Source organism: Ancylobacter aquaticus (assembly GCF_004339465.1).
Classification (GTDB): Bacteria; Pseudomonadota; Alphaproteobacteria; order Rhizobiales; family Xanthobacteraceae; genus Ancylobacter; species Ancylobacter aquaticus.
Genome location: NZ_SMFY01000002.1, coordinates 835770 through 951112, shown reverse-complemented (window position 1 = coordinate 951112; position 115343 = coordinate 835770). Strand labels below are relative to the sequence as shown.

At 67.4% G+C, this 115343-nt stretch carries 94 protein-coding genes, 1 tRNA gene and 1 pseudogene (1 of these 96 only partly in view); 53 read left to right on the top strand and 43 right to left on the bottom strand.

Annotation, left to right across the window (positions count from 1 at the left end; translation table 11 throughout):
* Both EV667_RS13935 and EV667_RS13930 read left to right on the top strand, forming a co-directional pair.
* A protein-coding gene (locus tag EV667_RS13935; protein WP_131835915.1) for an aldose 1-epimerase family protein crosses the window boundary here: on the top strand, positions 1-380 show its 3' portion. 535 nt of this gene lie to the left of the window's left edge; the window shows 380 of its 915 coding nt (coding positions 536-915); its start codon lies beyond the left edge, outside the window; its stop codon occupies positions 378-380.
* A gap of 2 nt (positions 381-382) precedes the next feature.
* Positions 383-868 carry a hypothetical protein gene (locus EV667_RS13930; protein WP_131835914.1) on the top strand — a complete coding sequence of 162 codons (486 nt, stop codon included), beginning with the start codon at positions 383-385 and terminating at the stop codon, positions 866-868.
* Positions 869-968: 100 nt separating this feature from the next.
* Here the strand turns inward: EV667_RS13930 and otsA are convergent, their stop codons facing one another.
* From otsA to otsB, 3 genes are read right to left on the bottom strand one after another with little or no spacing between them, the layout of a single operon-like run.
* On the bottom strand, positions 969-2390 hold the full coding sequence (otsA, locus tag EV667_RS13925; RefSeq protein ID WP_131835913.1) for an alpha,alpha-trehalose-phosphate synthase (UDP-forming): 1422 nt from the start codon (positions 2388-2390) through the stop codon (positions 969-971).
* Positions 2375-4171 (bottom strand): glycoside hydrolase family 15 protein, encoded by a 1797-nt coding sequence (locus tag EV667_RS13920; protein WP_131835912.1) that lies wholly within the window; start codon positions 4169-4171, stop codon positions 2375-2377. Before EV667_RS13920 ends, otsA begins: the two co-directional genes overlap by 16 nt.
* Complete coding sequence (gene otsB / locus EV667_RS13915; RefSeq protein WP_131835911.1) at positions 4168-4938, bottom strand: trehalose-phosphatase; 771 nt, start codon at positions 4936-4938, stop codon at positions 4168-4170. The genes EV667_RS13920 and otsB overlap by 4 nt, the downstream gene beginning before the upstream one ends.
* Before the next feature lie 315 nt (positions 4939-5253).
* Between otsB and ettA the strand changes: the two genes are divergently transcribed.
* Positions 5254-6909: an energy-dependent translational throttle protein EttA gene (gene ettA, locus EV667_RS13910; RefSeq protein WP_131835910.1), complete on the top strand. Its 1656-nt coding sequence runs from the start codon at positions 5254-5256 to the stop codon at positions 6907-6909.
* A 151-nt stretch (positions 6910-7060) separates the two neighbouring features.
* Entirely contained in the window at positions 7061-7828 is a 768-nt protein-coding gene (tam, locus tag EV667_RS13905) for a trans-aconitate 2-methyltransferase (protein WP_131835909.1), read from the top strand.
* A gap of 3 nt (positions 7829-7831) precedes the next feature.
* Here the strand turns inward: tam and EV667_RS13900 are convergent, their stop codons facing one another.
* A complete protein-coding gene (locus EV667_RS13900) occupies positions 7832-8311 on the bottom strand; it encodes a VOC family protein (protein WP_131835908.1) in 480 nt (159 codons plus the stop codon).
* Positions 8312-8443: 132 nt separating this feature from the next.
* Between EV667_RS13900 and EV667_RS13895 the strand changes: the two genes are divergently transcribed.
* Positions 8444-9667: a lytic murein transglycosylase gene (locus EV667_RS13895; RefSeq protein ID WP_131835907.1), complete on the top strand. Its 1224-nt coding sequence runs from the start codon at positions 8444-8446 to the stop codon at positions 9665-9667.
* A gap of 54 nt (positions 9668-9721) precedes the next feature.
* Here EV667_RS13895 and prmB read toward each other — a convergent pair whose 3' ends face one another.
* Positions 9722-10663: a 50S ribosomal protein L3 N(5)-glutamine methyltransferase gene (gene prmB / locus EV667_RS13890; protein WP_131835906.1), complete on the bottom strand. Its 942-nt coding sequence runs from the start codon at positions 10661-10663 to the stop codon at positions 9722-9724.
* A 240-nt stretch (positions 10664-10903) separates the two neighbouring features.
* On the opposite strand from prmB, the gene EV667_RS13885 reads away from it, so the two are divergent.
* The gene (locus EV667_RS13885) at positions 10904-11188 is read left to right on the top strand and encodes a hypothetical protein (RefSeq protein WP_131835905.1); all 285 of its coding nucleotides are present in this window, start codon (positions 10904-10906) and stop codon (positions 11186-11188) included.
* An 18-nt stretch (positions 11189-11206) separates the two neighbouring features.
* Here the strand turns inward: EV667_RS13885 and EV667_RS13880 are convergent, their stop codons facing one another.
* Genes EV667_RS13880 through EV667_RS13865 form a run of 4 tightly spaced genes read right to left on the bottom strand, consistent with a single transcriptional unit; the run spans position 11207 to position 14694 of the window.
* Positions 11207-12118 (bottom strand): SGNH/GDSL hydrolase family protein, encoded by a 912-nt coding sequence (locus EV667_RS13880; RefSeq protein ID WP_131835904.1) that lies wholly within the window; start codon positions 12116-12118, stop codon positions 11207-11209.
* A complete protein-coding gene (locus EV667_RS13875; RefSeq protein ID WP_245516141.1) occupies positions 12119-12901 on the bottom strand; it encodes an SGNH/GDSL hydrolase family protein in 783 nt (260 codons plus the stop codon).
* 11 nt (positions 12902-12912) lie between these two features.
* Complete coding sequence (locus tag EV667_RS13870; protein WP_131835903.1) at positions 12913-14106, bottom strand: OpgC family protein; 1194 nt, start codon at positions 14104-14106, stop codon at positions 12913-12915.
* A 9-nt stretch (positions 14107-14115) separates the two neighbouring features.
* A complete protein-coding gene (locus tag EV667_RS13865; protein ID WP_131835902.1) occupies positions 14116-14694 on the bottom strand; it encodes an HdeD family acid-resistance protein in 579 nt (192 codons plus the stop codon).
* 164 nt (positions 14695-14858) lie between these two features.
* On the opposite strand from EV667_RS13865, the gene EV667_RS13860 reads away from it, so the two are divergent.
* The gene (locus EV667_RS13860) at positions 14859-15491 is read left to right on the top strand and encodes an MOSC domain-containing protein (RefSeq protein ID WP_131835901.1); all 633 of its coding nucleotides are present in this window, start codon (positions 14859-14861) and stop codon (positions 15489-15491) included.
* Positions 15492-15563: 72 nt separating this feature from the next.
* On the opposite strand, the gene EV667_RS13855 is transcribed toward EV667_RS13860, so the two are convergent.
* Positions 15564-16715 carry a L,D-transpeptidase gene (locus EV667_RS13855; protein WP_131835900.1) on the bottom strand — a complete coding sequence of 384 codons (1152 nt, stop codon included), beginning with the start codon at positions 16713-16715 and terminating at the stop codon, positions 15564-15566.
* Positions 16716-16876: 161 nt separating this feature from the next.
* Positions 16877-17362, bottom strand: coding sequence for a tRNA (N6-threonylcarbamoyladenosine(37)-N6)-methyltransferase TrmO (gene tsaA / locus EV667_RS13850; protein WP_425359040.1), 486 nt, complete (start codon positions 17360-17362; stop codon positions 16877-16879).
* A gap of 180 nt (positions 17363-17542) precedes the next feature.
* Between tsaA and EV667_RS13845 the strand changes: the two genes are divergently transcribed.
* The 5 genes from EV667_RS13845 (at position 17543) to EV667_RS13825 (ending at position 24457) form a co-directional block, all read left to right on the top strand.
* On the top strand, positions 17543-18556 hold the full coding sequence (locus EV667_RS13845) for an ArsR/SmtB family transcription factor (protein ID WP_131835898.1): 1014 nt from the start codon (positions 17543-17545) through the stop codon (positions 18554-18556).
* Positions 18556-19491: a methylenetetrahydrofolate reductase [NAD(P)H] gene (gene metF / locus EV667_RS13840; RefSeq protein WP_131835897.1), complete on the top strand. Its 936-nt coding sequence runs from the start codon at positions 18556-18558 to the stop codon at positions 19489-19491. Before EV667_RS13845 ends, metF begins: the two co-directional genes overlap by 1 nt.
* A gap of 51 nt (positions 19492-19542) precedes the next feature.
* Complete coding sequence (locus tag EV667_RS13835; protein ID WP_131835896.1) at positions 19543-19794, top strand: hypothetical protein; 252 nt, start codon at positions 19543-19545, stop codon at positions 19792-19794.
* Between the two features lie 104 nt (positions 19795-19898).
* Complete coding sequence (gene metH / locus EV667_RS13830; RefSeq protein ID WP_131835895.1) at positions 19899-23642, top strand: methionine synthase; 3744 nt, start codon at positions 19899-19901, stop codon at positions 23640-23642.
* A 5-nt stretch (positions 23643-23647) separates the two neighbouring features.
* On the top strand, positions 23648-24457 hold the full coding sequence (locus tag EV667_RS13825; RefSeq protein ID WP_131835894.1) for an LssY C-terminal domain-containing protein: 810 nt from the start codon (positions 23648-23650) through the stop codon (positions 24455-24457).
* A 76-nt stretch (positions 24458-24533) separates the two neighbouring features.
* Here the strand turns inward: EV667_RS13825 and EV667_RS13820 are convergent, their stop codons facing one another.
* On the bottom strand, positions 24534-25298 hold the full coding sequence (locus EV667_RS13820; protein WP_131835893.1) for an outer membrane protein: 765 nt from the start codon (positions 25296-25298) through the stop codon (positions 24534-24536).
* A gap of 152 nt (positions 25299-25450) precedes the next feature.
* Positions 25451-26719, bottom strand: coding sequence for an amidase (locus EV667_RS13815; protein WP_131835892.1), 1269 nt, complete (start codon positions 26717-26719; stop codon positions 25451-25453).
* A 264-nt stretch (positions 26720-26983) separates the two neighbouring features.
* Between EV667_RS13815 and EV667_RS13810 the strand changes: the two genes are divergently transcribed.
* From EV667_RS13810 to EV667_RS13765, 10 genes are all read left to right on the top strand, one after another.
* Complete coding sequence (locus tag EV667_RS13810) at positions 26984-27256, top strand: hypothetical protein (protein ID WP_131835891.1); 273 nt, start codon at positions 26984-26986, stop codon at positions 27254-27256.
* Positions 27253-27441, top strand: coding sequence for a hypothetical protein (locus EV667_RS13805; protein WP_131835890.1), 189 nt, complete (start codon positions 27253-27255; stop codon positions 27439-27441). The genes EV667_RS13810 and EV667_RS13805 overlap by 4 nt, the downstream gene beginning before the upstream one ends.
* A gap of 208 nt (positions 27442-27649) precedes the next feature.
* The gene (gene pdxY, locus EV667_RS13800; RefSeq protein ID WP_131835889.1) at positions 27650-28498 is read left to right on the top strand and encodes a pyridoxal kinase PdxY; all 849 of its coding nucleotides are present in this window, start codon (positions 27650-27652) and stop codon (positions 28496-28498) included.
* Between the two features lie 4 nt (positions 28499-28502).
* A complete protein-coding gene (locus EV667_RS13795; protein ID WP_131835888.1) occupies positions 28503-29399 on the top strand; it encodes a PhzF family phenazine biosynthesis protein in 897 nt (298 codons plus the stop codon).
* 48 nt (positions 29400-29447) lie between these two features.
* On the top strand, positions 29448-30164 hold the full coding sequence (locus EV667_RS13790; RefSeq protein WP_131835887.1) for an NUDIX hydrolase: 717 nt from the start codon (positions 29448-29450) through the stop codon (positions 30162-30164).
* A 141-nt stretch (positions 30165-30305) separates the two neighbouring features.
* Complete coding sequence (locus EV667_RS13785; RefSeq protein ID WP_131835886.1) at positions 30306-31346, top strand: BMP family protein; 1041 nt, start codon at positions 30306-30308, stop codon at positions 31344-31346.
* Positions 31347-31479: 133 nt separating this feature from the next.
* Positions 31480-33027: an ABC transporter ATP-binding protein gene (locus tag EV667_RS13780; RefSeq protein WP_131835885.1), complete on the top strand. Its 1548-nt coding sequence runs from the start codon at positions 31480-31482 to the stop codon at positions 33025-33027.
* Positions 33028-33178: 151 nt separating this feature from the next.
* Positions 33179-34246: an ABC transporter permease gene (locus EV667_RS13775; RefSeq protein WP_131835884.1), complete on the top strand. Its 1068-nt coding sequence runs from the start codon at positions 33179-33181 to the stop codon at positions 34244-34246.
* Positions 34246-35190, top strand: a complete 945-nt coding sequence (locus EV667_RS13770) for an ABC transporter permease (RefSeq protein WP_131835883.1) — start codon at positions 34246-34248, stop codon at positions 35188-35190. Before EV667_RS13775 ends, EV667_RS13770 begins: the two co-directional genes overlap by 1 nt.
* Positions 35191-35203: 13 nt before the next feature.
* Complete coding sequence (locus EV667_RS13765) at positions 35204-36499, top strand: amidohydrolase family protein (RefSeq protein WP_131835882.1); 1296 nt, start codon at positions 35204-35206, stop codon at positions 36497-36499.
* A gap of 107 nt (positions 36500-36606) precedes the next feature.
* On the opposite strand, the gene EV667_RS13760 is transcribed toward EV667_RS13765, so the two are convergent.
* Positions 36607-37473 (bottom strand): MBL fold metallo-hydrolase, encoded by an 867-nt coding sequence (locus EV667_RS13760; RefSeq protein ID WP_131835881.1) that lies wholly within the window; start codon positions 37471-37473, stop codon positions 36607-36609.
* 150 nt (positions 37474-37623) lie between these two features.
* Positions 37624-38259: an MBL fold metallo-hydrolase gene (locus EV667_RS13755; RefSeq protein ID WP_131835880.1), complete on the bottom strand. Its 636-nt coding sequence runs from the start codon at positions 38257-38259 to the stop codon at positions 37624-37626.
* 101 nt (positions 38260-38360) lie between these two features.
* On the opposite strand from EV667_RS13755, the gene lepA reads away from it, so the two are divergent.
* Together lepA and EV667_RS13745 are read left to right on the top strand one after the other, a co-directional pair.
* Positions 38361-40166 (top strand): translation elongation factor 4, encoded by a 1806-nt coding sequence (lepA, locus tag EV667_RS13750; RefSeq protein ID WP_165901627.1) that lies wholly within the window; start codon positions 38361-38363, stop codon positions 40164-40166.
* Between the two features lie 67 nt (positions 40167-40233).
* Positions 40234-40428, top strand: a complete 195-nt coding sequence (locus EV667_RS13745; protein ID WP_131835878.1) for a YegP family protein — start codon at positions 40234-40236, stop codon at positions 40426-40428.
* A 110-nt stretch (positions 40429-40538) separates the two neighbouring features.
* Here EV667_RS13745 and EV667_RS13740 read toward each other — a convergent pair whose 3' ends face one another.
* Complete coding sequence (locus EV667_RS13740) at positions 40539-40922, bottom strand: PRC-barrel domain-containing protein (RefSeq protein WP_131835877.1); 384 nt, start codon at positions 40920-40922, stop codon at positions 40539-40541.
* 176 nt (positions 40923-41098) lie between these two features.
* Here EV667_RS13740 and EV667_RS13735 point away from each other — a divergent pair, with 176 nt between their 5' ends.
* Both EV667_RS13735 and mepA read left to right on the top strand, forming a co-directional pair.
* Positions 41099-42115 carry a L,D-transpeptidase gene (locus EV667_RS13735; protein ID WP_131835876.1) on the top strand — a complete coding sequence of 339 codons (1017 nt, stop codon included), beginning with the start codon at positions 41099-41101 and terminating at the stop codon, positions 42113-42115.
* Between the two features lie 14 nt (positions 42116-42129).
* Positions 42130-43041: a penicillin-insensitive murein endopeptidase gene (gene mepA, locus EV667_RS13730; RefSeq protein WP_425359039.1), complete on the top strand. Its 912-nt coding sequence runs from the start codon at positions 42130-42132 to the stop codon at positions 43039-43041.
* Between the two features lie 114 nt (positions 43042-43155).
* On the opposite strand, the gene EV667_RS13725 is transcribed toward mepA, so the two are convergent.
* The 3 genes from EV667_RS13725 to EV667_RS13715 all read right to left on the bottom strand — a co-directional run bounded on the left by EV667_RS13725 (position 43156) and on the right by EV667_RS13715 (position 46685).
* Positions 43156-44796: a GMC family oxidoreductase gene (locus EV667_RS13725; protein WP_131835875.1), complete on the bottom strand. Its 1641-nt coding sequence runs from the start codon at positions 44794-44796 to the stop codon at positions 43156-43158.
* A 216-nt stretch (positions 44797-45012) separates the two neighbouring features.
* Entirely contained in the window at positions 45013-45840 is an 828-nt protein-coding gene (locus EV667_RS13720) for a lytic murein transglycosylase (RefSeq protein ID WP_131835874.1), read from the bottom strand.
* A gap of 101 nt (positions 45841-45941) precedes the next feature.
* Entirely contained in the window at positions 45942-46685 is a 744-nt protein-coding gene (locus EV667_RS13715) for a DUF3750 domain-containing protein (RefSeq protein ID WP_131835873.1), read from the bottom strand.
* A 175-nt stretch (positions 46686-46860) separates the two neighbouring features.
* Here EV667_RS13715 and EV667_RS13710 point away from each other — a divergent pair, with 175 nt between their 5' ends.
* The 3 genes from EV667_RS13710 to EV667_RS13700 all read left to right on the top strand — a co-directional run bounded on the left by EV667_RS13710 (position 46861) and on the right by EV667_RS13700 (position 52482).
* Positions 46861-48243, top strand: coding sequence for a malonyl-CoA decarboxylase (locus EV667_RS13710; protein WP_131836349.1), 1383 nt, complete (start codon positions 46861-46863; stop codon positions 48241-48243).
* Between the two features lie 106 nt (positions 48244-48349).
* Entirely contained in the window at positions 48350-49576 is a 1227-nt protein-coding gene (locus EV667_RS13705; RefSeq protein ID WP_131835872.1) for an SAM-dependent methyltransferase, read from the top strand.
* A gap of 353 nt (positions 49577-49929) precedes the next feature.
* Positions 49930-52482 (top strand): HWE histidine kinase domain-containing protein, encoded by a 2553-nt coding sequence (locus EV667_RS13700; RefSeq protein WP_131835871.1) that lies wholly within the window; start codon positions 49930-49932, stop codon positions 52480-52482.
* An 18-nt stretch (positions 52483-52500) separates the two neighbouring features.
* Here EV667_RS13700 and EV667_RS13695 read toward each other — a convergent pair whose 3' ends face one another.
* Entirely contained in the window at positions 52501-53154 is a 654-nt protein-coding gene (locus tag EV667_RS13695; RefSeq protein WP_131835870.1) for a TetR/AcrR family transcriptional regulator, read from the bottom strand.
* A gap of 127 nt (positions 53155-53281) precedes the next feature.
* Between EV667_RS13695 and EV667_RS13690 the strand changes: the two genes are divergently transcribed.
* From EV667_RS13690 to EV667_RS13680, 3 genes are all read left to right on the top strand, one after another.
* Positions 53282-54484 carry an HlyD family secretion protein gene (locus EV667_RS13690; RefSeq protein ID WP_131835869.1) on the top strand — a complete coding sequence of 401 codons (1203 nt, stop codon included), beginning with the start codon at positions 53282-53284 and terminating at the stop codon, positions 54482-54484.
* Between the two features lie 10 nt (positions 54485-54494).
* The gene (locus tag EV667_RS13685) at positions 54495-56078 is read left to right on the top strand and encodes a DHA2 family efflux MFS transporter permease subunit (RefSeq protein WP_131835868.1); all 1584 of its coding nucleotides are present in this window, start codon (positions 54495-54497) and stop codon (positions 56076-56078) included.
* 540 nt (positions 56079-56618) lie between these two features.
* A complete protein-coding gene (locus EV667_RS13680) occupies positions 56619-58184 on the top strand; it encodes a 2-isopropylmalate synthase (RefSeq protein WP_131836348.1) in 1566 nt (521 codons plus the stop codon).
* A gap of 78 nt (positions 58185-58262) precedes the next feature.
* Here the strand turns inward: EV667_RS13680 and EV667_RS13675 are convergent, their stop codons facing one another.
* The 4 genes and pseudogenes from EV667_RS13675 to pabB form a co-directional block, all read right to left on the bottom strand.
* Positions 58263-60251, bottom strand: a complete 1989-nt coding sequence (locus tag EV667_RS13675) for a DUF6600 domain-containing protein (RefSeq protein WP_131835867.1) — start codon at positions 60249-60251, stop codon at positions 58263-58265.
* 189 nt (positions 60252-60440) lie between these two features.
* Entirely contained in the window at positions 60441-61226 is a 786-nt protein-coding gene (locus EV667_RS13670) for an aminotransferase class IV (protein WP_131835866.1), read from the bottom strand.
* A 125-nt stretch (positions 61227-61351) separates the two neighbouring features.
* Positions 61352-61921, bottom strand: a pseudogene (locus EV667_RS13665) (anthranilate synthase component II); the annotation flags it as partial.
* Positions 61918-63333 (bottom strand): aminodeoxychorismate synthase component I, encoded by a 1416-nt coding sequence (pabB, locus tag EV667_RS13660; protein ID WP_131835865.1) that lies wholly within the window; start codon positions 63331-63333, stop codon positions 61918-61920. The pseudogene EV667_RS13665 and the gene pabB, both read right to left, overlap by 4 nt.
* 265 nt (positions 63334-63598) lie before the next feature.
* On the opposite strand from pabB, the gene EV667_RS13655 reads away from it, so the two are divergent.
* The 6 genes from EV667_RS13655 (at position 63599) to EV667_RS13630 (ending at position 68689) form a co-directional block, all read left to right on the top strand.
* Positions 63599-64585, top strand: a complete 987-nt coding sequence (locus EV667_RS13655; RefSeq protein WP_131835864.1) for a tripartite tricarboxylate transporter substrate binding protein BugD — start codon at positions 63599-63601, stop codon at positions 64583-64585.
* A 79-nt stretch (positions 64586-64664) separates the two neighbouring features.
* Complete coding sequence (locus EV667_RS13650) at positions 64665-65156, top strand: tripartite tricarboxylate transporter TctB family protein (protein WP_131835863.1); 492 nt, start codon at positions 64665-64667, stop codon at positions 65154-65156.
* Positions 65157-65169: 13 nt separating this feature from the next.
* Complete coding sequence (locus EV667_RS13645) at positions 65170-66669, top strand: tripartite tricarboxylate transporter permease (protein ID WP_131835862.1); 1500 nt, start codon at positions 65170-65172, stop codon at positions 66667-66669.
* Positions 66670-66827: 158 nt separating this feature from the next.
* Positions 66828-66903, top strand: a tRNA-Lys gene (locus tag EV667_RS13640).
* 228 nt (positions 66904-67131) lie between these two features.
* On the top strand, positions 67132-67344 hold the full coding sequence (locus EV667_RS13635) for a hypothetical protein (RefSeq protein WP_131835861.1): 213 nt from the start codon (positions 67132-67134) through the stop codon (positions 67342-67344).
* Positions 67345-67792: 448 nt separating this feature from the next.
* Positions 67793-68689, top strand: coding sequence for a transglutaminase family protein (locus EV667_RS13630; RefSeq protein ID WP_131835860.1), 897 nt, complete (start codon positions 67793-67795; stop codon positions 68687-68689).
* A gap of 81 nt (positions 68690-68770) precedes the next feature.
* Here EV667_RS13630 and EV667_RS13625 read toward each other — a convergent pair whose 3' ends face one another.
* Positions 68771-69868 (bottom strand): alkene reductase, encoded by a 1098-nt coding sequence (locus EV667_RS13625; protein WP_131835859.1) that lies wholly within the window; start codon positions 69866-69868, stop codon positions 68771-68773.
* 200 nt (positions 69869-70068) lie between these two features.
* Here EV667_RS13625 and pncB point away from each other — a divergent pair, with 200 nt between their 5' ends.
* The 7 genes from pncB to EV667_RS13590 all read left to right on the top strand — a co-directional run bounded on the left by pncB (position 70069) and on the right by EV667_RS13590 (position 81581).
* Positions 70069-71361 carry a nicotinate phosphoribosyltransferase gene (gene pncB / locus EV667_RS13620; protein ID WP_131835858.1) on the top strand — a complete coding sequence of 431 codons (1293 nt, stop codon included), beginning with the start codon at positions 70069-70071 and terminating at the stop codon, positions 71359-71361.
* A 379-nt stretch (positions 71362-71740) separates the two neighbouring features.
* Positions 71741-72985 carry an SH3 domain-containing protein gene (locus EV667_RS13615; protein WP_131835857.1) on the top strand — a complete coding sequence of 415 codons (1245 nt, stop codon included), beginning with the start codon at positions 71741-71743 and terminating at the stop codon, positions 72983-72985.
* 129 nt (positions 72986-73114) lie between these two features.
* Positions 73115-74122: a Gfo/Idh/MocA family protein gene (locus EV667_RS13610; RefSeq protein ID WP_131835856.1), complete on the top strand. Its 1008-nt coding sequence runs from the start codon at positions 73115-73117 to the stop codon at positions 74120-74122.
* A gap of 11 nt (positions 74123-74133) precedes the next feature.
* Positions 74134-75288: a DegT/DnrJ/EryC1/StrS family aminotransferase gene (locus tag EV667_RS13605; protein WP_131835855.1), complete on the top strand. Its 1155-nt coding sequence runs from the start codon at positions 74134-74136 to the stop codon at positions 75286-75288.
* A gap of 126 nt (positions 75289-75414) precedes the next feature.
* Complete coding sequence (murJ, locus tag EV667_RS13600; protein ID WP_131835854.1) at positions 75415-76965, top strand: murein biosynthesis integral membrane protein MurJ; 1551 nt, start codon at positions 75415-75417, stop codon at positions 76963-76965.
* 133 nt (positions 76966-77098) lie between these two features.
* Positions 77099-78388 carry an efflux RND transporter periplasmic adaptor subunit gene (locus tag EV667_RS13595; protein ID WP_245516140.1) on the top strand — a complete coding sequence of 430 codons (1290 nt, stop codon included), beginning with the start codon at positions 77099-77101 and terminating at the stop codon, positions 78386-78388.
* Positions 78389-78404: 16 nt separating this feature from the next.
* Positions 78405-81581, top strand: a complete 3177-nt coding sequence (locus EV667_RS13590) for an efflux RND transporter permease subunit (RefSeq protein ID WP_131835853.1) — start codon at positions 78405-78407, stop codon at positions 81579-81581.
* Between the two features lie 622 nt (positions 81582-82203).
* Here the strand turns inward: EV667_RS13590 and EV667_RS13585 are convergent.
* Positions 82204-87960 (bottom strand): apolipoprotein A-IV repeat region-like domain-containing protein, encoded by a 5757-nt coding sequence (locus tag EV667_RS13585; RefSeq protein WP_131835852.1) that lies wholly within the window; start codon positions 87958-87960, stop codon positions 82204-82206.
* Between the two features lie 391 nt (positions 87961-88351).
* Between EV667_RS13585 and EV667_RS13580 the strand changes: the two genes are divergently transcribed.
* Positions 88352-88672, top strand: a complete 321-nt coding sequence (locus EV667_RS13580; protein ID WP_131835851.1) for a 2Fe-2S iron-sulfur cluster-binding protein — start codon at positions 88352-88354, stop codon at positions 88670-88672.
* On the opposite strand, the gene EV667_RS13575 is transcribed toward EV667_RS13580, so the two are convergent.
* The 3 genes from EV667_RS13575 to EV667_RS13565 are packed head-to-tail and all read right to left on the bottom strand — an operon-like array spanning position 88663 to position 91733.
* On the bottom strand, positions 88663-89727 hold the full coding sequence (locus EV667_RS13575; protein ID WP_131835850.1) for a YcjF family protein: 1065 nt from the start codon (positions 89725-89727) through the stop codon (positions 88663-88665). The two genes, EV667_RS13580 and EV667_RS13575, sit on opposite strands and share 10 nt — an antisense overlap.
* A gap of 21 nt (positions 89728-89748) precedes the next feature.
* Positions 89749-91212: a YcjX family GTP-binding protein gene (locus EV667_RS13570; protein WP_131835849.1), complete on the bottom strand. Its 1464-nt coding sequence runs from the start codon at positions 91210-91212 to the stop codon at positions 89749-89751.
* Positions 91213-91214: 2 nt separating this feature from the next.
* The gene (locus EV667_RS13565) at positions 91215-91733 is read right to left on the bottom strand and encodes a SixA phosphatase family protein (RefSeq protein WP_131835848.1); all 519 of its coding nucleotides are present in this window, start codon (positions 91731-91733) and stop codon (positions 91215-91217) included.
* Between the two features lie 258 nt (positions 91734-91991).
* Between EV667_RS13565 and EV667_RS13560 the strand changes: the two genes are divergently transcribed.
* On the top strand, positions 91992-92777 hold the full coding sequence (locus tag EV667_RS13560) for a MipA/OmpV family protein (protein WP_245516139.1): 786 nt from the start codon (positions 91992-91994) through the stop codon (positions 92775-92777).
* 220 nt (positions 92778-92997) lie between these two features.
* Positions 92998-93414: an RNA polymerase-binding protein DksA gene (dksA, locus tag EV667_RS13555; protein ID WP_131835846.1), complete on the top strand. Its 417-nt coding sequence runs from the start codon at positions 92998-93000 to the stop codon at positions 93412-93414.
* Between the two features lie 336 nt (positions 93415-93750).
* Here the strand turns inward: dksA and EV667_RS23070 are convergent, their stop codons facing one another.
* Positions 93751-95040 carry a flagellar biosynthetic protein FliO gene (locus tag EV667_RS23070; protein WP_165901611.1) on the bottom strand — a complete coding sequence of 430 codons (1290 nt, stop codon included), beginning with the start codon at positions 95038-95040 and terminating at the stop codon, positions 93751-93753.
* A gap of 261 nt (positions 95041-95301) precedes the next feature.
* Between EV667_RS23070 and cckA the strand changes: the two genes are divergently transcribed.
* The 3 genes from cckA (at position 95302) to EV667_RS13535 (ending at position 101253) form a co-directional block, all read left to right on the top strand.
* Positions 95302-97830: a cell cycle histidine kinase CckA gene (gene cckA / locus EV667_RS13545; RefSeq protein WP_131836347.1), complete on the top strand. Its 2529-nt coding sequence runs from the start codon at positions 95302-95304 to the stop codon at positions 97828-97830.
* A gap of 31 nt (positions 97831-97861) precedes the next feature.
* Entirely contained in the window at positions 97862-99505 is a 1644-nt protein-coding gene (pgi, locus tag EV667_RS13540) for a glucose-6-phosphate isomerase (protein WP_131835844.1), read from the top strand.
* 119 nt (positions 99506-99624) lie between these two features.
* Entirely contained in the window at positions 99625-101253 is a 1629-nt protein-coding gene (locus EV667_RS13535) for an alpha-D-glucose phosphate-specific phosphoglucomutase (RefSeq protein WP_131835843.1), read from the top strand.
* A 64-nt stretch (positions 101254-101317) separates the two neighbouring features.
* Here EV667_RS13535 and EV667_RS13530 read toward each other — a convergent pair whose 3' ends face one another.
* The 7 genes from EV667_RS13530 to EV667_RS13500 form a co-directional block, all read right to left on the bottom strand.
* A complete protein-coding gene (locus EV667_RS13530; protein ID WP_131835842.1) occupies positions 101318-101866 on the bottom strand; it encodes a MarR family winged helix-turn-helix transcriptional regulator in 549 nt (182 codons plus the stop codon).
* A 239-nt stretch (positions 101867-102105) separates the two neighbouring features.
* Positions 102106-102594, bottom strand: a complete 489-nt coding sequence (dps, locus tag EV667_RS13525; RefSeq protein WP_131835841.1) for a DNA starvation/stationary phase protection protein Dps — start codon at positions 102592-102594, stop codon at positions 102106-102108.
* Positions 102595-102696: 102 nt separating this feature from the next.
* Entirely contained in the window at positions 102697-103653 is a 957-nt protein-coding gene (speB, locus tag EV667_RS13520) for an agmatinase (protein ID WP_131835840.1), read from the bottom strand.
* The gene (speB, locus tag EV667_RS13515; RefSeq protein WP_131835839.1) at positions 103653-104609 is read right to left on the bottom strand and encodes an agmatinase; all 957 of its coding nucleotides are present in this window, start codon (positions 104607-104609) and stop codon (positions 103653-103655) included. Before speB (EV667_RS13515) ends, speB (EV667_RS13520) begins: the two co-directional genes overlap by 1 nt.
* Positions 104610-104805: 196 nt before the next feature.
* A complete protein-coding gene (locus tag EV667_RS13510; protein ID WP_131835838.1) occupies positions 104806-105582 on the bottom strand; it encodes a creatininase in 777 nt (258 codons plus the stop codon).
* 32 nt (positions 105583-105614) lie between these two features.
* Complete coding sequence (locus tag EV667_RS13505; RefSeq protein ID WP_131835837.1) at positions 105615-106355, bottom strand: SDR family NAD(P)-dependent oxidoreductase; 741 nt, start codon at positions 106353-106355, stop codon at positions 105615-105617.
* Positions 106349-107107, bottom strand: a complete 759-nt coding sequence (locus EV667_RS13500; protein WP_131835836.1) for an SDR family NAD(P)-dependent oxidoreductase — start codon at positions 107105-107107, stop codon at positions 106349-106351. Before EV667_RS13500 ends, EV667_RS13505 begins: the two co-directional genes overlap by 7 nt.
* A gap of 305 nt (positions 107108-107412) precedes the next feature.
* Between EV667_RS13500 and EV667_RS13495 the strand changes: the two genes are divergently transcribed.
* Positions 107413-108336: a LysR family transcriptional regulator gene (locus EV667_RS13495; protein ID WP_131835835.1), complete on the top strand. Its 924-nt coding sequence runs from the start codon at positions 107413-107415 to the stop codon at positions 108334-108336.
* Here EV667_RS13495 and EV667_RS13490 read toward each other — a convergent pair.
* From EV667_RS13490 to EV667_RS13470, 5 genes are all read right to left on the bottom strand, one after another.
* On the bottom strand, positions 108333-109409 hold the full coding sequence (locus EV667_RS13490) for a serine/threonine protein kinase (protein ID WP_131835834.1): 1077 nt from the start codon (positions 109407-109409) through the stop codon (positions 108333-108335). The genes EV667_RS13495 and EV667_RS13490 overlap by 4 nt on opposite strands.
* Complete coding sequence (gene trmFO / locus EV667_RS13485) at positions 109406-110839, bottom strand: methylenetetrahydrofolate--tRNA-(uracil(54)-C(5))-methyltransferase (FADH(2)-oxidizing) TrmFO (RefSeq protein WP_131835833.1); 1434 nt, start codon at positions 110837-110839, stop codon at positions 109406-109408. Before trmFO ends, EV667_RS13490 begins: the two co-directional genes overlap by 4 nt.
* A 126-nt stretch (positions 110840-110965) precedes the next feature.
* Positions 110966-111127, bottom strand: a complete 162-nt coding sequence (locus tag EV667_RS13480; protein WP_131835832.1) for a DUF1127 domain-containing protein — start codon at positions 111125-111127, stop codon at positions 110966-110968.
* Between the two features lie 205 nt (positions 111128-111332).
* Entirely contained in the window at positions 111333-112625 is a 1293-nt protein-coding gene (locus EV667_RS13475) for an O-acetylhomoserine aminocarboxypropyltransferase (protein WP_131835831.1), read from the bottom strand.
* Between the two features lie 187 nt (positions 112626-112812).
* Positions 112813-113706 carry a LytTR family DNA-binding domain-containing protein gene (locus EV667_RS13470; protein WP_131835830.1) on the bottom strand — a complete coding sequence of 298 codons (894 nt, stop codon included), beginning with the start codon at positions 113704-113706 and terminating at the stop codon, positions 112813-112815.
* A gap of 157 nt (positions 113707-113863) precedes the next feature.
* Between EV667_RS13470 and EV667_RS13465 the strand changes: the two genes are divergently transcribed.
* Positions 113864-114706 (top strand): MipA/OmpV family protein, encoded by an 843-nt coding sequence (locus EV667_RS13465; protein ID WP_131835829.1) that lies wholly within the window; start codon positions 113864-113866, stop codon positions 114704-114706.
* 13 nt (positions 114707-114719) lie between these two features.
* On the opposite strand, the gene EV667_RS13460 is transcribed toward EV667_RS13465, so the two are convergent.
* On the bottom strand, positions 114720-115160 hold the full coding sequence (locus EV667_RS13460) for a CoA-binding protein (RefSeq protein WP_131835828.1): 441 nt from the start codon (positions 115158-115160) through the stop codon (positions 114720-114722).
* Positions 115161-115343 lie beyond the last annotated feature (183 nt).

Here is a 115343-nt window from a genome sequence, read left to right as displayed (position 1 = left end):
GCCTGCTCTCCACCGCCACCGAACCCAATCCGGCGGTGGACGCGATCCTGGAGCCGACCGACGCGCTGTTCGAGCGCGACGCGCTGATCTTCCTCGACCTGCGCTCGCACCACGTGCGCTTCGGCGTGCCGGGCGAGCCGGGACTGGAAGTGGCGTTTCCCGACATGCCGCATCTCGGCCTCTGGTCGAAGCCGGGCGCGCCGTTCCTGTGCATCGAGCCCTGGGCCGGCTACGCCTCGCCCGAGAGCGGGCCGAGCGAATTCACGGAGAAGCCGGGCCTGTCGCTGATCGCTCCCGGCGACACCAAGCGCTTCGCCATGGCGATCCGCTGGCTGCCGGATGTCGGTCGGCTGATCGGCCCGCATGAGGCGGGGGTTTAGCCATGCGCGGTGCGCCGATGCCGGCGAAAGCTGGCCGGAAGACCGTCTCTCTGCTCGACCTTTTGCGCGGTGAGAGCCTGCTAGGCATCAGTGTCGACGATAGCCGTGGAAAAGTAATAACCGAGCTTGGAGAGCCTACGCACCAAGATGTTTTTGTGGCGTCTGGCGATAAGCTATATAAATATCATGATATTGAAATGGCATTTTTTCGAGATAACGATCAGTTATACTACGTTGTTTTATATGGAAAAGGCAGGGCGGGAAAATTTCGATGTCCGTGGTTTATCACGCATAGAGGTAGAATAACCCGCGATATAAGTTATAAAAGGATGATTAACTTACTCAAGAATTATAAAATTGAATATTGTTCACGGAAGAGTGTCGGAGAAGACGATAAAAGAATTGATATCAAAAATGGAGAAATAATCTTTTTTAAGAATGATGAAGGAGCTTTCCTTCTCTATGGCATATACTTAAATAAAATATAAATTTTTATTTGTTGGATTGCTCGTTTTTGCCCGCTTGGGTCGGGGATAACTTGGGTGCGGCGCTCGCCCCAATCGCAGGTGGGACGAGCGCCGCTCCGGTTCACTGCGGCCGGGCATGTCCCCATGTCTCGCCGGCCGGGCCGAACTGGTCGGTGACAGTCGTCAGTTCGTCGATGAAGCGCTGGCACCAATGGTGGATGGTGTTGGTCTCCACCTTTTCCATATTGGTACGCCAGCGCTCGCGGCGCTCCTCAAGGGGCATGATGAGCGCCCGGTCCATCGCCGCCGCCATGCCCTCGATGTCGTAGGGGTTGACCAGCAGCGAGCCCTTCAGCTCGTCCGCCGCGCCGGCGAAGCGCGAGAGCACCAGCACGCCGGGGTTCTCCGGGTCCTGCGCCGCGATGTATTCCTTGGCGACCAGGTTCATGCCGTCGCGCAGCGGCGTCACCACGCCGACCCGCGCGCGGCGGTAGATGGCGGCGAGCGTGGCGCGCTGGAAGGGGCGGTTGAGGTAGCGCAGCGGCACCCAGTCGAATTCGGCGAACTCGCCATTGATCGCGCCACCCAGCTCTTCCAGCTCGCGGCGCAGCGCCTGATACTCCGCCACTTCGCTGCGCGAGAGCGGCGCCACCTGCATCATCGTCACCTTCGAGCGGTGCTCGGGATAGCTGCGCAGCAATTCGCCGAAGGCGGCGAACTTGCCGGGCAGGCCCTTGGAATAGTCCAGCCGGTCGACGCCGACGGCGAGGTCGCGGCCGGCGAGGCTCTCGTTCAGCCGGCGCTCCTCCTCGCTGCCGACGGACTTCACGGCGTCCTTGACGAAGGCGTCGGCGTCGATGCCGATCGGGTAGGCGGCGACGCGGAAGCGACGGTCCTTGAGGCCCACCGTGCCGCCCGGTGCGATCCAGCCGCGTATCTCGGAGGAGATGTATGTCAGCAGCGCCCGCACGTCGTTCTCGGTCTGCAGGCCGACGAGGTCGTAATGGGAGAGGTCGTCCACCAGCGCGGCATGCGAGGGCAGGCTGAGATAGACTTCCGGGGTCGGCCACGGAATGTGGTGGAAATAGCCGATCCGCCCCGCAAAGCCGAGCTTGCGCAGCTCCGCCGCGAGCGGGATGAAATGGTAGTCATGCACCCAGATCATGTCGTCGGGCTTGAGCAGGGGCAGCAGCGCGCGGGCGAAATGCTCGTTTACCCTGCGATAGCCCTCCCAGTCGGCACGGCGGAACGTCAGCAGGCCGAGCCGGTAATGGCACAGCGGCCACAGCGTGCCATTGGCGTAGCCGGCATAATGGGCGCGCTGGTCCTCGGGATCGAGGTCGAGCAGCGCATAGGTCACGCGGCCGGAACGAAACACCTTGGGCGCTTCCGGCGGATTGACCTCGGTCTCCCCGCTCCATCCGAACCACAGCCCGCCGCGCTGGCTGAGAGCCTCGCGCAGGGCGACCGCCAGGCCACCCGCCTTGGCGGCGCGCTCCTTTGGCGACGCTACCCGGTTCGAGACGATTACGAGCCGCGCCAAAAGGCTTCCTCCCATGTCTTCGACAGACGCATTGCCGTGTCGATCAGGCCGACCATCGAATAGGTCTGGGGGATGTTGCCCCACAGTTCGAGGGTCTGGTTGTCGATGTCTTCCGACAGCAGCCCGGCCGGATTGCGCCGGGCGAGCAGGCTGGTGAACATCTCGCGCGCCTCGTCGCGGCGGCCGATCAGGTCGAGCGCGCCGGCATACCAGAACGAGCAGATGGTGAAGGAGGTCTCAGGCAGGCCGAAATCATCCTCGCCGGCATAGCGCATGAGGTAGCCATTGCGCTTGAGTTCGCGGCCGATGGTTTCCACCGTTGCGATGTAGCGCGGATCGTCCGGTCGCACGAAGCCGAGTTCGGCCAGCAGCAGCAGGCTGGCGTCGAGCTGGCCGTCCTCTTCCGCGTCGACGAAGGAGCCGCGCGCCTCGTCCCACGCGAATGACATGATGCGGGTGCGGATGTCGTTGGCGTTCTGGGTCCAGAACGCGGCGCGCTCAGGCAGATCCAGCACCCGGGCGATGCGCGCCAGCCGGTCGCAGGCGGCCCAGCTCATCACTGCCGAGAAGGTGTGCACGCGGCGCTTGCCGCGCAGCTCCCACAGTCCGGCATCCGGCTCGAAGGCGAATTCCACCGCCCGCGCGCCGACGCCTTCCAGCAGCTCGAACAGCGCCTTGTCGCCGCGGTTGGGGAGGCGCTCGTCGAAGAACATCTGCGCCGCCGCCAGCACGACATGGCCATAGCCATCGTTCTGCACCTGCTCGCCGGCCTGGTTGCCGACCCGCACCGGGCCCATGCCCTGGAAGCCTGCGAGAGCGGGGGCGAAGCGCTCCTCCAGCGGGGTGCCCGGCACGATCGAATAGACCGGCGCCAGCCGGCCCGAAGGCTCGGAGGCGATCACCGTGGTGAGGTAGCGGATATAGTCTTCCATCGTGCGGGTGGCGCCGAGCATGTTCAGCGCCCGCACGGTGAAATAGGAATCGCGCAGCCAGCAGTGGCGGTAATCCCAGTTGCGGATCGAGTGCGGCGCCTCGGGGATCGAGGTGGTGAGCGCGGCGACGATGCCGCCGGTCTCCTCGAAGGCGCAGAGCTTGAGCGAGATGGCGGCGCGGATGACCGCGTCCTGCCATTCATAGGGAATGGAGAGGTAGCGCACCCATTCGTGCCAATATTCGCGGGTCTTCTCCTCGAAGCCGCGCGTGGTTTCGGCGATGCTGGCGGGGAAGGGCTCGTCCGGCCCCAGCACCAGCGTCGCCTCCTTGCTGAGGACGAAGGGGCGCTCCTCCATCACATAGACGATGGGCAAGTCGGTGGTGGCACGCAGCGTGACGTCGTCGCCGGTAAAGCGCATGTGGTTGGAGCCGCGCACCGGCGCCGGGCGCTGTTCGCCCCAGTTGAAATGCGGGCGCAGGCGCAGCGTCACCCGGCACATGCCGGTGATCGGCTCGATGCGGCGCACCAGCATGGCGGGGCGGTAGATGCGGTCATAGAGTTTGAAGCGCGGCGCGAAGTCGGTGATCCGCAGCTTGGCGCCCTGGTCGTTCTCCAGAATGGTCTCGATGATCGCGCTGTTGGTCTGGTAGCGGCGCGTCGCCTTGACCTGCCCCTCCAGCACGACATCGAAGAAGCCGGCTTCCGGCTCGGTGCCGCCCAGCAGCGAGGAGAACACCGGGTCGCCGTCAATGCGCGGCCAGGAGCACCAGGCGATGCGCCCGTTGCGGTCGATCAGCGCGGCGATGGTGCCGTTGCCGATGGCGGCCAGATCGAGATTGGTGCTCACGTGTTCACACGCTCCAGTGCCTTGGGAAGATCGGTTAGCCAGCGGCGCACCTCGCTGGGCGAGGCCAGCTTGAAATCGGCCTGATCGGTCGGTCGGGCGCCGACGGCAAGGGCGAGGCCGCCGACGGCGCGGACGGCGCGGAAGCCGTCCTCGTCGGTCACGTCGTCGCCCAGGAACACCGGTCGGCGGCCTACGAACAGGGCGGAGTTCATCAGCTCCGCCACTGCCGTGCCCTTGTTGCGGCCAGCCTGCCGGACCTCGATGACGTATTTGCCCTTGAGGAATTCCACGCCGACGTCAATGCCGATGCCGAGCGCCATCACCCTGTCCATGATCGCCTCGCCGAACTGCGGCACGGCGCGGAAATGCACGGCCAGCGACAGCGGCTTGTGTTCGACATAGACCCCGGGCCAGGTCGAGAGAACCTCGTCGAGCGCCTGCTCCAGCGGCTTGCGCCATTTCGGCAACGGGATCGGCACCGAAGGCGCGTCGGGGGCGAGGCGCACCTCCGCCCCGTGCTGGCCGGAGGCGGCCAGGCGGGTGGGGGCGAAGCGGCGGTCCATCCATTCGATGGTGCGCCCCGAGACCAGCGCCACAGCCCCGTCGAGCGCGAGCTGAAGCTGCGCCAGAAGGTCCGGCAGGTCGGTGGGGATGCTCACGCCCTCGGGATGGTCGGCGTGGTCGATCAATGTGCCGTCAATGTCGAGGAAGAGGGCCCAATCGGGTCGGGGAAGCAGGGAGAGGGTTTCGGTTGGTGCTGTCGCCATGCTGTCGGTATATCCGCCCGGTTCCGGCTTCTTGAGGTAAAATGATAATGAACGTCACCCGGCGCGCGTGCCGGCAGTTGTCAACGCCCGAGGCCCGGAGGCGTTCCGGTACCCCCGGGCAAAAAACCATTCGGCCTGTCAGGGCCCACCGCGGCGCGACCTTTGGCCCCGCCGGCGCCGATTGGCGGGCGGGTCTTTACCCGACGGCCTTGCCGCTCAACGGTGCGCGGTTTACATAGCGCGCAACTCACACCGCATGACGCCGCGGCCTCGCGGCCCGATCTCGGCTCGGCCCGAAGCGCAGGAATTTGGCACATGGCTTCCTATCAGTACGTCTACCACATGCACGGCATGTCCAAGGCCTATCCGGGCGGCAAGAAGGTGCTCGACAATGTGCACCTCTCCTTCTACCCGTCGGCCAAGATCGGCATTCTCGGCGCCAACGGCTCGGGCAAGTCGACGCTGCTGAAGATCATGGCCGGCCTCGACAAGGATTTCTCCGGCGAGGCCTGGGTGGCGGAGGGCGCGCGTGTCGGCTACCTGCCGCAGGAGCCGCTGCTCGATCCCGCCCTGTCGGTGCGCGAGAACGTGATGCTCGGCGTGGCCAAGCAGAAGGCGATCCTCGACCGCTACAACGAACTCGCCATGAACTATTCCGACGAGACGGCGGACGAGATGACCGCCCTCCAGGACGAGATCGAAGGCCAGGGCCTGTGGGACCTCGACAGCAAGGTCGACCAGGCGATGGACGCGCTCGGCTGCCCGGAGGAGGGTGCTGACGTGTCGAAGCTCTCCGGCGGCGAGCGGCGCCGGGTGGCGCTGTGCCAGCTGCTGCTCTCGCAGCCCGAGCTGCTGCTGCTGGACGAGCCGACCAACCATCTCGACGCCGAGACCACCAACTGGCTCGAAGGCCATCTGCGCAACTATCCCGGCGCGATCCTGATCGTCACCCATGACCGCTACTTCCTCGACAACGTGACCGGCTGGATTCTCGAACTCGATCGCGGCCGCGGCATTCCCTATGAGGGCAACTATTCCTCGTGGCTGTCGCAGAAGGCCAAGCGCATGGCGCAGGAAAATCGCGAGGACGAGGCCCGCCAGCGCGCGATCGCCTCCGAAGCGGAGTGGATGGGGGCCTCCCCGAAGGCCCGTCAGGCCAAGAACAAGGCGCGTATCCAGCGCTATGACGACCTGGTGAAGAAGGCGTCCGAAAAGGGCCCGACCACCGCGCAGATCGTCATTCCGGTGTCCGAGCGGCTCGGCAACAACGTCATCGAGTTCAACGGCCTCAGCAAGTCATTCGGCGACAAGCTGCTGATCGACGACCTCTCCTTCAAGCTGCCGCCCGGCGGCATCGTCGGCGTCATCGGGCCGAACGGCGCCGGCAAGACCACGCTGTTCCGCATGATCAACGAGCTGGAAAAGCCCGATGCCGGCACCATTACCGTCGGCGAGAGTGTTCAGCTCGGCTATGTCGACCAGAACCGCGACGCGCTGAACGACAAGAAGACCGTGTGGGAGGAAATCTCCGGCGGCAATGAGGTGCTGTATCTGGGCAAGCGCGAGATCAATTCGCGCGCCTATTGCGGCGCCTTCAACTTCAAGGGCGGCGACCAGCAGAAAAAGGTCGGCATGCTCTCGGGCGGTGAGCGCAACCGCGTGCATCTGGCCCGTATTCTCCAGCAGGGCGCCAACGTGCTGCTGCTGGATGAGCCGACCAACGACCTCGACGTCGAGACCCTGCGCGCGCTGGAAGAAGCGCTGGAAGACTTCGCCGGCTGCGCCGTTATCATCTCGCATGACCGCTTCTTCCTCGACCGCATCGCCACCCACATGCTGGCCTTCGAGGGCGATGGCCATGTCGAGTGGTTCGAGGGCAACTTCCACGACTATGAGGAAGACAAGAAGCGCCGCCTCGGCGTCGACGAGATCGTCCCGCACCGCATGAAGCACAAGAAGCTGACGCGCTGAGGGGTGGTACTCCCTCATCCCCGGGCTTGACCCGGGGATCCAGCCCGGCCGCGTCGCGGCGGATGGAAGAGTGAATCCCCGGGTCGAGCCCGGGGATGAGGTCGGACGGTTCGCCTGCCCGGACGGCCGGCGGGTGAAAGGGGCGAGCGCGATGGCCGACGACTGGAATCCCGCCCTCTATCTCGCCTTCGAGGATGAACGCACCCGCCCGCCGCGCGACCTGCTGGCGGCGGTGCCGCTGGAGCGGGCCCGCCGGGTGGTCGACCTTGGCTGCGGGCCGGGCAATTCGACCGAGCTGCTCGCCGCCCGCTGGCCCGATGCCGAGGTGATCGGCGTCGACAACTCCCCCGCCATGCTGGAACAGGCCCGCGCCCGGCTTCCCGCCGTCCGCTTCGAGCTGGGCGATCTCGCCTCATGGGCCCCGGCGGAGGGGACGGACCTTCTCTTCGCCAATGCCGTGTTCCAGTGGGTGCCGGACCATCTCGACGTGCTGGCGCGACTGCTGGAGGGGCTCGCGCCCGGCGGCGTGCTCGCCGTGCAGATGCCGGACAATGTCGCCGAACCCTCGCATCTGCTGATGGAGGAGACCGCCGCCGCCGGCCCGTGGGCGGACCGAGTAGCCGGGATGGCACGCGACAGGTTGCCCGGCGTGGGCGCCTATTACGACCGGCTGGCCCCGCTCGCCCGCCATGTCGACATCTGGCACACGCTCTACAACCATCCGCTCGCGGGCGGCGGCGCCATCGCCGAGTGGTTCCGCTCCACCGGCCTGCGGAGCTATCTCGCCCCGCTTGATGAGACGGAACGCGCGGCTTTCCTCGCGGACTACACGGCGCGGCTGGAGCAGGCCTATCCCGTCCGCGTCGACGGCCGTGTGCTGCTGCGCTTTCCCCGGCGGTTCATCGTCGCGGTGCGCTGAGCGTCATTTGCCGTCCAGCGCCCGCTGGAGCCCGGCAAGGTCGATCTTGACCATGTCCATCATCGCCTTCATCACCCGCGCCCCGGCGGCGGGGTCGGCATGCGCCTTTTCCACCAGGTCGCTGCTGTTCACCTGCCAGGAAAGGCCGAAGCGGTCCTTCAGCCAGCCGCAGGCCTGGTATTGGCCGCCAGCCCCGAGCTTCTCCCAGTAGAAGTCGATCTCCTCCTGCGTGGCGCAGTCGATCAGGAACGAGGTCGCCTCGCTCAGCTTGAAGGTGCTGCCGCCATTGATGGCGCCGAACCGCACGCCGTCGAGCTCGAACAGCACGACGAGCACGCTGCCGGTCGGCCCCGGCGTGTCCTCGCTGTTGTGGCCGACGGTCACGATGCGGGAATTGGGGAACACCGAGACGTAGAAATCGGCCGCCTCCTTCGCCGTGCCGTCGAACCAGAGATAGGGGGTGATGCTCTGCTTCAGTCCCATGTCGTGCCTCCTGCTGCCGCCGGCTCCAGCGCCGGCCTTCCAAGGACGTGCGAGGCGCCGGCGATCCGACAGGTGCCCGTTCTGAACCGGCAGTGATTTTCCGATCGCCCGTCACCGCGCTACATAGGGCATATGCGCTCCATGATCCGCCTTGCCCTCATCGCCCTTTCCGTTCTCGTCCTCCCGGTCACGGCCTTCGCCGATGCCGGCTTTGAGCGCTGGATCGCCGCGCAATGGCCGGCGGCGCAGGCGATGGGCATTTCGCGCGCCACGTTCGAGCGCGAGACCGCCGGGCTGGAGCCGGATTATGGGCTTCCCGACCTCGCGCTGCCCGGCAAGCCGAAGGCACCCGACCGGCAGGCGGAATTCGTGCAGACCCCCGCCGCCTATGTCTCGGACAAGGCGATCGGCACCTATGCGGCGCGCGGGCGCAAGCTGGCGGCGCAGTACCGCGCGGAGCTGGCCGCCCTGGAGCGCCAGTTCGGCGTGCCGGGGCCCGTCCTGCTCGCCATCTGGGCGCGCGAGACCTCCTATGGCGGCGCCAAGCTCACCCATGACGCGCTGCGCGTGCTGGCGACGCAGGCCTATGTCGGCCGGCGCAAGGACGAGTTCCGCGCCGAGTTTCTGGCCGCGCTGAAAATCCTCGACGAGGGCCATGTGAGCCGGGCCGGGATGAAGAGCTCCTGGGCGGGGGCGATGGGGCTGACCCAGTTCCTGCCCACCGGCTATCTCGCCTATGGCGTCGATCTCGACGGCGACGGCACCGCCAATATCTGGACGAATGTGCCGGAGGCGCTTGCCGCCACCGCCAGCCTGCTGAAGGAAAAGGGCTGGCAGAGTGGCAAAAGCTGGGCCTATGAGATCACCGTTCCAGCCGGCTTCGACTGCACGCTGGCGGAGCCCGAGACGACGCTTTCGATCGGCGAATGGCTGAAGCGCGGGGTGAAGATCGCCGGCGGGCGCCGCGTGCCCGCTTCCGCGCTGCGGGACGAGGCGTCCATCATCATGCCGGCCGGTCCCTATGGGCCGGCCTTCCTGACGCCGGCCAACTACTTCGTGCTCAAGAGCTACAATTTCGCCGACCTGTATGTGCTCTATGTCGGCCATCTCGCCGACCGCATCGAGGACGATCGGCCCTTCGCCCATGACTGGGAGAGCATCGCGCTGGTGAAGACGCGCGATCTCGAATTCATGCAGAAGGTGCTGGCGAGCAAGGGCTTCTACACCGACAAGATCGACGGCAAGGCCGGCATGAAGACCCGCGCCGCGCTTGGCGCCTACCAGAAGGCCAACGGCCTGCCGCTGGATTGCTGGCCGGATGCCGCCGTGCTCGCCCATATGAAGAAGGGCGGCTGACGGGCGACCGACCCCGCATGCGGCCTGCGGCCGTTCCGGGATGACGGTATGGGATCAGCGCGGCATGCGGTTGATGACGCGCAGGTCGTTGTTGACCGCGAGGTCGGCGGCGGAGAGCCAGAACACCTCGCCCTCGCTGTCCTCGGTGTCGAGCCAGAGGAAGGGCAGATGGGGGTACTCCGCCTCCAATATCTCCTTGCCGGTGCCGATCTCGCAGATCATGCCGCCGCCAGGCGACAGATGCGCCGGGGCGGCGGCGAGGATGCGGCGCACGATGTCGAGGCCGTCCGGCCCGCCGTCAAAGGCGAGGCTCGGCTCGTGGCGGTATTCCGCCGGCAGCGCCGCCATCGCCTCTTCGTCCACATAGGGCGGGTTGGTGATGATGAGGTCATAGGCCTCGCCGGAGAGCGGGCCGAACAGGTCGCCTTCTAGCAGCCGCACACGCCCGGCAAGCTGATGCTCGGCGACGTTCTCTGCGGCGAGGGCGAGCGCGTCGGGGGAGAGGTCTACGCCATCCACCAGCGCGTTGGGGAAGGTCATGGCGGCGAGAATGGCGAGGCAGCCCGAGCCGGTGCACAGATCGAGAACGCGCGCCACGCTTTCCGGCTGCGGCACCAGCGAGAAATCGCCGCCGGTGAACAACTCGCCGGCCATCAATTCGCCGATGAAGGAGCGCGGCACGATGGCGCGCGGATCTGAGCGGAACGGCACGCCGCCAATATAGGTCTTGCCGAGTAGATAGGCCGCCGGCTGGCGCGTGGTGCAGCGCTGCTCGATGAGGGCGGCGAGATGCGCGCGCTCCTCCCCGGTCAGCCGCGCGTCGAGCCAGGGCGAGAGGTCGTCCACCGGCAGATGCAGAGCCTCCAGCACCATGAAGGCGGCCTCATCAAGCGCTTCGCTGGTGCCGTGGCCGAAGGCCAGCCGGGCCTTCGTGAAGCGGCTGACCGCGTAGCGCACGAAGTCCCTGACCGTCTTCAGATCGTCCGCTGCCGCCATTGTAGCTCTCCCCGGTTTCGCGCAAGGGTCAGCATGGCGGAGCGGGGAATGCAAGCCGGTCAGGGTCCGGGGAGGACGCTGCGGGCTCGTCATCGCGGCGTGACGGGCCGCTCATCGGCGGCCTTGTCATCGCGGCGGACGGGCTCCTGGGCTTGTCATCGCGGCGTGACGGGCTCCTGGGCTTGTCATCGCCACGTGACGGGACGATAGGAGGGGGCCACTTTCGCACGGGGATATTCCATGGCCGAGGCGCCGGACGACGAAATCACGCTTGTCATCGACCGCTCGGTCGCCGTCGTGCTGTTCGAGTTCCTCTCGCGCACGGTTGACGACGCCGATGGCGAGGCGATGGCCGACTTTATCGAGGACGAGGCGGAAATCCCCGCTTTATGGGCACTCCTCGCGGGGCTGGAAAGCGTGCTGACCGAGCCGATGGCGGAAGATTACGAGCGCCGCGTGCTCAAGGCCCGCGACGCGGTGATGAAGCGCTTCGGCGGGGCGTTTTCCGGCAAGGGCGACGACTGAACCGGCGACGACCGAAACTCAGGGCGCCGCGCTGGCCGAGACAGGCGTCGCGACAGGGACGCCGTCGGGAATGACGTCCACCGCAGAGATCCCCAAGCCCGTTGCCGTAGCGGACGTTGCCGCAACCGGCTTGGCGGCGACGGGTCTGGCCGACCCGCTCACATCGGCGGCGCGCTGTTGCGAGTCGATATTGGCGACAAGGGCGCGGCCGAGGTCGCGGGCGAAGCAGTTATAGCCCCAGTCATTCATGTGGAACTGGTCCTTCCACAGGAAGGATTCGAAGCCCATCGACGCCTTTTCGTGCCAGTCGCGCATCAGCGCGAAGCGCGGATAGACCGCCACGCCTTCCTCGGCCGCGACCTTGGCGATCAGGTTGACCATCGGCCCGCTATCGGCGTCGGCGAGCACGCGCGGGGCGTATTGCGGATCGACCAGCACGAGGTCGGCCCCGATCGCCTTCACCCGGGCGATGGCCTCGTGCAGCAGCGCGTCGGCGGCGGCGAGGCCGCCCTCGCGGAACAGGGCGTTGACGCCGGACTGCCAGATCACCAGCGTCGGCTTCAGCGCCGCGACATCGGCGTCAAAGCGCGCCAGCATTTCCGGCGCGTCCTGGCCGTTGATGCCGCGATTGAGGACGGCGATGTCGGCGGCGGGAAAGCGCTCGCGCAGCATCGCCTGCAGCCGGTTGGGATAGGCGGCATCGGGGATGCTCGCCCCCGCCCCGGCGGTGGACGAGGAGCCGATGGCGACGATGACCACCTTCTCGCCGGCGCGCAGCTTCGCCGAGGTGCGGGCCAGCGGCGCGTTCAGCTTGGCGAGCGTTTTCGAGGCCGGGCAACTGGCCGGGATCACCGTCTGCGCGGCGGATGGCAGCGCGGTGGTGACCAGGAAAGCGGACAAAGCGAGGGGGGCGAGGAGGCGCAGGTGCATCTAGCGGGAACCGAGCGTTCTAAGGTCGACGCCATCGACGATCATGCCGACCAGAAGGCGGCCGATGCAGCTGTGCACATCGTCGAACAGCGAGGGGGAGGGGCGGGCGGTGTCGAAGTCGAAAATGCCTTCGTCTTCCCAGAACCGCATGATGGCGTAGCGGTCGAAGAACGGTACCCCTCCGAGGCGCGCCGCCCAACGCAGGGCGTTGGTGTAGGCGCCGATATCGAAGGCGAAGGCGGTGCGGGGGCTGTATTGCGGGCTGACCAGGATGACGTCGGCGCCCGCCTCGTTGATATAGCCGATGCCGGTGTCGACCGCGTCGGAGAAGGTGGAGGTCTCGGCGCCAAGAATGGCGTCGAAGGTGCCGGTTTGCCAGATCACCAGCGCCGGCCGGGCTTCCGCCAGCAGGGCCGGGAGGTCGTCGCGGATGGTCTCGGCGGTCGCACGCGGCTGGCTGCGAGTCGTCACCACGACGCCGCCTTCGGGATAGCGGGCGCGCAGCGTTTCCTCGATATAGCTGGGGAAACTGCGCAGTGCGACGGTCTTGCCGCCTTCAGAGCCGGCAAGTGCCGGCCGCTTGGCCGTGGTGGCGCTGTTCACCACGAGGATGGTGGTCGCCTCGTTTTTCTCCAGCGAGCGCGCCAGGCGCGGCAGGGAGAAGCCGGCCCGGGTGAGGGCGGAGGGCGCCGCGCACACCTTTCCCGTCTCGGCAGCGGCACCGGAGGCGCCGCCCAAGGGAAGGACGCTTGCGAACAGAATACCCCAGATCCAGCGTTTCACGTCGAACCGCGCTAGCCAGCCTTCTTGCGCGCCATCCTGTCGCGCTCGGCGCGAGCATACCACGACAGCAATGCCGAAAGACCTACCATTAAGGCGATGCCGGACACGCTCATCGTCAATTGCATGAACAGTGATCCGGAAACCTCGTTCAGCACGAAATGTGCGGCAAAAGAAAGGAAGACGCCGAAACAGAACACTTCGAGCGAGTGCTGACCGCACATGATCAGTGGTTTCAGGACGTCCCAACGCAAGAACGCCGCCTGAACAGGTATCAGCCTGACGATGACCACCGCCAGCGCCAGAAAATGCGCGAACCGCAGCACGGAGAGGTCGGTCTTGCTGATGGGGTAAATGATGTCGCCGATGGCCGGTGGCACCAGCCCTTCCATCGGGGGCCAGTACCAGCTCGTCACCACCGCCAGCGAGAGTGCGAGATAGAGCACGGACAGGACCAGCACCACCCGCGACTGCACCAGCCCGGTCAGCCGGTCGCTGCCGCCCAGCCCGCACCAGCCGCCGAACACGAACATCAGCTGCCAGGCGAAGGGATTGAAGAACCACGTCCGGTCATCGGGATAGCCCGGGAGGTTAAAGCCGAGGAACTGGACCGCCAGCCAGAGCAGGAAGGAGGCGACGAGTGCCCCGTCGGCCCATCGCTTCAGCGCCCACAGGATGGGCGGGAAGGTGGCGAGCAGCACGATGTAGAGCGGCAGCACGTCCATATTGGCGGGACGGAACTTCAGCAGCAGCGCCTGCACCAGCGCCACGTCGGGCTCGGCGAGGAACTGCAGCGCGCCCATCTCCTCGGCATAGAGCGGGTTCTCGAAGCTGCCGACGACATAGGAGATTTCGGCGAGATAGATGACGAACAGGAAGATGAAGGCGACATAGAGCTGCCATGCCCGGCGCAGAATGCGCGCCGAGGTGACGAGTACGCCGCTGGAATCGAGCTGTCGCCCATAGACCATGGCGGCGGTGTAGCCGGAGATGAAGACGAAGATCTCGGTGGCGTCGGAAAAGCCGAAATTGCGGTTGGTGATCCAGTTGCCGACATTGTTGGGCACGTGGTTCAGGAAGATGAACCACAGTGCCAGCCCGCGGAACAGGTCGAGCCGCAGGTCGCGCCCGGAGGCGGCGGCGGTCGGGGCCGGCCTTTCGGCCGGCTCCGGGGATGTGTCCGCCGTCGCGGTGGGGGGCGTTGGCACCGTTAGGGGCTATTTCTTCAGGCCGAAGCCGAGGAACAGCACGGCGATGCCATTGAACACCAGGTCGATGCCGAGCAGCAGGCCGAGCACCCAGAGCCCGCTGACCGGCCAGCCGGCGATGATCTCGATGCCGAGCAGGATGGCGATGGCGGCGGAGAAGGCGATCCAGCCCCAGCCCTCGGCCGGGCGCAGCTTGAAGGCGGCCATCAGGCGGAACGCCCCGCCGACGATCAGCGACACGCCGAGGAACAGGGTGAGGAACTCGGCGGCGACCATCGGCACGAAGATGCAGACGAGGCCGGCGGCGAGAAACAGCAGGCCGTCGAGCAGCCAGAAGGCGAAAGCCCCCCAGGTCTTGACCTGGAAGGCGTGGATGACCTGGGCGCCGCCCGAAATGGCCATCATCACGCCGATATAGAGCACCGAAACCACGGTGCTGAGCACGAGATTGCCCAGCGCAACAGCGCCGGCCATGACCATGAGCAGGCCGAGGGCGACAAACCACCCCCATTTGGCGCGCAGTTCATGGAGATGCCCGGCGACCATGCCGCCCGGCGTCGGCGAGAGGGAACCCGTTTGCGAAGCCATGTGGTCGATCCTCATTCTTGCCCGCCACACCGGCAGCGCGGTAACGACGTCCCGCCTGCGGAGTTCCAGCGACTCGTCCTGAACGAGTTCCCCATCGTATAGACAGGCGCTGCCGAGCTGTAGTCATGGAATAACCGGATGTCGAACCCAGACTGGGCACGCCAATGACGCGCGCGCCCCGAAATTCCCCGGATCACCCCCCGCTCGACCTGTTCGGGGCGCCGGTGGCGGTGCAGGGCCGTCGCCGGACCGGGCGGCTGGCGCGCGCGCTTCTCGCCGACGGGCCGGGCTTCGCCACGCGCGAGGTAGCGGCGCTTGCCGTCACGCTGGAGGGGATCGAGGGGGATCGCCATGCGGGCCTCGCCCGTGCTGCCGATTCGCGCGTGCCGTGGTACCCGCGCGGCGCGTCGATCCGCAACACGCGGCAAGTGTCGCTCGTCTGCCTGCAGGAACTGGCGGAGATCGCGCGTCGGCTTGGCGTGGCGGAGATCGCGCCGGAATGGATTGGCGCGAATCTGGTGATCGAGGGGGTGCCCCATCTCACCGGCCTGCCGCCGGGCACGCGGCTGCATTTTGCCGGCGGGGCGGCGCTGGTGGCGGAGGGAGAGAACGCACCCTGCCGCCATGCAGGGGCGGCGATTGCCGCGCAGACGGGGCAGGGCGATGCCGAGCTCGGCTTTGCCAAGGTGGCGAAGGGGCTGCGCGGGCTGGTCGCCTGGGTCGAGCGGGCCGGCACGCTCAGCGCCGGCACGACACTGGAACTGCGCGTGCCGGCGCAGCGCCTGTGGACCGGCTGAACGCAAAAGCCCGGATCGCAGGACGATCCGGGCTTTGAACAATGCATAGTCAGGCCTGGCGGGTGCGTCCGCTCAGCGGACGGCGAAGCCGGTATCGGCCGGCGCGGCGGCGGTCGCCGGCATGCCGTCAGCGGCGGCAGTGGGCGGGTTACCCGGCAGCACCACGACCTTGGTGCCAACCTTCACCTTGTCGTACAGCGCTTCCACATCTTCGTTGAGCATGCGGATGCAGCCCGACGACATGAACTGGCCGATAGTGGAGGGCTGGTTGGTGCCGTGGATACGGTAGATGGTGCCGCCGAGATAAAGCGCGCGCGCGCCCATCGGGTTGCCCGGGCCACCGGCCATGAAGCGCGGCAGATAGGGCTGGCGCTCGATCATTTCCGCCGGCGGGCGCCAATCCGGCCATTCCGCCTTGCGGCTGATCTTTTCCGCGCCGGCCCAGGTGAAGCCTTCGCGGCCGACGCCGATGCCGTAGCGCTCGGCCTTGCCGCCGGGCAGCACGTAATAGAGGTAGGTGTTCGGCGTGTCGATGATGAGGGTGCCCGGGGGCTCCTTCGTCACATAGTCGACCACCTGCTGCCTGAGATGCGCCGGAAGCTCCTTGGGCGGACCTTCCTCGGGCTGATCCTCCGGCGGCAGCATGGCGACGCTGGAGCCGTTGGCACCATAGGTATTGGCGCCATTGCCCTGCACGGCGGCGGGCGGCTGGCCATAAGGCGCGGGCTGGGCATAGGTGGGCTGGGAATAGGTCGGCTGGGCTGGCGCCGCAGCGTTCTGGCCATAGGGCGAGGCCATCCCCGCCGGCTGCTGGCCGGAAAAAGCGCCCGGGGGATAGCCGGTGGGCTGGCGCGAGGGATCGGAATAGGGGGCGTTGGCCACAGGTGCGGCGCCGCGGGCCGGCTGCTGAGCGGAGGCGCCGGGATGGGCATAGGGGTCGTGCACGCCGGGCGGCGTTCCATAGGCGGCCTGCGGCTGCTGATAGGTCTGCGGCTGCTGGTAGGTCTGCGCGGGAGCGCCGCCGGCCGGTGCGCCATAGGGGTCATAGGCCGCCGGCACTTCGACATTCTCGACCGCGCGGCTGCCCGCCGCGTCATAGGCCGAGCCACCCTGAGCGGCAGGGTCCTGGCCTTCGACGGGATAATACTGGGCAGCTGCGGTGCCGACCGATGCCAGTACCGACAAGGCGACAGCGGGGACAAAACCGAGGCGAACGAGCATCATCAAGCCTTAAAACGAATCCGGGGGCGCGGGACTGCGCGACTTTTTGCTGCCGAGGGGAATGACGCAGGATCAAGGCAGGTTCAAGACCATAAGCCCTCACGAAACAGCGGGTTCCGGGATGCCATGCGCGTAGCGCGGGGCTGATGCAGCAGGGCCACACCTCACCCGGGGGCGGGAGGCGCCTCTTCTGCCGCTTCTTCCGTGCGAGCGCGGTGCCAGCCCACCACAGCGTCGGGATGGCAGTCGGTGGAGGCGAAATAGGGCTTGATGTCGAGCAGCGGCGTGCCGTCGAGGCAATCGACGCCGATCACCGTCAGCCGGCCCTCCGCAATGTCCAGCACCCGCACCGCGCTCATGGCGATGGGATTGGGCCGCGCCGGGCTGCGCAGGGCGAAGGTGCCGCGCCCTTCGCCGTAGCGTCGGGGCACCTGCACCACGAGGTTTCGCGGCGCCCTGTCCATGAAATAGAGCAGCCAGAGATGGGTGGTGCCTTCCAGCCCCGCCAGCGCCGGTTGAAAGGCGTGGTCGATCTCGACGTTACAGACCGCCTGCGCCTCATGAGCCTGATGGGAGTTCTTCGGGCAGTCGGAACGGTGCGTCCATGGCGTGCGGATGCGGCCGATGAAGTAAAGCCCGGCATCGGGCATTGCCGGCAGGTCGACGGCGACCTCTCCCTCGCGGATGCCGAAGGCGCCGGCGTCGCCTTGCAGGTCGCGGGTCGAGCGGACGCCGGGGTTGCCGCTAGAGTCGCTCATAGGCCGCACCACCCTCTTGCATCCCGGTCAAATAAGACATAAACATATCTTTATATCTTTCTCGGAGTTCCCGTGACCGCCTCCCCGCTCAGTTTCCCGCTGCTTCTCGACGGCCTCAAGGCGGCCGGCGAGGACACGCGCCTGCGTCTGCTGGCGCTGATCGGCGAGGGCGAGCTGACCGTTTCCGAGCTTACCGAGATTCTGGGCCAGTCGCAGCCGCGAATCTCGCGCCATCTCAAGCTGCTGGCAGAGGCCGGCCTGGTCGAGCGTTTTCGCGAGGCGAGCTGGGTGTTCTATCGCCGGGCGGTGGATACGCCGGGTGCCGCGCTGACCGACGCGCTGCTGGAACTCATGGCGCCCGACGACGACATTCTGCTGCGCGACCGCGAGCGGCTGGAGGCCGTGCGCGCTGCCCGCGCGGCGCATGCGCAGGCCTATTTCCGCGCCCATGCCCATGAATGGGACGCCATTCGCGCCCTGCATGCCCCCGAGGAACAGGTGGAAGCCGCCATCCGGCAGGCGCTGGCCGGCGGGCGCATCGGCAGCCTGCTCGATCTCGGCACCGGCACCGGGCGCATTCTGGAGCTGTTCGCCGGCGAGATGGAGCGCGGTGTCGGCGTCGACCTCTCCGCCGAGATGCTGGCGGTGGCGCGGGCCAATCTCGACCGCGCCGGCGTGCGCAACGCCACGGTGCGGCAGGGCGACATCTATAATCTCGCGCTGCCGCGCGATTCCTTCGACGTGGTGATCGTGCATCAGGTGCTGCACTTCCTGGAGGACGCGCCGCGCGCCATCAAGGAGGCCGCGCGAGTGCTGCGCCCGGGCGGACGCATGCTGGTGGTCGATTTCGATCCTCACGACCTCGAATTCCTGCGCGAGCAGCAGGCCCATCGGCGGCTCGGCTTCGCGCCCGAAATCATGGAGAGCTGGCTCGTTCAGGCCGGCCTTTCCCCGCAGTCCCATCGCCTGCTCGCCCCCAAGGACACTGGAAAGTCCGCGGAGGGACGGCTCACCGTTTCACTCTGGCTCGCCCGCGACCCGCGTGTCGCGCTGGCAGAGGCCCCACAAAAGCAGGAGGTCGCCTGATGTCGTCGGATGTCGAGCGCCGCAGCCGCCGCGCCGGCGGGCGGCCCATTTCGGTCTCGTTCGAGTTCTTCCCGCCGAAGACGCCGGACATGGAGGCCACGCTGTGGAACTCCATCACCCGCCTGGCACCGTTGGCGCCGAAATTCGTCTCCGTCACCTATGGCGCGGGCGGTTCCACCCGCGAGCGCACTCATACGACCGTCGAGCGCATCGTCAAGGAAACGCGCCTCGCGCCCGCCGCGCACCTCACCTGCGTCTCCGCCACCAAGGGGGAGGTTGACGAGGTGGTGCGCGGCTATTGGGACGCCGGGGTCCGCCACATCGTCGCCCTGCGCGGCGATCCGCCGGGTGGTGTCGGCCAGGCCTATGACCCCCATGCGGAAGGCTATCGCACGACGGCCGATCTGGTCGCCGGCATACGCCGCAGCGCCAATTTCGAGGTGTCGGTCTCGGCCTATCCCGAGAAGCACCCGGAGAGCCCGTCCTTTGACACCGATCTCGACATCCTCGCCGCCAAGGTGGATGCCGGGGCGACACGGGCCATCACCCAGTGCTTCTTCGACAACGACCTGTATTTCGCTTTTCTTGACAAGGCGCGGGCGCGCGGCATCGACGTGCCGATCGTGCCCGGCATCCTTCCCGTGTCGAACTTCAAGCAGGCCAAGAACTTCTCGACCAAGACCGGCACCTACATGCCGGACTGGCTGGCGGCGCGCTTCGAGGGATTGGACAACGACCCCGAGACCCGGAAACTTATCGCGGCTGCGGTAGCGGCCGAGCAGGTCTTCGATCTCGTGGATCGCGGCGTCACCGAGTTCCACTTCTACACGCTCAACCGCGCCGATCTCGTCTACGCCATCTGCCACCTGCTCGGCATCCGCCCGCCGCAGGAGAACGGGGCGAGCGGGCATGGAAACGGTGCTGCGGCGGCGTGAGAATTTCGCAGTGGGATGCCATATAGTAGGGGCGTTCCACGGAGACGGTCGATGAGCGAGCCGGACAATTTCATCCTGCAGCTGCTGCGCGAGATCCGCGCGGAGATTGCGAATACCAAAACGGAAGTCACGGAAAGCCGCAAAGAGACCCGTGAGGGCTTCGAGGCAGTCAATAAGAAGATCGAAAGCCTCAAGCAGGCCATGCACGGTGAATCCGTGCTCGGCCGCTACGCTACCGCCGAATTTGAGGACCGTATCGAGGCGATCGAAAAGCGTCTCGAAAGCCTCGAAAAAGGTCATTGACCAGCAATGCGATTGGGGAAACGACGTCGGACCGTTGGGTTCACGCCACGGCCCCTCATCCCACCTCTCTCCTTGCCGGGGAGAGGGAGTAGAAAGTGTCCGCCATGACCGACGCTGCCAACCCGCCCACCGACACCCTCGACGCCCTTAAAGCCGCCGCGCGCGAGCGCATTCTCGTGCTCGACGGGGCCATGGGCACGATGATCCAGCAGCTCAAGCTGGATGAGGCGGGCTATCGCGGGGCGCGGTTCGCGGACTGGCCGCAGGACGTGAAGGGCAATAACGACCTGCTCAACCTCACCGCGCAGGATGCCGTGCGCGACATCCATCTCGCCTATTTCCTGGCGGGGGCGGATATTGTCGAGACCAACACCTTCTCCGGCACCACCATCGCCATGGCCGATTACGGCATGGAGAGCCTGGTGCGCGAGATCAATTTCGAGGGCGCGCGCCTCGCCAAGGAAGCCGCGAAGCTCGCCGAGGCCAAGGACGGCCGCCGCCGTTTCGTCGCCGGCGCCATCGGCCCGACCAACCGCACCGCGTCGATCTCGCCCGATGTGAACGACCCCGGCTTCCGCGCCACCTCTTTCGACGAGTTGGCCACCGCCTATGGCGAGCAGGCGGCATCGCTGCTGGATGGCGGGGCGGACCTGCTGCTGATCGAAACCATCTTTGACACGCTGAATGCCAAGGCGGCGGTGTTCGCCATCGAGCGGCTTTTCGAGCAGCGCGGCATCCGCGTGCCGGTGATGATCTCGGGCACCATCACGGATCTTTCCGGCCGCACCCTGTCGGGCCAGACACCGGCGGCGTTCTGGAATTCGCTGCGCCATGCGCAGCCTTTTTCGATCGGGCTGAACTGCGCGCTCGGTGCCAAGGAGATGCGCGCCCATATCGACGAGCTCTCGCGCATCGCCGACACGCTGGTCTGCGCCTACCCCAATGCCGGCCTGCCCAATGAATTCGGCCTCTATGACGAGAGCCCGGCGGCAATGGCGAAGCTGGTCGGCGAGTTCGCCGCCTCGGGGCTGGTGAACGTCGTCGGCGGCTGCTGTGGCACGACCCCGGACCATATCCGTGCGATTGCCGAGGCGGTGGCGCCGCATGCGCCGCGCGTCATCCCGGAGATCGAGCCGCGCCTGCGGCTGTCGGGGCTGGAGCCGTTCGAGCTCACCCCGATCATCCCCTTCGTCAATATCGGCGAGCGCACCAACGTCACCGGCTCGGCCCGCTTCCGCAAGCTGATCACCAATGGCGACTACACGGCGGCGCTGGCCGTGGCGCGCGACCAGGTGGAGAACGGCGCGCAGATCATCGACATCAACATGGATGAGGGCCTGCTCGATTCCGAGAAGGCGATGGTGACCTTCCTCAACCTGCTGGCCGCCGAGCCGGACATCGCCCGCGTGCCTGTGATGGTCGACAGTTCCAAATGGAGCGTCATCGAGGCCGGGCTGAAGTGCATCCAGGGCAAGGGCATCGTCAACTCGATCTCCATGAAGGAGGGCGAGGAGGCATTCCGCCACCATGCCCGCCTCGTGCGCGCCTATGGCGCCGCCGTGGTGGTGATGGCCTTCGACGAGCAGGGCCAGGCCGACACCTATGAGCGCAAGGTGGAAATCTGCGGGCGGGCCTACCGCATCCTCGTCGACGAGGTCGGCTTCCCGCCCGAGGACATCATCTTCGATCCCAACGTCTTCGCGGTGGCGACCGGCATCGAGGAGCATGCGGGCTATGGCGTCGCCTTCATCGAGGCGACCCGCGCCATCCGCCAGCAATTGCCGCACGCCCATATCTCGGGCGGCGTGTCCAACCTGTCCTTCTCGTTCCGTGGCAATGAGCAGGTGCGCGAGGCGATGCACGCCGTGTTCCTGTATCACGCCATTTCGGCGGGCATGGACATGGGCATCGTCAATGCCGGCCAGCTCGCGCCCTATAGCGAGATCGAGCCGGAATTGCGCGAGGCCTGCGAGGACGTGGTGCTCAACCGCCGCGACGACGCCACCGAGCGCCTGCTGGCGCTGGCGGATCGGTTCCGGGGGGGCGGGCGCGAGAAGAAGGAGGCCGATCTCACCTGGCGCACCTGGCCGGTGGAGAAGCGCATCGCCCATGCGCTGATCAACGGCATCACCGATTTCGTCGAGGTCGACACCGAGGAAGCGCGCCAGTCCGTTGCCCGGCCGCTGCACGTCATCGAGGGGCCGCTGATGGCCGGCATGAACGTGGTCGGCGATCTGTTCGGCGCCGGCAAGATGTTCCTGCCGCAGGTGGTGAAGTCCGCCCGGGTGATGAAGCAGGCGGTGGCCTATCTCATGCCCTTCATGGAGCAAGAGAAGCTAGACAGCGGCTCGACCGAAGATTCCTCGGCGGGCAAGATTTTGATGGCCACCGTGAAGGGTGATGTGCACGACATCGGCAAGAACATCGTCGGCGTCGTGCTCCAGTGCAACAATTACGAGGTGATCGACCTCGGCGTCATGGTGCCGACCTCGAAGATCCTGGAGGCGGCGCGCGCGCACAAGGTGGATGTGATCGGCCTGTCCGGCCTCATCACCCCCTCGCTGGACGAGATGGTGCATGTCGCCGCCGAGATGGAGCGCGAGGGATTTTCCGTGCCGCTGCTGATCGGCGGGGCGACGACCTCGCGCGTCCACACGGCGGTGAAGATCGCCCCGCAATATGTGCGCGGGCAGGCGGTCTATGTCACCGATGCCAGCCGCGCGGTGGGTGTGGTCTCGAACCTTCTGAACGACAACACCAGCGCCGACTATATCGCCAGCCTGCGCGCCGAATACGCCAAGGTTGCCGACGCCCATGCGAAATCCGACCGCAACAAGGTTCGGGTGAAGCTGGAGGATGCCCGCGCCAACCGGCTGGCGCTGGACTTCGACGCCTACACGGCGCCGGTGCCGACGTTTCTTGGCACGCGGGTGTTCGACAATTACGACCTGAGCGAACTGGTGCCCTATATCGACTGGACGCCGTTCTTCCAGTCCTGGGAACTGATCGGCCAGTACCCGCGCATTCTTGACGACGAGAAGGTGGGTGTGGCCGCCCGGGCGCTCTATGACGATGCCCGCAAGATGCTGGACAAGATCGTCACCGAGAAGTGGCTCACCGCCCGCGCGGTGGTCGGCTTCTGGCCGGCCGGGGCAAAGGGTGACGACATCGTGCTGTTCGAGGACGACAGCCGGGCGCGCGAGCTTGCCACGCTGCACACGCTGCGCCAGCAGATGGCAAAGCGCGAGGGGCGCACCAACCTCGCCCTGTCGGATTTCATCGCCCCGACCTCCACCGCCGTGCCCGACTATATCGGCGGCTTCTGCGTCTCCACCGGCTTTGGCGAACAGGAGCGCTCGGACGCTTTCAAGGCGGCGCATGATGACTATTCCTCGATTCTTCTCAAGGCGTTGGCGGATCGTCTTGCGGAAGCGTTCGCGGAGCGCATGCACCAGCGGGTGCGCAAGGAATTCTGGGCTTATGCACCGGATGAAGAACTTGAGAATGAGAATCTGATTCAGGAAACCTATCGCGGCATCCGCCCGGCGCCGGGATATCCGGCGCAGCCGGACCACACGGAAAAGGCGATTCTTTTCAACCTGCTCGACGCGACCGCTCAGATCGGGGTCGAGCTGACCGAGAGCTTCGCCATGTGGCCGGGGGCGGCGGTGTCGGGGCTGTATTTCGCCCATCCCGAGGCGTCCTATTTCGGCGTTGGCCGCATTGAGGGCGACCAGGTCGAGGACTATGCGGCGCGCAAGGGGATGAGCGTTGCCGAGGCCGAGCGTTGGCTGGCGCCGGTGCTCAACTACAACCCGGCGGGCGCCGCCGCGCTGGCGGCCGAGTAACGGCGATGGCCGCGATCGACGACGACACGCGCCGGGTTCTGCTCTGGGCGCTGGTCGCCTTTCTCATCTGGGCCGCGCTCGCCTATGTGATGCTGCCGCGCCTGTGGACGCATCACGAGCACCAGCCTGGCATCAAGCGCATGCCGATGGTGACGCAGACCAAGCAGGGCATTCCCGGCGACCCGATCAATGTCGGGTTGGTCGGCACCGAGCAGGATATCCTGCAGGCGATGAACGCGGCCGGCTGGATGCCGGCCAATCCCGTCACGCTGAAAACGAGCCTTGCCATCATCGGCTCGGTTCTGCTGCGCAAGCCCGACCCGCAGGCGCCGGTCAGCCCGCTCTATTATGACGGGCGCGTGGAAGACCTCGCCTTCGAGAAGGAAATCGGCCGCAGCGCCGACAAGCGCGACCATGTGCGCTTCTGGAAGGTGATGGACAGTGGCAAGGATGGCGGGCCGGTCTGGCTGGGCTCGGCCACCTATGACCGGGGCGTCGGCCTCAGCCACTATACCGGCGCCGTCACCCATCACATCGGCCCCAATGTCGATGCGGCACGCGACCTGTTGATCGACGACCTCAAGGCCGCCGGCATGGTGCGCGCGGTCTATCAGGTGACGGGCCTTGGCCCGACCCTGTTCGGGCGCAATGGCGGTGGCGATCGCTATTACACCAATGGCGAGGTCGGCTTCGCCAAGCTCACCACGAATGGCGCCAAAAATCCCGATCCGCCTACCATCGTCGCCTCGCCGCCCGCCGTGGGGGTCAAGGATGCGGTCTGGAGCGCGGCCGCCTCACTGCTCGGGGTCGACTGAGGGAGCAGGGCTCCCACGCGAAAAAGCCCCGGACGTTTCCGTCCGGGGCTTTCCGCGAAAGGCAGAGCTGCCGTGATCAGAACTTGTAGTTCACGCCGGCCTTGATGGTCTGCATGGTCATGTCGATCTTGGTGTTGGCCGCGCCATCCCAGTTGATGTCGCCGAGATCGGCATAGAGGTACTCGGCCTTGACGGTCCAGTTGTCGGTCACGGCGTATTCGATGCCGCCGCCCAGCGTCCAGCCCCACAGGGTCTCGCTGCGCGAGGCGCCGCCGAAGCCGTCAATTGTGCCGTCGGCATAGGAGGTCCAGCTCTCGCTCACCTTCACATTGCCCCAGGCGAGACCGCCGGTGATGTAGGGAAGGAAGCGGTCCATGGCGTAGCCGAGACGGGCGCGCACGGTGCCGAAGGCCTCGATCTTGGTGTCGATCGAGCCGAATTCCTGCAGCGTCGGGTCACCAATGTCGATGGCGGTGTAGTTCAGCGTGTCTTCCATGGCGCCGAAATTGAAGTCGGCTTCCGCGCCGAGGACGACGTTGTTTTCGAGCTGGAAGTTATAGCCGATCTGCACGCCGCCGGACCAGCCGGACGGATCGGAACCGCCGGAAGCCGCCGCCGAATCCCACCCGCTATAGTAGTAGGCGAGGTAGTTGTTCCACGGCGCGGAGCCTTCGCCCCAGCCATAGCCGACGTTGCCGCCGATATAGAGGCCGGTCCAGGTGAAGACCGGGACATAGGCGATCGGCGCTGCCTTGACCGGGTAGGCCATATCGGCCGCGAAGGCGGGAACGGCCAGGGCCGCGCCGGCGATGGTGCCGAGAAGAAGAGATTTGATACGCATGAGTTACGCCCCCGAGGGAAAATGGAAGGAGGCCAACCTAACTTTGCGTACTTAACATTCCGTCTTCCAGCGTCCTTAACAAACCGTTTTTCGCGACGCGACCGCGATTAAATTCAGGTCCGCGGGCAGGTGCTTGGTGCGCCGCGTGCGCCTCAAGAGGCGCAGATCGCCCGCTCCAGGAAGCGCCCGATCTGCATCAATTCCCGGTCGCGACCGAAGCGGCCTACAAGTTGGACGCCGATGGGCATGCCGGTGGCGCCGGTCATGCCGGTGAGGTTGAGGCACGGGCCGCCGGTCAGCGTCCACAGGCGGTTGAATGCCGGGGAGCCGGTGCTGGCGAAGCCTTCCGGCGCTTCGCCGCCCACCGAGAAGGTGAGCAGCACGTCATAATCGCCATACAGGTCGCTCAGTGCGTGGCGGGCGCGCCGGGCGGTGCGCCGCGCGGCGTCGTACTGTTCCGGGGTGATGGCGGCGACGCCTTCCAGATACGTCCCCAGCGTCGTCGACAGGGCGGCGCGGTGGCGGTCCCATTCGTCGGCAAAGGCGAGGTTGGCCTCGTAGCCCTGCACCACGCCGTGGGCCTCGTCGGCCGCCTCGATGACGTCCGGCAGGTCGAGGGTCGAGACGCTGGCCCCGGCCTTTTCAGCGGCGCGGGCGGCCCCGTCGAGTGCGGCATGGGCATCGTCGGTGGCCAGATGGGCGCGCGCCGTCTTCACCACGGCGATGCGCGGGGTCGGCATGTCGTCGGTGAGCGCGAAGTCACGCCCGGTCAGCGCCCCGGCGGCAAAGGCGACATCCGCGACATGGGCGCCGAACAGGCCGATCGTGTCGAGCGACCAGGCGAAGGGCTTCAGCCCCAGGACGGGAAGCAGCTTGAAGGAGGGCTTGTAGCCGGTCACGCCGCAGAAGGAGGCGGGGCGGATGATCGACCCGCCGGTCTGGGTGCCGAGCGTCACCGGCAGCATGCCGGCCGCCACCGCCGCCGCCGAACCGGCCGAGGAGCCGCCCGGCGAATGGGTGAGGCGACGCGGGTTGCGCGTGCCGCTTGGCTGCATGAAGGCGAATTCGGTCGTCACCAGCTTGCCGGCGATGAGCCCGCCGGCGCGCGCCGCCATCCGCACGATGGCGGCATCCGTGGTCGGGCGATGGCCGGCGAAAAGCTTCGAGCCGCGCTCGGTGGGCAAGTCCACCGTGTCGAGAATGTCCTTCACCCCGACCGGCAGGCCGGCGAGCGGCGTCGCGGCGAGGCCGGGTGCGGCGGAGGCCTCCACCAGCGCGTCGAGATCGAGGCTGGCAAAGGCTCGCACCTCGTCCTCATGGGCGCGGATCGCCTCGGCGCAGCGTTCGGCGACATCGACCGGGGAGAGGCGTCCGGCATGGACGGCCTGGGCGAGGGCAGCGGCGGAAAGCATCTCTGTCATGGGTTCAAGCCTCTCGCACGCGGCAGGGCGGCGGGCAAGGGGGTGATTGCAGGGGGCCTCGTCGGTCGCCCCGTATCGCCCGCCGCGCGGGCCGTTTTTATCGAGCGTGCACGCCCCGCCGGCGGGCGGGGTGCCAGCCGGCACTTTCCGCCTGAAGATCCTGACTGACCTTGCGGAAGCGACCAATAAGCTGCTGATGCGAAAAGACTGGCATGCAGTATGCAATAAACTTTGGCGTATCGACCTTTTGAGGGATTTGCGCCGATGCCGATCGTTCTCAACTGCTCCGCCGACCTCGCCCGCAAGCTGATGACCTCGCCGCGTCCCAGCTATTGGGGCAATCTCCACGCCATCCTGCTCAAGGCTCACGACCCGTCCGCCGGCGTCTATCACTGGCCGCGTGTCGCCGAGACCGACGAGATGAGGGGCATGGGAAGCGCCCATTCGGGAAGCCACCCTCCGCGAGGGCCCGACGCGGAAAATCCCGATCCGGGCCATGCCAACTTCGGAAGCCCGAAGATGGGGGGCCGGACATGAGCCATCTCATTCTCACCATCTGCCTTCTCGCCAACCCGGGCGCCTGCCGCGAGGAGCGCGTTGCGACGCAGGCCCGCACTGCGCTGCCCCTCGAATGCACAGCCGCCATGACCGAATGGGCCACCCAGCACCCCGCCTGGCGGGTGACGCGGTGGCGTTGCGGGCTGGTGGAACGCGATATCTGACACGGCCGGCACCGCTCGATGCGGGAGTCTGCCGCTGGGGGGACGCTCCTGTGCGCCGCGAAGTCACAGCGTTCGCCGTGAGAGCGCAGGCGCGCGCCCGCTTGCCCTCCATCGATTCCGCTTATGGGAACCGCGCGGAATTTCGTTTGAGCGCTTGCGTTTAGGGCGCTAAGCGCGGATCGTCTGCAAACGGTCGGGGCGCACACGCATGAATATTCTGTCGATCCAGTCCTGGGTGGCCTATGGGCATGTGGGGAATGCCTCCGCCATGTTTCCCATGCAGCGGCTGGGGCACGAGGTGTGGGGCCTGCACACGGTGCAGTTCTCCAACCACACCGGCTATGGCGCCTGGCGTGGCGAGGTGTTCGGCGCCGAGCTGATCCGCGAGCTGGTCGGAGGGCTGGAGGACCGCAACGTGCTGCCGCGCTGCGACGGCGTGCTGTCGGGCTATATGGGCGCTGCGGAGATCGGCGACGCCATTCTCGACACGGTGGGCCGGGTGAAGGCCGCCAATGCCGAGGCGCATTATTGCTGCGACCCCGTTATCGGCGATGTCGGGCGCGGCGTGTTCGTGCGGCCGGGCATTCCCGAATTCATGCGCGAGCGCGCGGTGCCGGCGGCGGACCTCATCACCCCGAACCAGTTCGAGCTGGATTATCTCTCCGGCCGCTCCTCCTCGACGCTGGCCGGGGCGATTGCCGCCTGCGACGCGGTGCACGCCACCGGGCCGCGCGTCATCATGGTGACGAGCCTGCACACCGAGGACACGCCGGACGATTCGATCGACCTGATGGCCTCCGGGCCGGATGGACGCTTTCGCCTGCGCACGCCCAAGCTCGACATTTCGGTGAACGGGGCGGGCGACGCCATCGCGGCGCTGTTCTTCGTCCATTGGAAGGCCAGCCACTCCACCGCCGAGGCGCTCTCCAAGGCGGCATCTTCCGCCTATGGCCTGCTCGCCCGCACGGCGGCGGCTGGATCGCGCGAGATCCTCACCGTCGCCGCCCAGGATGAATTCGTGACCCCGTCCCGCCTCTTCACGCCGGAGAAGATCTGACCCCATGGCCCGCCGCTTCGTTGTGCTCGACGTCTTCACCGACCGGACGCTGTCCGGCAACCCGCTGGCCGTCGTGCTCGATACGGAGGGGCTCGACGGCAACCACATGCAGGCCATCACCCGCGAGTTCAACCTCTCGGAGACGGTGTTCGTGCTGCCGCCGCAGGAAGAGGAAAACCGGGCGCGGCTGCGCATCTTCACGACCGGCCACGAACTGCCCTTCGCCGGGCACCCGACGGTGGGTGCGGCGGTGTTGCTCGCATTGCGCGACGGCGTGACCACCACCGACGATTTCGTGCTGGAGGAGAATGTCGGGCCGGTGGCGTGTCATGTCTCGGTCAAGGGGGAGCGTTCCGGCAGCGCCACCTTCACCGTGCCGCGCATCCCGGAAATTCTCGACGCCGCCCCGATGAGCCGGGAGGCCTGCGCGCAGGCGCTCGGCCTCGACACGTCCGATATCGGCTTCGACGGCTATGGCCCGGTGATCGCCTCGGCCGGCGTGCCCTTCGTCTGCGTGCCGCTGGCCTCGCGCTCGGCGCTGGCGCGCATCAGCCCGAGCGCGGCGCGGCTGATCTCCACCTTCGGCGGCGGTGCCGATTCCGTCTATGTGTTCTGCCGCGACGAGGATGGCGAAGGCGATTTCCGCGCCCGCATGTTCGCCGCCAATATGGGCATCGACGAGGACCCGGCGACCGGCTCGGCCGCCGCTTCGCTGGCGGCGGCGCTGCTGGCCGGCGAGCAGCCGGGCGACGGTTTCCACGCCTATGACATTCTGCAGGGCGTGGAGATGGGCCGGCCCAGCCTGGTGCGCCTCGGCCTCCAGGTGGAGGCCGGCGCGCTGACCGCCGTCACAATCGGCGGCGGCGCGGTTATCGTCTCGGAAGGCGTGCTCCATGTCTGACGCCCTGTTCGACAGCATGTCCGGGCGCCCGGCGGGCGGGTGAGGCCGGTGGCCGAGCCGGTGCTTGGTCTCACCGTGCTCGACCATGTCGAGGCACGGCTGGCGCCCGATGCGCTCGTTTTCTCGTCCGGGGAGCGGGCGGCGATCGACGCCTATTTCGCCGCCCGAAAAGCGGCCAATCCCGCGCTGTGGAACGGGCGCGTGCTGCTTCTCGTCGGGCATCGGTTCGAGGGCCGCCGGCTGGTCGCCCATTTCGGCGAGGCCGACTATGCGGCGCTACTGTGGCTGCTGGGGGGTGAGAGAGCGCACCCGCGCCTGCGCGCCGGCTTTGCCATGGGCGCGCTGCGCGGGGCCGATGGCGGCTTCGTCATGATCCGCATGGCGGCGTGGACCGCCAATGCCGGCCGCATCTATTTCGCCGCCGGAACGCCCGACCTGTCCGACATCACACCGGACGGAACGGTCGATCTCGAAGGCAGCGTGCTGCGCGAAATCGCCGAGGAGACGGGCCTCGCCGCTCACGAACTCACCCTCGCGCCGGGCTGGACCGCGCTGCACGATGCGCGCCGGGTGGCGCTGCTGCGCGAGGTGCGCGCCGGCGAGGAGGCGGGCGCGCTCGCCGAACGTATCCGCCGCTTCGGCGCGGGGGAGCGCCGGCCGGAATTCGACGAGGTGCGGGTGGTGCGCGGCCCGCAGGATCTCGCGGAGGGGATGTCGCCCCTCATTCGCCGCTATCTCGCGCAGGCTTGGCATGAGAGCAAATAGGGACAGGGCTGGGGACAGGGTACAATGAAGCCGGGACTTTTCGGACCAGTCAGTTCGAAAATGGCACGCCACTCGCATAGGCGAGGGCCATCGCGGTGCCGCGCGCGTGGGCTGCCGGCGCTTTTTCGGGGAGAACAGGAAATGCTGCGCAAGTCGTCTGGGAGCCTGCCGCTTTTCTCATCAGGCGTGCTCGATCGGCGGCGGTTGCTCGCCCTCGGTGCGGGCGCGCTCGCCCTGACCGTGGCCGGCCGCGAGGCCTTCGCCGCCGGCAAGGCCAAGCCGATCAAGGTGGCCGCCATCTACACCGTGCCGGTGGAGCAGCAATGGGTGTCGCGCATCCACAAGGCGCTCAAGGCCGCCGAGGCGCGCGGCGACATCACCTACAAATTCTCCGAGAACGTCGCAAACACCGATTATGAGCGGGTGATGCGGCAGTACTCGGAAGAAGGCGCCGACCTCGTGGTGGGCGAGGTGTTCGCGGTGGAACGGCCGGCCCGCAAGGTCGCCGCCGACTACCCACAGACCGCCTATCTCATGGGCTCATCCTTCGGCCCGACCAAGCCGAACTTCTCGGTGTTCGACAATTTCATCCACGAGCCCTCCTTCCTCACCGGCATGGTGGCCGGCAAGGCGACGAAGTCGAACGTCATCGGCCTCGTCGGCGGCTACGCGATCCCCGAGGTAAACCGGCTGATGCAGGCCTTCATGGAAGGCGCGGTGTCGGTGAACCCGAACGTCAAGTTCATCGTCACCTTCATCAACTCCTGGTACGACCCGCCCAAGGCCAAGGAAGCCGCCTTCGCCCAGATCGACAAGGGCGCGGACGTGCTCTACGCCGAGCGCTTCGGCGTTTCCGATGCCGCCAAGGAGCGTGGCGTCAAGGCGATCGGCAACGTCATCGACACGTCGAGCCAGTACCCCGGCACGATCATCGCCTCGGCGCTGTGGCAGATGGAGCCGACCATCGACAAGGCGATCGGGCGCGTGATGGACGGCACCTTCGCCGCCGCCGATTACGGCCCCTACAGCTACATGGCCGAAGGCGGTGCGAGCCTCGCCCCGCTCGACCCCAAGCTGGTGCCGCCCGAGGTGATCGAGATGGTGCTGGTGAAGGAGAAAGAGATCAAGGACGGTCTCTTCCGCGTCAACGTCAATGATGGCGAGCCCAAATCGACGCTGTGAGGCGCCCGGACTGATGTCATCCCGGACGGCCGCACGGCCGGTCCGGGATCGCGGGAAGAGGCAAGAGCCGTCAGGCGGTCCCGGCGCGCCGCGCCGTGCCGTCCGGGATGACGTTTCCGTGGACGAGAGACAGATGCACCCCGACCCCCGCCCGCTCGTCCTATCGCTCGCCGGCATCACCAAGCGGTTCGGGCCGCTGACGGCGAACGACCACATCGACCTCGACGTGCGCGCCGGGGAGATCGTCGCGCTGCTGGGCGAGAACGGGGCTGGCAAGACCACGCTGATGAGCATCCTGTTCGGCCATTACATCGCCGACGAGGGCAGCGTCTCCATTGCCGACGCGCAGGGGCGGATGGCGCCGCTGCCGGGCGGCTCGGCGCAGGCGGCGCTGGCGGCCGGCATCGGCATGGTGCACCAGCATTTCGCGCTGGCGGAAAACCTCACCGGCTTCGAGAACATCGTGCTCGGCACCCAGTCGCTGTGGAGCCTGCGCCCACGGGGGCGCGGGGCGCGGGCCAAGATCGCGCGGCTGATGGCGGAGAGCGGCCTTGCCGTCGATCTCGACGTGCCGGTGGCGCGGCTCTCGGTGGGCGAGCAGCAGCGCATCGAAATCTTGAAGGCGCTCTACCGCGACGTGCGGGTGCTGATCCTCGACGAGCCCACCGCGGTGCTGACCCCGCAGGAGGCGGACAGCCTCGCCGCCACGGTGCGGGCGCTGGCGGCGAGGGGGCTGGCGGTCATCTTCATCAGCCACAAGCTGCACGAGGTGCTGGCGCTGTGCGGGCGCGTGGTGGTGCTGCGCGGCGGCGCCAAGGTGGCCGACCGCCCCACGGCGGGAGCGGACCGGGCGACGCTTGCCGAACTGATGGTCGGCCGGCCCGTCCCGGCGCGCGAGCGCCCACCCGCCACTCCGGGAGCGCCGGTGCTGAGCCTGAAGGGCGTCAGTGTCGGAAAGCCGGGCCAGCGTGACCGGCTGGAGAATGCCGATCTCGACGTGCGGGCCGGCGAGATTGTCGGCATTGCCGGCGTCTCGGGCAACGGGCAAGGGGCGCTGGCGGCGCTCGTCGCCGGGCTCGCGGGTGCGCGCAGCGGCGAGGCGAGGATCGACGGCGTGCGGCTTGCCGGTGCCGACCCGGCGGGGCGGGTCGCCGCCCATGTCGGCCGCATCCCGGAGGACCGCCACCGCGACGGCACCATCGGCGCGCTCACCGTGGCGGAGAATTTCGTGCTGGAGACCATTTCCGATCCCGCGAACCAGCGGGCCGGGTTGATCCGCCGCGCCGCCATCCGTGCCCGCGCAGCGGCGGCGATTGAAGCCTATGACGTGCGCTGCCCCGGCCCGGACGCGGCGATTCGCGCGCTGTCGGGGGGCAACATGCAGAAGGTGGTGCTGGCCCGAGTGCTGGAGCGCGAGCCCCGCCTCGTGCTGGCCCACCAGCCGACGCGCGGGCTCGACATCGGCGCCACCAGCGACGTCCACCGCCGGCTGATCGCCGCGCGCGGGCGCGGGGCGGCGGTGCTGCTGATCTCGGAGGACCTCGACGAGCTTTTCGCCCTCTCCGACCGCATCGCCGTGGTCCATGCCGGACATCTGTCGCCGGCACTGGACGCCGCCGGGCTCGATGTCCGCACCGTCGGGCTGATGATGGCCGGGCACGGCGCAGGGGAGGCGGCGTGATGGAGCGCTACCTAGAGCATCCTTCAAGGCTCGCTGGGCTCGCGCCCTGGGTGGACGTGGTTCGTGTCGATAACCGTCCTCCCGAGGCGCCCGGCAAAGCCCAGCCTCGACGGATGGTCGGCTCGGTGGGCCTTAACGCGGGAGAGCGCGCATGATCCGCTTTGTGCCCCGCGCGCGCACGCCGGTCTGGCTGAGCGTCGCCGTCTCCATCGGCGCCGGGGTGGTGGCGCTCGCGCTCACCGCGATTCCCCTCGCGCTCACCGGCGCGCCTGTCTTCACGGCGTTCATGTTGATGGCGCAGGGCGCGGCCGGCAACGGCTTCGCGCTGGCGGAGACGCTGACGCGGGCGACCCCGCTGATTTTCACCGGGCTGGCCGCCGCCGTCGCCTTTCGGGCGAAGCTGTGGAACATCGGCGCCGAGGGCCAGCTCTATGCCGGCGCGCTGGCCACTGTGGCGCTGGGCGCGGGGATGATCGAGGCGCCGCCTTATGTGCTGATGCCGCTGGTGCTGGTCGGCGCGGCGCTGGCCGGCGCGGTGCTGCTGCTGGTGCCGGTGCTGTTCAAGATCCGCTTCGGCGCCGACGAGGTGGTGGTGACGCTGCTGCTCAACTTCATCGTCCTGCTGTTCGTGCAGATGATGCTGGAAGGGCCGATGAAGGACGAGATGGCGCTCGGCTGGCCGCAATCGGCGCCGGTGCTGGACGAGGCGACGCTGCCCAAGCTGGTGACCGGCTGGCGGCTGCATGGGGGGCTGGTCCTCGCCATCCTTGCCGCCGTGCTCCTGCATGTGTTCATCACCCGCACCGTCTGGGGCTTCCGCATCCGCGCGGTGGGCGAGAACGCCCGCGCGGCGCGCTATGCCGGGCTGCCGGTGGGCAAGGCGATGGCGCTGGTGGGCCTCCTCTCCGGCGGGCTTGCCGGGCTGGCCGGGGCAAGCGAGGTGGCGGGGCTGAAGGGCTACCTCACCGCCGACCTCTCGCCCGGCTTCGGTTATGCCGGCATCGTGGTGGCGACGCTGGCCAACCTTTCGCCGCTCGGCGTCATCCCCGCCGCGCTGTTTGTCGCGGGGGTGTTCGTCGGGGCGGATTCGATGAGCCGGGCGATCGGCGTGTCGAACTATCTCGCCGATCTCGTGGTCGCCTTCGCGCTGCTTAGCGTGCTGGTGGGCGGGCTTTTGACCCGCTTCCGCATCGTTCTCGTGCGCCGGGGGGCCGCCTGATGTGGGATGCGCTGGATATCCTCACACAGGCGAATTTCTGGGCGGCGACCATCCGCATCGCCACGCCGCTGATCTTCGGCGTGCTCGGCGCGCTGCTGTGCGAGCGGGCCGGGGTGCTCAATCTCGGCATCGAGGGCATTTTCGTTGCTGGCGCCATGTCCGGCTGGCTGGCGGTCTATCTCGGCCTGCCGCTGTGGGGCGGGGTGGTGGTGGCGGCGCTGGTGGGGGCGCTGTTCGGGCTGATCCATGGCGTGCTGACCGTGCCGCTCGGCCTGTCGCAACATGTCACCGGCATCGGGGTGACGCTGCTGGCGACCTCGGTGGCGTATTTCGGCTACCGCGTCGCTTTCCCGAACGTGGCGACGCCGCCGCGTATCGAGGCGTTCGCGCCGCTCGACGTGCCGCTGCTGGGCGACCTGCCGTTCATCGGGCCGATCCTCGACCAGCAGACCGGCTTCACCGTGCTGGCCTTCGCCTGCGTCGGGGTTCTCGCTTTCGTGCTGGGACGCACGCCGCTGGGCCTCGCGCTTCGCGCGGTGGGCGACAACCCGGAAGCGGTGGAGGCGCAGGGGCTGTCGGTCGTGGCGCTGCGCATCGGCGCTGTCATGGCGGGTTCGGCGCTGATGGCGCTGGGCGGGGCGTTCCTTACGCTTTCCGCGTTCAACGCCTTCTACTTCGGCATGATCAACGGACGCGGCTGGGTGTGCATCGCGCTCACCGTCTTCGCCTCGTGGCGGCCGGGCAAGGCGCTGCTCGGGGCGCTGCTGTTCGGCGCGCTCGATGCCTACCAGCTGCGCATCCAGACCATTGCCGGCGGCGTGGTGCCGAGCCAGATATTCCTGATGCTGCCCTATATCTTCTCCATTGCCGCGCTCGTGCTGGTCGCCCGCCGCGCGGACTATCCCCGCGCGCTGATGAAGCCGTATTTCAAGGGCCAAAGGTGAGACTGGATCCGCGATGAGTGTCGAACTTCTGGTGAAAAATGCGCGCCTGCCGGACGGGCGCAGCGGAATGGACATCGCCTGCGAGGGTGGCCGCATTCTCGCCGTCGAGCCGGGCATCGAGCTAGAGGCCGGGCGCGTCATCGAGGCGGACGGCAAGCTGGTGGCGCCGCCCTTCATCGACCCGCATTTCCACATGGACGCGACGCTCTCGCTCGGCCTGCCGCGTCTCAACGAATCCGGCACGCTGCTGGAGGGTATCGCGCTGTGGGGCGAACTGAAGCCGATCCTGACCCATGAGGCGGTGATCGAGCGGGCGCTGCGCTATTGCGACCTCGCGGTGAGCCAGGGCCTGCTCGCCATCCGCAGCCATGTCGACATCTGCGACGACCGGCTGCTGGCGGTGGAAGCGCTGCTCGACGTGCGGGAAAAGGTGAAGGACTATATCGACCTTCAGCTCGTCGCCTTCCCGCAGGACGGGTATTACCGCTCCCCCAATGCGCAAGCGAACCTCACGCGGGCGCTCGACATGGGCGTCGACGTGGTTGGCGGCATCCCGCATTTCGAGCGCAGCATGGCGGATGGTGCGGCGTCGCTGAAGGCGCTGTGCGAGATCGCCGCCGCGCGCGGGTTGCGCGTCGACATCCATTGCGACGAGAGCGACGACCCGCTGTCGCGCCATATCGAGGCGCTGGCCTTTGAGACGCAGCGGCTGGGCCTGCAGGGCCGGGTGACCGGCTCGCACCTCACCTCCATGCACTCGATGGACAATTACTATGTCTCCAAGCTGATCCCGCTGATCGTGGAGGCCGGCGTGCACGCCATCGCCAACCCGCTCATCAACATCACCTTGCAGGGCCGCCACGATACCTATCCCAAGCGGCGCGGCATGACGCGGGTGCCCGAACTGCGGGCGGCGGGGGTCAATGTCGCCTTCGGCCATGACTGCGTGATGGACCCCTGGTACTCGCTCGGCTCGGGCGACATGCTGGATGTCGCGCACATGGCGCTGCATGTCGGGCAGATGACCTCGCGTGAGGCCATGGGCTGGTGCTTCGAGGCGATCACCGCCAATTCGGCCAAGCTCATGGGGCTGGAAGGCTACGGCCTCGCGCCCGGGTGCAACGCCGATTTCGTGCTGCTGCAGGCCGCTGACCCGATCGAGGCGATCCGGCTCAAGGCCGCAAGGCTGTTCGTGGTGCGGCGCGGGCGGGTGATCGCCGAGGGCGCGCCCCGCGTTTCGGTGCTGGACCTGCCCGGCCGGCCGGGACTGGTCGACCCTTCGGCCTATGCGCCGGGGGCGGCGCACTAGTCGTCATCCCGGACGGCCGCGAGGCCGATCCGGGATCGCCCGCCGCGCTTAATCCTTCAACCGATCCCGGCTCGGCGCGTCGCTTCGGCCGGGATGACGCTCGCCCTTCAAGGGCTCGTCGGCAGCACGATCACGGTGGGCTTCATTGGCAGGTTTTGCCGCGAGAGCACCAGCTCGGCACTTTCGCGCCGCTCGATCGCGTAGTCGCGGCCGGCGAAGCGGGCGAGGAAATTGTCGAGCGTGCTTTCGTTGAAATAGTGCATCGGGATGATGACGGGCGCTTCCAGCGCTTTCAGCACCTCGATCATGCCGTCGACGTCGAGCGTGTAGCTGCCATCGACCGGGGCGAGCACCACGTCGAGCCGGCCCAGCGCGCCGATGTCTTCATGGGTCAGCGTGTGGTGCAGATGGCCGAGATGGGCGATGCACAGATCGGCGGCGCGGAACACGAAGATCGAGTTGCCGTTGAGGATGCTGCCGCCCTGCCAGTCGCGAATATTGGTCTGGAGGTTGCCGACCCAGAGATCGCCGATGTCGAGGTCGTAATGCACAGGGTCGCGGTCGTCGCGCCATCCCTTCAGCACATGCTCGATGCCGGGATCGGGGTTCAGCGAATAATGCGTCGAGTGCGCCCGGTTCATCGTGGCGACGCGCGGCACCACGGCCGGGCGGATATAGTCATTGTAGTCGGTGGCCACCGTGACGCCGCCGGCGGTCTCGATCAGGAAGGTGGAGTGGCCGATATAGGTCAGCCCCACCTCGCGCGCGCCGACATAGGCTGCGGGCAGGGCGCGGGGCGCCAGATGTTTGAGAAACGGACTTTCCGCCACCAGCTTCGGGCAGCGCTCCGCCTGCGCGAGGGCCGGGGTGGCGCCGAGCAGCGCCGCGAGGCCGAGGAGAAGGGCGGAGCCGAGTCGGGGGAGCGAAGAGAGGGGGAACCAGAGTGGGGCGATACGCGGCAGGGGGCACGGCATGGGCGAGGCTCCGGGCTGGCGTCCCTGGCATCATCGACGCTCCCTTGCGTCAGCGCGAGTAACAGTTTCGTGGCGGCGGGCCCGATTATGGACGGATGGCGCGTCATCCCCGGGCCAAGCCCGGTCCTGACGGCGGCAAGCGGCCCCCGCTCAGCGCAGGAACGGGTTGGTGCGCTTTTCCAGAGCGATATTGGTGGCGTTGCCATGGCCGGGCAGCACGGTGAAGGCGTCGCCAAGGGGGAGAATCTTCCCCTTGATGCCCTTAATGAGCAGCGGCCCGTCGCCATAGGGAAAATCGGTGCGTCCCACCGAGCGCTGGAACAGCGTGTCGCCGACAATGGCGAGTTTGTTTTCGCGGCTGACCAGCACGACATGGCCCGGCGTGTGGCCGGGAACGTGCAGCACCTCGAACGAAACCCCGCCGATGTCGACCGCGTCGCCCTCGTCCAGCCAGCGGCCGGGGGTGACGGCGCGGCCGGGAATGCCGGTGCGCTCGCCGTCAGCGGGCAAATTGTCGAGCAGGAATTTGTCCCCGAGGTGCGGGCCCTCGACCGGAATCTTCAACGTTTCCGCCAGTTCCGCCGCGCCGGCGGCGTGGTCGATATGACCATGCGTCAGCACGATCTTCTCGGCCGTGACCTCCAACTCCTCAAGCGCCGCGAGGATGCGGGGCAGGTCGCCGCCCGGGTCGATCACCGCGCCCCGCTTGGTGGTCTCGTCCCAGACGATGGAGCAGTTCTGCTGGAACGGGGTGACGGGAACGATGGCGACCTTGAGTTCAGGCATGGGGGCTCCTTGGCGACAGGCCGCGCGAATGTGGTCGAAGGGCTGCCCGCATGCAAGGCGCCGCCTTGTGGCGTAACGGCGCCAATGCTATCCCGCCCGGCATGAGCACCGAGCCGATTGCCAACATCCGCAACTTTTCCATCGTCGCCCATATCGACCATGGAAAGTCGACCCTTGCCGACCGCCTGATCCAGATCACCGGCGGGCTGTCGGAGCGCGAGATGTCCGAGCAGGTGCTCGACAGCATGGATATCGAGCGCGAGCGCGGCATCACCATCAAGGCGCAGACCGTCCGCCTGTCCTACAAGGCGAAGGACGGCAAGGACTACGTCCTCAACCTCATCGACACGCCCGGCCATGTCGACTTCGCCTATGAGGTGAACCGCTCGCTCGCCGCCGTCGAGGGCTCGCTGCTGGTGGTCGACGCCAGCCAAGGCGTCGAGGCGCAGACGCTGGCCAATGTCTACCAGGCCATCGACAATAATCACGAGATCGTGCCGGTCCTCAACAAGGTGGACCTGCCGGCCGCCGAGCCGGAAAAGGTGAAGGCGCAGATCGAGGACGTGATCGGCCTTGATGCCTCGCAGGCCATTCTCATCTCGGCCAAGACCGGCATCGGCATTCCCGATGTGCTGGAGGCCATCGTCACCCGCCTGCCGCCGCCGCAGGGCGACCGCGAGGCGCCGCTGAAGGCGCTGCTGGTCGACTCATGGTACGACGTCTATCTCGGCGTCGTCGTGCTGGTGCGCGTCGTCGACGGGACGATGAAGAAGGGCCAGCGCATCAAGATGATGCAGACCGGCGCCGTCTATGAGGTGGACCGCGTCGGCGTGTTTACCCCCAAGCTCACCGTGATGGCGGAACTCGGCACCGGCGAGATCGGCTTCCTCACCGGCTCGATCAAGGAAGTGGCGGACACCCGGGTCGGCGACACCATCACCGACGAGAAGCGCCCCACCGCCGAGGCGCTGCCGGGCTTCAAGCCGGCACAGCCGGTTGTGTTCTGCGGCCTGTTCCCGGTCGATGCCGCCGATTTCGAGGATCTGCGCGCGGCGATGGGCAAGCTGCGGCTCAACGATGCCAGCTTCTCCTTCGAGATGGAGACCAGCGCCGCGCTCGGCTTCGGCTTCCGCTGCGGGTTTCTGGGCTTGCTGCATCTGGAGATCATCCAGGAACGGCTGGAGCGCGAGTTCAATCTCGACCTCATCGCCACCGCCCCCTCGGTCATCTACGAAATCGAGATGAACGATGGCAGCGTGGTCGACATGCACAACCCGGCCGACATGCCGGATGTGATCAAGATCAAGGAAATCCGCGAGCCGTGGATCCGCGCCACCATCCTGACGCCGGACGACTATCTCGGCTCGGTGATCAAGCTGTGCCAGGACCGGCGCGGCAGCCAGATCGAGCTGACCTATGTCGGCGCCCGCGCCATGCTCACCTATGACCTGCCGCTGAACGAGGTGGTGTTCGACTTCTACGACCGGCTGAAGTCGATCTCAAAGGGGTACGCCTCCTTCGACTACCAGATCACCGATTACCGGCCGGGCGACCTCGTCAAGATGTCGATCCTCGTCAATGCCGAGCCGGTGGACGCGCTCTCCATGCTGGTGCACCGCACCCGTGCGGAATATCGCGGCCGGGCGATGTGCGAGAAGCTGAAGGACCTGATCCCGCAGCATCTGTTCCAGATCCCGATCCAGGCCTCCATCGGCGCCAAGATCATTGCCCGCGAAACCATCAAGGCCCTGCGCAAGGACGTGACCGCCAAGTGCTATGGCGGCGACATCTCGCGCAAGCGCAAGCTGCTGGACAAGCAGAAGGAGGGCAAGAAGAAGATGCGCCAGTTCGGCCGCGTGGAGATTCCGCAGGAAGCCTTCATCGCCGCGCTGAAGGTGGACGAGTAAGCCCCGCGCTATCCAAGACGGCGCTTTCGTGCTGACATCGCCGCTCCTGCACAGGGGAGGTAGACGAATGGCTTACAAGTTCGAAGTCTACAAGGACAAGGCGGGCGAGTTCCGATTCCGCTTCCGGGCCTCGAATGGCGAGGCAATGTTCTCGTCGGAAGGCTACAAGGCGAAAGCGTCGGCGATGAGCGCCATCGACTCCATCAAAAAGAACGCACCCGGCGCCGAGACCGTCGACACCACTCAGGAAGCGGCGAGCTGAGCCGCTCCTCGGCGCACGAAAAAACGGCCGGGCTCGCGCCCGACCGTTTCTTTATGCCTCGCGCCCGGTTACGGGCGTCAGGTTACGCGTGCCTCGTCGCTCGCGCCGCGTCAGATGACGTAGGGCGGGACGTGGTAGTAGTCGTCGACCTTGCGGCCCCAGTCGCGATCCGACCATGAACGGTCGTCGGAACTGGCATGGTGCGGGGCGCCGGTCAGCTGCTCTTCGGTGAGATCCACGACATAGCCGTCGAGGGTCTCGTCATATTTAAGCAGCGACCACGGCAGGGGGTAGTAGTCCTCGCCGAAGCCGAGGAAGCCGCCGAAGCTCATCACCGCATAGGCGGTCTGGCCGGTCAGCTTGTCGATCATGACCCGCTCGATGCCGCCGATGCGCTCACCATTCGGGCGGTAGACGGCCGTGCCTTCCACTTTGTCGCTGCCGATCAACGTGCGGGTTTCGCGCGCGTCGACATTCTGTTGCGTCGTCTGCATGTTGGCCTCCCATTGCTGACAGTCTCGCAAGGGCAACGTCTTTAGCCGGCGGCAGTTCCCTTGCCCCAAGATATAGCGTCCCCGGCCGTCGGGACCGACGCTACAGAATTCCGGAGATGCGCGGGTGGAGCGTGGCCGGTATCGTCGCGCCAACGGACGAGAGGGAGAATCAGCACATGTCGGACCAGCCGAACGGTTTCCGCGCCGATCGCCGCACGCTCCTGCGCGTGGGCAGCGGCGCCTTGGCGCTGGCGGCGGGCGGCTTTCTGCCGGCGCAGGCCCAGCAGGCGGCGCCGACCGAGGTCGATGCGCTGAAGCCCGGCCAGTATGTCTGGTACCCCGACCGGGCGCCGGAGGGCTTCGTCGCGGTCATCGTCTCGCTGCCGGACCAGCGCTGCTATGTCTACCGCAACGGCGTGCGGATCGGCGTGTCGACGGTGTCCACCGGCAAGGCCGGGCATGAGACGCCGGCTGGCGTGTTCATCATCCTGCAGAAGGATGTCGATCATCATTCCTCGATCTATAACGACGCCTCCATGCCCTATACCGAGCGCCTGACTTGGTCGGGCGTGGCGCTTCATGCGGGCGGGCTGCCGGGCTATCCCTCCTCGCATGGCTGCGTGCACCTGCCGCTGGAATTCTCCAAGCTGCTGTTCGGCATCACCCATTACGGCACGCCTGTCATCATTGCGGATTCTCACTCCGACCCTGTCGACGTGCTGCATCCCGGCCTCGTGCTGCCGGCGGACGCCACCGCCGCGATCGTGAAGGACGACCCGAAGAACGCCAACGGCACGCCCGACAAGGCCGCCGCGCCCGACCCGGCGCTGGACGCGGTGACGATGATCGTCAGCCAGGCCGATATGGCGCTTACCGTGCTGAAGGATAGCGCCGTGGCCTTCACCTCGCCGGTGACGATCCGCGATCCGCAGACGCCGATCGGCAATGTCGTATATGTGCTGAAGAATATCGGCGGGGAGGTGTCGTGGACGGCGCTCTCCTTCGAGGGCTACGGCGCGAGCGCCGGCAAGGCCGCCAGCGCCATCGACCGCGTCACCGTGGCGCCAAGCGCCAACCAGCAACTCGCCAAGCTGCTGGTGCCCGGCTCGACGCTGTTCGTCACCGAGCTTTCCGCCAAGCCGGACACGCGCTCGGACAAGGATTTCGTTATCCTGTCGCAGGCGACCAGCTGAGGGAGCGGATGATGATGCGCCGGATGTGGAGCTTGGTCTGGCCGAGCCTGGCGGGCCTCGCCGGCACGATGGCGCTGCTGGCAGGCGCGGCCTCGGCCCAGACGGCGGGTGCGGACCGGCTGGGCAATTTGCCGGCCAAGCAGGTTTTCGGCGAGCAAAAGGCGGCGGCGCCGCTGGCGGCCCGTTCCATCGGCTTCTATTCCAAGGGCTGCCTCGCCGGGGCGCAGGCGCTGCCAGTCAACGGCGCGACCTGGCAGGCGATGCGGCTCTCGCGCAACCGCAACTGGGGCCATCCCAACCTCATCGCCTTTCTCGAACGCTTCTCCGCCACCGTACCCACCGTCTCGCAATGGCCGGGCATTTTGGTGGGCGATCTCTCCCAGCCGCGTGGCGGGCCGATGCTGACCGGCCATGCCTCGCACCAGATCGGCCTCGACGCCGACATCTGGCTGACCCCCATGCCGAAGCGCGAATTCTCCCGCGACGAGCGGGAGAAGGTTTCCGCCACCATGGTGGTGCGCAAGGACCGGCGCGACGTGGATGCGGCGGTGTGGACCCCCTCGCACATCGCAGCGATCAGGACGGCGGCGCAGGACCCGGAGGTCGAGCGGGTGCTGGTGAACGCCGCCATCAAGAAGGCGCTGTGCCGCGACGCCAAAGGCGATCGCTCATGGTTGCAGAAGGTGCGGCCCTATTGGGGGCACGACTACCACATGCATGTGCGGCTCTCCTGCCCCGCAGGCGCCCGGGACTGCCGCCCGCAGGACCCTGTCGTGCAGGGGGAGGGCTGCGGGAGCGAACTCGACTGGTGGTTCTCGGAGGGAAACCTCAACCCGAAGCCGCCCGCCACGCCGCCCAAGCCCAAGCCGCCCATGCTGATGAAGGATTTGCCCGAGGCCTGCCGGCAGGTGGTGCTGGCGCCGTGAGGCCTGTTGCGGGTCGTCATCCCAGCCGAAGGCGAAGCCTTAGAGCCGGGATCGATCTCCCATCATCACGATCCCGGATCAGCCTGCCGCCGTCAGGGATGACGATGGGGCGACTTACCCCCGCCCATCCTCCAAAATCATTCCCGCCGCCTTCTCGGCGATCATGATCGTCGGCGAGTTGGTGTTGCCCGAAACGATGGTCGGCATGATCGAGGCATCCGCCACGCGCAGCCCCTTGATGCCGAGCACCCGCAGCCGCGCGTCGACCACCGCCGTCGGGTCGGAGGCAAGGCCCATCTTCGCCGTGCCGACCGGGTGGAAGATGGTGGTGCCGATGTCCCCGGCTGCGCGGGCCAGCGCCTCCTCGCTGTCGTCGATTCCCTTGCCCGGAAGGAATTCGTCCGGCGAATAGGGCGCGAGCGCCGGCTGGCTGACGATGCGCCGGCCGACCCGCAGGCTGTCGGCGGCGACGCGGCGGTCTTCCTCGGTGGCGAGATAATGGGGCTGGATCAGCGGCGCCGCCGTGCTGTCGGCACTGGCCAGCGTCACCTGGCCCCGGCTGGTGGGGCGCAGATTGCACACGCTCATGGTGAAGGCGGGGAAGCGGTGCAGCGGCTCGCCGAACTTGCCGAGCGAGAGCGGCTGGACATGGAATTCGAGGTCGGCATGTTCCACACCGGCGCGCGAGCGGGTGAAGATGCCGAGCTGCGAGGGCGCCATGGTCAGCGGCCCGCGCTGGAACAGGGCGAAGTCCAGCCCCATCTTCGCCCGGCCGAACAGCGAGTGGTACTGCTCGTTCAGCGTCGGCACACCGGAAACCTTGTAGATCATGCGCAATTGCAGATGGTCCTGAAGGTTGGCGCCGACGCCGGCAAGCTCCCGCGTCACCGCGATGCCATGGCGCGCCAACTCCTCGCCCGGCCCGATGCCGGAGAGCTTCAGCAGGTGCGGCGAGCCGATGGCGCCGGCGGCGAGAATCACCTCGCCCCGCGCCCGGGCCATCCGCGTTACCCCGTTCTGCCGGTAGGCCACGCCCGTCGCCCGGCCGTCCTCGATCAGCACGCGCTCGGTGTGGCAGCCGGTTTCCAGCCGCAGGTTCGGCCGTGAGAGCACCGGCTTGAGGAAGCCGCGCGCCGCGCTCCAGCGCAGGCCGCGTTTCTGGTTCACCTGGAAATAGGACGAGCCCTCATTGTCGCCGGCGTTGAAATCGGGGGTCGGGGCAATGCCCGCCTGCCGGGCCGCCTCGCGCACCGTGTCCAGCAGCTTCCAGGTGAGGCGCGGCGCCTCGACCCGCCATTCGCCGCCCCCGCCATGGAACTCGGCGCTGCCGAGATAATGGTCCTCATGGCGCTTGAACACCGGCAGCACGTCATCCCAGCCCCAGCCGGCAAGGCCGAGCTGGCGCCAATGGTCGTAATCGGCGGCCTGGCCGCGCATGTAGATCATGGCGTTGATGGCGGAGGAGCCGCCAATGGTCTTGCCACGGGGATAGTTCAGCACCCGCCCGTTCAGCCCCGCCTCGGCCTGGGTCTTGAAGCACCAGTCGGCGCGGGGATTGCCGATGGCGAAGAGGTAGCCGACCGGGATGTGGAACCAGATCCAGTTGTCGCGCCCGCCGGCCTCAAGCACCAGTACCCGATTTTTTGGATCGGCCGACAGCCGGTTCGCCAGCACGCAGCCGGCCGAGCCGGCGCCGACCACGATGTAGTCATACGTTTCGGCGGAATCGGTCGGGGCAGCGGTCACGGCAGGCACCTGCGGGTCGTCACGGGAGTGCGATAAAGCCGCCCGCCTTCCCGCGCGGCAAGCCGAAATCCCGCGCAAGGGCTGTTCGCTGATGGGCGGTGGTGCCCATCGCGCACCGTCATCGCGGACGGCGCGTAGCGACGCGCCGGGATCGTCCGCCGTCTGGCTTTCCCGCGATCCCGGCTCTTCGGCTTTGCCTAAGGCCGGGATGACGTTCCTTTGGCCCTACTGCCGCAGCTTGCTGGCGAACACGCCGATGGTCCGGGCATAGACCTCCGCCTTGTTCCAGCCGAGCAGCGCCTGATAGTTTGGCTCGCCCGGTCCCCAGCCGGCGCCGGCGCGCCAGCCATGGCCGCGCAGGTAATTGGCGGTGGAGGCGAGCACGTCGGGTGCGCTGCGCACGAGGTCGGCGCGGCCATTGCCGTCGAAATCGACGGCAAATTTCACATAGGACGAGGCGAGGAACTGGGTCTGGCCGATCTCGCCCGCCCAGGCGCCGCGCATTTCGTCGAGGGTGAGGTCGCCGTGCTGGTAGATGCGCAGCGCGTCGAGAAGCTGGGCGGTGAAGAAAGCGCTGCGCCGGCAGTCATAGGACAGCGTGGCGAGCGAGCGCATGATCGACATCTTGCCCTGGTTGGTGCCGTAGTCGGTCTCCAGCCCCCAGATCGCCACCACCACCTCGCCCGGCACGCCATAGCGCTGCTCGATGCGGGCCAGCGTCGAGGCGTATTGCTTGAGCTTCTGCTTGCCCTTGGCGATGCGACCGGCGCTGATGCGGTTGGCGGCGAACTGCTCGAAGCTCATCTTGAAATGCTTCTGGTTGCGGTCGAGGCGGATAACCTGAGTATCGTAGGTCACGCCGTCGAGTGCCCGCAGTGCGCTCGGCGAAATGCCCTGCGCCTGCGCCTCGCGCTTGAAGGCCGGCAGCCAAGTGGAAAAACCGCCGGCATCGTTGCCGCAGGGCGCCGCCAGCGCCGGTGCCACTGCTAATGGAAGCAGGCACAGGGCCGCAAGGCCGCCGCGCCACAAATGCCTGAACATGCCTGCGATCATCTTCGCCCCCTGCGGTCAGCCGCGTGGCCAGCATGACGCATGCAGATGAACGGGTCGTTTCACCTCCGCGTCATCGCGCGCGAGATTCATATACCCGGGATTCAGATGCCGATGCGCCCGAAGCCCGGCAGCTTGATCCCCGGCCGGCGCAGGTCCAGCCCGGCGACGGCGCCGAGCAGGTTGAACTCGATGCCTTCCACCCACGCCACGGTGAGGCCGAGATAGCCGTCCAGCGACACCCGCACCCCGGTGCGAGAAGGGGCCAGCCCGAACCAGCCGCCATCGACGGGATAGTCCTTGCCGATGGCGGTGGGAGGAAGGGTGACGGCCAGTTCCGGCACCTGCCCGATGACATGGGCGACGAAGCTGTTGGAGTTCGGCCCCGGCCAAACATTGTAGTCGCCGGCGTCGCCATAGGGGTAGGAGGCGATCGCCGCCCGCAGCTTCGGGATCAGCCGCTCGGCGTCCTCGCCGCTGGCCTCGAACACGATTTCCGGGTCGTTGCCATACCAGCGCCCGTCCGGCGCGTAGCCATTATGGCGGATCGGGCGGCCCCAGCCGACCTTGTCGTAGCGCTCATAGGCACCGGCGCCCGGCCCCTTGAACACGATCCAGCTGTGCACCGCGAAGATGCCGCGCCAACGCCCGACTCGGGCAGCATAGATGCGGACCATGGCTTCGGGATGGGCGTCGGCCGCCGGCAGCGTGCCGGTGCTCGACCAGTCGGCGGTGCCCCAGCTGCGCGACCAATCGGCCGTCTGCCACTGCACCAGCGCATGGGCGCCGAGCGGCAGGGCGAAGAGAAGCACGAACAGGATGAGGGTGAGGCGGAGGGCCGTGAGCATTGGTCCCGAACATGCCCACCGAGGCATGACATTTAAAGGGCCGCAGCCGCCTGCACGCGAAAACGTGTCCGGGCGCGGCGGGGGCCTAGGGTGCCGTTCAGGCATCTCGTGCCTTGCGCCCAAAGCCCGGCGAGGGTCAGATGGCGCGGTGAGCGCACGCGATGATGAGGGCCGGATGGACGGCGGAACCAGCTTTTTCGGCGACCTGCTCGGCACCATTGCCGAGCGTGGCCGCTCGCTGCTCGATCTCGGGCGGGAACGCCGTCCCGCCGGCGAGGCGCGGGCGGCGAGCGTCGCGCAGCTGTGCGAACGGCTGCTGTCGGGACAGGGCGAGGCGTCGGGCGTCGCGCTGGCGCAGGAGATCCTGTCCGCCTATGCCGGGCTGCGCACGGGCGAGCGCATCGCCTTTTTCGAGACGCTGGCCACCGCCTTCGGCCCGGATGCCGCCCGGTTGCAGGCGGCGCTGGCCGCCCATGAAGCTGCCCCGAGCGGGCGCAGCGTGGCGGAACTGCACGCCGCCAGCGAGCCGCGCCGGCAGGAACTGATCCGCCGCTTCAACCTCGCCCCGGGCGCTACGGCGCGGCTGGTGGCGATGCGCGCCGACCTGCTCGGCTTTCTCCGCCGTCGCCGCGATCTGGCCGAGGTCGACCGCGACTTCACCCATCTCTTTGCTTCCTGGTTCAATCGGGGGTTTCTCGTGCTGCGCCGGATCGACTGGTCGACCCCCGCCAATGTGCTGGAAAAAATCATTCGCTATGAGGCGGTGCACGAAATCCGCGACTGGAACGACCTGCGCGCCCGCGTCGATTCACCGGACCGGCGCTGCTACGCCTTTTTCCACCCGGCGCTGGTGGATGAGCCGCTGATCTTCGTGGAAGTGGCGCTGACCCGCGAGGCGCCGCCCGCCATCGCGCCCATTCTCGACATCACGCGCACGTCGCTGGCGCCGGAGGCCGCGCGCACCGCCGTGTTCTATTCCATCTCCAACTGCCAGACCGGGCTGGGTGGGGTGAGCTTTGGCAATTTCCTGATCAAGCAGGTGGTGGCGGAAATCTCCCGCGAACTTCCCAATCTGAAGGAGTTCGTGACGCTCTCCCCCGTGCCGGGCTTCCGCGCCTGGGTGGAGGCGCTCATCGCCGATCCGGCCTCGGCCGTGCTCACCCCGGCCGACCGGGGCGCGCTCGCCGCCTTCGCCGCCGTCGAGGCACCGGACGGGGCGGCGAGGGAGGCGCTTCGCCCGGTGATCGAGGCGCTGGCGGCGCATTATTTCCTCATCGCCCGCTCCGCCAAGGGCAAGCCCATCGACCCGGTGGCGCGCTTCCATCTCGGCAATGGTGCGCGGCTGGAGCGCATCAACCCGTTCGGCGACCTCTCGACGCGCGGCATGGCGCAGGCCTTCGGGCTGATGGTGAACTACCGCTACCTCACCGAGGACATCGAAAAGAACCACGAGGCGTTCTTTGATCGCGGCACCATCGTGGCGGCGCCCCAGGTGCGCAAGCTGGTGCGGGGCGAGGAGCCACCCCGTCCGCCGGCACTGCGCGAGGCGGCGGGGTAGCAGGATACATATGCGAACGGCCGCTCGCGCTTGACAGCGTAGCTGGCCTTATGCCCGATGCCCGCAGGCGAACCGGCGGAGGCTTGCCGGGCAGGCGGAGCGTTCCATGCGGTTTCTACCCCATCTCCTCAAGCGGTTCATCCACAAGGGCCGACTGACCGTGATCGAGCCCAACGGCACGCGCACCGTCTTCGGCAACGGCCAGTACGGCCCGGACGTGGTGATCCGCCTGCAGGACGAGAAGCTCGACCGCGAGCTGTTCTTCAATCCCGAGCTGGTGTCGGCCGAGGCCTATATGGATGGCCGGCTTACCTTCGAGGATGGCTCGACCGTCTACGACTTCCTCTCGCTGTTCTCGGTCAACCGGCGCGGCCTCGCCTCCCATCCGGTGCAGCAGGCCATGCGCCGCAGCTGGCGGGCGCTCAAGCGCTGGCACCAGTCGAATCCGCTCGGCAAGGCCGCCTCCAACGCCCAGAGCCATTACGACCATCCGCCCGATTTCTACCGGCTCTGGCTGGACTCACGGATGATCTATTCCTGCGCCTATTTCCCCACCCCCGACGCCTCGCTGGAGGAGGCGCAGGAGGCCAAGCTGCGCCACATCGCCGCCAAGCTGAAGCTGGAGCCGGGGATGAAGGTGGCGGAGATCGGCTCCGGCTGGGGGGCGCTCGCCATCTATCTCGCCCAGCTTGGCGTGCATGTCACCGCCATCAATGTCGCCACCGAGCAGCTCGCCGAATCGAAGAAGCGCGCCGAGGCGGCCGGGGTGGCCGACCGCATCACCTTCTTCGAGCGCGACTATCGCGAACTGACCGGCAGCTTCGACCGCATCGTCTCCGTCGGCATGATGGAGCATGTTGGCGTCAACCATTTCGACGACTATTTCAACACCATCAAGCGGCTGCTGGCGCCCGGCGGCTTCGCGATGATCCACGCCATCGGCCGCATGTCGCCGCCCGGCACCACGGCGCCGTTCATCCGCAAATATATCTTCCCCGGCGGCTATGTGCCGGCGATGTCGGAAGTGTTCACCTCGCTGGAGCGGGTCGGCCTGTGGACCGCCGACTGCGAGATCCTGCGACTGCATTATTACTGGACCATCCGCCACTGGCGCCTGAATTTCGAGGCGAAGCGCCCCGAGGTGGTGGCGATGATGGGCGAGCGCTTCGCCCGCATGTGGGAGTTCTATCTGGTGGCGGTGGAACTCGGCTTCCTCAATGGCTCGAACATGGTGTTCCAGCTGCTGCTGTCGAATGAGCGTGACGACGTGCCGGTTATCCGCGACTTCATCGTCGATCGCGAAAGGGCACTGGCAGCCGGGCCGTCCCTTTAGCTTTCCGCCCTGTCGCTTTCCGCCTCGGTGGGTCCGCAGAGGACCATTGCCGAACGTGCGATGAGTGCTGCGCGAGTTGCGGCATTTGAAGGCTGGTGTCGTCTGGGGGCGGTGCAGATAGGTAAAATTGGGAACCCGGCGTGGGGACTGGCGTTCATCGTAGCTACGGTCCGCGACTGAAAGCTGAAAAGTTCTCCCTATGCATCGCGCCTTGTGTTGCCCGCCGCCGCGCCAGCGGCTTTGCCGCCTCAGCCAGGAATGCCTTGCGATACGATTCCTCATCGGCACTCCCGGGCAGCGACTTGCAGCCGGGGCCGGAAGTTCGGTCGCCTCTGCAAAGTGGGGAGCGTTCCATGTCGGGCGGTGAACGGGTCGATCTCAGCAACTGCGATCGCGAGCCGATCCATGTGCCCGGCAGCGTACAGTGCCATGGCTGCCTGATCGCCTGCGACCCGCAGGGCGGGAGCGTTCAGCGCCATTCCAGTAACGCACCGGACATGCTCGGCCTGCCCGAGGCCATCCTCGGCCGGGACCTTGCCGAGCTGCTCGGTGCGCAGGCCGCAGGGCGCATCCGCGGGGCGCTGGCGCGCGGCTCGGATCCCGCCTCGCCGGCTTTGCTTTTCGGCGTCGAGCTGCCTTCCGGCGAGCGGTTCGATGTTTCGGCTCATGTATTCAAGGGGGTCGGCATCGTGGAGTTCGAGGCCGCCGCCGCCGAGGATGGGCCGGCGCTCGACCTCGCGCGTTCGATGTTCGCCCATGTGCGCGGCGAGAAGGATGCCGACAAGCTGCTCAAGCACTCGACGCGGCTGATCCGCAGTTTGCTCGGCTATGACCGCGTCATGATCTACCAGTTCGCCCATGACGGTGCCGGGCAGGTGGTCAGCGAGGACCGGCGCGAGGACCTGGAGAGCTTCCTCCACCAGTGGTTCCCGGCCAGCGACATTCCCCAGCAGGCGCGCAGCCTGTATGTCCGCAACATCGTCCGCGTCATCGGCGACGCCAATGGCGAGCGCTGCGCGCTTGTGCCGGAGGAAACCCCGCTCGAAGACCCGCTGGACCTTTCCTTCGCGCATCTGCGCTCGGTGTCGCCGATCCATCTGGAATATCTGCGCAATATGGGGGTGGCGGCCTCCATGTCGATTTCCGTCATCGTCGACGGCCAGCTCTGGGGTCTGGTAGCCTGCCATCACTACTCGCCGCGCGTGCTGCCGATGTCGGAACGCGTGGCGGCGGAAATGTTCGGCGCCTTTTTTGCGCTGCATCTGCAGGCGCTGAAGCAGAAGCGCACGCTCGACGTCGCCACGACCGCACGGCGGGCGCTGGACCGCGTACTGCGCCTCGCCTCGCAGGACGAGAATATCGGCGAACTGCTGCGTGCCAACCTGACCGACTTCGCCAAGCTGATGCCCTGCGACGGCATCGGCCTCTGGCTTGGCGGCCAATGGAGCGCGCAGGGCGCGGTGCCGCCGGCGGCGGACATTCCGGGCCTGGCGAATTTCATTGGCGACAAGGCCAGCGGCAAGGTGTGGGCCACCCATGAACTTTCTCGGGAATGGCCGCGCGCGGAAGCCTTCTGCGCGGACGCTTCCGGCGTGCTGGCACTGCCCTTGTCGCAGCTGCCGCGCGACTACCTGTTCTTCTTCCGCAAAGAGATCGTGCACACGCTCGACTGGGCCGGCCGGCCGGAGAAGACCTACGAGGTCGGGCCGCTGGGCGACCGGCTGACGCCGCGCAAGAGCTTCGCCATCTGGAAGGAGACGGTCAGCGGCACGGCAAGCCCGTGGACCGACGGCGACCGGGAGATCGCCGAGGCGGCCCGCTCGACGCTGGTGGAAATCGTGCTGCGCCACAATGAGCTGATGGCCGACGAGCGCGGCAAGGCCGATACCCGCCAGCGCCTGCTCAACGAGGAACTGAACCACCGGGTGAAGAACATCCTCGCGGTGATCAAGTCGCTGGTCGAGCATTCGCTGCAGGATGGGCGCAGCACGCAGGACTATGTCGACAGCCTGCGCGGCCGGGTGCAGGCGCTGGCCATCGCCCATGACCAGGTGGTGCGCGGCGCCGGCGGCGGTGCCCTCGGCGATCTTCTGCGGGCCGAACTCTCGCCCTATGGCGGCGCGGAGGAGCAGGTGACGCAGGCCGGACCGCCGGTCTGGCTCGACGCGCGCGCCTTCTCCGTCATGGCGCTGGTGCTGCATGAACTCTCCACCAACGCCGCCAAATACGGCGCCCTCTCGCGCCGCGGCGGCCGGCTGTCGGTAAACTGGGCCATGCTGGCGAACGGCGATTGCGAGGTCGAATGGCGCGAGGCCGGCGGGCCCGAGGTCGCCACCACGGGCAGGCGCGGCTTCGGCATGGTGCTGATCGAGCGCAGCGTGCCCTATGATCTCGGCGGCAGCAGCTCGATGGAGTTCGCGCCCGGCGGGCTGGTCGCGCATTTCCGGCTGCCGGCGCGCCATGTGTCGGCGGCCGCGGAAGGCGAGGGGGGCGACGGCGGGGCGGCCCCGCAAGCCGACCAGCCGGCCCGTCCGCTGGCGGAACTCAGCGTGCTGCTGGTCGAGGACCAGATGCTCATCGCCATGGATGTCGAGATGATGTTCTCCGATGCCGGGATCGAGAACGTGGTGACGGCGCCCACCGCCGCCGAGGCGCTGCGCCGGCTGCAGGAATTCACGCCCGACGTGGCGGTGCTGGACGTCAATCTCGGCGCCGGCACGTCGGCCCCCGTGGCGCAGGAACTGCAGAGGCTCGGCGTGCCCTTCATCTTCGCCACCGGCTATGGCGACCGCTCAATGATCCCGGCGGGCTGCGAGGGGGTGCCGGTGCTGCCGAAGCCCTATGAGAGCGAGCCGCTGCTCAAGGCGCTGCGCGAGATCATGGAAGCGCACCCGCGCCGCAGCTAGGAGCCGTCCGCTCCTGCCTCAGCGGGTGGAAGGCGTGCCGTAAAAGGCGAGGAAAACCCGCACGGCACGTTCGACCGTTTCCTCGATCTGCGCTGGCGTAGGTTGCGCGCCGACGCCGAAGAGCAGTCCCTTGACGCTGTTGCTCTGGCACAGGTTCAGGAATTCGTAGGCCGCGGCGAGTTCGTCGTCGATTTGGAGCCGTCCGAGGTCGGCCTGACGGCGCAATAGGCCGGCGAGCCGCTGGCCGCCATGACAGGGGCCGGCATCGAAGAAGGCGCGACCGACCCTCGGGAATTTCTCGGCGATGGCGATGACCATGCGGACCAGCCGGATATGGTCGGGCTGCACCATCATGGTCATGAAGGACAGGCCGATCCGGTGTAGCAGGCTGGCCACATCGTCGATCGAGGGATCGACCACGAAAAGATGCTCGGCCGAGCGGGCGCGGTCATTGAGCACCAGCGCCTCGAACAACTCTTCCTTGCTGCCGAAATAAACGTAGATCGTCGCTTTCGAGACGCTGGCGGCCCTTGCCACCTCGTCCATGCTGGCGCCGTCGAAGCCCTTTTCAAAAAAGACCTTCCGCGCCCCGTCAATGATGTCGCGGCGCTTGGCGGATTCAGGCTCGGCGCGCGGCGCCACCGCAACGGTTTCCGTGTCGATCATGGTCATGGCCACCCCTCGATGCCCTGATAGGGCGCTTGTGGCGGGCTTGTCAAAGCTCTTGACTAAACTGTTTAGTTTGATATGTAAAGAACAGGATTGAACTAGACGGTTTAGTAGAGCTGCGGAGGCGGAGATGGCGCAAGCGGACATCAAGCCGGCGCCGGTTGTCGAGACCGGACGTACGGGGGCTGGCGAGCCCATCCCGATCACTGCCCGCAGGCCGGCGCCAGAGCCCGCCGAGGCCGTGCCGGCCATTTCGGCGCCTGCCGGGACGACCGCCCCGCAAGCCCCGCCACCCCGGCGCTCGCGCAGGAAGCTGGTGTTCGGCGCGATCCTTCTCGCCGCGCTGGCGGGAGGGGCCTATTACGGGCTCGACTGGTGGCAGGTGGGGCGCTTCCTCGTTTCCACCGATGACGCCTATGTCGGCGCCGACACCTCGATTCTCGCCGCGCGGGTCGCCGGTCACATCGTCGCGCTCGACGCCGAGACCAACCAGAGCGTGAAGGCCGGCGACGTCATCGCCCGCATCGACGATGGCGACTACCGGCTCGACCTGCAGGCGGCGCAGGACAAGATCGCCACCCAGCAGGCCACGATCGAGCGTTATGGCGACCAGATGGCGGCGTCGCGGGCGGAGGTCGACCAGGCGAGGGCGCAGCTCGTCTCCGTCCAGGCTGAGCTTCAGCGGGCCGAGCTCGAACTTGCCCGCCAGAGCGAACTCATGAAGGAGCAGTTTTCCAGCCGCGCCACGCTGGAGAATGCCCGCGCCGATCGCGACAAGGCGAAGGCCGCCGTGGACGCCGGCGCGGCCGCCATCGCCTCGGCGCAGGCCAACGTCACCGTCCTCGCCGCCCAGCGCACCGAGGCGACGCGCACGCTCGACGAGCTGAAGACGGCGCGCGACCAGGCCCAGCGCGACCTCGACTTCACCCTCGTGCGGGCGCCCTTTGACGGCGTCGTGGGCAACCGCGCGGTGCAGGTTGGGCAGCTGGTGCAGTCCGGCACGCGGCTCGTCGCGCTGGTGCCTCTGTCACAGGTCTATGTCGATGCCAATTTCAAGGAGACCCAGCTCGGTCAGCTGCATGCGGGGCAGAAGGTGAATATCGAGGTCGACGCCTATCCCGACGAGACCTTCCACGGCCGTGTGGTCAGCCTCGCGCCAGCGTCGGGCTCGGTGTTCAGCCTGCTGCCGCCGGAGAACGCCACCGGCAACTTCACCAAGATCGTGCAGCGCGTCCCGGTGCGGATCGAGCTCGACGAAGCCACCCGCGCCAAGGCGGAACTGCGGCCGGGCATGTCGGTGGTCGCCACCGTCGACACGCGCGACGGCGCCTGAGGAGGCTGCCATGTCCGACACATCAGCCACGGCAGGCGCCGGGCCGGGGGCGCCGCCGCGCGCGGCCTCGTCCGAGGGACGGCGGATGTTCGCCTTCCTGTGCATGGTGTTCGGCATGTTCATGGCGATCCTGGACATCCAGATCGTCTCGGCCTCGCTGTCGGAAATCCAGGCGGGCCTTGCCGCCTCTTCCGACGAGATTTCATGGGTGCAGACCAGCTACCTCATCGCCGAGGTGGTGATGATCCCGCTGTCGGGCTTCCTGTCCCGCGCCCTCTCCACGCGCTGGCTGTTCGCCGCCTCGGCGGTGGGCTTCACCGTCATGAGCTTCATGTGCGCCACGGCGACCTCGATCAACGAGATGATCGTCTACCGCGCGCTGCAGGGCTTTCTTGGCGGGGGCATGATCCCCACCGTGTTCGCGGCCGCCTATTCGGTGTTCCCGCGCGAGAAGCAGGGCGTTGTCGCCCCGCTGATCGGCCTGGTGGCGACGCTGGCGCCGACCATCGGCCCCACCATCGGCGGCTATCTCACCGACCTGTTCTCCTGGCACTGGCTGTTTCTCGTCAACATCATCCCCGGCATCTTCGTCGTCGTCACCACGGTGACGCTGGTGGATTTCGACGAGCCGGACCTCGCTTTGCTCGACCGGTTCGACTGGTGGGGCCTGCTGTTCATGGCCGGCTTCCTCGGCAGTCTCGAATTCGTGCTGGAGGAGGGGCCGACCAATGACTGGTTCGAGGACCATTGGATCGTGCTGTTCGCGATCCTCTGCGCGGTGTCGGCGGTGGCGTTCTTCGCCCGTGTCTTCATGGCGCGCGAGCCGGTGGTGGATCTGCGCGCCTTCGCCAACCGGAACTTCGCCGTCGGTTCGGCCTTCAGCTTCGTGGTCGGCATCGGGCTCTACGGGCTGACCTATCTCTATCCGCTCTATCTCGCCCAGGTGCGGGGCTATTCGGCGCTGATGATCGGCGAGACCATGTTCGTCTCCGGCCTCGCCATGTTCCTGTGCGCGCCCATTGCCGGGCGGCTGATGGGCAAGGTCGACCCGCGCATCATGATCGCCTTCGGCTTCGGCGCCTTCGCCCTCGGCACCTGGCAGGTCACGGGCCTGACCCAGGACTGGGACTTCTGGGAACTGCTGGTGCCGCAGATTTTGCGCGGCGTGGGCATCATGATGGCGATGATCCCGATCAATAACATCTCGCTCGGTACCCTCCCGCCGGACCAGCTCAAGAACGCCTCGGGCCTGTTCAACCTGATGCGCAATCTCGGCGGCGCGGTCGGGCTCGCCCTCATCAACACCGTGCTGAACGGGCGCTGGGACCTGCACCTCGCCCGGCTGCACGAGAATGTGGATTGGGCGAATGCGGCCGCCGTCGAGCGGCTGGAGACGATGACGCAGGCGCTCGGCGCCATGGGCTCGGATGCCGGCACCGTGGCGCTGAAGCTGATGACGGCGCAGGTGCGGGTGCAGGCGCAGGTGATGGCGTTCTCGGACGTGTTCCTCGTCCTCACCGTGCTGTTCGTCGCCCTGTTCTTCGCCGCCCCCCTGCTGCGCCGCCCGACGCACAAGGTCGAAGGCGGGCATTGAATTTCGTGCTTCCTCGTCACGCTGGGGCGCGGTCGGCAAGACCGTCCCGTCCGGGCGTGACCGGGAGAAGCGTCATGGCCGGGCTCGCCCCGGCCTTCCACGCCTGACGGGAGGCCGCCCCCCCGCCCGCAGTCGTGAAGTGCCCGGTCCCGGCCCGGCCATGACGTCACTTCCCGGCGGCCTCCGCACGGACGCCCCCGGGGTCCCTTTGCCCCCGCCCTTGCCGTTTCTCCCGCGCTCGGCTACACGTCGTGCTCCAGAGCAACCTCGCGAGAGCCGAGCCGTGACGCTGTCGTCCGCCCGCCGTTCTTCCGCGACCCCGACCGCGCTGCGGTTTCCGGGGAAGGCTCTGCTTGCGTCCGGGCTCCTTCTTCTTAGCCGCCCCTGAGGGCCGGCCGGGCTTGACGCCTGGGCGCTCAGGGGATGACGCCTCCACCAGAAGCCGAACCGTCAGATTTGCACCGGACGATGCCTTGAGGGACCCAGAGCCCCGCGGCTCCCGGCGCCGGAGCCGAGAAGGAAGTCCCCATGGAAAACGCCATGTCCATCCCCCATGACCGCGTCGTCATCTTCGACACCACCCTGCGCGACGGCGAGCAGTGCCCCGGCGCCTCGATGACGCTGGAAGAGAAGCTGCAGGTCGCCGATCTCCTCGACACGATGGGCGTCGACGTGATCGAGGCCGGCTTTCCCATTGCCTCCAACGGCGATTTCGAGAGTGTCGCCGAGATTGCCCGCCGCACGAAAAAGGCGGTGGTCGCGGGCCTCGCCCGCGCCATTCCCGTCGACATCGCCCGCGCCGGCGAAGCGGTGAAGGGCGCGCGTCGCCCGCGCATCCACACCTTCGTCTCGACCTCGCCGATCCATCTGGAGCACCAGATGCGCAAGACGCAGGACCAGGTGATCGACATCATCACCGGCACGGTGGCGCAGGCGCGCAACCTCGTCGACGATGTCGAATGGTCGGCGATGGACGCCACCCGCACGCCAATCGACTATCTCCAGCGCTGCGTGGAAACGGCGGTGAAGGCGGGCGCCACCACCATCAACCTGCCCGATACGGTGGGCTACGCCACCCCGTCCGAATATGAGGCGATGTTCCGACAGGTGCGCGCCCATATCCTCGACCGGGTGCCCAATGGCGAGCAGATCGTGTTCTCCGCCCATTGCCATGACGATCTGGGCCTCGCGGTCGCCAATTCGCTGGCGGCGCTGGCCGGGGGGGCGCGGCAGATCGAGTGCACGATCAACGGCCTCGGCGAGCGCGCCGGCAATGCCGCGCTGGAAGAAGTGGTGATGGCCATCCGCACCCGTGGCGACGTGCTGCCCTATGCCACCGGCATCGAGGCGACCATGCTGACGCGCGCCTCCAAGCTGGTCTCGGCCGTCACCTCCTTCCCGGTGCAGTACAACAAGGCCATCGTCGGCCGGAACGCCTTCGCCCATGAGAGCGGCATCCACCAGGACGGCATGCTGAAGAACAACACCACTTACGAGATCATGACCCCCGACAGTGTCGGCGTGTCCAAGACCTCGCTGGTGATGGGCAAGCATTCCGGCCGCGCCGCGTTCCGCGACAAGCTGAAGGCGCTGGGTTACGAGCTGGGCGAGAACGCGCTGAACGATGCATTCAGCCGCTTCAAGGAACTCGCCGACCGCAAGAAGGTGGTCTATGACGAGGACATCGAGGCGCTGGTCGATCACGAGATCGCCGCTGCGCATGACCGCGTGAAGCTGGTGTCGCTGACGGTCATCGCCGGCACACATGGCCCTCAGCGCGCCACCATGAAGATGGAAGTGGATGGCGTCGTCATCACCGAGGAATCGGCCGGGAATGGCCCGGTGGACGCCACCTTCAACTGCATTCAGGCGATCATGCCGCATTCCGCCAAGCTGGCGCTCTACCAGGTCCACGCCGTCACCGAGGGCACGGACGCACAGGCGGAAGTGTCGGTGCGGCTGGAGGATGGCGACAAGGCCGTGACCGGGCGCGGTTCCGACCCCGACACGCTGGTCGCTTCGGCGCAGGCCTACATCATCGCGCTCAACAAGCTGGCGACCAAGCGCGGCAGCCTGAACGCGCAGGCCCAGCCGGCGGCGGAATAACCGTTTCAGCCAACGCGAGACACCCATGAACAACGAGAGCCCCGGCAATGCCGGGGCTCTTTTTGGTTCGGAAGTGGCTCACTGGGCGCCAGGCGGGACGGGAGGCTGGCCCGGGGGCTGGCCGCCCGACTTGCCGCCACCCGGCGGGCGCGGTTGACCGGGCGCCTGCTGCGGCTTCTGCTGACGCTGCTGCACCTGCTCCTGACGCTGCTGCTGCTTGGCGCGCTGCTGTTCCTGCTGGGCGTTCTGCTTCTGCTGGCGGTTCTGCTGGTTTTGCTGCTGCTTTGCGCGCTGCTGTTCCTGCTGGGCGTTCTGCTTCTGCTGCCGGTTCTGCTGATTTTGCTGCTGCTTGGCGCGCTGCTGCTCCTGCTGGGCGTTCTGCTTCTGCTGGCGCTCCTGCTGGTTCTGCTGCTGCTTTGCGCGCTGCTGTTCCTGCTGGGCGTTCTGCTTCTGCTGCCGCTCCTGCTGGTTCTGCTGCTGCTTGGCGCGCTGCTGTTCCTGCTGGGCGTTCTGATTCTGCTGGCGCTCCTGCTGGTTCTGCTGTTGCTTCGCGCGTTGCTGCTCCTGCTGTTCGCGCTGGCGCTCCTCAGCCCCCGTGCGAGGCTTGTCGGGCGCGCGAGGCGTCGAGGGACCGTCGCCCGCCTGCCCCTGCGAGGGGCCCGGCCGTGCCGGCGTGCCGCCCGCCGCGTCCGGCCGCTGGCCCGGAGTCCCGGGGCGCGTGCCCGGCGTTCCCGGCCGCGCATCGGGGCCACCGGGGCGCTGATCGGTCACTCCTGGCCGCGCATCGGAGCGCGTGCCCGGCGCACCCGGCCTCGCATCCGGGCCTGCGGGGCGCGCGTCCGGCCCGCCTGGGCGACCCGGAACGCCGCCCGGTGCGAAGCCGGCGGGACGCGCCTTCTGCGCCCGCTCGGCCCGCTGGCGCTGTTCGGCCTGCATTTTCTCGAAGTTCTGGCGGCGCTTCTCCAGCGCCTCGCGCTGCGCCCGCTGGAAGGCGTCGGCGCGGGCCTCGGCCTGCCGGCGCTCGTCGCGCAGCCCGTCCGCCCGGTCGCGCTGGAGGTCGCGGACCTCGCGGCGGTAGCGGTCGGGATTTCCGAAGCGCTGGTCGCGCAGTTCGCGCCGGCGGTCCGGCTGCAACAGGTTTAGCAGCGCCACGGAGGGGGCGAGAAAGCCCGGCACGTCGCGATCCTCGCGCACATATTGGCGGATCAGCGGGCGGCGATCGGGCTCGATCTCGCGGACATAGCGCGGCGGCGGCCCGCGCCGGTCGCCAAAGTCGAGGCGCGGGGCGAAGATGCCCAGCGCGCTGCTGCGCGGATCATAGAACACGTCGTCGCGCCGTTCGACATAATAGACCTCGCGGGTGACGAGGCGCTCGCGGATGGGAGCGGCATAGACGTCGGTGCCGAAGCCGCGATTAACGTAGTAGCCGTCGTCCCAGCTCGGCTCATAGATGTCGGGAGCCGCCTCGAGATACACGTTGATCTCCGGGATCGGCGCGACATGCACCGCCAGGTTCTCCTCGGCGATGTAGCGATCCTCGACGAACACCCAGCTCTCCGCCACCGGCGCGGCATAGTGGTCGGGCCGACCGACGGCGTAGCCGGGCCGGTCCGGGGCGATGGGCGCCCAGCCGGTCTTGCCGCCGCCGCGGCGCCACGTCACCCAGGCCGGTGCCCAGGTGTCGCCCGGCACCCAGAACCAGCCATAGGCGGGATCATAGCCCCAGCGTCCGTAATGATAGGTCGCCCAGCCGAACGGCTCGAAGGATTCCCAGTACCAGCCATAGGCGTCCGTCCACACCCAGCGCCCTTCCTGATAGGGCCGCCAACCGGGGCCGACATCGGACGGGATGAACACATACTGGTACTCGGGATGCGCCACCCATGTGCCGAACTGGCCGAGCTGGTCGTAGAACAGATCGACGTCCATCGTCGCGCCGCCACCCTGCGGGCCGGCCTGTGCCAGCTGCATCGGGGCGTTCTGCGCGGTTGCGGGGAGCGTGGCGACGCCCGCAAGAAGGCTCGCGCCAAGTCCGGCGACAAGTAGTGGGCGATTCAGGCGAAGCATGGGCACCTCCGGCGGCTTTGCAGTGGTCTTTAACGCCGTTGTGGGCCGAAGGTTGCAAATAATCCGGCAGCGGCCCACCCTTTCAGCAAGGTGGATTTTCGAGCGTGATAGATCGCGTCAAAAATATGATGACAGCTTGTTCGCAAGCATCCGGCCGGAACTCGCCTAGGGTTAAGTTGACGTGGGGCGTTATCTTAAGTCGTCCAGGCCGTTCCGTACGATGTCCTGCAACTTGCGGACGATATCGCCGCCGTCCCCGAGTAAAACGCCATCCAGCGAGCGCACCGGCCGCAGGAAGCGCACCGAATTGGTGAGGAACACCGCGTCCGCACCGGCCAGAGCCTGCGGCGCCAGCGGGCGCTCCTCCACGCTGAGCCCGAGCCGTGGCGCGGCCTCAATCACCAGCGCGCGCATGATGCCCGGCAGGCAGCCCTCGGCCAGCGAGGGGGTGATCAGCCGCCCGGCGATCAGCGCGAACATATTGGCGATGGTGGTGCAGGCGACGCGCCCCTGCGTGTTGAGGATCAGCGTGTCGTCCACTCCCGCCAGCGCCGCCTCTCGTGCGGCAAGGATGTGGTCGAGATAGCCCAGCGTCTTGAGATTGGAGGTGGGCGAGAACTCGTTGCGCCGGCCGCTCGCCGTGATGAGCCGCGCCGGCTGTCCGAGCAGGGAAGGGCTCCAGGGCGTTGTGGCGACGATGAGGGTCGGCGCGCCGGAACTCGCCGGCCACAGGCCGCGCGCGGCGGTTCCCCGCGTCACAGTGGTCCGCAGGATCAAGGGCGACGGGGTGAGGGCGGCCTCCATCGCGGCCTCGATGGCCGTGGCCTCGATCGTGATGCCGATCCGCTGCGCCGCCGCCACCAGCCGCGCGACATGGCGGTCGCGGGCGAAAACGACGCCTCCCAGCGCCAGCGCCGTATCGAACACGCCGTCGCCGAGGGTGAAGCCGCGATCCTCGCTGCTGATCGAGGTCATCGCACGGTGCCGCCGTTACCATTCCCCGTGGGGTAGAGGTCGGCGCGCAGCGTCGGGTGAGGGGAGGTGGCGATGGGGTGAGCGGGCGCCCCCTCGCCCCATCGGGCTCCCTGATGGAGAGAGGAGGCTTCTCGCGCCAGCGCCAGAAAATTCGCCATCAGCTCGTAGCCCTGCGGGGTCAGCACCGATTCCGGGTGGAACTGCACGCCGTAAGTCGGGTGGCTGCGATGGGCGAGGCCCATGATCTCGCCATCCTCGCTCCAGGCGGTGGCGATGAGGGGCGAGGCGTCGTCCAGTTCCACCGCCAGCGAATGGTAGCGCCCGGCGGGGAAGGGCGAGGGCAGGCCGGCGAACACGTCGGAGCCGGCATGGCGCAGCTGCGAGGCGCGCCCGTGCATCGGCTCTCTCGCCCGCACCACCCGCCCGCCAAACGCCTGGCCGATGCACTGGTGCCCGAGGCAGATGCCGAGAATAGGCAGCTTGCCCGACAGCGCGCGCACCGCCTCCAGCGAGATTCCCGCCTCATCGGGCGAGCAGGGGCCGGGCGAAATCACCAGCGCCTCGGGTGCGCGCGCCTCGATGGACGCGATGTCCACTGCGTCGTTGCGGGCCACTTCCACCTGCGCGCCCAGCTCGGTGAGGTAGCGCGCGACGTTGAAGACGAAGCTGTCGTAATTGTCGATGAGTAGGATCACGAAAGCGCCTCCGGCATGAAGGCGCGAAACAGCCGCTCGGCCTTGGTCAAGCTCTCGGCATGCTCGGCGGCGGGGTCGGAGAGCGTGGTGATGCCGCCGCCGACGCCGAAGCTCGCGCGGCCGCCTTCCACCGTCACGGTGCGGATGGCGATGTTGAAATCCATCGTGCCGTCGAAGCCGATATAGCCGATCGAGCCGCAATAGACCCCGCGCGGCCGTCCCTCCAGTTCGCGGATGATCTCCATGGCGCGGATCTTCGGCGCGCCGGTGATCGAGCCGCCGGGGAACGAGGCGGCCATCAGGTCCAGCCCGTCACGGCCCTCCTGCAGCGTGCCGGTGACAACCGAGACGAGGTGGTGGACATTGGCGTAGGTCTCCAGCCCGCACAGGCGCGGCACCTTCACCGAACCGGGCCGGCACACGCGCGAGAGATCGTTGCGCAGCAGGTCGACGATCATCACGTTCTCGGCTCGGTCCTTCTCGCTGGTGGTCAGCGCCCGGCCGCGAAAGGCATCGAGCGTCGGCTCCACCGAGCGCGGCACGGTGCCCTTGATCGGGCGCGTCTCGACCTCCGCGCCGTCGAGCTTCACGAAGCGCTCGGGCGAGGAGGAGGCGATGATCCGGTCCTCGTTGACGATCAGCGCGGCGAAGGTCGCCGGGTTGGCGCGGCGCAACTGGTCATAGAAGGCGAGGGGGTCGACTTCGCCCACCTCCGCCGCGAAACGCTGGGTGAAATTGGCCTGGAAGATGTCGCCGGCGCGGATGTAGTCGATCACCCGTGCCACCGCGCGGCGGTAGCTCTCGGCGTCGAAATTGGAGCGCCATTCCCGGGCCAGCACCGGGGCGCCGAGCGGCGCTTCGGGCAGGGCAAGCCGCGCGCTGGCCTGCTCCAGCCTCTCGCGGGCGCGGCGGGCGCGGAGGGCGGGGTCGCTCTCCGGCCAGCCGGTGGAGATGAGGAAGGCGCGTTCCGCCACGACATCGAAGGCGACGACGAGGTCGTAGAAGCCGAGATCGACCTCCGGCCCCTCGCCGGGCTCGGGCTGCGCGGTGGGGAAGCGGTCGAACAGGCGGCCGGCCTCATAGGCGATATAGCCCGCCGCGCCGGCCTGGAAGGCGGCCTCGCCCGGCAGGCGCGGTTGCGCGTAGGTCTTCAGCCGCGTCCGCAAGGCCTCCAGCGGGGCGCCGGCCTCGCGCTCGCCGTTCCAGCGCGGCACGCCCGCTTCCACGCGGAAGCGGCCGAAGGGCTCGGCCATGAGATAGGACCAGCGCCCCAGCACGGGATGGCGCATCGCGCTGTCGAGAAAGGTCAGCCCCGGCACGGCCGCACCCTCGCCACGGCCTAGGCGGCGCGCAGCCTGCCAGGGCTCCTGCCAGGCGATTTCGACGACGAGGGGTGGCGGCTGCTGAATCATGCACGGAATATGGAACGTCGCGGCGCGGCTTCCTAGAGCGGCGACACGCGCGGTGTCCCCGACGCCGGCATTTCGCATCTGCGAAGAGTTTTCCGGGTCGAAGCGTTCTCGGGAGCGAAGAGTTTTTATGCCCGAAAGGTTTCTAGGCCAAAGAGATACTTGACGCTGGGTTGCGCGGGTGGTGGCCTTAGCGCCCGATAAAATGGCGCTCGCGATACGGGCGCTGGTTACATCAAACCTGATCAATAAGTCTCGGGAGGGACGCATGACGAATTTCAAGGGGGCCGCCGCCGCTCTGGCGGCGCTGACGCTCGCCGCCCTGCCGCTGTCGGCGGCGAAGGCGCAGGATTTCCCGAACCGTCCGGTAACGATGGTCGTGCCGTTCGCGGCCGGCGGCCCCACCGACACGGTGGCGCGCCTCATCGCCGAATCGATGTCGCGCACCCTTGGCCAGCAGGTCGTGGTGGAAAATGTCGGCGGTGCCGGCGGCACGCGCGGCGCCGGGCAGGTGGCGAAGGCCACCCCCGACGGCTACACGGTTCTTCTCCACCATATCGGCCAGGCGACCTCCGCCACGCTGTACCGCAAGCTGCCCTATAATGTGCTGACCGATTTCGAGGAGGTGGGCCTCGTCACCGACGTGCCGATGACGGTCATCGGCAAATCGGCGCTGGAGCCCAAGGACGCGGCCGAGCTGATCGCCTATGTGAAGGCGAACAAGGACGCGGTGATCTACGGCAATGCCGGTGTCGGTTCCGCCTCGCATCTGTGCGGCATGCTGTTCATGTCGGCGCTGGGCACGCAGATGACGACCGTTCCCTATCAGGGCACGGGTCCGGCCATGAACGACCTCGTCGGCGGGCAGATCGACCTGCTGTGCGACCAGACCACAAACACCACCGGCCAGATCAAGGCCGGCAAGGTGAAGGCCTATGGCGTCACCACCAAGACCCCGGTTAAGTCGCTGCCGGACATCCCGACCCTCGACTCCGCCGGCCTGCCCGGCTTCGAGGTGGCGGTGTGGCACGGCATGTACGCGCCCAAGGGCACGCCCAAGGCCGAAATCGACAAGCTGAACGCCGCCCTCGTCGCCGCGCTGCAGGACCCCAAGGTGATTTCCCGCTTCGCCGATCTCGGCACGGAGCCGGTGGCGCTGGAGCGTGCCACGCCTGACGTGCACCAGAAGTTCCTTGAGGCGGAAGTCGCCAAGTGGAAGCCGGTGATCGAGCAGGCCGGCGTGTTCGCCGACTGAGCCTTTTCCCTCCTCCCGCCGGTCCGTCGCCCTGCGCGCGCGGGCCGGCGTTTCACGTCCCGGCGGCGGAAAAGGTGCCATGACGCGCTTTGTCAAAAATCCGAAGGAGGTCGCGAGCGGCCTGCTGATCGTTTTCCTGGCGGCCTTCTTCGCCTGGCAGGCCATGGAACTTCCCATGGGGCGCGCCATCCGCATGGGGCCGGGCTATTTCCCGATGATCCTTGCGGGACTGCTGGGTTTTCTCGGCATCATCGTTCTGCTCTCCGGCCTCACGCTTCGCCCGGTGGAGGCGCAGGACGAGACGCAGAAGATCGGCTTCTGGCACTGGCCGTGGGTACCGCTGGGGCTGGTCACGCTCGCCGTTGTGGTGTTCGGCCTCGGCATCCGCCCGCTCGGCCTTGGCCCCTCCATGGGGTTGGCGGTGTTCCTCTCGACGATGGCGAGCCGGCGCTTCAAGCTGACGACCGCGCTCCTGTCATCCTTCATCATGGTCGCGTTCTCCTGGGCCGTGTTCATCAAGGGGCTCGGCCTGCCGCTGCCCATGTTGGGCCCGTGGCTCGGCGGTTACTGAGGGAGAGACGTCCATGGAAATCTTCGACAATCTCGCCCTCGGCTTCTCCGTCGCGGTCACGTTCCAGAACATCTTCTACTGCTTCATCGGCGTGCTTCTGGGCACGCTCATCGGCGTGCTGCCGGGCCTTGGGCCGGTGCCGACCATCGCCATGCTGCTGCCCATCACGTTCGGCCTGCCGCCGGTCTCGGCGCTGATCATGCTGTCGGGCATCTATTACGGCGCGCAATATGGCGGCTCGACCACGGCGATCCTGATCAACCTGCCGGGCGAGAGCTCGTCGGTCGTCACCGCCATCGACGGCTACCAGATGGCGCGCCAGGGCCGCGCCGGCGCGGCGCTCGCAACGGCCGCCATCGGCTCGTTCTTTGCCGGCTCGGTGGCCACTTTCCTCCTCGCCGTCTTCGCCCCTCCGCTCGCCGATCTTGCCTTGAAGTTCGGGCCGCCAGAGTATTTTGCGCTGATGGTGCTCGGACTTGTCGCCTCCGTCGCGCTGGCCTCCGGTTCGGTGGTGAAGGCGCTGGCGATGGTGGTGCTCGGCATCCTGCTCGGCCTTTCGGGGCAGGACGTCTACACCGGCACCCCGCGCTTTACGTTCGACATGCTGGAACTGGCGGACGGCATCGAGTTCGTGGCGCTGGCTATGGGCGTGTTCGGCATTGGCGAGATCGTGCGCAATCTGGAGGACGAGCACACCCGCACCGTCATGGTGCAGAAGGTGAAGGGGCTGCTGCTGTCGCGGGACGATATCAAGCGCATCATCGGCCCCATCCTGCGCGGAACCTTCCTAGGCTCCTTCCTCGGCATCCTGCCGGGCGGCGGGGCGATCCTGTCGTCGTTCTCGGCCTATTCGATCGAGAAGAAGATCTCCCGGCACCCCGAGCAGTTCGGCAAGGGCGCCATCGAAGGCGTGGCGGGGCCGGAGGCGGCCAATAATGCCGGCGCGCAGACTTCCTTCATCCCCATGCTGACCCTCGGCATTCCGTCGAACCCGGTGATGGCGCTGATGATCGGCGCGCTCATCATTCAAGGCATCGTCCCCGGCCCGAATGTGGTGAATGAACAGCCGGACCTGTTCTGGGGCATCATCGCCTCGATGTGGATCGGCAATTTCATGCTGGTGGTGCTGAACCTGCCGCTCATCGGCATCTGGGTCCGGCTGCTCACCGTGCCCTACCACATCCTGTTTCCGCTGATCGTCGGCTTCTGCTGTATCGGCGTCTACAGCGTGAACAACAACGCCATCGATGTGTTCACCATGGCCCTGTTCGGGGTCGTCGGCTACGTGCTGGTGAAGCTGGACTGCGAGCCGGCGCCGCTGCTGCTGGGCTTCATCATCGGGCCGATGCTGGAAGAGTATCTGCGCCGCGCCATGCTGATCTCGCGCGGCGACCCGACCGTGTTCTTCACCCGGCCGATCTCCGCCACCATGCTGGGGCTGGCGATCCTCGCGCTGGTGGTCGTGCTGCTGCCCTCCGTGCGCAAGAAGCGCGAGGAGGCGTTCCAGGAATAGTGCCGGGACGAGCTGGCCGGCGGCGTCGGCGGATGTCGCCTGCGGGCGTGTTCCCGGGGAGGCCTGTGGAAAGATCAGGAAGCCGGGCTGTCCCTATGGACACACCCATAGGCCTCTGCTACACGACCCCCCGTCCGCAAGGCCACGGTCTGCGGCGGGGGCGCATAGCTCAGTTGGTAGAGCAGCTGACTCTTAATCAGCGGGTCCTAGGTTCGAGCCCTAGTGCGCCCACCAAATTCCGGTCCTTCGGAGTTTTGGCGGAAACCAAGACGAAGCCAACTTCGTCCATCCCCTGTTTTTTCATCCGTGTCCGGGCCGCGCGTCGCCTTTCAAGCGGCGCGGGGCCAGCGGGTTTTCCGGCCAGGATAGCCACCACCCCGCGCGCCCAAGGCGCTGCCGGGCAGGGGGCCGCAAGGCGGGTGGGGTCCCGGCGATCCCGGCCGTACCGCTCGGGAGGGCGACATGATCGACCAGTCTTCCATGCTCTGTGCCCATTGCCAGCGCTGCGGGCGGCGTTCCGTCCTCGGGCGCGTGGACACGGCCGCGCTGACGTCCACGGCCAATGGCGAGGCACCGCCGCGCCTGCGCTGCGACATGTGCGGAGGGCGGCAGGTCAAGCTGTTCAACGCCAACGGTCCGGTGGAGATGCTCGCCTTCCTCAACGGCCGCATCTGATCGGCGGGACGCCGACGCCCCGCTTCGGCTCGAACGAAACCGCAGCTTGCGCGTTAGGCGTTCAATCAGGCGAACAGGTGAGCGCGCGATGTCAAATCCCAACACGAATTTTGGCTCTTCCAACCGGGGGCCTTTCACAGAGAGCGGTTCAACCAACCAGGGGTCGTCAGGTGGGCCGGGCGCGCCGTCCTCCAGCTCCGCGACCGGCTCGACAGCTTCGTCTGGCGCCTCGACGCTGGGTGAGCGTACGGGCCCGCGTCCGTCCGAGGCCATCGCCCGCGCGGCGTCGCTCGGGCAGGAGCCCGTCCAGCGTTATTCCTTCCGCGCGCTGGTCGCGATGGGCTTCCTCGGTTTTGCCGTCGGCCGCATCTTCTCACGCTGACCTTCCACGCCAGCCTCGCACGACGGGCGGTGGAGAGGTCCTCACCGCCCGGACCGGAATTCGATCATGCAGACCCTGAACGTCCGACACGTCACCCAGTATACCTATGCCAACCCGGTCACGTTCCAGCCGCATCGGCTCATGCTGCGCCCGCGGGACAGCCATGACCTGCGGTTGGTGGGAGCCAATATCTCGCTGTCTCCGCACGGAAAGATGCGCTGGATGCACGATGTGTTCGGCAATTCCGTTGCGGTGGTCGATTTTCTCGAACCGTCCAACGAGTTGAAGATCGAGAGCGTGCTTACGCTGGAGCGTTATGGCCTGGGCGGGCTCGACTTCGAGATCGAGGAACGCGCGACCACCTACCCCTTCGTCTATTCCCCGGATGACCGCATCGACCTCGGCCGCATGCTGGACCCTCATCATCCTGACCCGAATGGCGAGCTGGAGGCGTGGGCGAAGGGATTTGTCGCTGCCCGGTCGACCGACACCATGGCGCTGCTCACGGACATCAACAACAGCATCCACCGGGGCTTCAGCTATAATCTGCGCTTCGAGGAAGGCACCCAGCCTCCACTGGAAACGTTGAGGCTGGGCACCGGCTCCTGCCGGGATTTCGCGCTGCTGCTCATCGAGACGGCGCGGGCCCTCGGCTTCGGGGCGCGCTTCGTGACCGGCTATCTCTATGACCCCGCTCTCGACGGGGGAAATTCCGCCGTGGTCGGCGCCGGCGCCACCCATGCGTGGGCCGATATCTACCTGCCCGGCGCGGGCTGGGTGGAGTTCGATCCGACCAATGGCACGATTGCCGCCGACAACCTCATCCGTGTCGCCGTGACCCGCGATGCGAGCCAGGCGGTGCCGGTGGCGGGCGGGTTCACCGGCCTGACCGGCGATTATCTCGGCATGACGGTGGATGTATCCGTGCGCTCCGTGCGGCCGGAAGAGCCGCTGGCCGCCTGACGGCAATGCCTCGATGTGGAAAAGGCCCGCCAGATGGCGGGCCTTTTTTATGCGCTGGTGGTGCCGTTTGAGACGAGCCGCTCAGCAGCCCGTGCTCTCCAGCGTGGGGTAATCGGTGTACCCCTTGGCGTCGCCGCCATAGAGGGTATCGCGGTCGAGCTCGTTGAAGGCGACATCGCGGCGCATGCGCTCCACCGCATCGGGCGACGAGATGAACGGCTTGCCGAAGGCGACGAGGTCGGCCTTGCCGGTGGCGACGGCCTCTTCCGCCATCGCCTTGTCGTAACCGTTATTCACCATCCAGGCGCCGGTGAAGCGGGCACGCAGGGCCTCGAAATCGAAGTCCGGCACGATGTCGCGCGGGCCGCCGGTGGCGCCTTCGATCATGTGCACATAAACCGGGTGGAGGCTCTCCACCACGTCCATCACATGGTTGAACAGGGGCTGCGGATCGCTGTCCGAGAGATCGCTGGCCGGCGTGACCGGCGAGAGGCGCAGGCCGGTTCGCTCGGCGCCGATCTCGCCGATCACCGCCTCGAGAACCTCCTTCAGGAAGCGGGTGCGGTTCTCGATCGAGCCACCATAGGCATCAGTGCGCTTGTTGGCGCCGTCGCGCAGGAACTGGTCGATCAGATAGCCATTGGCGCCGTGAATCTCCACGCCGTCGAAGCCGGCGCGAATGGCGTTGGCCGAGGCCTTGCGGAAATCGTCGACGATCCCCGGGATTTCCTCCAGCAAAAGCGCGCGCGGCTCGTCGACGTCGGCAAAGCCGTTATTCGCATAGGTCTTGGTGTTGGCGCGAACAGCGGAAGGGGCGAGGGGGGCGGCACCGTCCGGCTGAAGCGAGCGCAGCGAGACGCGCCCGACATGCCAGAGCTGCACGAAGATATGACCGCCGGCGGCATGCACGGCGTCGGTGATCTTTTTCCAGCCCTCGATCTGCGCCTCGGTAAAGATGCCGGGCGTGTCCTGGTAGCCCTGTGCCGTCGCCGAGATCTGCGTCGCCTCGGTGATGATGAGGCCGGCGGTGGCCCGTTGGCGATAATACTCGACCGCAAGCGGCGAGGGGACGAGGCCGGCGCCGGCCCGGTTGCGCGTCAGCGGAGCCATGACGATGCGGTTGGCGAGGATGACGTCGCCGAGTCGGTAAGTGTCGAAAAGGGATTTCGTGGCAGCCAAGATACGCTCCTGTCGAGGAAGTGCCCTGTAGGTGAGTACGGGCGTCAGAGCGCACTTAAGCATCGGATCGGCCGTTCCAAGGGCCTGATCGCAGGCGGGCACTGAATGTGCGGGCAAGTCGGCGACGCCGACTTCGGCGTGGCCTGCAATTTCGGCCGGCATGCTCTAGAAGGGGTGGCCGGGCAAACGGGGCCTACCGCATGATCGACATCGCGACTCGCGTCTATAACCACACCTGGAAGATCGACCCGATCGTCCGCTCCGTGCTCGACACGGACTTCTACAAGCTCCTGATGGCGCAGACGATCTACCGCCGCCATTTTCATACGCGCGTCACGTTCGGCATCATCAACCGCACGAAAAGCGTGCGGATCGCCGACTTCGTCGACGAGGGCGAACTGCGCGAGCAACTCGACCATGTGCGCACCCTGTCGCTCACGCGCGGGGAGTCGACCTGGCTGCGCGGCAACATGTTCTACGGCAAGCGCCAGATGTTCTCGCCGGACTTCATCGCCTGGCTGGAGACCTTCCGCTTCCCCGCCTATCATCTCGAAAAGCGCGACGGGCAGTATGAGCTGACCTTCGAGGGACCGTGGATCGAGACCACCATGTGGGAAATCCCGGCGCTCGCCATCATCAACGAGCTGCGCTCGCGCGCCGTGCTGCGCAGCATGGGCCGGTTCGAGCTGCAGGTGCTCTATGCCCGCGCCATGACCCGCGTCTGGGAGAAGGTGGAGCGGCTGAAGGCGCTGGGCGGCGCGGGCGTCGCCGATTTCGGCACCCGCCGCCGGCACGGCTATCTCTGGCAGGACTGGTGCGTGCAGGCGATGATGGAAGGGCTCGGCGAGCGCTTCCTCGGCACTTCGAACTGCCTGATCGCGCTGCGTCGCGAGGTGGAGGCCACCGGCACCAACGCCCATGAACTGCCCATGGTCTACGCCGCTCTCGCCGAGACCGACGCCGAACTGGCACAGGCCCCCTACAAGGTGCTCGCCGACTGGCAGGAGGACTATGAAGGCAATTTGCTGGTGATCCTGCCCGACACGTTCGGCACCAGCCATTTCCTCGCGCAGGCGCCGGACTGGGTCGCGGGCTGGACCGGCATCCGCGTCGACAGCAAGGACCCGATCGAGGGCGGCGAGGAGGCGCTGCGCTGGTGGCGGGCACGGGGGCAGGACCCGACGCAGAAGCTCGCCATTTTTTCGGACGCGCTCGACATTGGCGACATCGAACGCATCTACCGGCACTTCCAGGGCCGCCTGCGGATGGGCTTCGGCTGGGGCACGCTGCTGACCAATGATTTCCGCGGCTTTGCCCCCGAAGGGCGACTCGATCCCATCTCCATCGTCTGCAAGGTCATCTCCGCCGATGGACAGCCGACGGTGAAGCTCTCCGACAACCCCACCAAAGCCATGGGGCCGCCCGAAGAACTGGCACGCTACCAGCGAATATTCGGCGAGCTGACCGCGCCGGCGCGGGCGGTGCTGGTGTAAGGGCGCAGGCCCGTTTCCCACAACTTATTGCATCTGTTGATCTAATTTGACGATGGAGGCGCCGGGCGGGGCCAAGAGTTGCCGCAATCTTTGTTCATAAGGAAATTTCCGGCATGTGACATTCTTGCATCAAGGTGCAAAGTGCCGGTAAGTTGTCACCCGTCGCATACGAAGGCGGATTACGGAACTCGGTCGGGGGCCTTCGGGCGCCGGCCCGAATGGACTGGAAGAACGCATGCGTAGTGGTCAGCGCCACGCCCCCGAGCTGGCCGTCAGTGTCCCCGGACACTGCCGGCGCCTGCACCGTGCAGTCGCTTCCTCCCTTACGGCTTCTTCCGTGCTTCCCCGCCTTTTCCCCGTAGCGTAGAGTCCCCGCGCCATGCCAACGTCATCGCAGCAGCCGCGCGGAACCGGGCTCTCCTCCTCTCTGATTTCCGATTTCCGGACCATCGTCAGTTCCCTTGAGCAGGAAAAAGCCGACCGCAATGGCGGCGGCCCGGGCAGCGAGAGCCCGCCCGTTGCTCGCCCCCAGGCAGAGGCTGAACCGCGCTCATTCGGCGATGTCCGCAGCCGTATCGCGGCGCTGGGCGATGTGAGCGGCGTGCTTGGCGCCCGCTCGGCGGCGCCGAAGCCGGAGCCGGCCGCGGCTTCCGCGGCCGAATCGGCTCAGGCCGCCCGCCGGCGCAGCTTCGGCAGCGCGGCGCGCCAGCCGGGCGAAGCCGAGACGCGGCGCAAGCGCAGCGCTTCCAAGGACGTCATCACCTGGCAGCGCCTCGGTGTGCTCGCGGTCTTCATGGCGGTGGTCGGCGGCGGTGCCGTCGCGCTGCAATCGTTGGCCGCTCGCGAGGAGGCGAAGGTCGCGCCCGAGGTGATCGGCAACGCGGCGGTGGCAAGCGTCGCGCCCTCCGCCCTTCCGTCCGACACTGCGAGCGGCCCGGCCACGGCTGTCGCGGCGGTCGAGGTCGAGCCCGCTGCGCCGAGCCCGGCGGCCTCCTCGGCGCTGGTCAACGCCATGCCGGGCAACAGCCTGCCGCCTCTTCTGCGCAACGCGACGGAGCCCCTCGACGCGGCAGGCGGATCGCTGCCCGTCACCGCCTTCGCCGCCACGCCGGCGGATGCCGGCCCCCTGTCGGGCCCGGTGGTTCCGGAAGCGGCGCGGGCCGAGCCGGCCATGGCCTCGATCGAGTTGACGGCGGCTCCTGCCGAGTCCGCGGCCACGCCGGTGGCGCTGCCGAAGGAAATTCCTCTCCCGCCTTCGCGCGCCCGCGAACGGCAGGTAGCCGCGCTTGCGGCCCCGCCAGCGGAGGATCAGCCTGCCGCCCCGGCCGAGGCCGCCGAGGAAGGCTACATGCCCGCAGGGTTCGGCGGCGAGCCGATCGGCACCGCCGTGACCCGCCGCCCCGTCACCATGCGGGCCGCGCCGAAACGGGGTGCGGCGGCCATCGGCACTTTGCCGGCGGGCCAGAAGGTGGATCTCGTCGTCTGCCAGCAATGGTGCGAGATCATCGTCGAGGGCAAGCGCGTCTTCGTCTACAAGAGCTTCATCGACGCGGGCGGCACGGCGGGCTCCGCTGCCGCTGCGGAAGGGGCTGGCGCGACCCCCGAGGATGCCGCCGCCGAGTGAGCGGGGCCGTAACAGGTTGAAGCAATTAGTGAAGCCTTTGAGCGGCTTTGCGATTCGGCCTCTCTCGCCACGCTTGGGGGCGCGTGTTAGACCCCCGACCACGATTTCAGATGATAAGGATATGCGCGCATGGTTCAGGACCCGGGCGGGGCTTCAATGCCCGTTCGCGTCGGCGTCGTCGGCGTCGGCATAATGGGTTACAACCACGCCCGCGTGCTCACCGACCTGCCGGGCGCCGAACTGGTCGGTATCGCCGATCCGGATGTCGGTCAGCGCGAGAAGGCGGCGGCCCTGCTGGGCTGCCGGGCCTTTGCCAGCCTTGAAGAACTGGTGGCGGAGGGGGCTGACGCGCTGATTATCGCGGCTCCCACCCATCTGCACCACGATGTCTCGCTCGCTGCCATCAATGCCGGCATGCATGTGCTGGTCGAAAAGCCGATTGCGCCCAGCGTCGCCGAGGCCGAGGCGATCGTCGCCGCCGCCAAGGCAAGGGGCGTCGCGCTGGTCGTCGGCCATGTCGAGCGGTTCAATCCGGCGGTCGAGGCGGTGAAGAACGCCATTCGCGACGAGGAGATCCTCTCCATCGCCATCACCCGCGTCGGCCCCTTTCCGCCGCGCATGTCGAATGTCGGCGTGGTGATCGACCTCGCGGTGCACGATATCGACCTGATCTGCCATTTCACCGGCTCGCACATCGTCGACGTCCAGCCGCAGGTGAAGGCGGCGGTGGCGGCGCGCGAGGACATCGCGCTGCTTCAGTTCCGCACCGCCAACGGCGTGCTGGCGCACATCAACACCAACTGGCTGACGCCCTTCAAGGCGCGCACCGTGCATGTCGCCACCCGCAAGAAGTATGTGATCGGCGACCTGCTCACCCGGCAGGTGACGGAGTATTTCGACTACAAGCCGGATGGCAGCTATTCGATGCGCCACCTTCCCGTGGCCTATGCCGAACCGCTGCGGCTGGAGTTGCTGCGGTTCCTGGAAGCCGTGCGCGGCGGTTCGGCCCCGGCGGTGACAGGCGAGGACGGCGTCGCCGCGATTGCCACGGCGATGCGCTGCCTCGAAGCGCTGGAGCCCACGCCCGCCGAGCCCACGCCCGCCGAGCCGACGTCGCTGCGCGCCAGCGTGGCTTGAGAGGAAGACCGATGAATTCGCATGTGACGACCGAACTGGCGCCGATCCCCTTTGTCGACATCGCCGCCCAGCGCGCGCGGCTCGGCAGCCGCATCGACGACGCCGTGGCGCGGGTTCTCAACCATTGCCGGTTCATCAACGGGCCCGAGGTGACGGAGTTCGAGCAGCAGCTCGCCCGATTCGCCGGCGCGAAGCATGCGATCGCCTGCTCCAGCGGCACGGACGCGCTGGCCATGATCCTCATGGCCTGGGGCGTCAAGCCGGGCGATGCGGTGTTCTGCCCGGCCTTCACCTTCTGCGCCACCGCCGAGGTGGTGCCGTGGGTGGGGGCGACCCCGGTCTTCGTCGACATTTTGGAAGACACCTTCAACATGGACCCCGCCAGCCTCGAAGCGGCCATTGCGGTTGCCAGGCGCGAGGGCCTGACCCCCAAGGTCGTGGTGCCGGTCGACCTGTTCGGCCAGCCGGCCGACATGGATGCCATCGAGGCCATAGCCAAGGCGCATGGCCTCAAGGTGCTGTGCGATACCGCGCAGGGTTTTGGCGCCACCTGGAACGGCCGCCGCACCGGCTCCTTCGGCGACGCCACCGCCACCAGCTTCTTCCCCGCCAAGCCGCTCGGCTGCTATGGCGATGGCGGCGCGGTGCTGACCGATGACGACGACCTCGTGCCGGTTCTGAAAAGCGTGCGCGAGCATGGCCAGGGCGTCGACAGATATGAGAATGTGCGTCTGGGCATGACCGGCCGGCTCGACACCATCCAGGCGGCGGTCCTGCTGGAGAAGCTGGCGATCTTCGAGGACGAGATCGCTGCCCGCCAGCGCGTCGCGGCCCGTTATGAGGCGGCGCTGGCGGATGTGTGCACGGTGCCCGCCGTCGATCCGCGCGCCACCTCGGTCTGGGCCCAGTACACGATCCGCCTGCCGCACGGCGTGCGCGACGGGCTGGTGGCGGCGCTGCAGAAGGATGGCGTGCCCACGGCGGTCTATTATCGCCTGCCCATGCACCATCAGCCGGCCTATGCGCAGTTCCCCATTGCGGGCAACGGCCTGCCGGTGTGCGAGCGGCTGGCGGGCGAGGTGATCAGCCTGCCCATGCATCCCTATCTCGATGAGGCCGCACAGGACCGGGTCATTGCTGCTGTGCGCCGCGCGCTCGGCGCCTGATACCCGGCCGCCTGACGCCTGACGGGACTGGCGAGGATAGGGCGGGGAGGCTAGCTTTCCGCCCGCATTCGCATTCCGAATCCCGGTCGGGGCTTCCGGCAGCCTCAACCCTTCCGTCGGCACCCCATGATTCGCAGCATCTTCACCGTCGGCGGCTGGACGCTTCTCTCGCGGCTGACGGGCTTCGTCCGCGACATCGTCATGGCCGCCGTCATCGGCGCCGGGCCGCTGGCGGATGCGTTCTACATCGCCTTCCGCCTGCCCAACCATTTCCGCTCTATCTTCGCCGAGGGGGCGTTCAACACCGCCTTCATTCCCGCCTATGCCCGCGTGAAGACAGTGCAGGGCGAGGCGAAGGCCCGGCATTTCGCCGACGGCATCCTCACCGGCGTGGTGCTCGTGCAACTGGCGATCCTTGCGGTCGCGGTGCTGGCGACCGACTGGGTGGTGGCGACGCTGGCGCCGGGCCTGTCGACCGATCCCGAGCGTTTCGCCCTCACGGTGGATTTCACCCGCATCACCTTTCCCTATCTCGGGCTGATCGCGGTGGTGACGCTGGTCGGCGGCGTGCTCAACGCCAATGACCGATTCTGGGCGGCGGCTGCTGCGTCGATCCTGCTCAACGTCGCCATGGTCGCCACATTGAGCATGGCGGGACTGTTTCCCACGGCGGGCCACGCGGCGGCGTGGGGCGTGCTGATCTCGGGCTTCCTGCAGCTCGGGCTTCTCGTGTTCGACGCCGAGCGCCATGGCCTCGGCCTGCGCTTCGGCCGGCCAAGGCTCGACCCGGAGGCGCGTGCCTTCCTGATCGCGCTGGGCCCGGCGATCATCGGCTCGGCTGGGGTGCAACTGGCGCTGTTCGCCGATACGATCATCGCTTCCTTCCTGCCGGACGGCGCCGTGGCGGCGCTGTTCTATGCCGACCGCATCAACCAGCTGCCGATCGGCGTCGTCGGCATCGCAGCGGGCATCGTGCTGCTGCCGGAGATGTCGCGGCGCATCGCGGCGAACGACTTTGATGGAGCGCGCTTCTCCCAGTCGCGGGCCATCGAGCTGACGCTGCTGCTGGTGCTGCCCTTCCTGGCTGCCGCTCTGACGATCCCCGAAATCATCATGCGCGGTCTGTTCATGCGCGGCGCGTTCACGGCCGAGGCGGCGGCGTCGGCCGGGGCGACGCTGGCGGCCTATGGCATCGGGCTCGCGCCCTTCGTGGTCGTGCGCGCCTTCATGGCACCGTTCTATGCGCGGGGCGATACACGCACCCCCGTCCTGGCAACTCTCGGGGCCGCGGTGGTCAATATCGGCCTCAAGGTGCTGCTGATGGACACGCTCGCGCAGGTCGGGCTCGCCTTCGCGACCTCGATGGGCGGCTGGATCACCGTGCTGGTGCTGGCCTTTCTCGCCTATCGTCGCGGCTATGAATGCGGCGACGCTCAGTTGTGGCGTAGCCTGCCGCGCCTCGCGCTGATCGGGGCCGCCATCGCGGCGACCCTGTTCGCGGCGGCGCGGTTCGTCGGGCCTTATCTGTCCGCCTTCACCCAAGGCCGCGACGAGGCGTTGCTGGCATTGTGCGTTGCGGCGGGAGGCACGGTCTACGCGGCCCTGGTACTGGCGCTGTTTGGGCGCCGCTACCTCAGGGGGCTCCTGCGCGGCCGACCGCCGGCGGTGCCGAGCTGACGATTTATTGCCTACGCAGTGCAGCATAATTGTGGTACTTCGACCGGCGTCTTAGGCTCCGGGCGGGGTGGTCTGCGAACGCAAATGCGGGACACGGTCCCGAACTGCCCGAAGAGCCTTCTCGGAGACGGACATGATGACCGCGCTGCCGCGCCTTTCCCTCGCTGCACTTTCTCTCGCCGCTCTGGCGCTGGCAGGCTGCTCCGAATCGAACCAGGCGCAACAGGGGGCGCCGCCGCCGCCGACCGTTACGGTGGCCCACCCGACCACGCGCACCGTCACCGATTACGACGAATATGTCGGTCGCTTCGCTGCCGTCGATCTGGTCCGAGTCTATGCGCGGGTGTCCGGTTACCTCGAAAAGATCAATTTCACCGACGGCCAGGTGGTGAAGCAGGGCGACCTGCTGTTCTCCATCGACAAGCGCCCCTTCCAGGTCGCGCATGACCAGGCCGAGGCCAATCTGCAGCGTGCCCAGGCCGAGCTGGACTTCGCCCAGTCAGACCTCCAGCGCGCCCAGACACTGATCGACGACAAGACGTCAAACGCCATTTCCAAGCAGGCCTACGACCAGCGGCTGCAAAGCGAGCGCACCGCGCGCGCCGGCGTCGCGGCAGCCCAGGCGGCACTGCAGGCAGCGCAGCTCGACCTCGACTTCACCGATCTGCGTTCGCCGGTGACCGGCCGCATTGGCGACCGCCAGGTGTCGGTGGGCAATCTGGTGACGGGCGGTTCGGGTGGCACCAACACCAACACGCTGCTGGCCACCATCGTCTCGCTCGATCCGATCTACTTCCAGTTCACCTATGACGAGGCCTCCTATCTGCGCTACCAGCGCATGTCCAAGGAGTTGGGCGACAAGGGCCAGTCGATCCCGGTCAAGCTGGGGCTGATCGACGAGAAGGGCTTCACCCATGAGGGCGTGCTCGACTTCGTCGACAACCAGATCAGCGAGGACACCGGCACGATCCGTGGCCGCGCCACCTTCTCCAATCCCGATGCCGTCTTCACCCCCGGCATGTTCGGTCGCATCCAGGTGCCGTCCTCGGCGCCGCGCGAGGCGGTGCTGGTGCCGGACGTTGCCATCGGCACCGAACAGACACGCAAATTCGTCTATGTGCTGCAGCCCGGCGACAAGCCGCAGGCGCCGCAGATGAAATATGTCACGCTGGGCCGCGCTTATGAGGGCCAGCGCGCCGTCACCGGCGTCACCAAGGACGACCTCGTCGTGGTCAACGGGCTGATGCGTATCCGCCCCGGCGCACAGGTAGTCGGAAAGCTGGAGGCGCCGGCCGCTCCGGCCCCGGCAGCCGCACCTGCCGCCGCGCCCACGGGAACGGCAGACGCCGCGAAGACGCCGCCTCTGGAGTCGCCTGCTGCGGCGCCGCCGGCGACGCCTTCCACCACCCCGTCCGCGAACTGAGCGCGGAGGCGGTCCCATGCGGTTCTCTCACTTCTTCATTGATCGCCCGATCTTCGCCTCGGTGGTGTCCATCGTGGTGATGATCCTGGGCGCCGTGGCCTATGTGGCGCTGCCCGTCGCGCAATATCCCGACATCGCGCCGCCGGTGGTCAATGTCACCGGCCAGTATCCGGGCGCAAGCGCCGAGACCGTGGCCGACACCGTGGTCGCGCCGATCGAGCAGCAGATCAACGGTGTCGAGGGGATGCTCTACATCTCCTCCAACTCGACGGCGGACGGCCGCTTTTCCATCGCGGTGACGTTCGACATCGGCACCGACCTCGATATCGCGCAGGTTCAGGTGCAGAACCGTGTTGCCACCGCGACGCCGCGCCTGCCGCAGGACGTGCAGCAGATCGGCGTGACGGTCGCCAAGTCCTCGCCCGATATCCTGATGGTGGTGAGCCTGTTCTCGCCGGACGATTCGCGCGACTCGCTGTTCATCTCCAACTACGCCAACCTGCAGATCAAGGACCAGCTCCAGCGGGTAACGGGTGTCGGCTCGATCACGGTGTTCGGCTCGCGCGACTATGCGATGCAGATCTGGCTCGATCCGTTGCGGCTGCAGGCGCTGAACCTGACGGCGGGCGATGTGACCGCCGCCCTGCAGGCACAGAACCTGCAGGTCGCCTCGGGCGTGCTGAATGCGCCTCCGGTGCCGAACCAGATGGGCTTCCAGGTGGCGGTGCGGACCCTCGGGCGGCTTTCGACGCCGGAGGAGTTCGGCAATATCGTCGTGCGCGAAACCGGCAACGCCGTGGTGCGGCTGCGCGACGTGGCGCGGATCGGCATCGAGGCGCAGGACAATTCCTCGATCTCCTATTTCGACTCCAAGCCCTCCGTGGCGCTGGGCATCTTCCAGCTGCCGGGCTCGAACGCGCTGGCCACCGGCGAGGCGATCCAGAAGGCCATGGTCGAGATCGCCAAGAGTTTTCCGGCGGGGCTTGCCTATTCCACCGCCTATAATCCGACCCAATTCATCGCCGAATCCGTCAGTGCGGTGGAGCACACCATCATGGAGGCCATCGTCCTGGTGGTCATCGTGGTGATCCTGTTCCTGCAAAGCTGGCGCGCGGCGATCATCCCGATCCTGGCCATTCCGGTCTCGCTGATCGGCACGTTCTTCATCATGAGCCTGTTCGGGTTCTCGCTGAACAACCTGTCGCTGTTCGGCCTCGTGCTGGCGATCGGCATCGTGGTGGACGATGCGATCGTGGTGGTGGAGAGCGTGGAGCACAACATCTCCACCGGCCTCAGCCCGCGCGATGCCGCCTACAAGACCATGGACGAGGTGGGCGGCGCGCTGGTGGCGATTTCGCTGGTGCTGGCCTCGGTGTTCATTCCCTCGGCCTTCATCACCGGCATTTCCGGCGAGTTCTACCGGCAGTTCGCGCTCACCATCGCCGGCTCGACGCTGATCTCGCTGATGGTGTCGCTGACCCTCTCGCCGGCCATGTGCGCGCTGCTGCTGAAGGCGCACAAGGGCGCCGGCCACAAGCCGGCCTGGTATGCGCGGCCCTTCACCGGCTTCTTCCACTACTTCAACAAGGGCTTCGATGGCGTCTCGCGCGGCTATGGCTGGCTGACCAGCAAGCTGGTGCGGATCGCCGTCGTGGTGCTGCTGGTCTACATCGCCATTCTGGCCGGCGGTTTCCAGCTGTTCCGCACCACGCCGCAGGGCTTCATCCCGGCGCAGGATCGCGGCTATCTCATCGTCGCGGCGCAGCTTCCCGGCGGCGCGGCGCTCTCGCGCACCAATGAGGTGATGACCAAGGCCGCCCAGGAAGTTCTGGCGACCCCCGGCGTGGCGCATGTGGTCAACATCGTCGGCTTCTCCGGCGCCACCTTCACCAATGCGCCCAACGCCGGCGCGATGTTCGTCATTCTCGGACCGGCGGCCGAGCGTGCCGAGCACGCCGGGCAATCCGCAGCCGCGATTCAGGGAACGCTGTTCGGCAAGCTCGCCTCGGTGGAAGAGGCGCAGATGATCGTCGTCATGCCGCCGCCGGTTTCGGGCATCGGCAATGCCGGCGGCTACCGCATGATGATCGAGGATCGCGGCGGGCGTGGCTATGAGGCGCTGCAAGGCGCGGTCTATGCCATGATGGGCGCGGCCAACCAGACACCCGGCCTCAAACAGGTCTATTCGCTGTTCGAGACCTCGACGCCGCAGCTCTTCCTCGACATCGACCGCACCAAGGCGCAACTGCTGGGCGTCAACATCGCCGACGTGTTCTCGACCCTGCAGACCTATATCGGCTCGTCCTATGTCAACGACTTCAACCTGTTCGGCCGGACGTACCGCGTGCAGGCGCAGGCCGACGCTCCCTACCGGCTGACCCCGGACGACCTGTTGCGCCTGCGGGTGAAGAACGCGGAGGGGCAGCTTGTGCCGCTTGGCTCCTTCACGACGGTGAACGACATCTCTGGCCCCTATCGTGTGCCGCGCTACAATCTGTATCCGGCAGCGGAGCTCGACGGCGACACCATGCCGGGGACCTCTCAGGGGCAGGCGATCCAGAAGATGGAGCAGATCGCCGCCCAGACGCTGCCGGACGGATTCGCCTATGAGTGGACGACGCTCGCCTACCAGCAGGTGAGGGCGGGCAACACCGCTATCTTCGCCTTCGCGCTAGGCGTGGTTTTCGTCTTCCTGGTGCTGGCAGCACAATATGAGAGCCTCACGCTGCCGCTGGCGGTGATCCTCATCGTCCCCATGTGCCTGATCGCCGCCGTGGTGGGCATCCAGATACGAGGGCAGGACAATAATATCCTGAGCCAGGTGGGATTCATCGTGCTCATCGGCCTGGCGGCGAAGAACGCCATCCTGATCGTGGAGTTCGCCAAGCAGCTGGAGGATCGGGGGCATAACCGCTTCGACGCCGCCACCGAAGCCGCCCAGCTGCGCCTGCGGCCCATCATCATGACCTCGCTGGCGTTCATCTTCGGTGTGGTGCCGCTGGTGATCGCCACCGGCGCCGGCGCCGAGCTGCGCCAGTCGCTGGGCACGGCGGTGTTCTCCGGCATGATCGGCGTGACCATCTTCGGGCTGCTGTTCACCCCGACCTTCTACGTCGTCGCCCGCTGGATCGCGGGCTTCGGCGAGCGCCGCCGCGCCCGCAAACAGGAAGCGGCGGCACCTTCGACGCACTGACCCGGCTCGCCCGGCTGCGCGTGCAGTTCAAAAACCCCGCCGCTCCTGCCGAGCGGCGGGGTTTTTTGTTTGATGCCGACGACGCGCCGCGCCCTCCCGGCTCGGCGCCACTCCCCAACTCGATGGTCGGAGCGGGCTCTCACTCCCTGCCTCGGCCCGGCGATCCGGGAGGCGATCCTGCACGCCGGCGAAAGCGTCTGCTTGGTTTCGAGCGGCCGACGCGGGATTTCCGGTGGGTGCCGGTCGAGCACTATCGCCGGCTTGAGTTCTGCGCCGGCGGGCGGCGCTTTGCCGGCCCGTCCTCGACGCTCTCGCCGATCCCGCCATCAGGAGCACGACGAATTTGCGCTCTGGCAGGGCGCGCCCTGCGATCCGGGCTTGGCCGACGCAACGATCATCCGCGCCCGCATCGCCACGTCAGCCCGACGCTCCGCCGGCGGCGAAGCCGCCTTTGCCAAAGCCCGATGAACGGACCGGACGGGAACTGTGCTTCGGTACGCGCCTTGAAGGGGGCCGGGCCGTCCCCATCCCCGCGCCGGGCTCCCGGCAAAAGAAAACCCCCGCGCGAGGGCGGGGGTTTTCGTAGGCGGTGGGCTCAGTCGGCGCCGTGTGGCGCCTCGCGTCAGTCGAAGCGGCCGGCGGCGTGGGCGAGCAGCGTGTAGACCTTGCCCGTATCCGAGGTCAGATAGGTCTTGGTCAGCTCCTGCCCGCGCTCGTCACGCGAGACCTGCTCCAGCAGCCGCTCGAACTCGCCGATATAGCGGTCGACCGTGTCGCGGAATTCGAGGTCGCGCCGGTATTTACGGCGGATCTCCTCGAAGGTCTGCTGCCCCTGCATGGTGTAGAGCCGACGGGTGAAGACATTACGCTCCCCCTTCTTGTAGCGCTCCCACAGATCGACCGCGGCTTCGTGGTCGATCATCCGGGCGATGTCCACCGACAGCGAGTCAAGCGACTCGATGGTGTGGTGAACGGGGCGCTCCGGCTGGCCCTGGCGCGGATCGAAATTGCGCGGGGGCGTGACAGGAACGCTACGGGGAACGGGACCCGTGGGTGCCGGGCCTTCGCCATCGGAGGCGCGCGCTAGCAGCTCGGAGAGCCAGCCGCCCTTGTCCGGCGCGCCACCACGCTCCGGCGGCAGGGGGGCGATGTTGGCCCGGCGCTGCGGGGCGTTGCCGCCATTGCCAACGGCGCCGTTGCCGCCATTACCGTTGCTGCGCGGCGGATCGAAATAGGACGGCGCTTCCGAACGGGTCGGCTCGGGACGCGGCGCGGCCGGCTGGACACGCGAGAGTGACGCGCGGGGCGCAGGCGCCAGCGGGGCGGAGGGAAGCGGTGCCGGCCCGACAAGCGGCCCGGCAAGGCGCGGGCGCGATCCGGCATCGACGTCGAGCGTGCGGCCGTGACGCGAGACGATCTCGTTCAGCTCGGCCAGTGCCTTGATCTGCTCGGCGACGGTGCGGCGCATGGCGGAGGCGTTGGCCTCGGTCTCCTCCGGCAGTTCCAGAATGCCGCGCTTGATCTCCTCGCGGGTCGTCTCCAGCAGGCGCTGGATGTCGAGCACGGAGGCACGCAGCGCCTGGGCGGCGCCGGAGAAGCCCTGATTGGCCTGGCGCATCAGGGTGTCGACCTCGCGCACGGCCTGCTCATAGGTCTCGTGCAGCGAGGCGAGCGTGCGCTCGCGTTCGGCTTCGGTGGTCTCGCGGACGTCCTGCTGCTGGCGCACGATGGCGTCGGTGGAGGTGCTGGCAGCGGCGAGGATGGTCTTGGAGATGGCGCTCACGCGCTCCTCGGCGCGGCCGAACGTGGTCTCCAGCGTGCTGGTATACTGGGACAGGCGGGTATCGAGATCGGCCGTCCGTCCCGTAACCTGCTCGGCGACGGCGAGAAGCGCCTCGTGCCGGCCGCCGAGCGTGTCGTCGAGGTTTTCATGCGCGGTGCCAAGGGCGTTGGCGACGCTGGTGATGAGGCTCGCCTGCTCGCCAAAGGAATGGCTGAGCCGGGCGACATCCTTGAGAACGTCGGTGGACACCGAGCGCAGATCGCGGATCTGCTCGTCCATGCGCGAGGAGGCGAGGGTGCTGGCTTCCTCGACATTGGTGACCGTGCTGCGGAAGGCTTCCAGCCGCTCGGTGATGGTCTTTTCGGTATCGGCGAGGTTGTTGACCGAGGAGGCGAGCACGTCCTGAAGCTGGACGTTCACATCGCCGAGGCGTTCCAGCAGGCCGGTGACATCGCCCTGCAGCGCCTCGTTGGTAGCGGCGATTTCCGCCACCGCTGAACGGCCGCTGGCCGCGATCGCCTCGATCAGGCCGCTGCCGCGGCCTTCGAGCGACGCCGCGAACTCTTCGGCAAGCCGGGCGAACTCTTCGGAGGCGACATTGGTGGCCCGGCGGGCGCTGTCGACAAACTGGACGCCCTGGCCGCCGAACTCGTCGACCAGGCGAGCGAACTCATCGGAGACGCCGCCGGTCGCCTGGCGCACGCTTGCGACCAGCTGGGTGCCGCGCCCGTCGAATTCATCGACGAGGCGGGAGAACTCGCCGGAGGCGATTTCGGTCGCCTGGCGGGCGCTGTCCACCAACTGGACGCCACGCCCATCGAACTCATCGACAAGACGGGAGAACTCGCTGGAGGCGATTTCGGTCGCCTGGCGCGCGCTTTCCACCAGCTGGGCACCGCGCCCGTCAAACTCGCTGAGCAGCGTGTCGCCAGCGCGGGCAATCTCCTGCGTGACCTGTCCGCCGATCTGCTGCAGCGAGGTCGAAACCTCGCCGGTGGCAAGCTTGAGCGAGGTGTTGACGTCGCTGCCGACCAACTGGAGCGAGGCGGTGACTTCGCCGCCGGCGGCCTGAAGCGAGGCGGCGACATCGCCGGTGATCTGCTGCAGCGAGGAGACGACATCGCCGCTGATCTGCATGAGTTGGTCGGCCCGGCCCGTGGTCGCTGTCTCGAAGGCCGAGATGATGGCGTCCGAGCGCGTCTCCAGCGTGTTCAGCAATTCGTCGCTGGCGCGCATGATGTCGGAGACCGCGCCGTTGCGGGTGGTGTCGAGCGCCGTCACCAGGTTCTGACGGTGATCATCAATGGCCGAGAGCAGTTCGGTGCTGGCGCGGGCGATCTCGCTGGTGATGGAGATGCTGCGGTCTTCCAGCGCCGTGAGCAGCCCGTTGCCACGCTCTTCGACAATGCGGGCGATCTCGTCCGTGCGGGAGTCGAAGAGCGTCGTCACCTCACCGGCGCGGTCGACCAGCGTGCGGCTGACATTGTCGGCGAGCGAGGTGAGGCTGGTTTCGATCTCGGCAGCCTCGCTGCGCAGCTGGCCGGCGACCGCGCCGATGCGCTGGCCGAGAAGGTCGGCCATGGCGGCGCCGCGCACCTCGACCGAGGTTGCGACATTTTCGATGCGGCTGACGACGGTCGCCTCGAACCGGCCGACGCGGTCGTCGAGCGAGGTGGCGATATCCTGAGCCCGCGCCGCGAGCGTGCGGTCGGCCTGGTCGATATGCTGGGAGAGCTGGTCGGTGATGGTGCCGGCGCGCTCGTCGAAGAAGCTGCTCAGCATTTCGAGCGACTGGCTCATCGCGTCATTGGCCTGGCGCGCGCCTTCCGACAGCGTCTGGGCGAATTCGACGGTGCGGTTGCCGAGCGTCGCGTTGAGGCCATCGACGCCGCGGTCGAGCACGCCCTCGATGTTGGCGATGCGCATGTCGAGCGCAGCGGCCACCTGCTCGGCCTTGTTGGAAACCTGGTCGTCGAAGCCTGAAAGGTTGGTGTCGATGGCCCGGGTCACGGCCTCGACGCGATCCGAAATACGCTGGACCATCTCGCCGCCATGGGTGTGCAGGACGGTGTCGAAGTCGCGCAGGCCGTCGACGATCTGTCGGCCGAGCGACGAGGTGTCGGTCGAGATGCGGTCGGCAATCTCGCCGCCGCGCACGCTGACCAGGTCCTCGATGTTGCGGAACTGCTGCTCCAGATGGTCGCGCATGTTCTCGCTGCGCGTGGTGAGGTCGGAGGCAAGATAATCGGCGGCGTCGCGGAACTGCTCGGTCACGCGGGCGCCATTGTCGGCGAGGGTCTGCGCCGCCTCGGCGCCGACATGGGCGAGCTGCTGCGTCAGGGCCTGGCCGCGATAGTCGATATCCTGCGAGACGCGCCCTGCCGCTTCGGCGAGGGCGTCGTGGATGCCGGTGCCGGCCTGCGAGAGCTGGTGGACGACGCGCTGGCCGGTCTCGCCCAGCAGGCGCTCCAGCTCGGCGCCGCGCACGGCGACGGCGTCGTAGATGCGGTTGCCGGTGTCGGCAATGCGATCGGCGAGGTCGTCGCCGCGCACGGTGATGGTGTCGGCCACCCGGTTGCCGGTCTCCTCCAGCTTGCGGACGACTTCGCCGCCGCGCACCGAGAGGTCGAGTACCAGCGCGTCGCCGGTGCTCTTGAGCGTCTGGTTCACCTGGCTGGCGCGAATGGCGATTTCGTCGGCGAGGCGCGTGCCGGTGCTCACCAGCGCGTCGGTGATCTCGTCGGAACGGGCCGTGAGCGTGCTGGTGAGGTTGATGGTGGTGGCGGACAGCTTGTCGCCCATCTCCTCGGTGCGCAGGTTCACCACATGCGACAGCTCGGCAGCGGTGCGCAGCAGGCGATCGCCGATCTCGTCGGTGCGGGCGGCCAGCGTGTCGCTCAGGTTCTCGGTAACGCCCGAGAGCTGGCGGCTGATCTCGTCGGTCCGGGAGGCGAGAGTGTCGGACAGGTTTTCGGTGACGCCGGCCAGCTGGCGGCTGATCGCATCCGTGCGCGAGGCCAGGGTATCGGTGAGGTTTTCGGCGATGCCGGAAAGCCGCAGGCCGATTTCGTCGGAGCGCGCGGTGAGGGTCCTGGACAGCGTGTCGGTGGCGCCGGAAAGCTGGCGGCTGATCTCGTCGGTCCGGGTGGACAGCGTTTCGGTCAGCTGGTTGGTGACGCCGGAGAGGCGGTCGCTGATCTGGTCGCTCTGCACCGACAGTGTCGAGAGGAGGTGGTCGCTGGCGTCGGAGAGGTTGGTGTTGACCTCCGATCCGGTCGCCTGCAGCCGGTCGATCAGGTCGCCGCCCTTGTCGGACAGGGCCTCGATGATGGTGTCGCCGACGCGGCCGAGCGCGAGGGTGATGTGTTCGCCACGATCGGAAAGCGTATGCGCCACCCGGTCGGCGGCCAGCATGACGGTTTCGTTGATGCGCTCGCTGACATTGCCGACTTCCTCGGCGAAGGTGAACTGCGAGGCGGCGAGCGTCTCGCGCACATGCTCCGTCTGGGTCAGGATCGCGTCGCGTTCGAGCTGCAGGCGCTCGATCAGCTGATGCATCTTGCGGTTATTGTCGTCATAGGCCTGCGAGAGCGCCGCGACTTCGCCGCGCACGAAGGCTTCCGCCTCGCTGGCGCGGGTGACGGACTGCTCCAGGCCGGCATATTGGGCAAGCGTGTCCGGCGAGACGCCGGCGGGCATCTGGATCGCGGGAAGGGCCGCGCCCGTCGCGACGGCGGCCGGCGCGGGGGACGGAGTCCGGGCCGGTTCGGCGAGGCGGATGGCGACCTGCGCCATGGAATAGGCGACGATCCGCATTTCCTGCATCCGCCGCACCATGGCGGCGAGGACGAGGAAGAAGATCGGCGGGATGATGGTTGCTGCCACGCCGGCGAGGAAGCCGGGGGCGTTCACCAGTGCGGGGAGATTGCCGGTCAGGCTGCCGAACTGGGCCTGCAGCAGCACGCCCCCGGCGACGAGCCAGCCGAGCGAGGCGATGGTCGCGAAAACATAGGGAGCGGAGGAGGGCCGGCGCTGGAGCGATGCCAGCAACTGACCGATGCTCTCGCGGTCGTCATTGGCCGCACGGCGGCCCTTGGGGCCGGACCGCGAGGAATCCGTGGGTTCGGTTTCGGTACGGGCCTCGCCGCGCGGCAGGACGGCCGCAGCGCCGGCAGCCGCCGCACTCGCCGCAAGGGCGGGGGCGGCGGGGGCGAGATCGGCCTCGCCTGCGGCAGAGCCGAAGTCGAAATTCGGTTCGCTCGTGCGATCTGGCTCGGAGGTTTCGGCGAGATCGGCTTCCGACAGGGTGAACCCGTCATCGTCGAGCGATGAGGTCTCGAAGTCCTCCGGGTCCGTCGTATCGCCGAACAGGTCGATGTCGTCGAGGAAGCGCGCGGAGCCGGCCTCGCCGGTCGCACCGGCGCGGGTTTCGATGCGCGGCCCCTCCGGCTCGCGGGCCGGGGGAAGCTCAAAGTCGTCCTGCGCCGATGAGGCGAAGCCGTCATCGGGCGTATGGTCGAGACTCAGCGCCTCCTCGATGGCCGACAATGCGGCCTCGGCGGGATCCTGCTGAAGCTTCTTCGTATTCGTCGACATCGGCGCCTGCCTCCGGTCCGTACTCTACACCGACCGGCTTGCACCGTCGGGCCGGGGTTTCGCGGAGTTGTGGTATTCCCGTCGGCGGCAGTAGTGCCGCACTTGACGAGAGGAACGCCAGTTCCCCGCAGCTTTATCCTACGCTCTTGACCATGAAAAATGGAACGGGGGTTAACACGGTGATTTCAGTTATCGTTAACGCCCTGTTTACCACGTCCCGAAACCTCTGATTCACGCTGCCGGCAGGAATGTCCAAAAACGTGCCCGCCCGGCGAATCGGCGCGTGCCGCGCCAGCCTCGCCCCAAAGCGACCCGCTGGCATTCCCGCCGTCCGGCAGCTATCTAGGGCGAACCTTCCTGTAGTCATTCAAAATCGCTGAAGCTCCGCCCCATGCCCAAAATCACCTTCATCGACGCCGCCGGTACCGAGCGCACCGTGGAGGCCGCCGCCGGCGCCACCGTGATGGAAGCGGCGATCCGCAACGGCGTCCCGGGAATCGACGCCGAATGCGGCGGCGCCTGCGCCTGTGCCACATGCCATGTGTATGTGGACGAAGCATGGCAGGCCGCCACCGGCGAGCCCGGGCCGATGGAGGAGGACATGCTCGACTTCGCCTCCGATGTCCGGCCCACCTCTCGGCTCTCCTGCCAGATCAAGATCACGGAGGCGCTCGATGGCCTTGTCGTGCGGACACCCGAAAATCAGGGCTGAGCGCGGTCGGGGGGCGGCTTCAGCCCCTCTCTGGGGCCATCCTTGGGCTCGCCCCGGCTGATCAGGCCGGAAGCCACGTCGCCGAGAGCCGGTGCTGGCAGCGCGACAAAGGGCAGAGGCCGCGTGACCTCGATCGCGGCAATGCCGAGCCGGGCGGTGAGCAGGCCGTTGACCACCCCCTCGCCGAGCCGTGCCGACAGCTTGGCGGCGATGCCGTGGCCAACCACCTGCTGGATCAGCGAATCGCCCGCCGCCATGCCGCCGGTGACGGCCAGATGCGTGACCACCTGGCGGAACAGCCGCACCATCCCGAGCGCACCGGGGCGCCCCCCATAGAGCAGCGCCAGCCGCCGCACGAGCCCGATGGCCGTGACCAGCACGAAAATGAGGTCCACCGCAGCGCGCGGCGAGACGGCGGTGACGACCGAAACCCGCTTGGCGGCGTTCGACACGAGTTGGGTCGCCTCGGCGTCGAGCGGCCCCATCAGCTGGCGCTCGGTGAGCCGGATGAGGTCGGCCCCGTCGATGATCGCGCCGAGATGGCCGGTGAGCTCGGTGCGGGCGCGGAACAGGCGCGGCGAGGTTGCCGCGATCGCCAGCAGTTCCGCCGTCACCGCTTCGGCGAGGCGCCGGTCGTCCTTCGCCAGCGCCTCGGCGGCCTGCTCGCGCAGATGGTTGAGCGTGCGCAGGCGGATGAGCCCGAACGCCTCGCGCGCCAGAATGGCCAGGCTCGCCAGCGCCAGCGCCCCCGCGAAGGCGAGGCCGACATAACCGAGCCAGTCGGCACGGGCGAAGAGATCCTCCACCAGCTTCGTCACCGCGAGGCCGACGCCAAGGCTCACCAGCCCGCCGAGGCCGGTCCAGAACAGCTGGCCCCAGCGCGAGGTCTTGGGCGGCGGCAGTGGAAGCGGCGGGGCGAGGTCGTCCGCGCTCTCCGCCGGCGTCGGGGTGACGACGACGGCGCCGCGCGGTGCGCTATGGCCTTCTTCGGCCAGCACGACTCCGGGATCGTCGAGACGAAAGGCCTGGGGGCGGCGAGGGGTGCGGTCGCTCATGCGTTTGTGTTTCCGCGGGTTCTATTTGAGCCGATCACCGAGCAGGAATTCCAGCGCGCGATCGAGACGAATGTGAGGTAGCGGCAAAGCGAGGCCGTCGGCGTTGCGCTGGACCGGCGGGGGGCGAAAGCGCAGGAAGCGAAAGTCGCCGCCGGCCGCGTCCGAAAGTCCGTTGAAGCCATGGGCGGGATCGAACAAGGCGGAAGGGTTCTCCGGCAGGTCGCCGGGAAAGACGGCGGCCTCGGCCAGCCCGTCAAAGGCGTCGGCACCGTGCTGGCCGGCCTCCGGCACCCCGACGATGGCCGGCAGGTGCGCCCGCCCGCGCTTTACCATCGCCTCCCGCGTCGCCCGCACGGCGGCGATGGCCACCATATCGATATCGGCGCCCGCGCCTTCCGCCCGCGCCAGCGCCCGCTCGACCAGCCGGCGCAGGATCGCCTCCAGGGGGTCGTGGCTTGTGTGGTGAAGGTGATCGGCCTTTGTGGCGGCGAACAGCACCTTGCCGATGCGATGGCGAAACAGGGAAGCGAGCCACGAATTCCGGCCGATGCGGAAGGCCGCGAGGATGCCGTCCAGCGCCGATTCGAGGTCGGCCAGCGCCGCCGGCCCGGCATTGAGCGCGGACAGCACGTCGATCAGCACGATCTGCCGGTCGAGCCGGGCAAAATGGTCGCGGAAGAACGGGCGGACGATTCGCTCTTTATACGCCTCGAAGCGCCGCTCCATCATCGCGTGGAGCGAGCCGGCGGGGGCATCCGCCGTCTCGGCGAGGTCGAGCGGAGCGAAGGTGAGGGCGGGCGAGCCCTCCAGATCGCCGGGCATGAGGAAGCGCCCGGGCGGCAGCAGGCTCATCGAGACGGTCTCGGCGCGGCAGGCGGCGAGATAGTCGGTGAACAGGGCGGCGAGCTTGCGGGCCTCGGTCTCGTCGGCCGGTACGGCAGGGTCTGACGCCCCCAGCGCGGCGAGGAACGGGCCGGCGAGGGGGCGGCGGGCCGGGGCGCGGGCGAGCGCCAGGCTGTTGGCGCAGAATTCGGCGAAGGACTGGTCGAGCAGCGGCAGGTCGAGGAGCCACTCGCCGGGATAATCCACGATGTCCAGGGTGAGCGTGCGCCGCCCGCCGCGCGCGGGCGCGTAATCGATGGCGAGGCGCAACTCGCTGATCCGCCGCGTCGATTCCGGCCAGCGGCGCTCATCCACCAGCGTCGCCAGATGGCCTTCATAGTCGAAGCGCGGCACGCCGTCGTCCGGTTGCGGTTCTAGCCGGGCGGTAGCGATGCGCCCCTCATGCATGGCGCGGAAGACCGGAAGCCTTCCTCCGCGCATCAGCGCGTGGATCAGCGCCGTGGTGAAGACCGTCTTGCCCGCCCGCGACAAGCCCGTGATGCCGAGCCGTAGCGTCGGGCTCGCGAGGTCCTCGGCGCGGTCGATGAGGGTCTGCGCGGTCAGGCGGGCCTCGTCCAGCAGCCATTCAATGCGGGAGGGCACGGCTAGTCCTTCTCCTTCTGGACGCCGAGCGCGCGCGGAGCGACGAAGCGCTCCAGCGTGCCGATGCCCGGCTCGATATCGGACCAGTCCTTCACCGGCACGTCGATGACGGCGAGGGCTCCGGTGGGAAATTTCGGCAGCACCTTGGCGCGCTGGCTGCGCCGCAGGAGGAGCGCTGTGACGTCTTCCATGCCCGGATTGTGCCCAACCAGCATCAGCGGCGAGGCCTCGCCCTGCGCTGTGATCAGGCGCATCAGGCTGTCGGCGGGCGCTTCATAGATGCTGCGCTCATAGGAGGGCAGGGGATGGGAAGGCCAGTCGCGGGTGGCGATCTCCCAGGTCTCGATGGTGCGCCGCGCCGGTGAGACGAAGATGCGCGCCGGAAGCAGTTCTTCCTGCGCCATGTAAGCGCCGACGGCGGCGGCGGCGCGCTCGCCCCGCCCGGCAAGGGGGCGGTCGATATCAGTGACGCCGTCCGGCCAGGCGGATTTGGCGTGACGCAGAAGGATGAGGCGCAGCATGAGGTTCGTGTCAGGTCCGGTGAGAGGGTAGGGATCATATAGGCACGACGGCGCCGGGTGCGAGCGCCCGGCGCATTGCCGCCGAAATGATTGACGCGCGTTAAGTGACTTTTCGGCAACCACTTCGCTGATAAGCTGCTGTAAGGAAGAGGTTCTGGATTTCATAAGGTGGTTGCAATGCGGTCAGTCGGCTTCGCTAGTGTCGCGGTTATCGCGGGGACGATCGGTCTGTCGGCCTCGATGGCTCAGGCTGCCGATATGTCCTATAAGGGCGACCCAACCTACGCTGCGGCGGAATCGACGGACCGTCAGTGGACGCTGACCCTGGGCGGCTACGTGATGGCGCAGCCCGAGTGGATGGGTTCGGACGACTATGAGTTCGGCTTCAAGCCGATCATCAGCATCACCCGCGCCGACCGGCTCAGCCGCTTCAGCAGCTTCAACGACAATCCCAGCCTTGCGCTGTTCGACAATGGCACCTTCGAGGCCGGCATCACCGGCACGATGGACTGGAAGCGCGATTCGTCGAACGCCAACGCCCTGCGCGGCATGTCCGACATTGATTATGCCTTCCAGATCGGTGGCTACGCGCAGTGGTTCCCCATGGATTGGCTGCGCCTGCGCGGTGATGTGCGCTACGGCTTCGGCGGGTTCGAGGGCGTGGTGGCCGACTTCGCGATCGACGCCATTCACTTCAGCCCGGAACTCTGGGGCGTTACCCTTTCGGCCGGCCCGCGCATGACGCTGGCGAGCTCCGGCTATATCGACACCTATTACGGCGTCACGCCGACCGAGGCGGCCTTCGCCCAGGCTCTCGGCAATCCGCTGACGCCCTACCAAGCGGGCGGCGGCATTTATTCGGTGGGCTTCGGCGGCCAGGTCGTGAAGCGCTTCACCGAGAACATCACCGGCTCGGTGTTCGCCGAGTACAAATATCTGATGGACGATGCCGCCGACAGCCCGCTCGTTGTGCAGCACGGCGATCGCAACCAGTTCCAGACGGGCGTCTCGCTCTCCTACACTTTCTTCCTCGGTTTCGAATAGTCGCGCGGGTCCGGCAGGAGCCTCGCACCCGGCAGCGGCGCCGACTGTTACCGCGACGGGGAGCAAACCCTGCCCTCTGCCTCGTTTCGGCGCTCAAGCTGCTGAAAAATCCGGCATTTTGTGTCACCCGCATGACGCTGTGAGGTGTTGTGTAGGGCGGGACGGGGCGATATAAGCTCCGCCCGATAGGGGTGCCCCCGGAACACGAGGACGAAGGCCGATGTCGGTTGAGATCGACCAAGAGTACCGTCCCCGCGAGGACGAGCCTTTCATGAACGAGCGGCAGCGGGAGTATTTCCGCCAGAAGCTGCTGCAATGGAAGGAAGACATCCTGCGCGAGGCGAAAGAGACGCTTCAGCACCTTCAGGACGAGAATCAGAATCACCCTGACATCGCCGACCGCGCGTCGTCGGAAACCGACCGCGCTATCGAGCTCAGGGCCCGTGACCGCCAGCGCAAGCTGATCGCCAAGATCGAATCGGCGATTGAGCGGATCGACGACGGGTCCTACGGCTATTGCGAGGAAACCGGCGAGCCGATCTCGCTCAAGCGGCTCGAGGCCCGTCCGATCGCGACGCTGTCGATCGAAGCGCAGGAGCGCCACGAGCGCCGCGAGCGCGTCTATCGCGACGACTAGGCGGGCGTTCTCGACCGGGGTCATCTGATCCAGGCCGAGGGCTGGGGTCACGATGCTTCGCAGCCCTGAAAGATGCGGACGACCATTCGGTCGAGGCATGTGGTTCGTGCGGTAGACGGCCGGCCACCGCAGGTGTCTGCGTGGCAACGGTGGCCGATGGTCTGCTAGCTGTAGCGCGGAGGCTCAGGGCCGGCGGACCGCGCGCCCGCCACCGGTTAACTCGCAGAGCATTTGTCACGAAAGTCCCTCGGGTGGCGAGGTGAAATGAAAAAGGGCGGCCCGCTTCATCGGGCCGCCCTTTTCTGTTTCAACGCTTTGCCCGGCTTGGCCGGGCTGTCAGGGGCGGCGGTTTCGCCCCAGAAGATTGGCCATTTCTTCCTCGAACAGATCGGCGGGCTCGGTCGGCTGCGGTTCGTCGGTCGCCGCGGGGAGGTCTCTCTCTGGCGCGAACATGTCGATGGCGCGGATCGGTGGCGCCGCCGGCCCTGTCGAGAGCGATTCGGGCGGGCTCACGTCCATGCGTATTTCCGGGGCCGGCGCATCGGGCAAAGGTGCCGACGGACGCTCACTCCCGGGTCCGCCTGCGTGCAGGGCCGGCGAGGCCAGCACGGGTGGGGGGCCCAGGACAGGCGCGGGGCCTGCCGCCGGGGGGGCGACGACAATCGGCGTCGAGGAGGCGGCAGGGGGTCCTGCCGGACGGCCCGGCTCCTCCATCCGCCGACCTTCGGCCCCGCGCGGGGGAGCGGCCGGACGGTCGATCGCCCGTTCGAGAGCGCGCTCGAAGGCCGGCGAGGTAATGGCCGGGGGCGGCAGGCTCGGGTCCGATTGCCGGCCGGCCTCGCCCTCGGGCAGCGCCGGGCGCCGCAACGCCTCTTCGAGGTGGTCCGCCATGCCGGCGAAGAGCGGATCGACTTTCACCGTCACCCGTGCGCCGGACTCCGGCTCGGAAGGCCCCGCGATGACTGGCTCCGCACGGTGGGGCTCTGCCGAACGCCGGGCGAAGGGCGGGGCGGCAAGGATGGGCGCCGGCGCCATCGGGGCGGGAGCCAAGGCCATCGGCTCGACGGGGATATCGCGTGCAGGGCCGCGGGAAACCATCGTCGGGCGAGGCTCGACGGGGGTGCGCGCCTCGGGGGGGAGAGGGATGGGGCGCTGCGGCCGGGACGCTGGCGGAGGCGGCGGTACGTCGCGCAGGTTGCGGGGCGGTTCGCGCAGCGGCTCGGCGCGCGGGGGAGTCGGACGCGCGGGCTCGCCTGCCCGGAGGGAGTCGTGCGCAGCCGCCGGCTCGGGGGCTCGTGGCGGCTCGAATTCACGGGGCGGCGCGTGCGGATGCTGTTGCGCACGGGCAGGGATGGCACCGATGCCGCTTTCCACCAGAAAGTCGCTGCCCCCGCCGAGCACGACGAGGTGCTGGACATCGTCGCGCTGGATCAACACGAGGCGTCGGGTCTCGTCGATCTGTATATGGTCGATGACGGCCAGCCGATGGCCAGCAACCAGCCCATGGCTCCGGTTGCGCCGCGCCCGGCGCCCGAGCCACACGACGAGACCCGCCAGCACGATCAGCCCGATGAAGGCGAGGATCGGTACGGTAAGCGATCCGAGATCGGCCAGTACATCCATCATGAGCCACATCTCCTGCAAGGCCGAAGGCCTGCGCAGGCGTCGCACAGGCCGATCACAAGCGCCCTTTGTGTCGCGTAAGGGCGCGGCGGGCAAGCCCCGCCCGCTTTTCCACCCTGCCGGGCGCCTTGCAGAACCATGCCGGCGGCGGATAAGCCCAATCGGGCCTTGCTCCCGGGGAGCGTGTCAGGCACCAAGAAGGTCGGGTTGAATCGCCTCGCTGCGCTGCGTCGGTGGCGGCAGCGAAAGGCTTCTGGCTTGGATATGGCGAACGGCGGACGCGACGATCCCACGATCGACCGAACCGAGATCGGCGGCAGCATAAGGCTGGTGCTTCTGGTGGCGCTGGCGCTTGTCGGTGCCGTGGTGTCGCTGCTGCTGCTGGGGCGGGACCGCGCCGACCCATGGATCATCGGGCTTCTGACCGTTCTGGCGGTCGTCGGCGTCTTTGCCCTTTTCGCCTATGCCGCCGGCCTGCTGCGCTTCGGCGCGCCGGATCTGCGTGATGAACTGGCTCGGCGAATCGTCGACAGCGCCCCCGAGGGGGTGAGCATCGTCGACACGCTGGGACGCGTGCTCTACGCCAATCCGCGCTATTTCGAGATTACGGGTGCCGCCACGCCAGCGGAGGCGCGGCCGGTCGAGCGCCTGTTCACCAGCGACCCCGACGCCTCCGAGGCGGTCTATCGCCTCGTGCAGGGGGTTCGCGAGGGCCGCGCGGCCGTCGAAGAGGTGCGCCTCGCCGGCCCCGGCCAGCCGGTGCGCTGGCTCCGGCTGGCGGCGCGGCGCGCGGCGAATTCAGGCAAGGGCGTGCGCGCGACCGTGTGGACGGTGAGCGACCTCACCCGCGAGCGCGAGCGGCAGGAGACGGCGTTCCTCGAATTGCAGCACGCCATCGACTATCTCGACCATGCGCCGGCCGGATTCTTCTCGGCAGCGGGCGGGGCGATCCATTACATCAACGCCACGCTGGTGGACTGGCTGGGCTACGATCTCGCCGAGTTTGGCCCGGGCGGTCTTTCCGTCGGCGACATCGTGCCCGGCCCGGCGGCCGCGCTGCTGACCGGCATGGCGCCGCTGCCCGGCGGGGTGCGTACCGAGGTGCTCGACCTCGACCTCAAGCGCAAGAATGGCCAGAAGCTGCCGGTTCGGCTGTGGCATCGGGTTGCCTACGCCTCGGACGGCACACCCGGGGCGTCGCGCACGCTGGTGGTCAACCGCTCGCGCGAGGACAATGCCGCCGATCCGGCCCGCGCAGCCGAGGTGCGGTTCGCGCGATTCTTCCATAACTCGCCGATCGCCATCGCCGAGGTCGACGTGGAGGGGTGCATCGTTCGCGCCAATGCGATGTTCGCACGGCTGTTCGGCGGGCGCGAGGACGAGCGCCGGCGCATTGTCGATATCGTGCCCGAGGCGGCGCGCAGCCCGCTGGAGCTAGCGCTGGCGGCGGCGGTGCACGGGCAGGCGCCCGCCGCGCCACTAGACATCGTGCTGGAGCGCGAGGGCGGGCGCTCGGCGCGCCTCTACTTCGCCTCGGTCGAGGATGGAATCGGAGCGCGCGAGGCGGCGATTGTCTATGTCATCGAGACGACCGAGCAGCGGGCGCTGGAAGCTCAGTTCGCCCAGTCGCAGAAGATGCAGGCGGTCGGCCAACTCGCCGGCGGCGTGGCGCACGATTTCAACAATGTGCTGACCGCCATCATCGGCTATTCCGACCTTCTGCTGGCCAATGCCCGGCCCACCGACCCGTCCTTCCAGGACGTGATGCAGATCAAGCAAAACGCCAACCGGGCGGCGGGGCTGGTGCGCCAGCTTCTCGCCTTTTCGCGCCGACAGACCCTGCGCCCGCAGGTGCTGCGCCTCGGCGATGTGATGAGCGACCTCACCATGCTGCTGCGCCGGCTGCTGGGCGAGACCATCAAGCTGGAGGTCAAGGAAGAGCGCGACCTCTGGCCGGTGAAGGCGGACCTCAACCAGTTCGAGCAGGTGATCGTCAATCTCGCCGTCAATGCCCGCGACGCCATGCCGGGGGGCGGCACGCTCACCATCCGCACCGCCAATGTGAATACGGCGCAGGCCGAGGCCTATGCCGAGGCGGGCCTTCCGCAGGCCGACCATGTGCTGGTGGAGGTAGCCGACACCGGCACGGGCATCCCGCTGGCCATTCTCGACAAGATCTTCGAGCCGTTCTTTTCCACCAAGGAAGTCGGCAAGGGCACCGGCCTCGGACTTTCGACCGTCTATGGCATCGTCAAGCAGACCGGCGGCACCCTGCAGGTGGAGAGCGAGATGGGGCAGGGCTCGGTGTTCCGGGTCTTCCTGCCGCGCCACGTGCCCGATGCAGCCGAGCTGGCGCCGCGCGCACCGGAGCCCGATCTTCCGGCCAAGGCCACCGACCTTACCGGGCGCGGCACGCTGCTGCTGGTGGAGGACGAGGAAGCGGTGCGCGCCTTCGCTGCCCGGGCGCTGATGTCTCGCGGCTATCACGTGCTGGAGGCGGGTTCCGGCGTCGAGGCGCTGGAGGTGATGGCCCAGCACCCCGGCGAGGTCGAGCTGATCCTTTCCGACGTGGTGATGCCGGAAATGGACGGGCCGACGCTCTTGAAAGAGTTGCGCCCCACCCATCCCGACATCAAGGTGATATTCATGTCGGGTTATGCCGAGGAAGCCTTCGCCAAGAACCTGCCCGAGGGCGCGGATTTCGGCTTCCTGCCGAAGCCCTTCACCCTCAAGCAACTGATCGAGGCGGTGAAGGCGAGCATGGGCCGGAGCGAGCCGGGCCGTACCGAGTAATGTCCCGTGAGGGGACCGTCTGGAGGATGAGATGAGCGCAGCGACCGAGGACGTCTTCAAGGCTCTGGCCGCCGACCATGCTTCCCGGGCCGAGGAGAAGGTGGGAAGCCTGTTCGCCGCCGACCCCGACCGTTTCGCCGGCTTCTCCGCCTCTTTCGAGGACATGCTGCTCGATTTCTCCAAATGTTCGCTGACCGCGCACACGCTTGCCCTGCTGCTCGACCTGACCCGCGCGGCCGGGGTCGAGGCCAAGCGCACGGCGATGTTCGCCGGCGAGCACATCAACCTGACCGAGGATCGCGCCGTGCTGCACACGGCGCTGCGCGATCCGGGCGAGACGCCGCTCAGCGTGGACGGGCAGGATGTGCGCGCGGACGTGGCCTCCGTGCTCGCCGCCATGGCCAGCTTTGCCGAGGGCATCCGCTCCGGCACGCTGAAGGGCTGGACCGGCAAGCCGATCACCGATGTGGTGAATATCGGCATTGGCGGTTCGGACCTCGGCCCTGTCATGGCGACCATCGCGCTGACGCCCTATCACGACGGGCCGCGCGCGCATTACGTCTCCAATGTCGACGGCGCCCATCTCTACGACACGGTGAAGGACCTCGATCCGGCCTCGACCCTGTTCATCGTCGCTTCCAAGACCTTCACCACGCAGGAGACGATGTCGAATGCCGCGAGTGCCCGGCACTGGATCGTCGAGGCGCTGGGCGAGGCGGCGGTGGCCAACCACTTCGCCGCCGTTTCCACCGCGCTCGACAAAGTGGCCGCCTTCGGCATCGCGCCCGACCGGGTGTTCGGCTTCTGGGACTGGGTGGGCGGGCGATACTCGGTCTGGTCGGCCATCGGCCTGCCGGTCATGATCGCGGTTGGCGAGGCGCATTTCCGTCGCTTCCTCGCCGGCGGCCACGCCATGGACCAGCATTTCCGCACCGCGCCGCTGGAGCAGAGCTTGCCGGTGCTGCTGGCGCTGGTTGGCATCTGGCATCGCGACGTGTGCGGCTACGCCACCCGGGCGGTGATCCCCTACGACCAGCACCTCGCGCGGCTGCCGGCCTATCTCCAGCAACTCGACATGGAGAGCAACGGCAAGCATGTGACGCTCGATGGCAAGACCGTGGCCCATGACACGGGGCCCGTGGTCTGGGGCGAGCCGGGCACCAATGGCCAGCACGCCTTTTTTCAGCTCATCCATCAAGGCACGAGCCCGATCCCGGTCGAATTCCTGATCGCGGCGAAGGGCCATGCCGAAGAGAAGGAGCCGGGCCTCAAGCGCCAGCACGCCATGCTGATCGCCAACTGCCTCGCCCAGTCCGAGGCGCTGATGCGCGGGCGCACGCTGGAAGAGGCGAAGGCGCAGCTTCTGGCGGCGGGCCGCGACGAGGCCACCGCCGACAAGATTGCTCCGCACCGCGTCTTCACCGGCAGCCGGCCTTCGGTGACGATCGCCTATGAGACACTCGATCCCTACACGCTCGGGCGCATCATCGCGCTGTACGAGCACCGGGTGTTCGTCGAGGGCGCGATCTGGAACATCAACAGCTTCGACCAGTGGGGCGTGGAACTCGGCAAGGAACTCGCCAACACGCTGCTGCCGGCGGTGGAAAGCGGCGTTGCGCCGGACAGCCTCTCGACCTCGGCGGCCGGTCTGCTGCGCCATCTCGTGACCAGATAGTGCCGGGCGTCGTTTCGGGCCCGCCCATGGCGGGAACCGGGACGCCGCGCCAAACGTCTAACGATCCCGGGTCGGCTGCGGCTGTCGGGGGATGAGTTGAGCAAAGTCCGGGAGCGAGCATGATCCGCGTCGTCGCCACCACTCCGTTCGAGGGCCAGAAGCCCGGCACCTCCGGCCTGCGCAAGAAGGTCACGGTCTTCCAGCAGCCGCACTATATCGAGAACTTCGTGCAGGGGCTGTTCGACAGCCTCGATGCCTTCGAGGGCGAAACCCTCATCGTGGGTGGTGACGGGCGCTATTATAATCGCGAGGCGATCCAGATCGTCATCAAGATGGCGGCGGCCGCGGGCTTTGGCCGGGTGCTCGTGGGCAAGGGGGGCATCCTGTCGACGCCCGCCGCCTCCTGCGTGATCCGCAAGCACGAGGCGTTCGGCGGCATCATTCTCTCGGCCAGCCATAATCCGGGCGGCGAGCACGGCGATTTCGGTATCAAGTACAATATCGGCAATGGCGGCCCAGCGCCCGAGCACGTGACCGATGCCATCTTCGAGCGGACGAAGACGATCCGCGAATACCGCATCATGGATGCCGACGATATCGACCTCGACACGCTCGGCATCACCCGGGTCGGCGATATGGTCGTCGACGTCATCGACCCGGTCGAGGATTATGCCGAGTTGATGGGGTCGCTGTTCGACTTCGACGCCATACGCGACCTCTTCGCCTCCGGCTTCACCATGCGCTTCGATGCGATGAGCGCGGTGACGGGTCCCTATGCAAGCGCGATCCTGGAGGAAGCGTTGGGCGCCGGCCCCGGCACGGTGATGCATGGCGAGCCTCTGCCAGATTTCGGCGGCCACCATCCCGACCCCAACCTCGTCCATGCCAAGGAACTGAACGACCTGCTGATGTCGCAGGACGGGCCCGATCTTGGCGCCGCTTCGGACGGCGATGGCGACCGCAACATGATCATCGGCCGCGGGCGCTTCGTGACGCCGTCTGATTCGCTCGCCATTATCGCCGCCAATGCCCATCTGGCGCCGGGCTACAAGGATGGCATCGCCGGCATCGCCCGCTCGATGCCGACCAGCGGCGCGGCGGACCGCGTGGCCGAGAAGCTCGGCGTGACATGCTACGAGACGCCCACGGGCTGGAAGTTCTTCGGCAATCTACTCGATGCCGGCCTCGCCACCGTGTGCGGCGAGGAGAGCTTCGGCACCGGCTCCAACCATGTGCGCGAAAAGGACGGACTTTGGGCGGTGCTGATGTGGCTCAACATCCTTGCCGTGCGCCGGCAGAGCGTGGCGGAAATCGTCGCCGGGCACTGGGAGACCTTCGGGCGCAACTATTACACCCGCCACGATTATGAGGAAGTCGACAGCGCCGCCGCCGATGCCTTGATGGCGGATCTGCGGGCGCGGCTCGACACGCTGCCGGGCACTGTCATCAACGGGCTTACCGTCGAGAGTGCCGACGACTTCGCCTATAACGACCCGATTGACGGGTCGGTAACGACCAAGCAGGGCATCCGGGTGTTCTTCACCGATGGCTCGCGCCTGGTCTATCGCCTGTCGGGAACCGGCACGGCGGGCGCGACGCTGCGGCTCTATCTGGAGCGATTCGAGGCCGATCTAGCCCGCCACGACCTCGACACCCAGGACGCCCTCGCCGCCCTGGTGCAGATCGCCCGCGACCTTCCGGACATTGAGGGTCGCACCGGCCGCAGCGCCCCGACCGTCATCACCTGAGCGGGTCTAGCGACACATCCCCGGTGTGCGGGGATGTGTCTTTAGCGGTGGAGCAAGCTGCGCCTCAGCGCAGGGAGCCGGTCCATAGCAGTTCCAGCCGGCGCAGCACGCCATAGGCGATACCCAGTTCGGCGGTCTGTTCGCTGTCCTGGTCGCTCTGTCGGCTGTCATGCGTTGCACGAATGGCGTCGCACAGGCCCTGCGCCTTGTCGGTCAGCCGCAAGCGAGCCGAGCGACGGTCGCGCTGCGAGGCGGCGCGATGGACATAGTCGGCATCGACAAGCTGTTTGAGATTGTAGGAAGCGTTCGAGCCGAGATAATGCCCGCGCTCCAGCAGATCGCGGACGGAAAGCTCGTCATTGCCGATGGTGAACAACAGCATCACCTGCGACGGGCTGATATCGTCGACCCCGAGGCGGGTCAGTTCAGCGCGCAATACATCCAGAAAGCGGCGGTGTGCGCGCTCGATCAGGCGCCCGATCTCCAGATGAGTGATCGGCCCCTCGCTTCCGGCCGACTCGATCAAGCTCGATGCCGGCAAAAATGCCCGTTCCACATTGGAAAGTGCGGCCGGGGCCGCCTCCTCGGCGGCCTTGCCTGCGGTTGACCCCATACTGCCATTCCTGTCCCCATATCGGCTTCCCGCAGCCGATGTGCCAGCCCCCGCAATCCGCCGTGACGGTTGCGCCCACAAGCAGATGGCCAGAAGATTATTGAGAAAATGGGGCAGCAGCTAACGTATTTATGAGAAGAAGAATCTGTCCACTGAATTAGGAGACCGGCAGGCTCGCCAATGGGCAAGAGGCTGCCGGTCAAGGCATTGAGGTTAAAGGAAAAAGAGGCCCTCGCTTGTCAGCGCGGGGCCTCGAGATGTGATTCGAGAAACCAGAGTGCCTTATCGAGGGAGCGCGAGGCGGCGGTGAAGATGTCGGCAGTCGTCGCGTCTCCGGCGTCGTCGGAATCAGCGATGGCCTTGCGCACATTGTTTGCCACCATGCCGAAACGTTCGGCCAGAGCCTTCAGGTGCTCGGGAATGGCATAGATGTCGGTGGGGTAAGGCTTCAGCGGGCTCGCCTCGGCGACCGTCTGCGTCGTTCCCAGCGCCGTGCCACCCAGCTGCACGACACGCTCGGCCATGGTGTCGGTGTGGCCGTCCATCTCGGTGCGGAAGCCGTCGAGCATTTCGTGGACGGCGATGAACTGCGGGCCCTTCAGGTTCCAGTGCGCCTGCTTGATCGCCAGCGCGAGATCGATGCCCGCAGCGAGATTGGCGTTGAGCAGTTCGATGGCGACCTTCTTGGCGTTGGAGGGAACGTCGTTGGCGGTCTTGTGGACGGGCATGGGAGGTCCTCTTCATGTGACAGCCCGCATCGGGGCCATCGGGCTGTCGAGCGGCGCGGAAGTCGCACCGGCACGAAGAAGATTGGACCTATCAAACGGTATTCAAGAGCCCCGGCGGTGAAGAATCCGGCCAATGAAGTTCAGCAGCACCTGGGCAGCCAGAATGGCGGTGACGCCGGAAGGATCGTACTCGCGGGCCACCTCCACAAGGTCGACGCCGACCACTGTGCCGCGTTTGGTCAGCCCGTCCATCAGTTCCAGCACCTCGTAATAGGTAAAGCCGCCATGGCTCGGCGTCCCGGTGCCGGGCGCGATGGAAGGGTCGAAGCCGTCAATGTCGATGGTGACGTAGTAACGGCGACCCTCGGGGATGCGGGCCAGCACCGCTTCCGTCCCCAGCTTGCGAATCTGGCGCACGGACAGGATGTCCGACCCCATGGCGCGGGCGGCCTCATAGCCTTCGCGCGCGGTGGAGGAAACGTTGCGGATGCCGAGCTGGGTAAGGCCGGTGACATAGGGCTTTTCCGCCGCACGGCGCAGCGGGTTGCCATGGCCGCGCCGTACGCCGTGGCGCTCGTCGACGAAGTCGAGATGGGCGTCGAACTGGACGATATGGATCGGCTCCTGCTCAGAGAAAGCCTCGATGCAGGGGATGTTGATGGAATGGTCGCCGCCGAGCACGACAGGCAGGGCCCCGGCGCTCAGAATCTTGCGCACCGCATATTCGATATTGGCGTGGCTGCCCTCGGTATCGGTGTGGATCATGTCGGCATCGCCGATGTCGACGATCCGGGTGGTCTCCGCCGCCAGATAGGTGACGTCGTCCTCGTGATCGTAGGCACCGGCATGACCGAATGAAAACAACGTCGACGCCTCTCGAATGGCGCGGGGCCCCGAGCGGGCGCCCGAGCGCCATTGGGTGCCGAGATCGAACGGCGCACCGACAATGGCGACATCGGCGTCGATCTTGTCCCAGTCAAGCTGCAGCGGGTATTTGCCGAAGGTGCAGATGCCGACGAATGGGAGATCGAGCCGGCCGCCCTCGTAACCATGGGCCATCAGCGTACCCCCTTCTTTTCAACGGCGCCTGCCAGCACGCAGAGCAACTCGAACATGATCGTCGCGCCCGTGAGCGCAGTGAGGCCGGAGGGATCGAAGGGCGGGGCGACCTCGACGAGATCGGCGCCGATGATGTCGAGTCCATCGAGCAGGCGCACCATCTGCTGTGCCTCGCGGGTGGAGAAGCCGCCGATTTCCGGCGTGCCGGTGCCGGGCGCCTGCGAGGGGTCGATGCCGTCAATGTCGAAAGTAACATAGGTCGGGGCGTCACCGACGATGGCGCGCGCTTCCGCCATCACGTCGGCGACGCCGCGTTCGATGAATTCCTCGATGAAGATGATGCGCACGCCCATGTCGCGGGCATAATCATAATTGCCGGCATCGGAAATGGCGCCGCGCAGCCCGATCTGCACGAAGCGCTTCGGGTCGACCAGCCCTTCCTCTATGGCGCGACGGAAGGGCGTGCCGTGCGTGTAGCGCGAGCCGTTGAAGAAGCTGTCATAGGTATCGGAATGGGCGTCGAACTGGATGAGGCCCACGGGACCGTTCTTGGCCAGCCCGCGCAGGATGGGCAGGGTGATGAGGTGGTCGCCGCCGGCGGTGAGCGGCAGGGCTCCGGCTGCGCGCACGCCGTCATAGTGCGCGGCAATGATGTCGAGCGAGCGCATCAGGTCGAACGGGTCGATGATGACGTCGCCGCAATCGGCGGCCCGGGCGCGGTCATAGGGCGACAGGCCGGTGACATGGTGTACGCGCCGCATCAGGCTCGACTGGTTGCGCAGTTCGCGCGGGCCGTGGCGGGTGCCGGCACGGTTTGTGGTCCCGAGATCGAACGGCACGCCAATGATGGCGATGTCGACCTGCGAGGGCTCGGCCACCGGAAGCCGCATGAAGGTAGGCAGCCCGGCAAAGCGCGGGACGGTGCCGGAATCGAGCGGCTCGAACGTGGTGGTCATCTCAACCTCATTGGGGTGCTGCCCGGATTTTCCCTGTTTCCCGGACAAGCCGCGCACGGCGCGGCGCCGATCCGGGACCCAGCGCAAGACGTCGCCACAGGCGGCAATGGAAAAAGCAAAGCAGCGCTTCGCGCATTTTCCCTGGATCCCGGCTCGGCGCTCCGCCTGCGGCGTCGCTGGGCCGGGACACAGGGTCCTACAGCCCGAATTCCTTGCGGATGGCGGTGGAAATATGGGTGACATAATCGGCCATCAGCACTTCGCCCTTCTCCACGGTCGAGCCGGTGGCCACGGCCAGCACGCCGGAGGGCGGCAGGCCGAAATCATCCGGCACCGGGAAGCGGTCATAGGTGGGGAAAGTGGCGGGGCCGTCCGAGGGTACCTTGTCCATTTCCACCAGGTCTGGCCGCAGGACCAGCATCAGCGACGTCTCCATCAAGCTGGCATGTTCGAGCTCGATGCCGGGGAAGCCGTCCGGAAAGATACTCTCAAGCGTCGGGCGGGTGGCGAAGTCCCAGTATTCGAGCCGCATCACGGTGAAGTCGGTGATGCCGTCGCGGGCGATCTCGCGGCGGGCGAGGTCGAGGCCTTCCACCGAGGGCCAGAGGTTCTCGTAGTGGCCGTTCACCACGACGAGGCGGCGCACGCCCTGCCGGGCGAGGTTGCGGATGACGTCGCGCAGCACCAGCGCGAAGGTGTGGGCGTCGACGCTCAGCGTGCCGGGAAACTGCTCGCCGCCGCCCGAGCGCGGCATCGACTTGCATCCATAGGCCACAGTTGGAGCAACGATGCCGCCGACCTCGCGGGCGATGCGCTCGCACACGCCGGTGGGCAGCACCACGTCGACATTGAGCGGCAGATGCGGCCCGTGCTGCTCTGTGGAGCCGAGCGGCAGCAGCACCGGCGCGCCCGCGGCCATCTTCGCCGCGAATTCCGGCCAACTGAGTTCGTCGAGACGTACGCTGTCGACCATCCGGTCCCCCTGAGTGCTGATCGTAAAGTCGCTCAGTGCATCGCAGCGCCGCCGTCGACGCTGAGGCACTGGCCGGTGATGAAGGTGGTAGAGCGGCTCGCCAGGAACAGCACGGCCTGCGCGACCTCTTCCGGGCGGCCGACGCGGCCGGACGGGTTGCCCGTCTCCAGCCGCTTCAACTCCTCGCTGAGATTGTCGAAATCGAGCAGCGGCGTATCCACCGGACCCGGCGCGATGGCGTTGACCAGAATGTCCGGCCCAAGCTCGCGCGCCCAGGAGCGGGTGAGAGCGAGGATGGCGCCCTTGGTGCCGGCATAGCCGGAGAAGCCTGCGCGGCCGAGATAGGCGAGTTCCGAAGCAATGTTGATGATGCGGCCGCGCACCGGACCCTCACCACTGAAGCGGGACAGCGCCTCGCGCGCCATCAGGATCGGCCCGCGCATATTCACCGCTGCCATGCGCTCAAAGGCGGCGATGTCGAAACTCGCCAGCGGCGTTTCCACGCAGATTCCGGCGCAATTGACGATGAGATCGAGGCCGCGCAGTTCCGCCTCTGCTGCCTCCATGCCGCCGATCACCGAGGCCTCATCCGCCACATTCACCAGAATGGTCGGCCAGCGGGTCTCGTCCGGGGGCGGGTGCAGGTCGAAGCCGACCACCCTGGCACCGGCGGCGCTGAGCGCGTTCGCGCTCGCCCGGCCAATGCCGCTCGCCGCGCCGGTGACGATGACGCGCATATCCTTGTGAGGGGCGTCCTTGTGCGGGGCTACCATGGAAATTCTCCTCGATCGACGCCCAGGCTCTGGCCGGTGATGTTGCCGGCAAGGTCGGAGGCGAGGAAGAGATACGTGCCCGCGACATCCTCGGGGTCCATGAAACCGGGCAGGATCTGCGCCGCGACGATTTCCTCCAGCAGCACCTCCGGCGCTATTCCCGTGCGGGCCGCCATGGCGTGGAGCGAGCGCAGCGAGGCTTCCGTTCGCACCCAGCCGGGGCAGACGGCATTCACCGTGATGCCGTGCGGGCCCAATTCCTTGGCCCAGGTCTTGGTGAGGCCGATCACCGCGTGCTTGGAGGCGACATAGGCGCCGAACAGCTTTTCGGCCCCGCGCGACCAGATGGAGGCGGTGTTGATGATGCGCCCGCCATGGGAGAGGCGCGGCAGCAAAGCGCGGGTGACGAGGAACGTGCCAACGACATTGATCTCCACCACCCGGCGGAAGATCGCTTCGTTCTCGACGCTTGCGTCGTCCAGCGGGGTGACGCGCTCCAGCCCGGCATTGTTCACCAGCACGTCGAGATGGGGAATGGCCTCGGCAACGGCGGCGACCTGTTCCGCAGAAGTGATGTCCGCGCGGTGGCCGCGCGCGCCGAGGCGTTCGGCTGCCTCGAAGATCGCCTCATCCTCTGCCAGCATGTGCAGTTCCGCCCCCGCCGTGGCGAAGGCGCGGGCGATGCCAAGCCCGATCCCTCGGCTGGCTCCCGTGACCAGCACGGTGCGGCCGGAAATGCCGTCAAGTGTCATGGGTGGGACCGGGAGACGAAGGGGAGGGGCACGGCAGGCTCCATGAGGACGTGCCATGCTCGCGCATCTTCACTTTCAGAGTAATCGGAATTAATGGAAGGAAGCATCGGCGAATATCAATGTGACCGAGAGAGCCGGGCGGTGCCCCCACCCGCCGTACTTCCGAACGGTTGGGCAGGAGCGATCCGGGATCGCGTGTCGCGTGCGAAGCGACGACGGAGGACGGTCCCGGCTCTTGCTGCGCTCGGCCGGGATGACGGGGACTTCGGCGGCTGGCGCGCCGCCCTGACGGAAGGGGAGCGTGCATGCGCCGTCTCGACAATATCGACCTGCGGCTGCTGCGGGTCTTCGTCGTGCTGGTGCAGGAAGGCGGCTTCCAGGACGCGCAGATCGCGCTGAACCTGTCGCAATCCACCCTCTCCACCCATCTGGCCGCGCTTGAGCGCAAGCTTGGCGGGCAATTGTGCGAGCGGGGACGGGCGGGGTTCCGGCTGACGCCTTTCGGCGAATCGACGCTCGCCGCCGCCAAGCAGCTGTTTGAAGATATCGACGCCTTCCATGGCCGGATCGGCCGCGACCAGCAGCGCCTCGTCGGACGGCTGCGTGTCGGCATCGTCGATGGCGTCGTCACAAACCCGAAACTGGGCCTGCAGACGGCGCTGTCGCGCTACATGGCCTATGCGTCGGAAGTGTTCGTAGATCTGGAACTCGGAACGCCGCTGGTGCTGGAACGGGCTCTGATGGACGGGGCGCGCGACCTCGTCGTCGGGCCGTTCTCGCAGAAGGTGCCGGGCATCACCTATGTCCCGCTGAACCGGGAGGCACAGGCGCTCTATTGCGGGCGGGAGCACGCGCTGTTCGCCGTCCCCGGGGCCGACATCACCCATGCCCGGATCGAGGAGGCGCTGTTCTCGGTGCGGCGCTATCGGCACCTCGACGATCTCTACCGGGTCAACCATCCGCGCGCGAGCGGCGCCATCGTGCAGATGGAGGCGCAGGTGATGATGATCCTGTCTGGGCGCTTCATCGGCTATCTCCCGCGCCATATCGGCGAGGACTGGGTGGGGCGCGGCCAGATGCGGGTGCTGAAGCCGGAAGCCTATGGCTTCGAGACCACCCATTTCGCCGCCACCCGGCGACTGAAGGGCGAGCAGCCACTGGTCGACGCCTTCGTGCGCGAACTGAAGGCGCAGGCGCAGGGCCATGCGGGCGCCGCCGAGCCGGATTAGATGCCGCCGCGCACCCGGTCGCTGAGGTTGCGGCGGTCGCGGACGATCACGCTCAGCGCTTTATCCTCCTGTGGCCCGCGCGGCAGTTGCGAGAGCTGGTCGAGCTGGTTGAGCGCGACAAGGCGCAGCAGGTCGTCGCGCACGGTGCCGGCCGCGTCGCGCGGCAAAGCGGGGACAATCTGCAGGTGCTCGGGCGGCAGGATATCCGCCAGCCGGGCGGTGAGATGGGCGCGCAACGCGTCCTCGCTCACGCCCTCCTCGGCCTCGACAAAGGCGTAGAGCCCAAAACTGTGGCCGGCGGTGGGGAAGTCGCAGATGTGCACGGCAAGCACGCCGCCGACCTCGGCTAGCGCGCTTGCGATGCGTGGGCCTTGTTCCATGGCGCGCGGGCCGCGCCCTTCCGTGTCGTGATAATTCAGCAGGCGCCGGGTGACGAAATTGTAGACCTTCTTGCCGGTCTTCATCCACACCCGGGTGAAAAGGCTCTTGCGGGCCAGTATCTTCTTTTCCCGCGCGGTCAGCGCCTCCGGGCAGTAGCTGCGCTTCTGCTTGAGGAAGTGGCGGATGTCCTCATAGGCCGCGACGCGGAACGCCTTGCTGCGGTGGGAAAACACCATGGCCAGCTGGAAATCCATCAGCACCGCACGCCCGTCCGCCGCATAGAGCCAGTTTTGCGGCTTGGCGAGATCGTTATGGGCGATGTTGCGCCGGTGTACTTCGCGCAGGCCCTTGCGGGCGGAGGCGAAATAGGCGAGGTCGCCGCGCGGCTTAGCGATCTGCAGCGGGATGCCGTCGACGAAGCCGCGCACGAGGTGGCCTTCCTCCAGCGCATAGACCGGCACGGTGTGGCCGCTGCCCTCGGCGCGGATCAGCGCGCGCGCCTCGCGGCCGGCGAAATGGCGGGCGAGGGGTTTCACCCACCATTTCACCCCGGCATAATTGCGTCGCACCGCCGGAAAGACGTTGCCGGCGGCATCGCGCCAGAGGCCGCGTTCGATGGTGGAGAAGGTGTCGCGCTTGAGCACGGTGTCGAGCTCGAACACGCCGCCTTTGGCGGGGATGTTGAGGCTCACGCGGCGGCCTCGCTCGGCTCGTCGGCATGGGTTTTCGCCCATGCGTCCAGATCGGCGAGGGCGCGGGCGGCCAGCACCTGCTTCTTAGCCACTGTCTTCTGCGAGCCGCGCAGGCGGTTGCCCTCGGTGTCGCGGGTGGGATTGGCGTCGAGCGGCGGGAACAGGCCGAAATTGACGTTCATCGGCTGGAAGGAGCGGGGTCCCGCCTCCACCGTCTCGATATGGCCGCCGGTGATGTGGTTGAGCAGGGCGCCATGGGCGGTGGTCGGTGGGGGCAAGGCGGGCTCCTGCCGGCGCTGCTCGGCGGCCGCGAACAGGCCGGCCATCAGGCCCATGGCGGAGCTTTCCACATAGCCCTCGCAGCCGGTGATCTGGCCGGCGAAGCGCAGGCGCGGCTCGGCTTTCAGGCGGAGGGTGTGATCGAGCACGCGCGGCGAATTGAGATAGGTGTTGCGGTGGAGGCCGCCGAGCCGGGCGAACTCGGCCTTCTCCAGCCCCGGAATCATGCGGAACAGGCGTACCTGATCGCCGTGGCGGGTCTTGGTCTGGAAGCCGACCATATTGTAGAGCGTGCCCAGCGCGTTGTCCTGGCGCAGCTGGACCACGGCATAGGCCTTCACGGTCGGGTTGTGGGCGTTGGTCAACCCCATCGGCTTCATCGGGCCGTGGCGCAGCGTCTCCGGGCCACGCGTGGCCATCACCTCGACCGGGAGGCAGCCGTCGAAATAGGGCGTGTTGGCCTCGAATTCGCGGAACGGGACGGTGTCGGAGGCGGCCAGCGCGGCGACGAAGGCGTCGTACTGCTCCTTGTCCATCGGGCAATTGATGTAGTCGGCGCCGGTGCCGCCGGGGCCCACCTTGTCATAGCGCGACTGGAACCAGCAGACGTCCATGTCGATGGAATCGAAATGGACGATGGGGGCGATAGCGTCGAAGAAGGCGAGCGCCTGCTCGTCCGCACGGGCGCGGATCGCCTCAGCGAGGGACGGGGAGGTGAGGGGGCCGGTGGCAATGATGACCGATTCCCACTCCTCCGGGGGCAGCCCCTCAACCTCGCCGCGCTCCACCGTGATCAGCGGATGGCCGGCGATGGCGGCGGTGACGGCCTGCGCGAAGCCCTCGCGGTCCACCGCCAGCGCGCCGCCGGCCGGGATCTGGTGGCTGTCGGCGCAAGACATGATGAGCGAGCCGAGCCGGCGCATCTCAGCGTGCAGCACGCCAACCGCGTTGTTCTGCGCGTCGTCGGAACGGAAGGAGTTGGAACAGACCAGCTCGGCGAGGCTGTCGGTCTTGTGCGCGTCAGTGCCGCGCGTCGGGCGCATTTCGTGCAGCACCACCGGGATGCCGCGCCGGGCGAGCTGCCAAGCGGCTTCGCATCCGGCGAGGCCGCCGCCGACAATGTGGACCGGGCGCTTTTCGGTGATGCTCATATTCTGCCGCTGCTCAACAAACCCGCGCGCGGCTTAGCACGGAACGGGGGCAAAAAAGAACGGCCCCGGAAATTTCCGGGGCCGTTCTTGCAGAGCCATGCGTCGGACGCGAGGTCCGCTCGCTCATCACGCCGCAGCGGCGGCGCGACGGGCAACGCTGGTGATTTCGCCGCGCGTGACGTTGATGTCAGCGAGCGTGCGATCGTCGAGCTGGGAAAGCTCGATAAGAGTGCGGCGATACGCCTGGTAACGGCGGATCTGCTTGGCAACGAGGCCCCAAAGCAGCATGTCAGTCTCCATCGGTTTTCGGTTAATCGGATCGCGGCCTCCGGGCATTCCCGGCAGCTGCACGTCCGTTAATCATTCCGATGCCTAGATATTCGACATCCTGCTCGTTTGGTAGGAAATATACCGCATCCCAGCCCTGCGGGCCGCGCATGACACGCTCATAATTCGTTCACGATCCGCAAGATTGTCCGCAATGCGGGCGGAATCAGGCGCGCGCCAGCGCCTGATCCAGATCGGCGATGATGTCGGCGGCGTCCTCGATGCCCACCGACAACCGCACCACGTCGGGCCCCGCACCGGCGAGCACCTTCTGGTCGTCGGCAAGCTGGCGATGGGTGGTGGAAGCGGGGTGGATGATGAGAGAGCGGGTGTCGCCGATATTGGCGAGGTGCGAGAACAGCTTCACCCCCGACACCAGCGCCACGCCGGCCTCGAAGCCGCCCTTGAGCCCGAAGGTGAACACCGCCCCCGCGCCCTTCGGCGTGTACTGCTGGGCGAGGTTGTAATAGCGGTCGCCCGGCAGGCCGGGATAGCTGACCCAGGAGACCTTGGGGTGGTCGGCGAGATGCTTGGCCACCGCCAACGCGTTGTCGCAATGGCGCTGGATGCGCAGCGGCAGGGTTTCGATGCCGGTGAGGAGGAGGAACGCGTTGAACGGCGAAAGCGCCGGGCCGAGATCGCGCAGGCCGAGCACGCGGGCGGCGATGGCGAAGGCGAAATTGCCGAAGGCCTCGCCGATGACGATGCCCTCATATTCCGGGCGCGGCTGCGACAGGAAAGGATAGCGCCCCTCGCGCATCCAGTCGAACGAGCCGCCATCGACGATCAACCCGCCGATGGAATTGCCGTGGCCGCCGAGAAACTTGGTGGCTGAATGGATGATGATGTCGGCGCCGTGCTCAAAGGGGCGGATGAGGTAGGGCGTCGCCAGCGTGTTGTCGACTATGAGCGGCACGCCGGCGCGCTTGGCGATCTTGGCGATGGCGGTGATGTCGGTGACGATGCCGCCGGGATTGGCGATCGACTCGATGAAGATGGCCTTGGTGCGCGGCGAGATGGCGCGCTCGAAAGAGGCGACGTCGTCCGAATCCGCCCAGACGACGTTCCAGCCGAAGCTCTTGAAGGCGTGGTTGAACTGGTTGATCGACCCGCCATAGAGCTTGCGCGCGGCGATGAACTCGTCACCCGGGGTCAGCAGCGTCTGGAAGGTGAGCAGTTGCGCGGCATGGCCGGACGCGACGGCCAGCGCGGCGGTGCCGCCTTCCAGCGCTGCGACGCGCTCTTCCAGCACCGCGTTGGTCGGGTTGCCGATGCGGGTATAGATGTTGCCGAACGCCTTTAGCCCGAACAGCGAGGCCGCGTGGTCGACATCGTCGAACACGAAGGACGTCGTCTGGTAGATCGGCGTGGCGCGCGCCTTGGTGGTCGGGTCGGGCGCGGCGCCGGCATGGACGGCGACGGTGGCAAAGCCGGGGGCGGGAGTGGGGGCGTCGGTCATTGGCGTTCTCCTGTCGACGGGCCGGCGATCCGCGCGTGCGGCGCTGGACGCCGCGGGCGTCTTGCCCGGCAGTGTCGCGCCTCGGCTAAAAAACGCAACAGGATTGGATAAAGATTCAAACAGCGAAATATGGCTGTTGATATCCGGCGCGTTAGCGAGCGCCATCAGCCGCCGGCAGGCTGGACGATCAGGTCATGCGCCGAGGGGAAGGCGGCTCGCCCGCGGTCGCCGGGCCGAAGGCGACTTCGACCTCCCGCGCATAGCGCTGCGACACCGGCACGCGCAGCCCGTTGCCCAGCCGCAGCCGGCCCGTGCGTCCTTGTTTCTCGAAACCCTCCACCGCGTCGTCCGACACCCACCAGGAGCGGTGGACCTGCCGCCCCGGGGTGGCGCCAGTCTGGGCGATGGCGTCGCTCAGGCGCAGCAGCGCCAGCGCGGAGCCCTTGGCGGTGTGGATGCGGACATAGTGGTCCTCCATCTGCAGGCAGAGCAGGGGACCGCGCAGGGCGGGAGGCAGCCGGGCGAGCAGTTCGGCGGAGGGCAGGGCGGTGACCGGCCGGGCAATGGCTGGTGCCGTCGGGACCGAAGCCGGCGGCTGTGCCACTTCAGGCGCGGCCAGTGCGGGGGCGTAGCGCGCCGCGCCCGGACGGGAGAGCCCGATGGCCTTCCACAGCAGCGTCACCAGCGCGCCGATGAGAAGCACCCTGATATAGAGTTTGGACACTTCCCACGGGCTGACCTGCCAGCCCTGCATCGTGCTGGCGGCAAGGCCGGCTATCCCGATCATCGGCACCGCCGACAAGGCCAGCATCACCGTCGACCGTGCCGCCGGAGACAGTGCCTCGAGAGTGCGGATGCGATGCGCCCGGGCCTGCGTCACCGCCAGCACCAGGAACCACGAGGGCAGCAGCCAGCCCCAGAACACGATTCGCTCGAGGAAACTGCCATCGGTGGTGTCGAACGGCGCCATCCAGGCGAAAGCCGGGCTGAGCGCGAGGGCGAAGCTGACCTCCGGCGCCCGCGCCCGCAGCCAGCGCGCCAGCGGTCCTTTCGCCAGACGTCCGTTCGCGAAATCGCGCATGTTCAGCCTTCCCGTGCGTGCTGCACTGCACATTAGCGAAGAGTTTGACGCAATTACGAAGCGGCGCTGGCCCCGGCAGTCCAGGGCGCGGGATGGGTGGCCGGCCCCGGAACGTTTCCGCGGGACATTCCCCCCCCCGGCCATACAGAGACCGCGCATGCGTATCCGACACCTTGCCCGCCTTGGCCTGCCGCTGGCCTGTTCCGCTCTTCTGCTTCCTCCCGCCCTCGCCGGTCATCTGGCCGGGCCGGCGGCCACCCTCGACGGCGGCGCCGCGACGGCCTCCGCCGCCGATGGCTGGGCTTTCGTCGCCGGCACGCTGGCGGACTGGAATGTCGTGCTGGGCGGCGGCGTGATGATGGCGCCGAAATATGAGGGATCGGACGAGTTCGATTTCCAGCCCGTTCCGTTCATCACCGCCAGCTTCGGCGAGCATGTGACGGTCGACCCGCGCGGCGTGTCGGTGAACCTCCACAGCCTGGGCGACCTCACCCTGAGTGGGCAGCTTGGCTATGACACCGGCCGTGAGCAGAGCGATTCGGACCATCTCCGGGGGCTTGGCGACATCGACATGGGTGGCGTGGTCGGCGCGACGCTTACCTATGAGAGAGGCGCGGCTGAAATCTACGCCTCGATCGAGCGGATCATCGGCGGGAGCGACGGCACGCAGGCGACGCTCGGCTTCAAGCTCGCCCACGATGCCGGGCAGTTCCGCTTCTCCGCCGGCGTTTCGACCACCTGGGCCGACGAGGACTACATGCAGGCCTATTTCGGCGTGACGGCGGCGCAGTCCGCCCTGTCGGGCCTGTCGCGCTACGACATCGGCGCCGGCTTCAAGCGCGTCGACATCGAACTGGTGGCGACCTATGCGGTCACCGAGCACTGGCTGGTGCGTGGCGAGGTCGGCCTCGGCTATCTCCTCGGCGATGCCGCCGACAGCCCCGTGGTGCAGGAGGCCTTCCAGCCCTCGGTGATGCTGCTGGTCGGCTATCGGTTCTGAGCTGCGGGCATGCTCACGCCGGCCGGGCGAGGCGGAGCCGGGGGATTTCGATGGCCGGGCAGCGGTTCATGATGACCGCGATACCGCCTGCCTCGGCGCGCGCCGCCGCCGCATCGTCGCGCACGCCGAGCTGGCCCCAGATGAGCTTGGGCCGGGGCGAGAGGGCGAGCGCCTCCCCGACCACCGATTCGAGATGCTCCGGGGCGCGGAAGACGTCGACCATGTCGATCGGCTCGGGCACGTCGGCCAGATGCGCGTAGGTCGGCAAGCCGGCAATGGCGCGCCCGGCCTGGCCGGGATTGATGGCGAACACCTTGTAGCCGCGCTGAGCGAGATAGAGGGCGACGCCATGGCTGGGGCGCTCGGGCTTCGGGCTGGCGCCGACCACGGCGATGGTCCGCACGCCGCCGAGCCAGTCGGCGAGGAAGGCGTCGTCATAGTGATCGTGATTCATCGAAGGACCTGGGCTGGAGGCGGGCGCGTCCTGCATATGGGACGTGTCTGCCTGACGAGGCGAGCTTTTTCGCGCGAACGGGGCGGGGGAGCGGACGGGACGGTGGATCAGTGCCGGGGGAAGGTCGATTTCAAGGGGTTAGGCCGAGGTATTAAATTACCTAATTTGCAACCCATTGATCGG

Coding starts and splice junctions, on each gene's coding strand:
- EV667_RS13635 (WP_131835861.1), top strand. CDS start 67,132: ATGATCGACCAGTCTTCCATGCTCTGTGCCCATTGCCAGCGCTGCGGG.
- EV667_RS13770 (WP_131835883.1), top strand. CDS start 34,246: ATGTGGGATGCGCTGGATATCCTCACACAGGCGAATTTCTGGGCGGCG.
- tam (WP_131835909.1), top strand. CDS start 7,061: ATGGCCGACGACTGGAATCCCGCCCTCTATCTCGCCTTCGAGGATGAA.
- EV667_RS13700 (WP_131835871.1), top strand. CDS start 49,930: ATGTCGGGCGGTGAACGGGTCGATCTCAGCAACTGCGATCGCGAGCCG.
- EV667_RS13785 (WP_131835886.1), top strand. CDS start 30,306: ATGCTGCGCAAGTCGTCTGGGAGCCTGCCGCTTTTCTCATCAGGCGTG.
- EV667_RS13605 (WP_131835855.1), top strand. CDS start 74,134: ATGAATTCGCATGTGACGACCGAACTGGCGCCGATCCCCTTTGTCGAC.
- EV667_RS13530 (WP_131835842.1), bottom strand. CDS start 101,866: ATGGGGTCAACCGCAGGCAAGGCCGCCGAGGAGGCGGCCCCGGCCGCA.
- EV667_RS13500 (WP_131835836.1), bottom strand. CDS start 107,107: ATGACACTTGACGGCATTTCCGGCCGCACCGTGCTGGTCACGGGAGCC.
- EV667_RS13655 (WP_131835864.1), top strand. CDS start 63,599: ATGACGAATTTCAAGGGGGCCGCCGCCGCTCTGGCGGCGCTGACGCTC.
- EV667_RS13715 (WP_131835873.1), bottom strand. CDS start 46,685: ATGCTCACGGCCCTCCGCCTCACCCTCATCCTGTTCGTGCTTCTCTTC.
- EV667_RS13575 (WP_131835850.1), bottom strand. CDS start 89,727: ATGAGCGACCGCACCCCTCGCCGCCCCCAGGCCTTTCGTCTCGACGAT.
- EV667_RS13775 (WP_131835884.1), top strand. CDS start 33,179: ATGATCCGCTTTGTGCCCCGCGCGCGCACGCCGGTCTGGCTGAGCGTC.
- EV667_RS13705 (WP_131835872.1), top strand. CDS start 48,350: ATGCGGTTTCTACCCCATCTCCTCAAGCGGTTCATCCACAAGGGCCGA.
- EV667_RS13735 (WP_131835876.1), top strand. CDS start 41,099: ATGTCGGACCAGCCGAACGGTTTCCGCGCCGATCGCCGCACGCTCCTG.
- EV667_RS13480 (WP_131835832.1), bottom strand. CDS start 111,127: ATGCTGCTTTGGGGCCTCGTTGCCAAGCAGATCCGCCGTTACCAGGCG.
- EV667_RS13610 (WP_131835856.1), top strand. CDS start 73,115: ATGGTTCAGGACCCGGGCGGGGCTTCAATGCCCGTTCGCGTCGGCGTC.
- EV667_RS13595 (WP_245516140.1), top strand. CDS start 77,099: ATGATGACCGCGCTGCCGCGCCTTTCCCTCGCTGCACTTTCTCTCGCC.
- EV667_RS13470 (WP_131835830.1), bottom strand. CDS start 113,706: ATGCGCGATTTCGCGAACGGACGTCTGGCGAAAGGACCGCTGGCGCGC.
- lepA (WP_165901627.1), top strand. CDS start 38,361: ATGAGCACCGAGCCGATTGCCAACATCCGCAACTTTTCCATCGTCGCC.
- EV667_RS13710 (WP_131836349.1), top strand. CDS start 46,861: ATGGACGGCGGAACCAGCTTTTTCGGCGACCTGCTCGGCACCATTGCC.
- EV667_RS13690 (WP_131835869.1), top strand. CDS start 53,282: ATGGCGCAAGCGGACATCAAGCCGGCGCCGGTTGTCGAGACCGGACGT.
- metH (WP_131835895.1), top strand. CDS start 19,899: ATGACCGACGCTGCCAACCCGCCCACCGACACCCTCGACGCCCTTAAA.
- EV667_RS13810 (WP_131835891.1), top strand. CDS start 26,984: ATGCCGATCGTTCTCAACTGCTCCGCCGACCTCGCCCGCAAGCTGATG.
- pdxY (WP_131835889.1), top strand. CDS start 27,650: ATGAATATTCTGTCGATCCAGTCCTGGGTGGCCTATGGGCATGTGGGG.
- ettA (WP_131835910.1), top strand. CDS start 5,254: ATGGCTTCCTATCAGTACGTCTACCACATGCACGGCATGTCCAAGGCC.
- pncB (WP_131835858.1), top strand. CDS start 70,069: ATGATCGACATCGCGACTCGCGTCTATAACCACACCTGGAAGATCGAC.
- EV667_RS13885 (WP_131835905.1), top strand. CDS start 10,904: ATGGCCGAGGCGCCGGACGACGAAATCACGCTTGTCATCGACCGCTCG.
- EV667_RS13720 (WP_131835874.1), bottom strand. CDS start 45,840: ATGATCGCAGGCATGTTCAGGCATTTGTGGCGCGGCGGCCTTGCGGCC.
- metF (WP_131835897.1), top strand. CDS start 18,556: ATGTCGTCGGATGTCGAGCGCCGCAGCCGCCGCGCCGGCGGGCGGCCC.
- EV667_RS13475 (WP_131835831.1), bottom strand. CDS start 112,625: ATGACCGACGCCCCCACTCCCGCCCCCGGCTTTGCCACCGTCGCCGTC.
- EV667_RS13650 (WP_131835863.1), top strand. CDS start 64,665: ATGACGCGCTTTGTCAAAAATCCGAAGGAGGTCGCGAGCGGCCTGCTG.
- pabB (WP_131835865.1), bottom strand. CDS start 63,333: ATGATTCAGCAGCCGCCACCCCTCGTCGTCGAAATCGCCTGGCAGGAG.
- EV667_RS13680 (WP_131836348.1), top strand. CDS start 56,619: ATGTCCATCCCCCATGACCGCGTCGTCATCTTCGACACCACCCTGCGC.
- murJ (WP_131835854.1), top strand. CDS start 75,415: ATGATTCGCAGCATCTTCACCGTCGGCGGCTGGACGCTTCTCTCGCGG.
- dps (WP_131835841.1), bottom strand. CDS start 102,594: ATGCCCGTCCACAAGACCGCCAACGACGTTCCCTCCAACGCCAAGAAG.
- EV667_RS23070 (WP_165901611.1), bottom strand. CDS start 95,040: ATGATGGATGTACTGGCCGATCTCGGATCGCTTACCGTACCGATCCTC.
- EV667_RS13895 (WP_131835907.1), top strand. CDS start 8,444: ATGCGCTCCATGATCCGCCTTGCCCTCATCGCCCTTTCCGTTCTCGTC.
- EV667_RS13580 (WP_131835851.1), top strand. CDS start 88,352: ATGCCCAAAATCACCTTCATCGACGCCGCCGGTACCGAGCGCACCGTG.
- EV667_RS13675 (WP_131835867.1), bottom strand. CDS start 60,251: ATGCTTCGCCTGAATCGCCCACTACTTGTCGCCGGACTTGGCGCGAGC.
- prmB (WP_131835906.1), bottom strand. CDS start 10,663: ATGGCGGCAGCGGACGATCTGAAGACGGTCAGGGACTTCGTGCGCTAC.
- EV667_RS13865 (WP_131835902.1), bottom strand. CDS start 14,694: ATGGCTTCGCAAACGGGTTCCCTCTCGCCGACGCCGGGCGGCATGGTC.
- EV667_RS13820 (WP_131835893.1), bottom strand. CDS start 25,298: ATGCGTATCAAATCTCTTCTTCTCGGCACCATCGCCGGCGCGGCCCTG.
- EV667_RS13755 (WP_131835880.1), bottom strand. CDS start 38,259: ATGCCTGAACTCAAGGTCGCCATCGTTCCCGTCACCCCGTTCCAGCAG.
- EV667_RS13630 (WP_131835860.1), top strand. CDS start 67,793: ATGCAGACCCTGAACGTCCGACACGTCACCCAGTATACCTATGCCAAC.
- EV667_RS13795 (WP_131835888.1), top strand. CDS start 28,503: ATGGCCCGCCGCTTCGTTGTGCTCGACGTCTTCACCGACCGGACGCTG.
- EV667_RS13505 (WP_131835837.1), bottom strand. CDS start 106,355: ATGGTAGCCCCGCACAAGGACGCCCCTCACAAGGATATGCGCGTCATC.
- pgi (WP_131835844.1), top strand. CDS start 97,862: ATGAGCGCAGCGACCGAGGACGTCTTCAAGGCTCTGGCCGCCGACCAT.
- EV667_RS13465 (WP_131835829.1), top strand. CDS start 113,864: ATGCGTATCCGACACCTTGCCCGCCTTGGCCTGCCGCTGGCCTGTTCC.
- speB (WP_131835840.1), bottom strand. CDS start 103,653: ATGGCCCATGGTTACGAGGGCGGCCGGCTCGATCTCCCATTCGTCGGC.
- EV667_RS13695 (WP_131835870.1), bottom strand. CDS start 53,154: ATGACCATGATCGACACGGAAACCGTTGCGGTGGCGCCGCGCGCCGAG.
- EV667_RS13765 (WP_131835882.1), top strand. CDS start 35,204: ATGAGTGTCGAACTTCTGGTGAAAAATGCGCGCCTGCCGGACGGGCGC.
- EV667_RS13565 (WP_131835848.1), bottom strand. CDS start 91,733: ATGCTGCGCCTCATCCTTCTGCGTCACGCCAAATCCGCCTGGCCGGAC.
- EV667_RS13805 (WP_131835890.1), top strand. CDS start 27,253: ATGAGCCATCTCATTCTCACCATCTGCCTTCTCGCCAACCCGGGCGCC.
- EV667_RS13685 (WP_131835868.1), top strand. CDS start 54,495: ATGTCCGACACATCAGCCACGGCAGGCGCCGGGCCGGGGGCGCCGCCG.
- speB (WP_131835839.1), bottom strand. CDS start 104,609: ATGACCACCACGTTCGAGCCGCTCGATTCCGGCACCGTCCCGCGCTTT.
- EV667_RS13815 (WP_131835892.1), bottom strand. CDS start 26,719: ATGACAGAGATGCTTTCCGCCGCTGCCCTCGCCCAGGCCGTCCATGCC.
- EV667_RS13560 (WP_245516139.1), top strand. CDS start 91,992: ATGTCCTATAAGGGCGACCCAACCTACGCTGCGGCGGAATCGACGGAC.
- EV667_RS13740 (WP_131835877.1), bottom strand. CDS start 40,922: ATGCAGACGACGCAACAGAATGTCGACGCGCGCGAAACCCGCACGTTG.
- EV667_RS13495 (WP_131835835.1), top strand. CDS start 107,413: ATGCGCCGTCTCGACAATATCGACCTGCGGCTGCTGCGGGTCTTCGTC.
- mepA (WP_425359039.1), top strand. CDS start 42,130: ATGCGCCGGATGTGGAGCTTGGTCTGGCCGAGCCTGGCGGGCCTCGCC.
- EV667_RS13930 (WP_131835914.1), top strand. CDS start 383: ATGCGCGGTGCGCCGATGCCGGCGAAAGCTGGCCGGAAGACCGTCTCT.
- trmFO (WP_131835833.1), bottom strand. CDS start 110,839: ATGAGCATCACCGAAAAGCGCCCGGTCCACATTGTCGGCGGCGGCCTC.
- EV667_RS13670 (WP_131835866.1), bottom strand. CDS start 61,226: ATGACCTCGATCAGCAGCGAGGATCGCGGCTTCACCCTCGGCGACGGC.
- EV667_RS13825 (WP_131835894.1), top strand. CDS start 23,648: ATGGCCGCGATCGACGACGACACGCGCCGGGTTCTGCTCTGGGCGCTG.
- EV667_RS13900 (WP_131835908.1), bottom strand. CDS start 8,311: ATGGGACTGAAGCAGAGCATCACCCCCTATCTCTGGTTCGACGGCACG.
- cckA (WP_131836347.1), top strand. CDS start 95,302: ATGGCGAACGGCGGACGCGACGATCCCACGATCGACCGAACCGAGATC.
- EV667_RS13880 (WP_131835904.1), bottom strand. CDS start 12,118: ATGCACCTGCGCCTCCTCGCCCCCCTCGCTTTGTCCGCTTTCCTGGTC.
- otsB (WP_131835911.1), bottom strand. CDS start 4,938: ATGGCGACAGCACCAACCGAAACCCTCTCCCTGCTTCCCCGACCCGAT.
- EV667_RS13745 (WP_131835878.1), top strand. CDS start 40,234: ATGGCTTACAAGTTCGAAGTCTACAAGGACAAGGCGGGCGAGTTCCGA.
- EV667_RS13460 (WP_131835828.1), bottom strand. CDS start 115,160: ATGAATCACGATCACTATGACGACGCCTTCCTCGCCGACTGGCTCGGC.
- EV667_RS13645 (WP_131835862.1), top strand. CDS start 65,170: ATGGAAATCTTCGACAATCTCGCCCTCGGCTTCTCCGTCGCGGTCACG.
- tsaA (WP_425359040.1), bottom strand. CDS start 17,362: ATGCCCGATGCCGGGCTTTACTTCATCGGCCGCATCCGCACGCCATGG.
- EV667_RS13835 (WP_131835896.1), top strand. CDS start 19,543: ATGAGCGAGCCGGACAATTTCATCCTGCAGCTGCTGCGCGAGATCCGC.
- EV667_RS13760 (WP_131835881.1), bottom strand. CDS start 37,473: ATGCCGTGCCCCCTGCCGCGTATCGCCCCACTCTGGTTCCCCCTCTCT.
- EV667_RS13510 (WP_131835838.1), bottom strand. CDS start 105,582: ATGGTCGACAGCGTACGTCTCGACGAACTCAGTTGGCCGGAATTCGCG.
- EV667_RS13860 (WP_131835901.1), top strand. CDS start 14,859: ATGACGCGCGCGCCCCGAAATTCCCCGGATCACCCCCCGCTCGACCTG.
- EV667_RS13855 (WP_131835900.1), bottom strand. CDS start 16,715: ATGATGCTCGTTCGCCTCGGTTTTGTCCCCGCTGTCGCCTTGTCGGTA.
- EV667_RS13780 (WP_131835885.1), top strand. CDS start 31,480: ATGCACCCCGACCCCCGCCCGCTCGTCCTATCGCTCGCCGGCATCACC.
- EV667_RS13585 (WP_131835852.1), bottom strand. CDS start 87,960: ATGTCGACGAATACGAAGAAGCTTCAGCAGGATCCCGCCGAGGCCGCA.
- EV667_RS13590 (WP_131835853.1), top strand. CDS start 78,405: ATGCGGTTCTCTCACTTCTTCATTGATCGCCCGATCTTCGCCTCGGTG.
- EV667_RS13615 (WP_131835857.1), top strand. CDS start 71,741: ATGCCAACGTCATCGCAGCAGCCGCGCGGAACCGGGCTCTCCTCCTCT.
- dksA (WP_131835846.1), top strand. CDS start 92,998: ATGTCGGTTGAGATCGACCAAGAGTACCGTCCCCGCGAGGACGAGCCT.
- EV667_RS13535 (WP_131835843.1), top strand. CDS start 99,625: ATGATCCGCGTCGTCGCCACCACTCCGTTCGAGGGCCAGAAGCCCGGC.